The organism is Catelliglobosispora koreensis DSM 44566, from assembly GCF_000379685.1.
Classification (GTDB): Bacteria; Actinomycetota; Actinomycetes; order Mycobacteriales; family Micromonosporaceae; genus Catelliglobosispora; species Catelliglobosispora koreensis.
The window spans coordinates 286467-401809 of record NZ_KB903283.1; the positions used below are offsets into that span (position 1 = coordinate 286467).

The following is a 115343-nucleotide window of genomic DNA, read 5'->3' on the forward strand; positions in this document are numbered from 1 at the left end:
GGGTTTGACAATGTTTACGACACCCGCGAGCTTGGCCCTTATCTGCTGAAGCGCGCAGACGCCAGCGGTCAGTGGACGGGAACCGTTGAGCTGCCTGACGAGGTGCGGACGAGCTATCAGTTCTGCCCGGCGCGGGACTTCCGCATCCCACCGTCCGGATTGGACGAGGACGGCTGGATGAAGGTGATCGCGACAGGCGTGCCCGATCCAGCCGTGCCCAACACGATCGGCCCCGTCTACGGAAACTCCCGCGCGGCATCGATTCTGGAAATGCCGGGTGCCTCGCCGCAGCCGTGGTGGGAGCACCGTGCAGGGGTCGCTCAGGGGACGGTTCAGGAACTGGTGACTGGACGGGACTGGCCGTCATCGCTGCACGTGTATTCCCCGCCAGTCGCCCCTGGCGGGCCGTTGCCGGTTGTCGTCATGTTTGACGCGCAGGCTTGGGTGCCTATCGGCATCACGGCGACGTTTGACAACCTGATCGCGGAAGAGCTTGTGCCACCTTTCGTGGCCGCGATGGCTGGCTATCCCTTCGGTCCGGCGCGGGTGCGCGGGCTGACGTATCCGGCGGTTCACCTCCAGTACCTCATGGAGGATTTGATGCCGTTGCTTGTCAAGGATTTCGGGGGGACGACGGAGGCATCGCGGACGGTCCTGATCGGGCAAAGCCTCGGTGGTCTCGCCGCGGTTAGCATCGCGCTAAAGGCACCGCACCGGTTCGGCAACGTGCTCAGTCAATCGGCGTCGGTTTGGTGGCCGGGCACCGAGGAGGGCCAGCTATCTGGAGACGGCGTCATCGCTGAGGCGGCGGCTGGCCACAAGCAGGTGCGGTTCTGGCTTGAGGCCGGAGCGCTTGAGGATGGCCTCGTCGAGGGGAACCGGGATCTTCACAAAGTCCTTGGGCAGCATGGCTTTGACGTCACCTACCGCGAATACCAAGGCGGGCATGACTTCGCGTGCTGGCGTGGCGGCATCGCCGATGGGCTGATCGCGTTGCTCAACCGTTGATCTCGAACAGCGAGAGCTGACCGGGGATCTGCTCGCGTGCCTTACGGCGTGCTTTGCGCACAGCGGGAGGCTTCTCCACGGTGGGCTTCGCTGGGTCAGCGGGACTGGTCAGCGCCCACAACGGCGCGTCAAGCTCAATGCCACGCGACGACAGGACCTTGTTCACCGCGCCAGGGTCAAGCGGCAGCATCGCCGTTTCCAGCTTCGGCATCGGCAGTGCGACACGCAGGTTCATCAGGCTGCGGTTGCGGTCGACGATGTCGCGTGCCTCCGGGATGCCGAGCTGCTCAGCGGCCAGCTCGCCCACAGCGGCCCGCACCGACTGCGTGTCGCCACGATCGATAGTGGCCCAGGCGGCGTCAACGGTGCCGAAAACGTTGAGCAGGCGTGCCGCTGTCGCTGCCCGGAAACGGCTGACACCATGCAGATTGTCAGACGGTTCGCCACGCAGGGCTGAATAGTCACGGTATTGCCAGGGTTGCACCCCACACGTGTTAACCAATCGCGGGGCGTCGACCATCACCGCGCTATCGAATCCACCGTTGCGGATGCGAATGACCGAGGTCGATTCATTGATCAAGGCAAAAGCGTCACGGTCGGCGGTCAGCAGCACCGACTGCCAGCCGCGCAGCCTCGCCTGCTCGGCACAACTGGCCAGCGCGTCGCTAGCCTCGAAAGCTGGCGGCGACACTGTGCACACGCCAGCCGCCCACAGCAGATCTGGTCCCTCGACGATCTGGTGGGCGAGGTCTTTAGGCGTGGCCCGGCGGCTTGCCCGATAAGGCGGATACTGAGCTTTACGTGCCGAATAATCAGGACAGTCGAACCCGACGATTACCGCGTCTGGCCGCAACTGGGCCGCAGCCCGCGCGAGATAGCCAACCAGGCCCTTTAGTGCCCAAACCGGCCGTCCAATGTGATCACGCGCCCCCTCTATCGCCGCCGCATGGTGGGCGTGATGGAGCAAGCTGTTTCCGTCAGCAACGAGAAGCAGCGGGGCGCGGGTCGCCGGCACGCGCTCAGAGTATTTCCTTACCCACGATGATCGCCAATGGCCAATGCGACCAGGCTACTGCGCGAGGATCTGGAGGTTGCGCGACATGACCAAGGTCGACTTGCTGGCGGTCGTAGCCGCTCCAGCGGACGGTGAACTTCTTCTGCCGTAACGATTGCAGGGCTGCCGCCTTGCGGAGGGGGTCCTGCGAGAGCTCAGCTTGCTCGAACTCGGCGACGGCCGCGTCCACTTCAGCGGGGTCGTAGCCGCGCAGGACCTTGGTGAAGTTGTTCATGTGAGGGAGCGTAGGCCGCCATGTCAATTGACGCGCCCAAGGGCTTTTAATGTCGTCTTTACCTGGCTCGGGCGGTGTTATGGGCGGCCTAACAGTGACCGTGACAGCTTGATTGCGCACTGTCAGCTTTGATCGCATGGTCCTATGACCAAGTTCCGCACCGGAAGCCATGACTTTCCGGTCACTGATCAGCTGTCAGCATTCATGCGCACCGGGTGGCTTGACTCCACATTGGAGCCTGCACTCGACGACGTCGCGCCGTGGGCAGCCCGGCGCCGGGCCAGGGTCGCCTCGGCCTTGGGCCGGCGGATAGCCGTGGCCGCGGGCACGTTCAAGCAGCGCGCGAACGACCAGGACTACCGGTTCCGGGCGGATTCGAACTATGTCTGGCTGACCGGTGATCAGTCGAGCGATGGTGTGGTGGTCATCGAGGCGGATGGGGAATCCACGCTCTACCTGCGGCCACGGTCACCTCGCGACACTGGTGAGTTCTACCAGGACCGCAGGTATGGCGAGCTGTGGGCGGGACGGCGCGCGACGTTGGGTGAAACATCTGCGCGCCTTGGCATCGCGACCCGTCACCTTGACGCGTTCGAAGGCGAGGTGACGAGTGACGATGAGTTCGAGGCCGTGCTATCGGAACTGCGGCTCGTCAAGGATGAGTGGGAGATAGCCCAGCTTGAGGACGCTGTCGCCATCACCACCCGTGGTTTTGAAGACGTCGTGCGCGCGATGCCACAGCGGCTGGGGGAGCGGCACCTGGAGGGTGTGTTCTGGCAACGTGCCCGCCTTGAGGGCAATGATGTCGGCTATCACTCCATCGTCGCCTCCGGTGCGCACGCGGCGACGCTGCACTGGATCGACAATGACGGTCCGTTGCGGGACGGGGATCTGCTGCTCCTGGACGCGGGAGTGGAGAACAGAAACCTCTACACCGCTGATGTGACAAGGGTTTTGCCGATCTCGGGCCGGTTTACTCCGTTGCAGCGCGACCTGTATGAGTTGTGCCGGGCCGCCAATGACGCCGCGCTAGAGACGCTCAAGCCGGGCCGTCCATACCGTGATTTTCACCGGGCGGCGATGACAGTACTAGCGAATGGTCTTGGAGATCTTGGGGTTTTGCCTTGCCCGGTTGAGGAAGCGCTGCAGACCGGCGTTTACCGGCGGTGGACCTTGTGCGGTTCGGGGCACATGCTGGGCCTGGATCTGCATGACTGTGGCAAGGCGCGCGCATCGGAATACCTCGACGGCACCCTGGCTGAAAACCACGTGCTCACGGTTGAGCCGGGCATCTATTTTCAGCCAGATGACGGGCTGATCCCACCTGAGCTGCGCGGCATGGGATTCCGCATCGAGGAGGACATTCTCATAACCTCCAGTGGGTACCGGATCCTCTCAGACGGATTGCCACGCACCGCGGCGGATGTGGAGGCGTGGATGAGCAAGCTCTGAGGCTCAGGCACGGGGGTGACGCTGACTCCACGCGTGATAGTGCGGTGTCTGCATGATCAGCTGACGGTAGGTGTCGGCGGCGTAGCGGTGCAGCAACGGCGCGAGCGGTGCCGCTGGGCCGTCGCGCCGCCACGCGAGCAGTTGCCGCAGCCGGATCGGTGAACCCTGGATCGGCTTCACCGTCACGCCGTACACAGGGCGCATGGTTGGCTGGCACACCGAAATGCCGACACCGGAGGCGATGAAGTTCATCAGGTTTTTCTCGTCTAGCAGCACGTGCGTCCGCTTAGGCGAGAAGCCAGCCCGGGTGCAGGCGTCAAAGAAGATGTCGGGCCAGCCCGCGCCGTCATCGGGAGTGATGAACCAGGCCTCGTCAGACAGTTCAGCTAGCGGCACCTCCACCCGTTGCGCGAGCGGATGGTTCGACGGCAGCGCGACAAAGGCCGGCTCGGTGGCGAAGGCACGGCTCACGACCGCATCGGAATCGCGCAGTTCCCGGCCCGGAAAGTCCAGCACCAGCGCGGCGTCGATGACATCGGCCTCAAGCATCTCCAGCAACGTGGCGATGGCGTATTCGCTCTTGACCACCACCGACACCTCGGGATGACCCTTTTTGATCTGGGTCACCAGACCGGGCAGCACCGGGGTGATGGTCCCGCCGAGCCGCAGCGTCAGACCGTCCACATTGGAAGGTGAGGAGGGACGCTGCACGAGAGCGTCGACCCGGGCGAGGATGTCATGCGCGGCACTGACCACCTCTTGTCCTAGCGCGGTGAGTTCCACCCCGGTATTGGTGCGCGTGAACAGGGTGCCGCCGAGCAAGCGCTCCAGCCGGCTCAGCTGGGTGCTCAGCGCAGGTTGCGAGAACCCGAGGGCCAGTGCGGCATTGCCAAGGCTTCCCGCCTCAGCGATGGCGCACAGGATCCGAAGGTGCCGCAGCTCCAGCTTCATGGCGACCATTGTGCTGGGAAGGGGCATGTTACGTAAGCGCCGTACCGGATTCGAAGCCCAGCCTTAACCCGACGCCACGGACGGTGTGCAAATAGCGCGGCCGGCCGGCGGTGTCACCCAGCTTTCGCCGAAGCCAGCTCAGGTGCACGTTGATGGTGCGGTCGAGGTCGGCGGTTGACTCCGGCCACACCGCGACGGCGAGCTCGGCGCGCAAGACGACCTCTCCAGCACGGGTCGCCAGGCATGCCAGCAGGTCGAATTCGCGGCGCGAAAGCCCTAGCGGCTTGCCGTCGAGCCAGGCTAAGCGCTGCGCCTTGTCCAGGGTCAGGCCGCCGACGCCGAGCAGTTGTTCGGGCCGCGCATGACGGGTGGCCAGGGCGACGTTGACCCTGTTGCGCAGCTGGACCGCCGAAAACGGCACGGACAGAAAGTCGTCGGCGCCCGCGGCGAGAAACGCGTCAAGATTTGCTGGCGGGCCGGGGTCAATGAGCACTATCGGCGCGGGAGTGCGGGTGCGGATAGCCCGGACAGCGTCAACACTGTCCACTTCAGAATGGCGCGGATCGACCAGGGTGAGGTCAACAGCCGTTTCCTCAAGGGCGGAACAGGCGGCGGCACGGGTGTGCCGGACTTCGACCTGATGGCCCGCCTCGCTGAGAACCCGTCCCACGCGTGTTCCGGCACCGTGCTCGGCGACGAGGAGAAGGTTCGGGGGCATACGGCGATCCGACCAAACCGTTAACGCCTCGGCAAGCCACGCACGTCGATGTTATGTGCGGTCATAACATCCGCGTCCGCGCATAAAGTCAATGTTAAATGCGCTCGAACTCCCCGCGAACGCTCCATAGCGTCGCCGGCCATGAAGAAGTCTCTCAGAGTCATCCTCACTGCCGCGCTGGTGGCTTCGGCGGTGCAGGTCATCGCCTCGTCATCATCGTTCGCGGGGGCGGCGGCGATCGCCCCTGTCGCCGCGGCCGCACCAGGCGCCGACGCCCGTAAGCCGGGCGGCCATCAGGCCAAGCGGCTGACGCCCGACAAGCTGCCCCCGGTTTCCCCTGAGTCGCGCGAAACCGTCGCCCGGTTCAGCGCTCAGGCCACTTGCACGCCGGCGGACTTCAGTTCGCGTACCGGCTCGGCTCTGGTGGCGTTCGTCAAAGCCTCAGCGGTCTCGGAATGCCTTTACACGCTGTTCAACTACGCCGGCAGCGCCGCTGTCGGTGCTTTCAAAGAGTCTCAGGTGGTCACGATCGCGACCGCCTACCGGGACAACACGCCCAGCTATCCGGGCACCAACGCCACGAGCACGCTGCAATTGGTCATGTTCCTGCGGGCGGCTTTCTACGTGCAGGAGAACAACAGCGGCAGCATTCCCTCGTACACAGCGGCGGTCACCGGCCCCGTTCAGTCCGGCTTGGACAGTTTCTTCGCCAGCTCACGGCTGCTCGACGTCAACGACACGCACGGCGAGATCCTCGCCGAGACGGTGACCCTCAGCGACAGTGCCGAACTGCAGCACCGTTATCTGGCCGCGTACAAGAGAATCCTCAACGGCTACAACAGTTCCTGGAACGCTTTCTACTGGATGCGCACCGCGGCGTTCAACGTCTTCCTCTGCACGTTCCGCGGGAACTTCTATCCCGCCTTCGTCAACGCGGTTATCGCCGATCCGTCCATCGTGGACACGATGAACTCCTTCGCTGTCAATCACTCCGGTCTGCTCGGCGGCGAGTACGGCTACCTTCCCGCCGCCGCTGGCAGCGAGATGGCCCGCTTCGTTCAGCACGACGCGCTCAAGGCCAAGGTCCGGCCGCTGGCTAAGGCACGGCTCGACAGCTCCTCCATCACCGGGCCGACCGCGAAGATGTGGGTCGGCGTGGCAGGCATGGTCGACTACTACGATGGCGCTAACTGCGCTTACTACAACGTTTGCAACCTGCCGTCCCGGCTAGCCGCCGCGGCACTGCCGGTCCGGCACAACTGCGACCCGGGGCACACCATCTGGGCCCAGCAAATGTCGGCGGCCGAACTAGCGGCGACGTGCCAGAGCGTGCAGAACCAGGACTCGTTCTTCCACAACGCCAGCGGCTCCAACGCGAGCACGCCGGTGGCCAACGACCACAACACGAACATCCGCATCAACGTTTTCGACTCCGATGAGGACTACCAGACCTACGCCGGCGCGATTTTCGGCATCGACACCAACAACGGCGGCATGTATCTGGAGGGCGATCCTTCGGTGCCGGGCAACCAGCCGAACTTCGTAGCCTACGAGGCGACGTGGCTGCGTCCGGTCTTCGCGATCTGGAACCTCAATCACGAGTACACCCACTATCTCGACGGCCGGTACAACATGTACGGCGACTTCGAGGCGGGCATGTCCACACCGACCGTCATGTGGGTCGAAGGCTTCGCTGAATACATCTCCTACCACTACCGTGGTGAGGTCTACGCCGCCGCGATCGCTGAGGCGGGCAAGCGCACGTTCAGCCTGAGCACGCTTTTCGACACCACCTACGAACCGTTCGATGTCAACCGCATCTACCGCTGGGGTTACCTTGGCGTGCGGTACATGCTGGAAAAGCACCGGCCTGACGTGATGACGCTGCTGGGCCACTACCGGTCAGGGAACTGGGCCGCGGCGCGGACTTTGCTCAAGACCACCATTGGCACGCGTTATGACGCCGACTTCAGCACCTGGCTGGGCACGCTCAGTGGCACGCCCGGAACCTGCACGGCGGTCACCAACAGCAATGACGTGACCATCGCCGATCTGTCCACAGTGGAATCCGGTCTGACCGTCGCTAACTGTGCTGGCAATGCTCTGAGCACCAGCACGGTCGCGGTGAACATCGTGCACACCTACATCGGTGACCTCGTCGTCTCGCTGGTCGCGCCCGACGGGAGCACCTACGTGCTGCACAACCGGACGGGCGGTTCCACTGACAACATCAACCAGACCTATGCGGTGAACCTCTCGTCTGAGGCCGCCAACGGGGCGTGGAAGCTGCGGGTCCAAGACGCGGCCGCCAATGATGTCGGCTACATCAATAGCTGGACGCTGAACACCGGCAGTGGCGGGGGCGGCGGCGTGTCCGAGTGCACCGACCCCAACCTGCAAGCACTGGGCAAGAACTGCAAGCGCAGCAACGTATCCGCTAACGCGGGCGGCCTGGCCTACTTCTGGATTTACCTGCCCGCCGGGGTTTCCACCCTCAGCATCACGTCAGCTGGCGGCACCGGCAACGCCGACCTGTATTACAACGCCGACACGTGGGCGACCTCCACGGCGTACACGGCCCGCTCCACCAACGCGGGCAACAGCGAGTCGCTCACCATCAACAACCCGGCCGCGGGCTACCGCTACATCAGCCTGCACGCCGCGAGCGCCTTCTCCGGCGTCACGGTGACCACTACCTACTAACGCACGGAACAGCGGCTGGCTCGGTCATGACCTGACCGAACCAGCCGCTGTTTGTTATGGCACCCATAACACGCACCGCCCTTAGGTCAAGACAGCATTAAATCCGCTGGGACGCAGGGCGAACCGTCGTTAGCGTCGCCCGCTACACCACGAATTCTTGGGAGCGCGCAATGATAAAGATCCCCCTCATCGCGGCGGGGGCGGCGTTAGCCGTGGGCCTGGCCGCGTGTGGCACCGATCCCGCGCCGGAAAGCAAAGGCCACGGCGGTAAGGGCGGGACGCTGACGGTGCTGGCCACCGCGGACTTCGCCCACCTCGACCCGGCCCAGAACTGGACGATGCGCGATGTCCTGTTTGGAGGACGGACGCTGTACCGCACCCTCACCGCTTACGCCGCCGCGCCCGGAGCCGAGGGCACGAAAGTGCTCCCCGACATCGCCGCCGAACTCGGCAAGCCGACTGATGGCAACAAGACCTGGACCTACAAACTGCGTCCGGGCATCAAGTTCGAAGACGGAAGCGCGGTCACGAGCAAGGACATCAAATACGGCATCGAGCGCATTTTCTCGGCCGAGCTTCAGGAAGGCGCCGGTTACCTGCGCGACATGCTGGTTGGCGGCGACAAATACCAGGGCCCCTACAAGGACGCCAATGGCCTGGCTTCCATCGAGACGCCCGACGCTTCGACGATTGTCTTCAAGCTGGTGAAGCCAACCGCAGACCTCGACTACGTGCTCGCCCTGCCGACGTCGGCTCCCGTGCCGAAGGCGAAGGACACTGGTGTTCAGTACGACAACGCCGTCTTCTCCTCTGGCCCGTACAAGATTGAGAAGTACGACCGGGGCAAGGAACTGATCCTGGTTCGTAACCCGCACTGGGACGCCGCGACCGACCCGATTCGCAAGGCTCTGCCGGACCGGATCGAAATGAAGCAAGGACTGTCGGCGGCGACGATCGAGCAACGGCTGATCGCCGACCAGGGACCGGATCAGACCGCTGTCGCGTGGTCTGGGCTATCGGCGGCCAGCATGCCGCGCGTGCTGAGTGACCCAAAGGTCAAGGCGCGCTACATCGCCGAGCCCAGCATCTGCACCCGGATGCTGGCCTTCAACACGTCCAAGGCACCCTTCGACAACCTCAAAGCGCGTCAGGCGGTCGCTTTTGGACTGAGCCGTGAGTCGTACCGGACCGCGCACGGTGGTGAGGCGGTCGCCGACTTCGCGTCGTCCTACATGCCACCGTCGATGACGGCAGGCGTGAAGAACAATGCGTTCCAGGCACCACCCGACGGCGATGTCGCTAAGGCCAAGCAACTATTGGCCGAAGCCGGTAAGCCAGACGGGTTTGAGATCACGCTGACGACAACGTCCAGCGACACGGGGAAGGCTGAAGCCGAAGCGGTGCAGTCGTCTCTGGCACGCATCGGCGTCAAGGTGAAAATCCACACGGTGGACCCGTCGGTTTACTACTCCACGATCGGCACACCAGCGTCGCAGGATGAGCTGGTCTTCGACGGCTGGTGCGCGGACTGGCCCAACGGCGCGTCGTTCATTCCGCAGAAGTTCGACGGGCGCAACATTCAGCCCAAGGGTAACCAGAACCGAAGCCAGCTCAACGATGCGGCCATCAACGCGCGGGTCGATGAGATCCTGGCGATGACCGATCCGATCGCGGCACAGAAGGCCTGGGGCGAGCTCGACACCAAGGTCGTGGCGCTGATGCCGGTGATCCCGCTGGTGTGGGACAAGATGCCGCTTCTGTTTGGCTCCAAGGTGACCGGTGCGTTCGGGCACCCGATCTGGCAGGGCGAGATCGACTACGCCGCGGTTTCGGTGGCATGACAACGCTCGTAACGGGGACCGCTGTCGAGGCGGTCCCCACCACCTCGTGGCGGCGCTTGACGGCACGCATCTGGGCTGACCGTGGAGCACGGGTAGGCCTGGCGATCGTCGTGCTGTTCGTGCTGCTCGCGATTCTCGCGCCCGTCATCTCGGCCATGACGGGCAACGGCCCCAACGACTTTCACGAAGACAAGATCAACAAAGCGCTGGGCGGACCGCCCCTCGGTGCCTTCGGCGGCATCAGCTCCGAACACTGGCTGGGTGTCGAACCCGTCAACGGTCGCGATCTGCTCGCCCGGATCCTTTATGGTGCCAGGGTTTCGCTGCTGATCTCCCTGCTGGCGACCGCCGTTTCCGTCGTCATCGGAACGTTGCTCGGCCTGGTGGCCGGCTTCTTTGGCGGCTGGCTCGACGCCGCGATCAGCCGCGTGATGGACCTTGTCCTATCGTTTCCGTCGCTCATCTTCATGATCGCGCTGGTGTCTGTTCTGCCCAGCGGTGATCGCATGCTCTTGCTGATCCTCGTCATCGGATTCTTTGGCTGGCCTTACATTGGCCGCATCGTTCGCGGCCAGACCATCTCGATCCGCCACCGCGAGTTCGTCGAAGCGGCCAGGGCTGGGGGACAGGGCAATGTGCGGATTCTGCTGCGGGAAGTCCTGCCAAACCTGCTCGCCCCGATCCTCGTCTACACGGCCCTGTCCATTCCGGCCAACATCGGAACCGAAGCGGCGCTGTCGTTTCTCGGCATCGGGGTGGAGCCGCCGACACCGTCTTGGGGACAGATGCTGCAAAAGGCCATGTCCTGGTACCAGGTGGATCCCATGTTCTTCGTCATCCCCGGAACGTGCCTGTTCCTGACGGTGCTCGCGTTCACCTTGCTCGGCGACGCGATGCGCGACGCCCTCGACCCGAAAGGAAGCCACTAGTGGCCGCCTATCTAGCGCGCCGGCTGGTGGGGCTGGCGCTGGTCCTGCTGGTCGTGTGCGCGGTTACCTTCGCCATCTTCTACTTGCTGCCCAGTGACCCGGCCTTACAAGCGTGCGGCAAGAGCTGCACCACGGAACGCATTGACATGCTGCACGAGCAGATGGGGCTGGATAAACCGGTGTGGCAGCAGTTCGCGGACTACATCGGTGGCATCGCTGGCGGCCGCACGATTGGCACGGGCGAGCTCGCGGTGCGCTGCGACTTTCCGTGCCTGGGGTTTTCCTACCAGACCAACCGTCCCGTGTGGGACCTGCTGCTCGACCGTCTGCCCACGACGGTTTCGATCGCGGCCGGTGCGGCGATTCTCTGGCTCCTCGCGGGGCTGTCCACCGGGATCGTTTCCGCGCTGCGCAAGGGCAGTTTCCTCGATCGCTCGCTGATGGCGGCAACGCTGACTGCCGCTTCGCTGCCTGTGTTCTTCACCGGGCTCATGGCCCTGTACCTCGTCGTGCAGGTCGCCGAGTGGCTGCCCTTCCCGAGCTATGTCGCGCTCGCGGACGATCCCGCCGGCTGGGCGCAGAACCTGATTCTGCCGTGGACGGTGCTCGCGTTGCTTTACGCCGCACTTTACGCACGGTTATCGCGGTCGTCGATGATTGAGACGCTCGCCGAGCCCTACGTCAGAACCGCACGCGCCAAAGGGCTTCCCGAGCGCACCGTCGTCGTCAAGCACGGCCTGCGTTCCGCGCTGACCCCGATCGTGACCGTCTTCGGCATGGACGTCGGCACCCTGCTCGGCGGAGCGATCATCACGGAAAGTGTGTTCGGGCTGCCCGGCATCGGACAGCTGACCATGGACGCCATCAACAAATCTGACCAGCCCGTGGTCATGGGCGTGGCCCTGCTGTCCGCGTTTTTCATCACCTTCTTCAACGTCTTGGTGGACCTGTTCTACGCCGTCATCGACCCGAAGGTGCGCTACGCATGAGCCTGCTCGAAGTCTCCGGCCTTCGCGTCACCTTCCCCGGCGATGTGTGCGCCGTGGACGGACTGTCGTTCACGCTTGAGCGGGGCAAAACGCTTGGCATCGTGGGGGAGTCCGGCTCAGGAAAGTCGGTCACGAGCCTGGCCATCATGGGCTTGCACCGCGACGCCACCGTTTCGGGCTCGATCAGGGTCGATGGCATCCAAGTCGTTGGTGCGCCTCAGGACCAGGTTCGCCGGCTGCGCGGGCGCCGGATGGCGATGATCTTCCAGGATCCGTTGTCGTCACTGCACCCGGCGTACACGGTTGGCGAGCAGATCGCTGAGGCCTACCGCCTCCACTTTGGTGCCAGCCGCAAAGCCGCCCGCGTGCGTGCCGCCGACATGCTGGCACAGGTCGGCATCCCGGAGCCACGGCGGCGGCTAGCCGACTATCCACATCAGTTCTCGGGCGGCATGCGGCAACGGGTGATGATCGCGATGGCGCTCGCGTGCGAACCGGAACTGCTCATCGCCGACGAGCCCACAACCGCGCTTGACGTCACCGTCCAAGCACAGATCCTGGAACTCATCGCCCGGCTCCAGCAAGAAATCGGCCTGGCCGTGCTGATGATTACGCACGATCTCGGAGTGGTCGCACGGATCGCCGATGAGGTGCTGATCATGTATGCGGGAGCGGCTGCCGAACAAGGCCCAGCGATCCCGGTGTTCACGCGAGCGCAGCATCCGTACACCCGGGGATTGCTGAATTGCCTTCCACGGCTTGACGGTGACGCCCAAAGCCCGCTGATCCCCATCCAGGGCAGTCCACCCTCGTTGCTGAACCCGCCAGCGGGCTGCCGGTTTCATCCCCGCTGCACGGAGCGAACCAGCGAATTGCCCTGCGCGACCGAGCGTCCCGCATGGCGCATCGCCAGCCGCGGGCACCACGCCGCATGTCACTTGCTGGAGGCGAACCGGTGACGCTGCTTGAGGTTACGGGACTGTCGAAAACGTTCCGCAAAGGAAAGATTCGTGCCGTCGACGGGATCAGCCTGACTGTCCAAGCCGGAGACACGCTTGGTCTGGTGGGAGAGTCCGGGTGCGGGAAGTCCACGACCGGGCGGATGCTCATGCGGCTGCTGGAACCGAGCGCAGGCCGCATCATCTTTGACGGCAAGGACATCACCCGCCTTGGCGCCCGTCAGCTACGGCCCTTGCGCCGCGACATTCAGATGATTTTCCAGGATCCGTTCTCGTCACTCAACCCCCGGCACACGGTCGGGGAAATCATTGGTACTCCGCTAAAGATCCTGCGCCCAGAAGCCAACGTGCGCAAGACAGTGCAGGAGATCCTGGAGCGGGTTGGCCTAGCGCCAGAGCACGCCGGCCGTTACCCGCACCAGTTCTCCGGCGGGCAGGCGCAGCGCATCGGGATAGCAAGGGCACTTGTCGTGCGCCCACGGCTGATTGTCGCCGACGAGCCGGTGTCGGCATTGGACGTTTCCATCCAGGCCCAAATCATCAACCTCATGAGCGATCTGCGGCGGGATCTCGGACTGTCCTACATCTTCATCGCCCACGATCTCGCGGTGGTACGCCACGTGTGCCAGCGGATAGCGGTCATGTACCTAGGCCGCGTCGTCGAAATCGGCGACCGTGAGCAGATCTATGCCACGCCAGCACATCCCTACACGAGTGCCCTGCTGTCAGCCGTCCCGATACCCCATCCGGTCGCCGAACGCGCCCGCAAAAGGATGGTGCTGCAAGGCGATCCGCCAAGCCCGGCTAATCCGCCGGCCGGGTGTGCGTTTAGCCCCAGGTGCCCTAAAGCCGCGAGCCGCTGTCACGCCGAACGCCCTGCTCTCACCGAAGTCGCCGGGCGTCTCGTCGCCTGCCACTTTCCCGAGACGGCCTAGAACTCGTCTGGTGTCGAGAGCTTCCGGTAGAACTTAATCTCCGGCTGGCTCTTGGCGCCCGCGCCCTTCATGACTTCCGGGATTTCCTTCTGGCTGTCAAAGAAGCTCTGGAAGGCTTCCTCCGTGGGCCACTCGTCGATGACGACGACCTCACCATCGGCGGCGGCGAAATAGTGGTGGATAGCGCCTCTGCTCTTGCCCTCGTCAGCGATGCGGCGCAACTGTTCGGCGTGAGTGCTGGCGTATTTTTCGAGTTCGTCGGCGTCGGCTTTAACCCGCAACATCATGATCACAGACATGGCTGCCTCCTTGAAGCTGATGTCAGATCCAGGGTAGGCCTGTTCAGCGGCCTCCCGTGGGGAACCGCTGAACAGGACAAGGCCCTACTTGCCGTAGTTGCTGGCGCCAAACCAGTCCACGACGACCACTGGTTCGTCGCCGATGACCCAGGCGTCGTGGCCCTTGGGCAGGGCGGTGATGTCGCCGGGCTTCGCGTCGAACTGGGTGCCGTCTTCCATCTGAATGCGCAGGGTGCCCTGGACGTGGTACTGGAAGTGGGGCGCCTCGCACCATTGTGTTCCCGCTAGCGGTTTGACGTGGTCGCTCCAGCGCCACCCGGGCTGCAGGGTCAGCTGGCCGACCTGCCCGCCGCCGATATCGACAAGGTCGAGCTTCCCGCGTTCGAACTCGCGCGTTTCGTCCGGCGTGGAGAATGCCTTTTGCTCCGCGTTACCCATGATCCGGGCTCCTCTCAAGTGATGACTACCTGACCTTGCTCCCGGAGGTTTGCACTAGATTTGCAGCGTGGTCCTGCGCGTGCGGCTGCTCGGCGGTCTCGACATCGAAGGTGTCGAGTTCGCTCAGCTTGGCAGCCGCAAGGCACGCACTTTGCTGGCGCGGCTGGCCCTGGGCCGGGGCAGCTCCATCGCGGCGGACGCGCTCACCGAGATCATCTGGCCGGTGGACCCACCGAAACGCTCCGCGGACCAGCTGTCCGTTTTGGTGAGCCGGCTGCGCTCGGTGCTCGGCGCACAAGCCCTGCCCAGGGTCGGGCGAGGCTATGCCTTATTAGCGGACTGGCTTGACGTTGACGCCCTGGCCGGATTGGTCACCGAGGCGCGTGCGCGGCTGGAAGCGGGCGGCCTCGCCCCCGCACGCAGCGCTATAGACGCCGCGCTCGCGCTTGACCGGGGGCCACTGTTGCCGGACGAGGATCCCAGACCGTGGCTGGAGCCCGAGCGCGAGGCGGCGGCCCGTGCCTCCGCGCTGGCCCGCTTGACGTCGGCACAGATCGCCTTCGCCGCAGGTGACCCATGGACGGCTATCGCGGCGGCAGCGTCAACTTTGGACATAGACACCTACGACGAGGCGGCCCTGCGGCTACTGATGTCGGCGTGCGCGAGTGCCGGACGCCCGGCCCAGGGCATAGCGGCCTACCTGGAGATGGCCCAGCGTCTGCGCGACGAACTGGGGATCGATCCGGCAGCTGAAACCACAGCGTCGTATGTGGACCTGCTCCAGCAAAAAGTTCCCGCGGAGGTCAAACGCGCTGGCACACAACGATTGCAGGGCGAGCGGCTGCCGGGCCGTGAGCGGGAACTCAGGCTGCTCGATGAGGCGCTGGCCGACGCGAAGAGTGGACAGGCCGTCTCGGTGGCGATCCGGGGCGAGGCCGGCATTGGCAAGAGCCGTCTGCTGTCCTTCTGGTCGGGACACCTCAAGGACGTGGCGGTTTTGCGGGCGACCGGGACGGAACTCGGTGGCGACCTCGCGCTGCAGCCCATTATCGACGCGATCGCCGCCTTGCTGCGTCAGCGGCCACAGCGGGAAGCCGAACTGCTGCAAGGGGCCGGCCGGTTGCTGCGGCCGCTGATCGGGGCACCAGCGGGCGGCGACGTCGACCGCACACTGGCAGCCCTCGGTGAACAGCACACGGGACTGAACGCGTTGTATGCCGCCGTCGACACCGTGATGTGGCGCTTGGCTCAGGACGGCACGGTCGCCTTGCTCATTGACGACGCCCATTGGCTCGACCGGGCGACGATCGGCTGGATTCAGCACGCCCACACGCGCCTGGCTGATCTGCCGGTGCTGATGGTGACGGCGAGCCGCCCGGGCGAGGGCGCCACTCCCGCTGGCTCAAGGGAAATCGCCCTCGGCCCGCTGGATCTGGAGGCGGTGCAGGAGATCGCTGGTGCGGCCCGGGCGGATAACCTCTTCACCCGCAGCGCAGGGCATCCGCTTTTCCTGATGGAACTTCTGAACGCCGGCGACGAGCAGCTGCCGGAGTCCATTCGCGACGCCGTGGCGGAGCGGTGTGACCGCGCGGGGCCGGCCGCGGTGACCTTGCGTGCCGCCGCTGTGCTGGGCACGTATGTCGATCTGGACCTTGTTTCGGCGGTGCTCAACGCGCCGCCCACGGTGCTGCTGGACCATTTGGAGGTGGGCGTCAGCCGTCAGTTGCTCACCGAAGACAGCCAGGGCTTCCGGTTCCGGCATCAGCTCATCCGCGACGCTCTGTGCGCGGCGACAGGGTCGAGCCGTACGGCGTTGCTGCACCGCCAGGCGGCCCGGTCACTTCACGCTCGTGGCCAGCGGGCCGATCCGCTTGATGTCGCGCACCACGCGCGGCTGGGCGGCGATCTGAGCCTGGCCGCCCAGGCGCTGGCTGACGCTGGCGAACTCGCCGCGGCCCGCTATGACCACGAGGAAGCGTTGCGGCTCTTCGACGAGGCGCTGCAAACCGCTGACGCGCCAGCCTTGCGGCTGCGCCGGGCACGGGTCGCGTTGCCCGCTGGCCGGTTCCAGGAGGCGGCCGATGACGCGGGCGTGGCCCTGGCTGGCGGCGTTGGCGCGGAGGGGATGGAGGTCGCCGCCATCGCGGCCTATCTGTTGCGGGACTTCCGCCGCTGCCGGCGCCTCAGCGAAGACGGTGCGCGGCTGGCCGACGACCCGCGCCTGAAGACGAGCTGCCTGGCCCTAGCCGGGCGGGTGTCGCATGTGGACGGAGATCTCGACGCCGCCGATGAGTTCCTGCGTGCGGCACAGGAGACCGCCCCGGCCGAGCTGCGGGCACTCGCGTTCTTGTGGAGCATGCCGATGCGTACTGACCGGGGTGATCCGGCCGGTGCTCTGGAACTGCTTGACGACGCGAGTGGGGCACCAATCTCACGGCACCCGTTCGTCGTGCCCCATCGGCATCTAGCCACAGCGCAAGCCATGGGCATGCTGGGGCGGGCCGAGGAGGCGCTAACCGAGCTCGCCGCCGTGGACGAAATGGCCGCCCGTCAGCACACGCAACGGTTCACCGCACGCGCGGAGAACTGCCGGGCCTGGATTCTGCGCAACCTCGGCAAAGCCGCGGAGGCTGACGCCTGCAACGAATCGGCATACGCCCGGTCGCTTGGTGCCGCCGGGATGACCGAACCGGTCGCGGATGCCTTGCTCGGTCTGGCAGATGGACGGGTGCGTGCCGGGGATGCCGTTGCCGCACGGTCGCTTCTCGAACGAGCCCAATCGGAAGCGGCCGCCCCGCATCCCTTCGCTTGGCGTCATGCCCTGCGGCACAGGCTGCTAACCGGCCGCTGTGTTCAGCTGGAAGGCAACCTCGAGGAGGCCGAAGAGATAGCAGCCGAAGTCATTGCCGAGGCAGAGCGGCTTGGCGTGCCAAGGTATGTCGCGTTTGGACATGACTTGATGGCGCTGGCACGCGGTGGTGAGCGGCCGACAGAGGAACTTCGCCGTTACGCGCCGCTGGAGTTAGCGTCCAGCGGCTAACACCAGCAGTGGCAACGGATCGACGGAATCAGGAAGCGACGCCTTAATCTCCTCGGCGAGCTGTTCCCTGTTGTTGGCGGCCACCCAGGCCGCGACTTGTGCCATCCCGAGGCGCCAGGCGACAAGGTCATCCGCACCGAGACTGTCAAGGCCGACCAGCAAGGTGTGCGCACGCGACCACGAAAACCCAGCCGCAGCGGCCAGTCTCGTCAACGCCTCGGGGGAGCCGACCACTCCTTCACCCGGACCTTTGACCGCACGGTACCAATCCGGCTCCCGGTAACCGGCAGCCGCCAAGACCCGGTCGGCAGCCGACTTGACCGGGTGCCCGGCGCCGGCCGGAAAGGCGGTAATGACAACAGTGCCACCCGGTTTGGTCACGCGAGCGAGTTGCTTCGCCGCCACGAGAGGATCGTCCACATGCGACAGAACCGTGCACGCCACCGAGACCGAGACAGCATCATCGCGCAATGGCAAATGTTTGATGTCGGCCACGACCCGAACGCCAGATGCTAGGCGCACCATGGCTTCCGACAGATCCATCGACACGACTTGGGCGCCGCGGCTCGCGAGGGCACGGCCAGCGGCACCGGTGCCCGCCCCGGCGTCCAGTGCCAGCAAGCCATTCAGGTCACCGGGAATCTGGCCCACCGCCGCTATGGCTAGCAGGTCATAGACCTTCGCCGGGCCGGCCGCCCACGCGGCCGCGTCGTCATACACCTACGCCTCCAGCAACTTTCGGGCCACCGGGGTCACCTGCCGTTCCCACCACTCGAGTTCCGCCGCGTCGCGCGTCTTCGACCAGCCGAGCTGAACGAACGCACCGAGCAGCGCTACGCCGAGTTGCTCGTGCCACCACGGCTCGGTGTGAATGCCCAAGCGCTCCAAGGAGTTTCGGTAGGCGGCGATCGTGTCCTCTTTGGACTCAGGGATGCGGTCACAGTTGACCGCTAAGTACCACCCGAGGTCCACCAGCGGCGCGGCTCTGCCCGGCCAGCCCCAATCCAGCAGGATCGTTCGCCCGTCGGGGTGGCTGCCGAGATTGCCCAGCTTCCAGTCTCCGTGCACGAGCGTCGCCGGCATGCGTTCGAGGACTGACACCAGTGGTGCCGGATCGTGAGCGATTCTCGCGGCGTAGTCGTGCAGTTGCGGGGCCGCCTCGGCCAGCGCGGCCCAGCGCGCGACCAGCATGCGCGGCACCGGATCAGCCGAAGCGGTCACCGCCTCACGCATCCCCGTGCCCGGAGTCAGTGCGATGTAACGGTTGCCCGGCGGAAGCAGCCCTGATCCATCGGGAAATTCCCAGAACGCGGCATGCATCCGGGCCATGTGATCGAGGAAGGTCCGGTGTTGCTCCTGTCCAATTCTTTCATTCCCAGGTGGTACTAGGTGAGGCCCCACATCGCGTAAAAGCAGCGCGACCCGGCCGGTGCCCGGATCATCGGCGACCGCCGCGATCGTGTGGTCGATGTCGGCCGGAAGCTGCCCGAGCAGACCTCGCTGCCACATCGTGCGGGCGAAACAGTCCCTGTCACCGAGCGCCCGGGCCAGCCAGTCAATCTGATAGCCGAGGTACTTGAGCACGTAAGGCTCACCGTCGATGACTACACGCTCAAACGCCGATCCCGACAGCGAATCGCGGTTCTTTTCCATCTCCTCGCGATGGCTGGCCCTGGCGAGCATGAGCTCGACGGTGGGGAACACCGTGGTGTCAGTCATCTGCCGCCTCCGCCATCTGTGCCAGCAGTCCCGCTGGCCATCTGCCTCCGCAATACACCACATGATCGGCGATCCGGTCCGCGGACATGCGGATGACATGTGCCTGATGCGCGGCGTGGGGCACGCCGTGTTCGGTCCACGTCAGCATAAAGCGCACCAGCTCTGTGCCAGGCTCGATCGCCACGCGGCTTAGCTCTTCGAACTTGCCCGGATCGGCGTACCACTTGGCGAACTCGGCGCGGATCCGCTCAGCGCCACGCCTGCGCATCCGCCAATTCGGCACGGTCGCGTCAAGGACCGCGTCCTCGGCCCAGGCTGTGCACCCGGGGATCGTGGCGGTCGTGACCGCCGCTAGAAACGTGTCGACTGGACTCATACCGGCAGCTTGACCGGGGCCCTTTGCAATAGCTTTGCAGTCGCCCTTAGGGGGAGGCTAGCCCCAGGGCCGATAGGCGGCCAGGCTTCAATGTGTTCATTTGCCGGCCGCGCCAGGCTTGTTGCTATGTCCAATACAGATAGTCGTGCCGTCAGCCGGCGCGCAGTGCTTGGTGCCGCTGCTGTCGCCGCCGCGGGAGCCGGGTTGTTGGCACCGTCTGCGGCATATGCGGGCCGGGGTCCGGCGGGCAGGCCGGTGGGCCAGGCACGATCACCGTCACCGGAACGGACACCACCGCACGGGCCCAGCACCTGGCCCCGGCGAACGAGCCATCGGCCACGGTGTTCGCGCCATGGCGGGCTGGCTCAGCGCACGGTCTGCCGCCGGACCATCTCATTGATCCAGATGGGCGCGTACGGGGACGTGCAGTCCGGGGCAGTCGGGTAGTCCTTGAGCACGCCCAGCAGTTCACCGATGCCGATGGCTCGAGAGCGATATTGGGCGTGCTCGATCCCGATCTGCGCCAGGCAATGGTTCATCGCCCACTGCAGCCGCTCCGGAGCGTCCTTCATCTGCGCCTCGACAGTGTCGAGAAGCGCAGGCAGGTCGAGGCCCTCGGGCTTCTTCGCCACGCCTTCCGTGGTCAGGGCCCAGCCGGCGCTCGCGACCACGGGGTCAGGATCGGCCAACCAGGCTTGGCGCAAGTCCTCGCTGTGCGGGCTCTTCTTCACCACATAGTTCACGAGCCAGTCGTGCACCTTAGGCGTACGCGCCCCGCGCAGCATCGCGGCCAGCTCCGCCATCACCTCGTCTACTCCTACCACCACGTGGATAACTTATGGCATCTTCGGCGTATGCGATTCGACCGTTACACCGTGATCTTGTTGACGCTGCGCGCGGATGCGCCGGTGATGACGGAGGAAGAGGCGGCTGAGCTTCAGGACCGGCACCTCGCTCACGGCGCCGATCTGCATGAGCGCGGGCTGATTCTGGTGCGCGGGCCCTTGGTGGATCAGGACGATGAGCAGTTCCGTGGCTTCTCTGTGTGGTCAGTCGACCCCGAGACCGCGCGTGAGCACGCCGAAGCCGATCCGGCGGTGCGGATCGGCCGCTTGGCGGTCAACGTCATGACGTGGATGATGCCCGCCGGGAGCATCCAGTTCACCAAGGTGCGCTCGCCCCGGTCCATCGCCGAAGTGATGGCTGACTAAAAGAAGCCGGCCTCGACGCTGAGACCGGCTTCTTCGGTGTGACGCTTACGTCGCGCAGACCGCGTATGCCGTGGCCGCCCAGATGTCCGGGTTTCCGGCCTGGTCTTCGTAGCCGGTGACCATCACCGATCTCGACGCGGGGATGATCCGCAAGTCGTCGATCACGGTGTGATTGCGGAAGCGGAACAGATCCCCGCCCACTCCAATCACGACAGTGCCAGCCGGGCACACGGCCGTGGCTGACTTGCCGTCAAGGGAGTTCTGTGCGGTCTCGACCGCGACATCGGTCAGGCCCGGCAGGGCGGCATCGGCACAAACCGCGATCGCCGTGCCGGTCACCGGAACTATCGCACCGGCCACGCGACTGGGCTCGGCACTGATGTAGGCGCGATTGCTCGCGCCGATCTGCGCGCCAGCCGCCTTGACCGCTCCAGTGCTGGAAACGGTGTAACCACTGCCGATGACGCGTTTCGCGCCACACGACGCGGTCGCCCAGACCAGGGCCGGGTCAGTCATTGACGCACTGACATAGGCGAGCCCGGCTGGCTGCGGAACGCAGACCACGGTCGCGGACAGCTGCCACGTTCCCGCGAAACCGTCCGGATCTTCCTGTGCCGACACGATGAGCCGCCCGATGCCTCCGGCCAGCAGCGGCCGGACCTCACGGATGGTCACGTCACCGGTCGCACCGGTCACGTATGCCCCGCCGCCGATCGCTACCTTTCCAGCGGGACAACTTAGCGTCAGCGATTTCGTTGAGCTGCTGTCTGACGCACTGTTGGCATTGATATAGGCCAGGCCAGCGACGGCCTGAGCCGGCGTCGCTGCTGACACGGCACCGATAGCTGTCACTAGGACAGTCACCGCCAACGCCCGCATGTACCTCAAAGGAATCCTTTCCCCATCTGGAGACAGATCTACCGATAGAGAAATGTAGCGGTCTCGTTCAACTCACCCGGGTCCACCTGACCGCGTCGGCCCGCGCATACCCGCCGCCGCTGCCGGTGAGCGTCACGGATCCGTTGAAACCGCTGGAGAACGGCCAGGTGCCGAGCTTCACCCAGCCCGTGGTTCCGGCGGTGTAGTCCACGTAAACCGTTGATGTGCCAGCATTGTGCGTCACGTCGACGCGCGAGTTGTTGTCGCTGTTGGGCTGCACGATCTTGTAGATGTAAACGTCATAGGTTCCGCTAGCTGGCAGCCAGCCGCCCCAGATCGCCGTCGCGCCGGCCGTGCCGCTGTAGCGCGAGGTATTCTCCAGCGTGTGCCCGGCGATGGCGCTAGTCGTCCAGGATCCCGTTTCGGTGTAACGATTCGCGGTCGGCCCATCGTTGTCGGTGTAGTTCCCGTTTTGGTAGTAGCGCACGTAGTCGAATTGCACTTGGCCCGGCAACGTCGTGTCGTCCATTCCGGCCAGGTTCACCGCGATGGTAGTCAGCCAGATGTTGATGTAGTCGTGCTGTGTGCAGCACGTTGGTGAATAGCTGGCCGTGTGCTTGAGCGTGCCGTCCACATAGAACTTGACGTCGGTTTCCGACCAGGCGAAACCGTAGGTGTGGAACGCTGCCGACGTGTCGAAGCCGACATCGTACGCGGTGCCTCTGCTTGTCTTTGTTCCGTCGGCCTTCCAGCCGTGCACGTTGTGGTGAATCGACCGGGGTGCGTGCATATCAAATTCAAAACCATCGATTTCGGTACGCCGGTAAGCCGGCGCCGTGGTCGTCCCATCGCCAGCCATCGCCCAGAAGGCCGGATGCCACCCGCGTGGGGCCGTTATCTTGGCACGGGTCTCGTAGTAGCCGTAGCGGAACGCTTTCTTGCTAATGAGTCCACCGCCGGTGTATTCCTTGCCGTTGAACGCTTCCTTCTTCAAGGCGATGGTCATCAACCCGCCCGCGATACTGACGTTTTCTGGACGTTGCGCACTTTCGCGTTTCACGTCGGTGCGATGGTGCCACTTCGTGGTGTCCACAGTGGTGCCATCGAACTCGTCAGACCACACAAGGGTGTAAAGCGACGAGGGTGGGGCGGCAAGGGCCGGTGCGGCGGGGATGATGAGCGGACTCGCTGCTAGGACGGCCGCTAGGACGATGCGTTTCATGGGTCTCCTCAGGGCTAGGAGTCGCGGACTTGCAGGACGGCTGTCCACGATGGACCCATCTTGCACACATGCCTCACAATGCGGAACCCCTGTGCATGATGCGGAAGCCTGTTGCGCAGAGTGCAAGTCGAGCGGGCGGACTTTGCCCCCGTTACCGCCTTGGTATCCGAATCGCGATCCCTCAGTTTCGGAGAAGCCACCGCCCCGGTGGCTGCCTAGCATGAGAATCGGTCCCATCAAGACTTATGTGAGAGGAAGCCAGCATGGCTAAGAAGTCCTACGACGGGTTCACCGAGGCAGAACGCGACGCGATGAAGGAGCGCGCCAAAGAACTCAAGGCGTCGGGTCGCGGCGCCAAAGTGGACACCGAAGCCGAAGTGCTCGAGAAGATCGCTGAAATGCCGCAGCCCGATCGTTCCCTGGCCGAGCGCGTCCACGCCATCGTCAAGGCGACCGCCCCTGAGCTGACCCCAAAACTGTGGTACGGCATGCCTTCGTACTACAAGGACGGCAAGAACGTCTGCTTCTTCCAGCCCGCGGCGAAGTTCAAATCCCGGTACCCCACCTTCGGCTTCAACGACGTCGCTAACCTCGACGACGGCAACATGTGGCCGACCGCCTTCGCCCTGACCAAACTCACCGCGACCGAGGAGAAAAAGCTCGCCGCCCTCGTCAAGAAAGCCGTGAGCTGAGATAGCGGGTTGAGCCGAGCTGCTCGTAGCGCAGCTCCACCCAGAACGCGGTGTACCGCGGCTGGTGCTCCAGTCCGCTGAGGTGGAAGACGACGGCGGTGCCGTCGATCATCTTTTGTCCCATCAGCTCGCCCGCGGCAGGCTGTGTCACCTGCCAGCCGTGGCTCGTGGCCAGCTGGCGGTAGTAGGACTCGACGTCGCCCAGCCCCGTGGATGGCAGCTCGAATCCCCGTGCGGCACCGCCGTAGTAGCTGTTGTCGCTGTTGCCTTCGCACGGCTGGAACGGGTCTGGTACCGGCTGAATGTCTATCGGCGCGATGCCTGGCGGCGGCTGGGTCAGCAGGGGATCGCGGCTTAGCGCCTCGGCGAAGCGTGCCTCGTTGTCGCTGCAGAAGTGACCGGACAGGATGTAATCCGGAATCCGCGCCCAGATGGCCCAGCCGAACAAGGCGAGCAAGACGATCGCTACAGGAATCCACACTCTTCGTGTCACGGCCGTCAATCTAAGCGATGAAGTCGCGAGAAAGGCCAGCCTCCACGCAATCTCCACAAAGGACGGTCCCGACCGCAACCTTTCCTGGCGGCTCCCAGTGTTACGTAGCGGAACGTCGCCGAGAAAGGGAGATGGAACTTTGCGACTGGACACATCAGCGGTTCGCCGGCTTGCCGCCGCGGCGGCCGCGACAGCGATGGCCGCGAGCAGTATCTGTTTTGGAGCGTCGGCCCAGGCAAGCCCCGCGGGTAACGGGATTCCCGGCTACACCAGGGCGGACACGACGGTCAAACCACTGCCGCGGATCTGCGTGGGTCACGCCCTTGGCCTGGTCAATGGGGTCAAGGAAACGCTCGCCCACGGGATGGACCCGACGGGCCGCTATTCGGTGGGGCGCAACTACCCACCGGAGGACTACGCGACACCGATGCTGTGGGACCGCAACCGCGCGACGCCGCTGAACCTTGGCGGCATCGACGACGTCATGCACGCCGTCAACGCGCACGGGGTCGCCGTCGGATCGGGGTATGGCACAGGCGGCTGGGTCTACCTCGACGGAAAGCTGCACCAAGTGATCGGCGGGGAGCCGGTCGCGATCAACGAAAAAGGCCAGATGGTTGGCGGGCTGAACCTGTGGCCTTCGCCGCTGGCCGCGCCGGCACGGCTTCCGCTGCCCGCGGGAGCGGAAAACGGGGGCGCGTCGGACATCGACGATGACGGGACCATCGTGGGCTCGGTTGGTGCTGCCGACAATTACGTCCCCTACGTGTGGGCGAAGGATGGCACCGGCTATCCGCTCACGGTTCCGGTGTACCAAGGGGCGCCGTTGCAATACCTGCGGCCAACCGCCGTTCGTAACGGCTGGGTCGTCGGTTACGGCTACCCCTCGGGCATGGCGCCCGTGGCGGTGCGCTGGGATCTCGCGACTGGCGCCGTTGAGGTGTTCCCGGAAATGGAAGACGCTCACGACGTCAATGTCATGGGCTGGTTCGTTGGCAAGGGCAGCTCAGGTCACGCGCTGATGAGTAACGGCAAGCAGTTCAAGCAGCTGCCTGACGTTTTCCCGTTCGCGGGCGAATTCGCGTGGAACGTCGGCTACGGCATTAGCGACAACGGCCGCACGATGGCCGGAACCGTGGTCGAGGACCAGACCTGGATGAACCGTGCCGTGAAGTGGAATTGCTTGTAGCAGAACAGAAAAGGCCCCGGCCCGAAATCCGGGCCGGGGCCTTTGGCCAGCTTGTCATCCACAGTGTTCGAATGGGCTGGTGTAGCTCGTGCTGCCGACTGATCCGCCCCACTTGACGCAGGTGTTGGGCGCGGAACGTTTCACGGGCCCGGCGTAGTAGCTAAAGCTTCCGGAATCCGTTGTGCGAGACGAGCCTTCTGGTTCGAGGAAGGCCGAGACCGCGCTGGGCGTGCCCAGGCTCACGAACTTGAGGGTCGTGACGCAGTTGTAGCCGTTGCCGGAGTTGTACAGCAGGTACACCCGGCCCACCGTGCCGAGAGCGGCGGAGTCGATAACGGAGTAGCCGCTGCCGCACACCTCTTCTGGCGTGTAGGGGTTGGTTCCGCCGCCGCAGGTGTTGCTGCTGGTGACGGCCTTCTTCTGGCCGAGGGAGATGGTCACGCCATCGACGGTGGGGCTGGTGTCGACGACGCCGGAGGAGTTGCGCTGTTCGTAGTGCAGGTGCGGTGCGCTACTGCCGCCGGTCGAGCCAACGGTTCCGATTTTGGTGCCCTGGCTGACGGACATGCTCTGTCCGGCTGACCTCACCATGGAGGACATGTGGGCGTACCTGGTTCGGGTGCCGTCGCTGTGGGTGATCTCCACCCACAGGCCATAACTGGTGGAGCCGGCGTTGTAGAAACGCGCGGTGCCGCCAGCGGTGGCACGGACATTCTCGCCGTTGATCGCGTCGCTGCCGTAGCTCTGCCAGTCGATGGACCCCGATGGGCTGTGCCCAGGCGACCAGTTGTTGGCGTAGAACGTCTTTCCGCAGTCGAACGGCGCCTTGTGGGACGCCGCTTGCGCGGGGGAGCCGAACGGGATGCCGATGAGCAGGCCGGCCATGGTGGCGAGGATCCAGCGTGCTTTGGTTTTACCTGACACGGTGTGCTCCTTTGGTAACGACGTTGCGATGAACGCCGTCATCATGGGCGGGCCCGCGTCACATGTTCTACAAAAGCCCTATAACCGCGGTCGCTCGACCCGGGCCGGGTTGCCGCGTACCAGCTCATCGTGGATGCGCCAGCGCGCGGTGGTGATCGCTCGCCCCGCCGCTTCGTCGTTGCGTTCAAGACGTTCGCGCAGGAGCCGCACGGCGATGCCGCGGTTGAGGCTGAACTGGCGCTCCGTGTCGACCACCACGACGATCCCGGTTGGACGGTGCGTAGCCCGGACCGCTGTGCTGGCCTTATTACGATGCTGCCCGCCCGGGCCGCCGGTCCGGCAGGCAACGAAGGTGACATCGGCTTCACTGAATGTCGTGTGTGGAGCGTCGACGACGCACGGCCGGGCGATGACGTACCAATTCTTGCGTCCTGCGCTCGCCCGGTAAGGGCTCGGCGCTTGCCAGCACAGCGTTCCGGTCCACGTGGCCGCGAATTCCTGGGCCCGTTTCCCGGAGATGCTCAGCAGCACTGAGCGGAACGTTTCCGGGCGGTCACCGGGCACGGTCTCGGTCCGCCTGACGGTCAGGCGCTGTTGCACGGCTTCGGCCTCGAGGCGGGACACCAGCTCGGCCAGTCCCCAGGTGCACTCTTGCGGGCCGCGCCCAGCGGAAAGGAGCAAGTGGACGGTCACGGCCGGCTCGGTGTTTTGTAAGTGACCAGGGGAACTGTTTTCACCACTGGCGTGGCCAGGCCGTGCTCGACGAGGTCAGCGATGACCTGCTCGATGCGCTTGTAAGCCGAAGGTGCCTCTTCGAAGAGCAACTGCCGGTCTCCGCAAACCACAAAAGATCCTATGGGGGTACGCCGAAGCTCCTCCACCGTGTGCTTAGCCTTCCCCCGGCGAAGCGCGTCGGCACGTGACATCTTGCGTCCGGCGCCATGCGCCACGGAGTAGTTCGCCTCGGGCCCAGCGTGCCCGGCGACCAGATAGGAAGGTGTGCCACGCGTCCCAGCGACCAGCACGTCACGTCCATCGCCAGGCGCGGCACCCTTGCGATGCAAATACACCCCGTCTCGTACCTCGACGTGGTTGTGGCACTGGTCAACGATCGGCTCGGCAGGGTCCGCTCCGAGGGCATCGGCGACACGTTCCGCGATCAGCCGCCGGTTGAGCGATCCCCAGCTAACCGCGTCGTCGTGCGCTTTCAGATAGGCGGACGGATCAGCGGCGGGGCCCGCCCCGTGAACGGAGGTGTGTGCCCGCAAGATCTCCTCCCCGAGCCCACGTGATCCACTGTGGACGATCAGCACCAGGTCACCTGCCGCGAGTCCGAGACGGCTCGCGTGATCCGGGTCGAGCACAGTCTCAACGCGGGCCAGCTCAGCGAAATGATTGCCACGGCCCACCGTGCCCAGGCTATCGCGGTAACCGGCGGGAATGTCGGCGTCCACGTCATCCGGGTTAAGCGGCTCGTCAAGATTGGGGAAGCGTGCGGCCAGCTTCTCGGGCACGGCACGCTTGAGCTTGATCGGGAAAACGGCGATGCCACAGCCGATGTCCGAGCCCACGAGAAACGGGTAGAGCACGCTCGATGCCATGGCGGCCCCGATCGGTGCGCCTTTACCCGGATGCAGGTCAGGCATCGCGGCAACGTGAATCATGCCGTCGAGTGCGGCCACTTGGTGGCACTGGTCGACGGCATCGGACTCGATCCAGCTCGCTGGCGAGGCGAATACGGAAACGGTGGGTTTAGACAAGGACTCTCATTTCTTTGAAAGAACTAAGATCGCGAACCTGGCCCTGCCTCGCAACCGGTTTTCACATAAGCAATTGGGGTACTAGGCCGACCGTGAAGAAACTCTTGGTGCGAAGTGCACTGGTCGTCGTGTCCGTGGCAGCTCTGCTCTCTTCTGGACCGCCGGCCTCGGCGGCCAGTCCGGCACATGTGCAAAGCACGGCCAAACAGATCACGTCAGGCACCGTGAACAGCGTCGCGTTTGGAAGCGCCAACACGGCCGGAAACCTTATCGTGGCATACGTTTTGTGGAGCAACACCGGCAACGTCACCGTTACCGACTCACGCAACACCTTCGTGCCGGTCGCACCGGCGACCCGTTTCTCCGGTGGGCAGTGGAGCTCACAAGTCTTCTACGCCAAGAACATTGGCGCGGGTGCTAACACGGTTTCGGCCACGTTCAGCACGGCGATTTCCAGCTGGGCGATGGTCTACATCCACGAATACTCCGGATTGGACAAGTCCAGCCCGCTCGGCGGATTCAGCAGCGCCACCGGAACGGGCAGCGCGATGGACAGTGGCCCTGTGAACGTGACGGCCAGCCCAGCCCTGCTGTTTGGCAGTGGCGCCTCCAACAGCACGGTCACGTCGGCCGGCCCCGGGTACACCACACGTTCCACGTTGAGCGGTGACCGCACGATGGACGCGGTCGCCTCAGCGCCCGGGACACATCGCGCGACCGCGACGCAGAACGGCAGCGTATGGGTGCTGCATCTGGTGGCGTTCAAAGCCGCTAGTGATGGCACGCCTCCGCCAGCAGACACCACAGCACCGGTGCGCTCGGGCGGCTCACCCACCGGAAGCCTGCCAGCGAACACCACTTCCACGACCGTTTCGCTGACCACCAATGAACCCGCGACGTGCCGTTACGGGACAACCATTTTCAAGACCACGGGCGGACAGTCCCACGCGACGACCGTGAGCGGGCTTTCCGCTGGCAACACGTATTCGTATCCCGTGAGATGTCAAGACGCCGCCGGAAACGTGAACACCGACGACTACACCATCATGTTCTCGGTGAGTTCCACGCAACCACCGGCTCCGGGCTTCAGCTATGAACGCGTCATCGTGGACGCGGTGGCGGAGAACCAGCCATGGATGAAGGCCATCGGAGATGTGAACGGCGATGGGACAGCCGACCTCATCGTGTCTGGGCGCGACGGCAGAATCGTCTGGTACCAGACTCCATCTTGGACAGAGCGTGTCATCGCCCAGACCGCTAGCAGTCAAAGCGGAAGCGCCGCCGCCGATATCGACGCCGACGGTGATATCGATGTCGTCGTCGGAGCGACGTGGTATGAGAATGTCCAGCACGCCACCCTTTGGGCCGCGCGCAGCCTGCCGGGCGGCAACCCGAACATGACTCACGACATCGTCATCGCCGACATCAACAGTGATGGCAAGCAAGACATCAGCATGCGCGGTGAAAGCCACAGTGCCGTTGACGTCTTCTTGCAGGGTGCGTCCGCGACGTTCACGAAGTTCACCCTCGATCCCGGGATCGGTCTCAACGGTCTCGATGTGGCTGACGTCAACGGTGACGGCAGGCGTGACGTGGTCGTCGGCGGCCGTTGGATGGAGAACCCGGGTGGTGCCATAGCGGCCGCGTCCTGGCCTGTGCGCACGTTTGGTCACTGGCTTGGTTACGCCGCTGTCAGAGTCGTGAACATCAACGGTGGGCCGGTCGACATTGTCCTGTCACCGTCGGAAGAAAACGGCAAACTGTCGTGGTTTGAACAACAGTCTGGCGGAACGTGGACGGAGCATGTCATCGACACGAACCTCAGCTCAGTACACGGATTCATTCCTGTTGATCTGGATCGTGACGGGCTGATTGACCTCGTGTCGTCGGAATATCGCGGCCAGGGCCGTCTGACCATCTACCGCCAGATCCGCACTAACGGCGCGATCACTTGGCAGGCAACGCATCTGGGCACCGACCTGCTGCACAATATTCAGGCGGCGGACCTCAATGGCGATTGTAGGACCGACTTCTTCGGCGCCTACTCGCTGAGCGCGAACACCCCCGTCGTGCTCTACCGCAGCACAGGCGGTAGCGCCTGCTAAATCGATCGCGTTTTCGTCTATGGCAGGGGATCCTGATGCCCATGAGTACGAATCCGGTTATCGACGCACGCGACCTTGTCGCGGAGCTGTTCCCGCAGGCCCGCTGGGCCGTGCTGAACGGCAGCATGCGCCCGTCGGCCGGTTCGGACCTCGACATCATGGTTCTCCTGCCCGACGGCGATCCGCGAGCCGCTTGGACTGACGCGCGCCGCTTCCGTGGCCGCCCAGTCGAATTGTTCCTTCACGACGAGCAAAGCCTGGACAGCCAGATCGCCTGGGAATTGGGCGCCCGCAAGCCTTTCCTGCACCGCATCGTCACCACTGGCGCGACCATCGCTGGTGACCCGCACCTGTGGCGTGGGCGGTGCATAGGCACAGCGCGGTCGCTGTCCAGCCGTCGCTTGAGCGCCCCTGTCAGACGCATCCCGTCTGGCAGGGGCGCGCGTCTTTCCTGGCTGCGTTGCCGGCGCTAACGTCCCGTGATGCCGTCGATCTGTTCGCGGATGATGTCCGCGTGACCGGCATGGCGGGCGGTCTCGCTCGTCATATGGGCTAGAACCCAGCGCACGGTGCGAAACTCACCGTCAACCGGCACCACGACCGGCGCGCCCGGATCGTTAGCGGCGAGCACCGCGGCGTCGCTGCTTTCAATCGCGGCGCGATAGGTGGCGAGAACCTGGGCGCTGCTAACGCTTTCAGGCACGTCCATGCCGAAGTCCCACTGCTCATCCGCGCCGGTTCCGGCGACGTGGTAACCGAACCAGTAGCGTTCCGCTGTAGTCAGGTGGTGCACCAAGCCGAGGAGAGTGGTGCCTGAGCTGACCACGACCCGCCGCAGTTGTTCGTCGTCGAGGCCTTCGGTCTTCTTGAGCACACACTGCCGGGCGAACGTCAGGAAGGCCAGGCTAGTGTCAAGCTCGCCCTCATCGTTTCGGGGGACAGGCTGGCGCTGGGATTCCGTCATGGCCGCCACCCTACAGAGCACGCACGGTGACATGTGGCCCATAAACTTGACTCATTCCAGAAAAGCGGGAAGACTGCTGGGTGTGGCCACGGCACTGGATTTCCAGGGGATGCTTCGCGGGGCCGCGTTACGGGTGACTCGTCCACGAGTGGCGGTGCTGAGCGCGGTGCACGCGCATCCGCATGCTGACACGGAGTCGATCATCGGGGCCGTGCGCAGAGAACTGCCGCGTGTGTCCCATCAAGCTGTTTACGACGTGTTGCGAGCGTTGACCGCCGCGAGCCTGGTGCGGCGCATTGAACCCTCAGGTTCCGTAGCCCGCTATGAGTCCCGTGTCGGGGACAACCACCATCACGTCATTTGCCGCTCGTGCGGCCTCCTCGCCGACGTTGATTGCGCCGCGGGTGCCGCACCGTGCCTCACCGCTTCTGATGGCCAGGGCTTCTCTATTGACGAGGCTGAGGTCATTTACTGGGGCCTATGCCCTGACTGTTCGACCGCCTAGATTCGAAAAGGATTCCGATGTCTGAGAACCACGACGCCATCATCCACGACGCGGATGCGGGGAGCGAGTCGCGCTGCCCGGTCGCGCACGGGCGCGCTCCTCACCCAACCCAGGGTGGCGGTAACCGCGGCTGGTGGCCGAACCAGCTCAATCTGAAGATTCTTGCCAAGAACCCGGCCGAGGCCAACCCGCTCGGCACGTTCAACTATGCCGAGGCGTTCAAGACCCTCGACCTGCCCGCGGTTAAGCGGGATATCGCCGAGGTGCTGACGAATTCGCAGGAATGGTGGCCGGCTGACTACGGCAACTACGGCCCGTTCATGATCCGGATGGCCTGGCACAGCGCTGGCACCTATCGCATCAGCGACGGCCGCGGTGGCGCCGGTGCCGGGCAGCAGCGCTTCGCACCGCTGAACAGCTGGCCGGACAACGGCAACCTGGACAAGGCCCGCCGTCTGCTGTGGCCGGTCAAGAAGAAGTATGGCCAGAGCCTGTCCTGGGCCGACCTGATGATCCTCGCCGGCAACGTCGCGCTGGAGTCCATGGGCTTCAAGACGTTTGGCTTCGCCGGTGGCCGCCCCGACGTGTGGGAAGCCGACGAGGACGTTTACTGGGGCCCGGAAACCACGTGGCTCGGCGACGCCCGCTACACCGGTGACCGTGAGCTGGAGAACCCGCTCGCCGCCGTCCAAATGGGACTCATCTACGTCAACCCGGAAGGCCCCAACGGCAACCCGGACCCGATCGCCTCGGCTCGCGACATCCGCGAAACGTTCCAGCGCATGGCGATGAACGACGAAGAGACGGTCGCCCTGATCGCCGGCGGTCACACCTTCGGCAAGACGCACGGCGCCGGAACCGCCGACCACGTCGGCCCCGAGCCCGAGGGCGCTCCGCTTGAGGAGCAAGGCTTCGGCTGGAAGAACAGCTTCGGGACCGGCAAGGGCGGGGACACGATCACGAGCGGCCTCGAAGGCGCTTGGACCAACACTCCGACCACGTGGGACAACAGCTTCTTTGAGATCCTTTTCGGGTACGAGTGGGAGCTGTCCAAGAGCCCGGCAGGCGCGAACCAGTGGAAGCCAAAGGATGGCGCCGGAGCTGGCACCGTTCCTGACGCGCACGATGCCACGAAGAGCCACGCGCCGACGATGCTGACCACCGACCTGGCGCTGCGTTTCGACCCGATCTACGAACCGATCTCGCGGCGGTTCAAGGACAACCCGGCCGAGTTCGCCGACGCCTTCGCCCGCGCGTGGTTCAAGCTGACCCACCGCGACATGGGCCCGATCGTGCGCTACCTCGGCCCCGAGGTCCCCGCCGAGACGCTGATCTGGCAGGACCCGGTTCCGCCGGTGACGCACGAGCTTGTCGACGCTGCCGACGTGGCCAGCCTTAAGGCGCAGATCCTCGCTTCTGGACTGACCGTGCCACAGCTCGTTTCCACCGCGTGGGCGTCGGCCTCGACGTTCCGTGGCGGCGACAAGCGCGGCGGCGCCAACGGCGCCCGGATCCGGCTGGAGCCGCAGAATGGCTGGGAAGTCAACAACCCTGATGAGCTGGCACTCGTCCTGCGGGTTCTCAGCGGAATTCAGGAGAGCTTCAACGCGCAGGCTGGCAGCAAGCAGATCTCGCTCGCTGACCTGATCGTGCTGGGTGGCTCGGCTGCTGTCGAGCAGGCCGCCAAGAACGCCGGCCACTCGGTCGAGGTTCCGTTCGCACCCGGCCGCACGGACGCCACGCAGGACCAGACCGACATCGAGTCGTTCGCTCCGCTGGAGCCGACGGCTGACGGTTTCCGAAACTACCTGGGCAAGGGCCACCGTCTGCCGGCCGAATTCCTGTTGGTAGACAAGGCAAACCTGCTGACGCTCAGCGCACCGGAGATGACGGTGCTCGTCGGCGGTCTGCGCGTCCTCGGCGCGAACCACAAGCAGTCCCCGGTGGGCGTGCTGACGAAGACTCCTGGTTCGCTGACCAACGACTTCTTCGTGAACCTGCTCGACATGGGCACCGCGTGGAAGCCAACGTCAGCCGACGCGGAGACCTTCGAGGCCCGTGACCTGACCACCGGCGACGTCAAGTGGACGGGCAGCCGCGTCGACCTGCTCTTCGGCTCCAACTCCGAACTGCGCGCGGTCGCCGAGGTCTACGCCAGCGACGACGCGAAGGAGAAGTTCGTGCAGGACTTCGTCGCCGCGTGGGTCAAGGTCATGAACCTCGACCGCTTCGACCTCGTCTAGTTATCCCAGCACCCACCAGGCCGGCCTCCTCACCGAGGCCGGCCTGATCCGTCTCGGCCAGGCATCGATGGAAAGGTCAGTGGAGGCTGAAAAGGTGACGGGGCATAGCGTCCATTCGGTCCCGTGTGGACGGTGGCGCCGGGCGGTACGCTGCCGCACATGTCCGGCACGAGTACCTCAACCGAGGCGTCCCTCGCCGCCCCAGCCTGGCCCCGCTGGCTGCTGCGGCTGACCTCGACGGTTAGTGTCATCGCTTTGGTCAACCAGGCGGCTATCGCCAACGATGTCTTGTGGGGCAGCTACGGTTCGCTCGCGTTACATCGTGACAACGCGATGGTCTGCGCTGTTTCGCTGGTGTTGACCCTGCTGTCGGCGATCCTCGTGCGGCGCCGGGGTGGCGGGCCGACGTTACCGGTTGTCATGGCTGCCAGTCTTTGCGTCCTGGCCGCAGTGCAGATTCTCGCCGGGTTCGAACGCTGGCTGACCGTTCACTTGCCGATTGGCATTACGCTCCCGGTGCTGGCCGCTGGATTATCCGTGTGGAGCTGGCGGCGCCGGTCGCAAACCGACTAGACGCTGCCGACGAAGTCGCTGAGCCGTTTGCGTAACGCGTCGCCGTTGGCGCCCGCGAGCATCTGCACGCCGTGTGCGGTGTCGGGATAGGACTGCCACTGCTTGGGCTCGGCCGCCGCGTCGAATAGACGGCGTGTTGACGCGAGCGGAACCGTCGGGTCGCTCTCGCCGGTGACAAAGAGCTTGGGGCAGCTGACAGCCAGCTCTTGCGTGGTCACCGCGTACTCAAATGGGGGAATGTCCCAAGGCGAGGCGATGACCACGATGGCATTGGCGCCAACGGGTGCGGCCGCTTTGATGCTGGCCATGCCCCCCAGGCTCGCGCCGATCAGGACCACCTTAGTGGCGCCCTGTTTGCGGGCGTGCCCGGCGACGGCGATGAGGTCGATGATGGTGTCGGCGACGGTCTCGCGCCTGAAGTTGTCGTGCCGGAACTTGTACGTGTAGACCGTCACGCCCTGGCCAGCGAGGACTGGCGCGAACTTCTCCCAGGACTGCGGATCGTTGTCGCCCATGTTGGACAGGATGACCGCCGTCGTTCCCGTGCCGAAGCGCTTGGCACGCAACGCCGTCTGACCGGCAAGGATGGTCTGGCCCGCGTCCACAGTGGAGGGAGCGGGAGCCGGAGCCGGGGTCGGGGAGCAGCCGGCGAGGGCAATGGCGATCACGAGCGCGAGGAGTCGCATGTTCTAGAGATACTACGAGCCCGTAGTATCTGTCCATGGCCCAGTTGTCGATCCTTTTTGACGTTTTCGCGCTCGGGCAGCAGGTCCGGACCCTGCTGACGCAGGCGATGGCCGACGGTGACCTGCGTGCCGACGAGTACGCCGCCTACAGCGTGGTGTTCGAAGCCGAGCCGTTGACGATGACCGAGCTCGCTCGCGCGCTGGGCATGCCGCTCACGACAGCGGCGGACTATGTGCGGGCCATGCAGAGCCGTGGCCACTTGCGTAAAGAGCCGCATCCGAGTGACAGCCGGGCCCGCTTGCTGGCGTTAACCACTAGTGGACGGGCCGCGCACCGGCAAGCCGCCCTGCGGTTTGAGGAGGCGTATCAGGCCTTTGCCGCCGAGCTTCAAGCACAGGGCGTCGACGAGCACGCGGCCCGGGCCTTGCTGCAGCGGATGGCGGCCTGTGCCGGGCAGGCGGCCAGTGCCTTGCACCGATAAAGTGTCGCCATGCATATCGTCAAAGGCGCGGGCGAGTGGACGCCACCGGCTGCTGGGACAGCCAATGACTGGGTCGAGCAGCTCAAGGTGCCCGACCTATCCGTTGGGACGTATTGCATTGCCGTCGGCGGCACCGACGATCAGAGCCCGCACACCGAAGACGAGATTTACGTCGTGACCGCCGGCCGGGCGCGCATCGTGACACCCAGCGGTGCGGCCGATGTTGGCCCGGGGGCGGTGATTTTCGTGCCCGCAGGCGAGGAGCACCGTTTCGTCGACATCACCGAAGATCTGGCGCTGCTAGTGGTGTTTGGGCCGGCTTACGGCTCGCGGGCAGCTTCACGCGCGTGAAGGCTGCCTTCGGCCATAGCAACACCACCGCGCCCGGTAGACTCGCGGTCAGTACCAAAATGCCATAGGCCGTCGCACTGGAAACACCTTGTGCCGCAGGCAGTCCGGCGGCGGCGAACGCCCACGCGGCAACGCCTTCGCGCGGGCCGAAGCCACCAACGTTGGCGGGCACGAGCATCGCCATGAGGGCCAGCAACAGCAGCGGCACGAGGTGCGTTAAGGGGGCGGTGACGCCTACGGAACGGGCTGCGATGACGAAAGTCGCCAAGTGCCCGCAAGCCACCACGACCGAAGCGAGGAGCACCGCACCCCAGTGCTGACGCGACAGCAAACCGTCGCGAATGTCAGCACTGGCACCGCGCAGGCGTTTGGACAGTGTCTTGACGGCAAGCAGCGCAACGATTCCGGCGCCCGCGGCGATCGCGATGACGGTTGGCATATGCGACCGCACCGGCGACGGAAAAGTGCACAGGATCGCCAGCGCCAGCACGACCTGCACCACCTGTCCCGCCATCCGTTCCCACACCACGGCCCGGATGCCGCGGCGAATGCTTCCCGCCTCACGGCCATGCCCGACCGCGCGGTGCACATCGCCTAGGACTCCGCCGGGAAGCGTCGCGTTGAGGAAAGTGGCGCGATAGCAACGGGCAACGGCGGTCTTCAGCGGCAGCGGAACGCCAAGGCCCGCCGCGAAAGTGGTCCAGCGCCAAGCGCCGAGGGTGGTGGTGAGAGCACCGATGGCCATCGCGGCGGCAACGGAACCGATGTCGAGAAGCCGCAGTCCATCAAGGAAAGGGCCAGCGCCGAGCCGCCACATCACCAGCCCGACAATCGCCACGCCACCAACCATGGGCAGCCAGGACCGGGTTCTCATGCCGCACGCATCCCCTCTAAGACCTTGGCCACACGCGCGACAGTGTCGTCCCAGCGTGTCAACGACTGCCGTCGCGATCGCGCGGCGGCGCGCAGCCGCTCTCGCAAGTCCGCATCCGTTAGCCAGTCCCGTAAAGCCGCGGCGAGCGCGGCCGGATCGCCCGGTTCAGTGAGGAGCCCAGGGCGGTTGCCGTCTGGTGCGAAACCCATCGCTTCCGGAATGCCCTTGGCATCGCTTGCTAGCACAGGGATTCCATGGGCGAGCGCTTCGGTCACCACCATGCCATAGGTTTCGCCACGTGACGCGAGCACGAGCAGATCGGCCCGCGCGTAGGCGGCGTTAAGTGCTTGCCGCGTCAAGGGTCCGGTCAGGTGCACGTTGGCGGGCAAGGTGCGGGTTAGCTCGCGCACCAGCTCCGGTTCCCGCGTGAGCCCGCCGACCCAGACACAATTCCAGGACAGATCAGCGATCATGTTCAGTGCCGAAGCCAGCACGTCGTGTCCTTTGTGAACGGTAACGGGGCCAACGCACAGCAGCTCTTGGCCGGAAGGCGAACCGGGTGCTAGCGGCATGCTGTCCACACCGGGAGCGGCGACGTGGATGCGTTCAGGGGACAGGGAATACAGGTCCAGGAGCCGGCCGTGGGTCCATTCGCTTGTGGTGACAACACCATGCGCGGCGGCAAGTGCCTCACCTTCGCGATCGTTCTCCAACGGCAGGTGGACGAGGATTGCGAGGCGAAGCCGGGTCGCCTGGGGGACAAGAACTTCCGGCACACAAGACGCGATCAGACCATCAATCAAAACAAGAGCATTTTCAGGACATTCAGCGAGTACTCCCCGGAGCCCGCCCGTGTCCACGGAAGTTGGCCTGGGCCACGAGCCGGGCACAGCGTGCTCCAGCACAGACCATCCCAGCGCCCGCAGCCCGTCACAGACCCGCCGGTCGTAAGTGTTGCCCCCGCTCGGATGAGCGGGATCGTCGATATCACCGGGCAGGACGACGTGGACGAGGATCATGCCGTCTCCCTCCGGTCGCCGCCCTGAGTTTGAACTGCTGTTCCGGTCCGCTCGTGCGAGCACCCGCTCACAACGCCCGCTCGTAGCTGGCCCAGGCGATGTGCGACTCGTGCAGCGTGACCAAAATGCCGGTGACACCACGGGCGTCCTCGCCGAGCGCGCCGCTGGAGATGCGGTCAGCGAGACGGTCCGCGATGGTCTGGGCGAGCAGTTCCGTGGACGTATTGATCCCGGCGAAGTCTGGCTCGTCGTCGAGATTGCGGTAGTTCAGCTGGGCGAGAACGGCGTTGAGTTCCTGTGCCGCGAGTCCAATGTCGAGCACGATGTTGCCTTCGCCCAGGCTGGCTCGCCGGAACGTCGCGTCAACGACAAACGTCGCGCCGTGCAGCCGTTGCGCTGGGCCGAAAAGCTCGCCCTGGAAACTGTGAGCGATCATGATGTGATCGCGGACGGTCACGCTGAACAAGTGGTCACTCTCCGTCGTAGCTGATGAGGTGGCACAGAACCGGTGGGTTCGCCATGAGCGTGGGCAGTTCGGTGAACGGCGATTTTCCAGTGATCAATACGTCGAACACCGGATCGCTGAGCAGGTCTAGCGCCAAGGCCATTCTGTCGGCGAAGGTCCGGCGCGCCCGCGAGATCGTGCCCACTTGACTGCCGCGGATGGTCAGCCGCCGGGAGTGGAAAGAGCCGCCGAGAGCCAGGCTGACCTGCCCGTCGCCGTACCAGCTCAGCTCGATGACGGTCCCTTCTGGAGCGAGCAGCTCCAGCGAACGCTGCAGCCCAGCCGCCGTGGCACTGGTGTGGAACACGAGATCACGTTCGCCTGCGGCGTGCTCGGGCAGGACGAACTCGGCACCGAGCGTCTCCACGACCGTGGCCCGGTCTGGATCGATGTCGCTGACCTGCACGTGAACACCGGGAAACCTGGTCAGCAGCGCGGCCACGCTACAGCCGACCATGCCCGCGCCAACGACGGTGACGCGGTCGCCCGCCAGCGGAGCCGCGTCCCACAGCGCGTTCACGGCCGTCTCGACCGTCCCGGCGAGGACAGCTCGCCTGAGCGGAACCCCCTCCGGGATCACCGTCACCGCGCTCGCGGGCACGACGTAGGCGCTCTGGTGTGGATAGAGGCAAAAGACGTTACGCCCCAGCAGGTTCGCCGGACCCTGCGCTACCACGCCCACGCTCAGGTAGCCGTATTTCAGCGGTCCGGGAAAGTCGCCTTCCTGAAACGGGGCTCGCATCACCTCGTACTGGCTGGGCGGCACCTGACCACGAAAGACGAGACTCTCGGTGCCCCTGCTGATCGCCGAGTAGAGCGTGCGGACGAGCACCTCACCTGGCCCTGGCTCGGGCAGCCGCACCGGCCGGATCACGCCCACACCAGGCGAATCCAGCCAGAACGCCTGAGCGTAGCCTGTCATCGAGCAACCACCTCCAGATCGTCACGACGCGGCTGAACCGGATAGCCATCCGGATCGTGTCCACAGTCGAGCGTCGTACACCTACCCACGGAGCAACTATGCCGACGGTTCGAACCGGCCCGTTAACCGGGCTGGCCGGGCAGCTTGTCCTGCTAGCGGCGCTGGCCCTCACCACGGGCCTGGGAGTCGCGGGATGGATAGCTGGAACCGTCTACGGCACCGTCGTTTGTGGCGTGCTGAGCTGGGGGTTGCACAGCTTGGGCGCGAGATCGCTGGGTCCAGCCGATCGGGTGACCCTGGTGCGGGCGGGCCTGGCCGGGGGAGTGACCGCCCTGACCGTGGACTCCTTCACGCGTCCCGTCCCGGTCGCGGTGATGATCGGGCTCGCGACCGTGGCGCTGATACTCGACGCGGTTGATGGTTACGTAGCCCGCCAGACGGGTACGGCCAGTGCGTTTGGCGCACGGTTCGATATGGAGGTGGACGCGTTCCTCATTCTCGTGCTCAGCGTCTATGTGGCTCAGGGCTTAGGTGCCTGGGTGCTGCTGATCGGCGTGATGCGCTACGCGTACTGGCTGGCCACCTGGCTCGCGGGCTGGTTACGTGGGCCGTTGCCGCCGCGCTACTGGCGCAAAGTAGTCGCGGCGATCCAGGGGATCGTGCTCGGCGTGGCGGCCGCCGGTGTCCTGCCGCGTCCCATGACGATAGCCGCGGTGATGGCGGCCCTCGCTCTCCTCGTCGAGTCATTCGGGCGGGACGTGTGGTGGCGCTGGCAGGATCGTCCTGCCCTGGCGGTGCACGCCCACGCTTGGGAGAGGCAGCATGAGTCAGTTTGAGGCGGTACTTTTCGACGCGGGCGATACGCTCATCCGGCTGTCGGGAAGTGGCGAGACACTGTTGCACCAGGCCGCGGCCAATCTTGGGGTTAGCGCACTGGACGCTGAGGAAACCGGGGCGGTTTGGCAGCGGGTGCTCGCCCGCAGCAGCACGGCCGAAGAACTCGCTAAGGGCCGCGATCTGTCCAGTGTGAAGCATCGAGAGATCTGGACGTCTCTGTACACCTATGCCGGGTGCGAGGACCTGGCCGGTGGGCTCAGTGACGAGCTGTATCAGCTCACGATCAGTGCCAGCTCGTGGGAAGCGTTCCCGGACACGTTGCCGACGCTGCGGGCCGTGCACGCGCTGGGTTTGCCGATCGGCGTCGTCAGCGACACGGGATTCGACCTGCGGCCCATTTTTGATTCGCTTGGCATGGCGGGCTTACTGAGTACCCTCGTGATGTCCTTTGAATCTGGGGTTTGCAAGCCGGCGCCCAAAGCGTTTCTCCTTGCGTGCCAGCAGATGGGCGTCCGTCCAGAAAGGACACTGATGGTCGGTGACAATCCGCTGACCGACTCAGGCGCGGTGGCCGCGGGAATGCACGTGCTGCTGCTGCCACCAGCTCCCAAAGACGGCCCGCGCGGCCTCGGTCACGTGCTCTCCCTCGTCAGCTGAACGTGTCAACTGAACGCGGCCAAAAACCGGTCCCGGAACGCGTTCATCGGCCACACCGGAGCTTGGGCGCCAGGTTTCATGCCCTCCTGCCATCCCCACGCGGAAATCCGGTCCAGTACGGCCTGATCACGGGCCATGATCGTGATCGGAACGTCGCGCACCGCGCCCTCGCCCGTCACGACCGGGGCCGGCTGATGATCGCCGAGGAACACCAGCACGAGGTCGTCATCACCGTATTTCTCCACATAGGAGAGCAGGCTGGCCACTGAATACGCCACCGCCTGCACGTAGGCCTGGCGAATGCGGTTGCGCTCGCTCCACACCGCGGTCGCCTGATCGGCTTTCTCGGCGATGCTCGTGAACACCGATCCGTCGCCCAGCTCGTCCCAGCCGACCGAGCGCGGCAGCGGCGCCCACGGCCCATGGCTTGACATGAGCGCGATTTCGGCCATGAGCGGCCCACGATCGGCGGCTGTCCGTTCCAGACGGTGAAACGAAGACAACGTGAATTGGTCGGGCACCGAGTCAAACGTGAAGCGCGGCCCGCGATAGCCGAGATCCTGCGTCAGATAAAGCTTGTCCAAGCCGTAAAAGGATTCTCCTTCGGGCCAGGGCTGGCTCACGGCTGACATCACGCACGCGGTGCGCCAGCCCGCCCGGCGGAAGGCCTTGTTGAGCGTCAAGCGGTCGCTCGCGAGCAGACTCGTGTAGCGCTGCTGGTTGTCGATCCACACACCCGAAAGGAAGGTGGAGTGCGCGAGCCAGCTGCCGCCCCCGGCGGTCGGCGAGGTGAGAAACGCGCTGCGGAAAGAGAATCCAGCTTTCGTCAACTGAACGCTTCCGGCATCGAGCACAGCGTCCATCGAGGGAGCGAGTTCCGGATCGTCCAACGCGACTCGGCCGTAGCTTTCGATGAACGCGAGGATGAAATCCTTACCGCGCAAGCCATTGAGCAATCCGGACCCGGGCGTGTTGCGGAACGCGTCAGCCGCGTTCTCCGCCCGGAAATCGCCTTTGTCGAGCACGCCGTCATAGACCTGACGCGCTTTGTTGTACGTATGCGAAGCGGTCGTGCTGACCGTCAGCGGTGCCCCTAACACGAGCTGCAGGCCAAGGATCGCGCACACGGCCGAGGCGAGCACACGTGAGGTGATCCTGCGCTCGGTGAGCCGGGCCAGCCGCCGCATCGCCCACGCCAGGAGCAGGGTGAAGCCGGCGAGCGCGACGATGATGCCCGCGAACACGCCCAGTGCCGCGGTGCGGCCGATCGAGCGCCGTAGAGACTCGGCGGCGTCGCTGAGCAACGGCCAGTCGGTGGCCGGATCGAAAGCGCGGTCGAGCGTCTCGTAGAAACCCATGTCGATGAGCTTGAGGATGGTCAGAAAGCTGAGCAGCGTTCCGGTTACGGCCGCTGCGGCCGGTCGCGCTCTGACCGGCAAAGCCAGGAAGAAACCGGCGATCAGGAAGCCTTCCAGCGGCAGGCGCACGAAAGCCAAAGGCGTCAACGCGCTGAGTTTGTTAGGAACGTTCAGCACGGCGAAAACCAGCACGGCGGCGACCGCGGTGAGCAGGTGATGCCAGCGGAAACGCTTGAAGGACAACAAACCCCATGCCTTTCCGTGAGCCGGTCCCTGCTCCTGACACGCAGCCGTAGCGGCGCTGGTTCAGCATGTCATGTATATCCTGGCGGGCATGGAACCTCCGTCGGCCCTCCTCACGCGAGCCTGGGGCATCACGCGGTCCCTCGCCATGTATCACGGCATTCCGGGCCGTCAGCGGCGGATGGAACGGTTCTACAGGCAATTCCTCGGCCCCGGTGACGTGGGGTTTGACATCGGCGCGCATGTCGGCAGCCGCGTGCGGGCCTGGCGGCGTCTAGGCGTCCGCGTGATCGCCGTTGAGCCACAGCCTGACTGCTTGCGCGTGCTGCGGCTACTGTTCGGCCGCGACCGCAATGTCGAGATCCTGCCGGTCGCGATCGGAGCCGAGCCCGGCCGGGCGAAGATGGCGCTGTCCACGGCCACGCCCACGGTGTCATCGCTGTCGACGGAGTGGGTCGAGTCGATGACCGCGCAGGACAGCTTCGCCAAGGTGCGCTGGGACCGCTCCGTGGACGTCGATGTGGTCACTTTGGACGGACTGATCGAAGCCCACGGCATGCCCGCGTTCTGCAAGATTGACGTCGAGGGGTTCGAAGCCGAAGTGCTGCAAGGGTTAAGCGAACCGGTGCCGGCGCTGTCGTTTGAATACCTGCCGATGGCGCACGACGCGGCGCTGACCGTGCTCGGCATCGTCGAACAGCTCGGCACGTATCGCTACAACTACGCGCCGGTCGAGACTATGCGCTTCGCCAGCGAGGAATGGCTCAGCGCGGCCGGCCTGATCCAGCACTTGGACAAGATCCGGCCGCTCGGGCGATCCGGAGACGTCTACGCGCGCTTGAACTCCAGGAACCGGTAGTTCAGCAGCCCCCGCACGAGTGCCCGTTGCAGCGCGTCGCCGCCCAGCAGAGACCGCCAATACTCACCCTGGGGCCGGAAAACGCGGCCCAACGTCACCACCGCCGTGATCCAGCGGTCACGAGGCCGGCGCAACTCGAGGTGGGGAGTCAGGTCGAGGTCACGCACGAGTGTCAGACCGTGCTTCTCCGCGAGCGCGCTCACCTGCACGACTGTCAGTAAAGAGCCCACTTCCCAGCCGGTGCGGAAGTCTTGCAGGAGTTTTTGTCCCGTGTTTTGTGCGCCGGCTGCCGTGAGGAAGTCGTCGCAAATGACCAGCTTGCCATCGGGCCGCAGGGTGCGGGAGGCTTCGCGAAAGTAGCCGTCAGCGTCCGGGCTGTGCAGGAACGCTTCGATGGAAAACGTCAGATCCGCGCTTGCATACAGATCAGCCGGTACGGCGAGATAGTCGCCTTCGCGGCAGCGCACGTTTTCTGTCTCGCTGGCCAGCTCGGCGGCGCGCTGCGCCTGCTTCGGGCTCAGGGTCAGGCCTTCTCCGGTCATGTCGATCCGGCTGGCTAGGTAGAGCAAGCTGGCACCCAGGCCGCAGCCCAGGTCCACCACGGACGCACCAGGCGACAGGGTCTCCAGCAGCAGTTTGTCCACGTAGTGAAACGCCTGCTGACGGTTCGTCACGCCGGGACCCCAGACCGCCCGGTGAATCGAAGCCTGGCCTTGCCCCAGCCGCTCAAACGCGGCCGAGTTGCGGTCGTAGTATCGCCGGACGCGCTCGGTGTGGGCAACCGATTCGGATGTCATGACTAACCCTGCCTATGATCGTCGAGGGGCTGGTGGGCTTCAGCATGCCCGGTGTCCGGGTCGGCGTGCACAAGGGCGGCCGACAGCCGGGGGATCGCGTGGATGAGCCGGTGCTCAGCGTCGACAGCGATCGCGTGTCCGTTAGCGACGGTGGCTAGCCCGTCAACCGTGATTTCGCACTCCGCGCGCAGAGAGTGCCCGATCCAGCGCATCCGGACGGTGCCAACGCCAGTGACCCCAGGGGTATCGCGCAACACGTGCTCTACCTTGTCGACCAGAGCCGGGTCGACGGCGTCCATCAAGCGGCGGTAGACCTCACGTGCGGCATCCTTGAGCACGAGCAGGATCGCCGAGGTGATAAGCAAACCGACGGCAGGATCGGCCCACTGCCAGCCGATCGCGACGCCCGCCGCTCCTAATAGGACAGCCAGTGAGGTGAACCCGTCAGTGCGCGCGTGCAGACCGTCGGCCACCAAAGCCGCTGAACCGATGCGTTTGCCGACCCTGATCCGGTACTGGGCGACGATCTCGTTTCCGGCGAAGCCGATGACACCAGCGGCGGCCACATAACCCAGGTGCCGCACGTCTTGCGGGTGCAGCAGCCGGTTGACCGCCTCATATCCGGCCCAGAACGCTGATGCCGCGATCGTCAGCACGATCACGATGCCGGCCAAGTCCTCGGCCCGGCCATAGCCGTAGGTGTAGCGGCGGTTGGCCGCCCGGCGCCCGATCAGGAACGCGATCCCGAGCGGCACCGCTGTCAGCGCGTCGGCGACGTTGTGCAGGGTGTCGCCGAGCAGAGCGACCGAACCGGACCACACGACCACGACAGCCTGTAACGCGGCGGTCAAGCCAAGGATGAGCAGCGAAATCCAGAGCGCCCGGAGCCCATCACGCGAGGTTTCCAGCGCGGAGTCCACTTTCGAGGCCGCGTCATGCGAGTGCGGCTTCTGCCACCAGCGGCGGTGCCCGTGTTCATGGGAATGGCCGTGCTCGTGATCGTGGTCGTGGCTGCTCACCGTCACATACTAGGCCCGGTTAGCGCCACGGATCCGCGTCGATGAGGCGGAAATCGGAATACTCGAAGCCGGGCGCGACGATGCAGCTCACGAGAACTTCCGCGTCACCCGCAGGGCGTGCCGCTTGCCAAACCCCTGCTGGGACAAGGGCTTGCGGGCGTTCACCAGACTCCACACCAGGCCCGAGGCGGATTACTTCGGGCGTCTCAGCGGGACGGTCGCCGCTGCCACCTAGCACGAGTTCGAGGGGGCCGCCGCGGTGCCAAAGCCACAGCTCGTCAGAGCGCACGAGGTGCCAGCGCGACACCTCGCCCGGGCACAGCAAGAAGTAGATGGCGCTAGCACTGGCGCGGGGGCCGTCGTATCCACCGGGCTGAAAGGTGGTGCAAGAGCGCCACGTTTCGGCGAACCAGCCACCTTCCGGGTGCCGTTGCATGCCAAGCAGTTTCGCCAACTCCGGAGTGCCCATGGACACTTAGTTTGCCATGAGGAATTTCAGGAGTTCGTAGACCACGAAAGCCGGCCAGACGATCGCCTTGAGCACGCCAAGGACGCCTTGCCAGAAGCCGTCGGAGGCCTGAATGTAATAGATGAGCGCGCCGAGGAAGCCGAGGAAATAGGCCCCGCTGCCGGTCCCGCCCCGTCCCCTGCGCCGGTATTTGCGGTCTGACTCGTCCATGCGCAGATGTTAACCCCCGCTGTCCAATTTAGATTCATCATTGAGCGGCGTTTCGGGTCAATTCGGCCGTAGTAGCCTTTGGCCATGGTCACTTGGCAGCAATTCGCCGGTGAAGCACCCGGCCTGGCTGAGCTCTTCGTTCGCCGCCATTCCGCCACAGGCAACCTTTGCCTGCTCGCGACACACCGCTCCGACGGCTATCCGCGCATCAGCCCGATGGAGCCACAGCTGTTCGAAAACCATCTCGTCCTAGTGGGGATGCCAGGCACAACCAAGTTCCGCGATCTGCACCGCGACCGCCGGTTCTGTTTGCACACCGCGACCATCGACCCGCACGTGGGCGACGGCGACGTGAAACTCTTTGGCGACGCGGAGAACCTGCAAGACGAGGCCCTGCACGCCCGCTTCGCCGACGACCTGTTCGCCCGGTCCGGATTCGACTTGCGCGGGCAGCGGTTTGACCCGTTCTTCGTCGCCAGCCTCAACGGTGCCTCCTCGGTCACCTTCGAAGACGGCAAGCTCACGGTCACGATCTGGAAACCCGGTCAGGGTGAGCGGCGCGTCCTGAAGTGATTCGCAATCCCGTCCTGCCCGGCTCCCACCCTGACCCGTCGATCGTGCGCGTGGGGCAGGACTACTACGTGGCGACGTCGACCTTCGAGTGGTACCCAGGGGTGCGGATTCATCACTCGCGCGACCTCGTTCACTGGCGTTTCTTGGGCGGCGTGCTCGATAACACGCGACTGCTCGACTTGGCGGGCTGTCCCGACTCGGGCGGCGTATGGGCGCCAAACCTCAGTTATGCCAACGGGTTGTTCTATCTGGTTTACAGCAATGTATCGACCTATGCCGGTGGCTTCACAGACTGTCCTAACTATCTCGTCACCGCGCCCGCGATCGACGGTCCGTGGTCGGCACCGGTGTTCTTGCACGCGAGGGGATTTGACGCCTCACTGTTTCACGATGGCGAGGAGTGCTGGCTGCTCAACCTGGTGCACGACTGGCGGCCCGATCACGATGGCTCGGCTGGGCTGGAGGCGACCCGGTTCGATCGCTCGACGCTGACGCTGGCGGGCGATCCGGTTCGCCTTCAGTTGCCGCCGGCCGCGGGGTGGATCGAAGGCCCGAACCTTTACCGCCGCAATGATTGGTACTACTTGCTCACCGCCGACGGCGGCACCGGCTATGAGCATCAGGTCACCGTTTCCCGCTCGCGCCACCTGTCCGGCCCCTACGAACGTGACCCGCACGGCCCGCTCATCACGGCGAAGGATCACCCCGAATGGCCGCTGCAGAAAGCCGGGCACGGCAGCCTGGCTGACAATTGCCTGGCCTATCTCGTCGCCCGGCCACACGGAACGCATGGCCCGTGCCTGCTCGGGCGGGAAACGGCACTGGCGCTGGTGCAGTGGGAGGACGGCTGGCCTCGGGTGCCCGGCAGTCTGCCGCAACTCGAGATCCCAGTCGCGGGAACGGTTGATGAGCAAGGTCCGGGCGGGCTCGATTGGTCCACGCTCAGGCGGCCGGCGACAAGCGACTGGGTGACGTTTGATGGGCCGGTGACCATCCGGGGTGGACGCTACCGCAGAGTCTGGTGCAGCCCAGCCTTGTCGCACGCCGGGTCACGGCACCGCGGTGGACTTTCGAGGCCACTATGCAGTACCAGCCGGAGACTTTTCAGCATCTGGCAGGGCTCACGGCGTACTACAACACGAGGAATTGGCATTTTCTCTATGTGACCGCTGACGACGGCGGGATGCCAGTGTCGCGGGTGGCCACGTGCGATCGGGGTGTTGTCACGATCCACGCCGCGACAGCACCGGCCGGCGACACCGTGCGGCTGGGGCTGGAAATCGACGGAGACGAGTTACGGTTTCGCTGTGACGGCAAGGACTTCGGGCCGGTACTAGACGCGAGCATCCTGTCCGACGAGCACGCGGCCGAGTTCGAAGGTGGCCGCATTCGCGCTCTTGGCTTCACGGGAACCTTCGCCGGCTTGTGGGTCTGGGACCTCACTGGCCACGGCCATCCCGCTAACTTCGAAGTTTCAGCCTGACATCCTCGGCGCGAGGGTCACCGAAGCCGTCCAGGATGGACAGCGCCTCAGCCCAAGCGGCTGAAGCGGCGGTGTGCTCACCTGAGGCGGCGTGGGCGTCACCGAGCCGGATGAGGGTGTCGGCCACGCCGTTGCCGTTTTCGACCGAGCGGAAAAGCTCAATCGCCCGCCCGAAACCGGTGACCGCGGCGGTGTAGTCGCCCAAATGCTGCTGTGCGTAGGCGATGCTGTCCCAGGCGTGCGCTTCGCCGTCCACATGACCTTCGGCAGCCAAGATGACCTGTGCCTGCTGGGAAAGCTCCAGTGCGCCCTGGTAATCACCGTTGAGCACATGCGCCCACCCGGCACTGTTCAGTGCGCGGGCCGTCCCGAGCCGGTCACCTGCTTGCTGGAACAGCTCGACCGCCCGGTGGGAGTGCGGCAGCGTCTGGGCATAGTGTGCCGGATTTTGCGACAGCAGCCAATTGAGCCCGAGGTGAGTGTGTGCTTGCCCGGCCAGGTCGGCGCGCTGTTCATAGATGCTCAGGGTCGCCTGGAAATGCGCGAGAGCGTCGTCCACTTGTCCCAGCCTGGTGTGCGCTCGCGCTAAGACGCTGTGTGCTCTGGCCTGTCCTTCCGAGTCCTGCAACGTCTCAGCCGCTTGCAGCGCCAGCGTTTGCGTCGTCACCAGCTCGATCCAGTGTCCAAATTGGAGGAAGAAGTCGGCCAACGCCCACGATGTCTGCCAGACGTGCGCGTGAAGGCCCGCCTTGGCGGCCTGCTCGATAACGCGGACCACGGCTGAAGATTCCGTCTTGAACCAGACGAGTGCGGCTTCCCGGTCTGTCAAGGCTTCGGCGGACACGTCTGGCAACGCTGGCCCGATGATGATGGGCCGCCGTTGCGGATGCACCAGTGCGCTCGCCTCGAAAGCGGTGTGCAGGTAGTAGTCGGCCAGCCGCGTTAGAGCACTCTTGGCGCCGGCGTCAGCCAGCTCAAGTGCGTAAGCCCGGAGCAGGTCGTGGAAGCCGAACCGGCCGGTGTCGTTGAGCAGGTTGGCGTGCACCAGCGCTGTGATGAGCGGGCGAGTGTCCGCGACGGACAGTCCGGCCAGACTTGCCGCTGCGGATAACGAGAAGTCCTGTCCCGGATGCAGGCCGAGAAGCCGGAACAGCCGGGCCGCGGGCTCGCCCAGATCACGGTAGGACTGACTGAACACAGCTCGCAGGTCCGCCGCGGGATCGGTGTCGCTAAAGGGCGTCAAGTCGGCTGGGCGGCTGAGGTCGGCCAGGGCGAGATCCGGCCGCATGACGGCCCGTGCGGCGACGATCGCGAGCGCCAGCGGCAAGCCCGCGCAACGGTCGATGATGTGCTGTGCCGCTTGTGGTTCGGCCGCGATCCGGGCGACGCCCACACGAGACTCCCATAGCTGAAGCGATTCGGCGGGGGAGAGCGCATCGAGTACCACCGGGTGGGCATCGCCTGACACGACAAGGCTCGTGAGCCGGTTGCGGCTGGTGACGAGCGTCAGGGTCTCGGTGCCGCCCGGCAGCAGCGGGCGGACCTGCTCGGCGTCATAAGCGTTGTCCAGCAACACAAGGACGCGCTTGCCGGACAGCAGACCGCGGTAAAGGGCGGACTTCGCGTCCATAGTGGACGGAATGCGAGCCGTGGCCACACCTAACAGCTCCAGGAACCCGGTCAGCACCTCGGACGGATCAGTTGGCGAAGCGGCCGGATCGAAGCCCCGCAGGTTCGCGTGCAGTTGCCTGTCCGGGAACGCCCGCGAGACTTTATGCCCCCAGTGCACGGCAAGGCTGGTCTTGCCAACCCCGGCGGTGCCCCTGATGAGGATGACCGGCAGCTTGACGCCATCGAGCGCGGCGAGGATCTGTGCCCGGCCGATGAAGCCCGGTACAGCTGGCGGAAGCTGAGCCGGCCCGGAGGTGGGCGCCTGCACCATGACGCGTTCCCACACGGTCGCCCATCCCCGCGCCTCGACAGGCGTCGCACCGAGGGCGAGCACGATCGCATCGAGCACGTCGACCGGCATGGGTGTCGTTCCGGTGAGATAGGCCGAAAGACTGCTGCGGGGAATGCGCGTGCGGGCCTGAAGATCGCGCAGCGATACCTTCGTCTTGCCGGTGCCGCGAGCCGCCCGGACGCGCCAGGCGTCCAAGGCCCGCAACAATTCCGGCATACTGTGGATCTCCATCCGTGGCAGTGTGCCAGAAGGTGTCCGGGAGTGTCCAAGACCGTCCAGGATCGCGGTTCGAGACGGCAAAGATCGGCAAACTAATCACGATCTTTGCTCCGCCGAATCGATGCCTCGGGGGTCTCGATCCGGCGGAGCGTTGATCACGGCTCACCGGGCTTACCTGCCTGCCCGGTGAGCCGTCTTTTTCGCCTTCGCGGGCAGGGAGCGCTCTCCCACAAGAATTGACATATTTAAGAAGGAAAGTTAACTTCAGCTCAGAGAGCGCTCTCTAATCCGTCCCGTACCCCCTCCGCGAAGGACAGACAGTGAGATTTCCCGCATTGGCGGGCGTGGTGCTGCTCTCCGCCACGCTCGCCGTCCTGCCAGCTGGAGCTGGCCAGGCATCCTCCACAGACGACATGTTCGCGGCCATGCGCCGTGACCTCAACCTCACCCAGGCGCAGGTGCGCGTCCTGCTCGCACACGAAGCCGCCGCCGCGGTCAACTCGCAGCGCGTGCAGTCCTCGCTCGGCGAACGGTTCGCCGGCGCGTGGTTTGACGGGCGGCTGCGAGCCGGTGTCACCAGCGACGCTGACGCCCAGCGTGCCCGGCAGCTGGGCGCCGAGCCCGTGCGCGTACGCTGGACGCTGCGGCAGCTTGAGACCGGAAAGTCGGCCTTGGACCAACGGCAAGCCGGCGCCCAGGTGCACAGCTGGTACACCGACGTGACGGCTAACCGTGTCGTGGTCACGGCGGCCAGTGCCGAAGCGGCCGGTCAGTTCACCCGTGGCCTCGACCCAGAGCTGATCAAACTGACCGTCAGCGCCGCCGCACCCCGGCCGCTCTATGACACCCGTGGCGGCGACCAGTTCGTCATCAACGGAAACACGTTGTGCTCCATAGGTTTCGCCGTGGCCGGTGGCTTTGTCACGGCCGGGCACTGTGGTGGCGTCAATAGCCCCACGCTGGGATACAACAACGTTTCACAAGGCACCTTCCGCGGATCGTCCTTCCCGGTCAACGATTACGCGTGGGTGCAGACCAACGGCAACTGGGTCTCCCGCCCGTGGGTCAACAACTACGCCGGCGGAAACGTCGGTGTCGCCGGGTCGCAAGAAGCCGCGATCGGCAGCTCTATCTGCCGCTCGGGGCGCACGACCGGCTGGCGCTGTGGCGTCATCCAAGCCAAGAACATCACTGTGAACTACGGCAATGGCGCGCTTGTTTACGGCCTGACGCAAAGCAACGCGTGTGCCGAGCCCGGTGACTCAGGCGGCTCATGGATTTCCGGGAACCAGGCGCAGGGCATCACCTCCGGCGGGTCAGGCAACTGCTCCTCCGGCGGCACGACGTTCTTCCAGCCGGTCAACGAAGTGCTTGGTGCGTATGGGCTTTCGCTCACGACCACGGGCGGCGGCGGCACAAGCCGGATCATCGGGTACGCCAACAAGTGCATCGACGTCCCGGGAGGCAACGGAGTCGACGGTGCCTTGCTTCAGCTCTGGGACTGCAACGGCACCGCCGCGCAGAACTGGACCTTCCCCGGCGACGGCACGATCCGCGCCTTTGGCTTGTGCATGGACGTGGCTTGGGGCTCAACGGCCAACGGTGCCGCGATCCAGCTCGCCCACTGCAGCGGCAACCCGGCGCAGCAGTTCGTGCTCAGCGGGGCGGGCGATCTGGTCAACCCACAGTCCAACAAGTGTGTTGACGTCAGCGGCTGGAATTCGGCCAACGGCACCAAGCTCATCCAATGGGAGTGCCACGGCGGCGCCAACCAGAAGTGGTGGCGCGGCTAGCAAATTGTGCTGCCAGGATCAGAAATGGTCTTGGCAGCGATCCATCGGGCTGGCCACTTCGAACTGCGCCATCAGCATGTCGTTCACCTTGGGCTTTCCGGCCCAGGCCCACGGGCGAACGAACGTGGCGTAAGCGTTCGGACCTGTTCGGAAAGGTTCGCTGACCTTCCGCCGTCGCCTCGCCGTCCGAGATGATCCATGCACATCTTCCACTGTTAAGGAGTCCGATGTGCGCAACAAACTGAAGTACGCCGTGGGTGCGGTGGCAATGGCGGCGACGGTCCTGCTGAGCCCGGGAACAGCCCAAGCCATCGGTGACAACGGCAGCTGTACCACGCTTTACGGCTCCGGGACCACGAAGGCCCGCGCTTGCGGTAACTACTGGTCGGTCGGCGGCGGAAACTACGACGGCTGGGTAGCCTTTACCAGCAACAATGGCTATGCCCAACACCAGGTCAACGGTGGACCCTGGTACAACATCAGCGGTAGCAAGGGCTGGACCGGCACCGTGGACTTCCAGAACATGAAGACCTACTACGTGCGTGTCTGCTCCAACAGCAACGGAACCGGCTGTAGCGGCAAGTGGTAGCCCATGAGTGAACCGGGATTCATTCCATAGGCACTCACGTTTTCATTGGCCATGGTGAGTACATGACACGCCGATGGCTAGTGACCGGATGTTCGAGTGGGCTGGGCCGAGCTCTGGCCGAGGAACTGGCGGCGCGCGGTGAGCGGGTTCTCGCCACCGCGCGCAAGCCAGAAACCATAAGCGATCTGGCGGCTCGCTATCCGTCTCATGTGGCCGTTACCGCTCTCGATGTGTGCGATCCACACGCCTGCGCCTCGGCTGTCGCGCTGGCGCAGGAGGTGTTCGGCGGCGTCGACGTGCTGGTGAACAACGCGGGCTACGGCCAGTTTGGTGCGGTGGAAGAGATTTCAGACGCCGAACTGGAAGCTCAGTTTGACACCAACGTTTTTGGCCCCTGGCGGCTGGCCCGCGAGGTGCTCCCCCTGTGGCGTGCTCAGGGCAGCGGACACGCCATCTTCGTCTCGTCGCTGGCGGCCACGGTTCCGTTGCCAGGGCTGGCCGTTTACGGTGCGAGTAAAGCCGCGCTGGAAGGCCTGGCTAACGCTTTGGCGGCCGACGCGGGGGCATTCGGTGTGAAGGTGACATCGCTGCAGCTGGGCGGCTTTTCGACCCGTTACGGCGAGGCGCTGCGGGAACCGGCGCACCCGATCGCCGCCTATGCGCCGGTGACCGCCGAGATGCTCGCCGGCACCAGGGCACTAGCGTCCACAGAGGACATCACAGCGCCGGCTTTGTTCGCGCGGCTGGTGCTAAAGATCGCCAGCATGGCTGAGCCGCCGCTGAACGTGCCGTTCGGCTCGGGGATCGAGGACTACCTGGCCGGTGTCATGACTGCTCGCTATGAAGAGTTTCAGAAAGCACTCGCCGGCGGCTGGCACCTGCCTGAATGGGCTGACTGACCGGTAAGATTCGCGGGTGGGAAACCGGGAAGCACTGATAGCGGGGGCTAAGAAAGGGCTGTTCGAAAAGGGCTACACGAGGACGACGGCGCGCGACATCGCCTCGGCCGCGGGGGTGAGCCTGGCAGCCATCGGTTACCACTTTGGATCGAAAGAGGCGCTCCTCAACGCCGCGCTATACGAGGCGATCGAGGAGTGGGGCGAGGGGATTCAGCGCAGCTTCGCGGCCGAAATCGACGCGGGTGCACCGTTGCTCGACCGGTTCGCCGCCATCGCCGACCGGGTGATGCTGTCCTTTAGCGAGCACAGGCAATTCTGGGCGATGCAGTTCGAGATGATCGCGCAAGCCGAGCACACACCAGCGATCAGAGAAGTTGTCATGGCCGGGCTCGTGGAAGGCAAGCGAGGCTTCGTCGAGCTGTTTCACGGCGAAGTGGACGCGGCCACCGAGAAACTGGTGGGGCCGTTCTACCACGCGATGGTGACCGGTCTGCTCACCCAGTTTCTCATCGATCCCGCGAGCTTGCCCTCAGGCCGCGACCTGGCCCAGACGGTCCGCTTGATCGCCGGAGGTTAGCGCCGCGGCCAACGCGGCGACATCGATCGGCTGGCTGGCATCGACACGGTGAACGACGCCAAACCCCAACGGGAAAGCCATTTCCGCCCACAAGGCGAACTTGGCCTCGACCGTCTCCTTTGTATCGTCGTGCACGCGGTGCCGCTGCGGGATCCGCGAGATGACACGATCGCGCGCGATGTCTGCTGGAAGGTCGCACCACACTTCGTGCAGACTCGCCGGATCCACCCCAGCACGCGCTAGCCCCGCGAGCGCCAAGTGCCGCACGTTGGCCAGGCAAGGCGCCTCAAGCACGGCACCACCGTGCGCGTCGGCAAGCAGCGCCCACAACGTTTCCATCGACGCGGCGCCGAGGTCACGGCTCCACTCCCGGCCGTGGCCGGGCAGGTGTTCAGCGAGGGTTTCCTTGATGACGTCCTTGCTTAGCAAGGGAAGGCCCAGCAAAGGGGCGAGCTGCCGGGCCAGGGTGGTCTTCCCGGCTCCCGGCAGCCCATTGATCAGCACGACAAACACGTCATGACACTAGTGCTTGCCCTCGGCAATCTCCTCGATCATCTTGGCGCAGAACTGTGGCAGGTCAGCTGGTTTGCGGCTTGTCACCAAACCCTGGTCAACGTGAACCGGCTCGTCGACCCAGGTGGCTCCCGCGTTGTGCAAGTCGGTGCGCAGGCTCGGCCACGAGGTCACTGTCCTGCCGCGGGCCACATCGGCCTCGACCAGAAGCCAGGGACCGTGGCAGATCGACGCGACCGGTTTATGGGTGTCGAAGAAGGCTTTAACGAACCGGACAGCGTCATCGTTCATCCGCAGCTTGTCCGGGTTCGCGACTCCGCCCGGCAGGACCAGGGCGTCATAGTCGTCCGGATTCGCTTCGGTCACGAGGCGCTCGACCTGGTACTGGCCGGTCTTCTCCCCGTGCTTCACGGCCTGGATGGACCCGGACTTGATGGAGATCAGCTCCACCTGAGCGCCAGCCTTCTCCGCGGCGTGGCGTGGTTCGGTGTATTCGCTTTCCTCGACGCCGTCGGTCGCCAGGAAGGCGACACGCTTGCCTTTCAGCGGCGTGGGCATGATGAAACTCCTTGCTGTCTGCGACTTCCTTTCCCTGTCGCCATACCCGTGCCTGGCGCGTTTAACCAGTTACGGGTTGATCCGTGTCTCGCCGTGTCCCGGAGCGTCAGGGCGCCCGTGCTGGGCGAAATGACTCAGGTCAACCGCGAGGAACAACGCGTTCGCCTCCACCGCGATCGGCCCGTCGGGGTCGTTGAGCCGCGCGGTCGCCTTGAGGTAGATCTTCCGCCCGGAGATGCCGATCACCTGCGAGTGCATGTGCAGGATCGTGCCGACCGGCACCGGGGTGCGGAAGTCTGTTTCGAGCCGTGCGGTCACCGAGGGGATGCCCAGGAGCCAGCCCAGGGTGCCGAGCGCTTCGTCCATGGCGCAGGCGAGCAGGCCGCCGTGAGCCAAGCCGGGCGCGCCCTGGTGCTCGTCTGTCACTTCGAACTGTCCAAAAACGCTGGTGCCGTCACCGACGGTCATGCGCATGCGCAGGCCAGCTTGATGCTGCGGCCCGCAGCCGTAACAGCGGTCGTAGTGTGACGGCAACTCCGTCCCTGGTGGCGGTGCGTCCGGGTGGACGGTCGCCGGCTTGGCGTCGTCTGCGATGAGCATGACCGCTAACTTACCGGCAGGTCAGCATGTTTCCGCAAGGGGCCCCTCAGAGCCGGGCGCAGATCATGATCGGCCGGCCGTCAGGATCGGCGACATAGGCCATACGTTCGCCCCACGGCTGATCGACCGGCTGGACGAGCACCTCGACGCCGTGCGCGGATAGCCCGGTGATGGCACTGTCCACATCGGTCGTGTAGACGCACATCTCGAAGCTGCCGGTCTCCAGCGGGCGCATCGCCCGGCCGTGAGCACCGGTCTGGCCGTCTGCCGCGGCGGCGAGAGCGAGACCTCCGCCGCCTTCGAGTTCGAGTGAGACGAACACGGCGTCTCCGTCGGCGGGGAACTGGAACGTCTGCCGGAACCCGAGCAGATCGCGGTAGAAGGCAAGGGCCCGTTCGAGGTCCTCCGTGTAGATGATCGGGAAGGCGTTGAAGTAGGACGTGGTCATGTCTTCCTAACGAATGGCAGGCCCCTGGTTTCGACGCGTTCGCAATCCATTGATAACTATAACGCTATCTATGTACGCTCCGGGGCAAGGTTACTCACTCCTTTGGAGGCAGCTGTGCCCCGTCGAATCCCCCTTCTCGCGCTGGCCGTCAGCCTCGCCGCGGCGGCCACTTCACTGGCCGTTCCGGCTTCCGCCGCGGCTGATGTGCCTGGCGCTTACCGCACTGTCCCGCTGCGGGTGCTCACTCCCGCCGCGGCGCCGGACGTGGAACTGATTCCGGGCCGCTACATCGTCACCACGCGGTCCTCGTTCAAGAGCACGCTCAGTGTGCGGGAGAGTTTCACCGGCGCCCTCAACGGTTTCGTCGCCGACCTCACGCCGGCTCAAGTCAAGTCACTGACGCGCAGCGCCGACGTCCTGTCGGTCGAGCAGGATGCCTGGCACCACAACGTCCTTGACACCACGCAGACCAACCCGCCGTCGTGGGGCATCGATCGCATCGATCAGGTCAACCGGCCACTGTCCAACAGCTACACCTACACCGCGACCGGTGCTGGCGTGCACGCCTACATCATTGACACGGGTGTCGATCCCACCCACGCCAACTTCGGTGGCCGGGCGAGCTTTGACTTCAACTCCATTGACAGCAACAACACCGACTGCAACAGCCACGGTACGCACGTCGCCGGCACGATCGGCTCAGCTTCCTATGGCGTGGCCAAAGGCGTTCGCCTGCATGGCGTTAAGTGGCTCAACTGCAGCGGCAGTGGAACGACCTCCGCGGCCATCTCGGCGGTCAACTGGGTGACGTCAAACAAGATCGCTCCCGCGGTCGCCAACACCTCGTGGAACGCGACCTACAGTTCGACGCTCGCCACCGCGCTGACGAACATGATGAACTCTGGTGTCTTCCTGGCGACCTCAGGCGGCAACACCGGCGGAAACTCCTGCGACCGCCTGCCGCGTAACCTGACCGCCGCCCTCGTGGTCGCCGCCACCACGAACACGGACGCGCGCGCGAGCTATTCGTCAATCGGCACCTGCATCGACATCTACGGTCCCGGCAGCAGCATCATCTCGACCATCCCCGGTGGCGGGTCCGGCAGCAAGAGCGGCACGTCCATGTCCACGCCACATGCCGCTGGCATCGCCGCGCTTTACAAGCAAACGAACGTTAACGCGAGCCAGGCCACCATCCACGCTTGGATCATCAATAACGCCAGCAATGGTGTCGTCACAGGAAGCCTGTCCGGCACCCCGAACCGCTTGCTCAACAAGCGTTCGCTGTAAAAATCCGCGTGCGGGCAACGGCTGCGGCCGGAATACTGACTCCTCGTGCACTCCTCGATGACAGTAACTCCGGCGCAGCTGCCCGCCGTGCTCTTGCACGTCGCGGTGGTTCGCCCTGTCTTCGTGTGGGGTGCGCCCGGCATCGGCAAGAGCTCGCTCGTGCGGGCCTTCGCCGATTCCCTTGGCCTGCCTTGTGTCACGCTCGTGGGCACGCAGCTGGCCGCCGAGGACCTGATCGGTGTGTGGGTGCAGCCACCCTAGACGGAGGAACCTTTCTCCACCCCACGTTCGTGGCACATGCTTTCCGACGCCCTGCACTCCTATGGCGAGCAGATCGACGAGGAGACGCTCCGGCTGCTCGCGCACGGGACACTGACGCCGCATCACGCGAATTCCTTTAGCACCTACGTGAAGACGGTCCGGCACCGATACGGGCTCGACGCGATCGTGCGCGGGGAGGCGTCGTGGCCCAAGGCGATGACAGACCGCGATCTGCTCTACTTCTTCGCCGAGACGTTTCGTGTTCGGCTTATGAAGGATCTTCCGGCCAGCCGCGAGCACGCCAGCCGGTCGGTGCGGGAATTCGCCGTGCGTGCCAAGGCACTGCTCGTCGAACTGGCCGAGATCTCCCTGGAGTGCGCGCAGCTGGTGATGGCGGCTGACAGTGAAGGCAAGCCGGTGCTGCTGGCCTGGTTCCTCGTCGAAGTGACGCGGGATCTGCCGCAGCTGGTCGCCGCCCGGGCTTAAGGGATAGTCCATGGCACGCAAGAAACCTCAGCCGGATCCGCGTTTCGTGGCGTTCGAGGCCGGTTACGCCGGGGCCAAGCGGCACCCGTTCTTCCACCGCGTGGGCAGCGGTGCCGCCTGGCAGGAGGATCTAGAGCTTGTCAAAGCCAGAGGGTACGCCAGGGTGCGCTCCGATGGCTCGATAGTGGTGAACAAGAACGCCCGCCTGGAGCCCGACGAGTGGACTTGGGTCATCGCGCACTGCTTGCTGCACCTCGGTTTCGGGCACCTCGACGCGGACCGCTCCGTTGACGAACCGTCGTTCGCGGCCGCATGCCTTGTGGTGACGCGCTTTCAGCATCAGCTGAAGCTCGGGGAAGCGCCGATCGCTGTCCCGGCAGACCTTCCCGGGGGTGATGAGTCGCGCCTTGCTGAGGTGTGGCGTGCTCTCGGCGTACCAGCTGAAATGAAGCACTTGGGATGTGGCGGTGCCGCACCTGACCACGAGCCTGGCTTGCCCCCACGGTCCATTGTGGAGGGAAAGGAACCCACCTGGGTGCAACGGTTCGCGATCGGGCTGGCGTCAGCGGCCGCGAACGCGGTGGAAGAGGCGGGTGAGCGGACCGTCCGGCAGAAAGGCGAGATCGATCCGGATAACCCTTGGGAGCAAGCGCGGCGCTGGTTCGTTACCGCGTTTCCTTTGCTGGCTGCCCTCGCCGCCGGATTCAAGATTGTGGCCGACGCGGAACTGGCACGTTCGTGGCAGATCAGTGTGGCCGCGTTCGATGCGAGCGTGGGCGAGATCTACGCGAATCGAGAGCACCGGTTCGTGCTGGCGCACGAGATGCTGCATGCTGCCCTCAGGCACGGCGACCGGGTAGGGCTCCGTGATCCCTATCAGTGGAACGTCGCCGCTGATTACGTCATCAACGGCTGGCTCGTGGAGATGGGCGTCGGGCAGATGCCCGAGGACTGCCTCTACGACCCGGCGCTCAAAGGCCGTGGTGCTGAAGACGTCTATGACGAGATCGTGCGGAACCTGCGCCGTTATCGCAAACTCGCGACCCTGCGTGGCCGTGGGCTTGGCGACATGATTTCCGGAGCCCGCGGCGACGAAAGGCAACGCGGCGGCGATCTCGACGACTTCTACCGCAGGGCTTTGCTCGGCGGACTGTCCTATCACGAGCAATCCGGCCGTGGGCTCCTGCCGTCCGGGCTGGTGGAGGAAATCCGGGTACTAGAGCACCCGCCCCCGCCGTGGGAGGTGGAACTGGCGCGGTGGTTCGACCGGCACTTCGCGCCGCTGGAGCGCTTGCGCAGCTTCGCCAGGGCATCGCGGCGGCAGGCCTCCACGCCTGCCATTCCGCGCCCGGGCTGGGTGCGGCCCGAAGTCCCGGTGCAGGAAAGGACTTTTGGCATCGTCCTCGGCACGTCGGGGTCGATGGACCCGGCCGTGCTCGGAAAAGCCTTGGGTGCCATCGCTTCTTACACCGCGGCGCGGGATGTCCCAGCGGCCCGGATCGTGTTTTGCGATGCGGCCGCCTACGACGCTGGTTATGTCGCGGTGGAAGACATCGCCGGGCGGGTCCGGGTGCGGGGCCGTGGCGGCACCGTCTTGCAGCCCGGCGTCAATCTGCTGGAGCACGCGGATGACTTTCCGCTGGACGGCCCGATCCTGATCATCACGGACGGGGCGTGCGACGTGCTGAGGATCCGGCGCGAGCATGCCTTCCTCCTGCCGCGCGGAGCCACCCTTCCGTTCACTCCCCGTGGTGAGGTTTTCCGCATCAAGCCTTAAATGCGGGCAAAACTCATGTGCCGAGCGTCACTCACGGTTAAACCCTTGAAAGTCTAGTGGTGTAGTGGGATATTCGTCGTCAGCTAGTTCCGCTTCGTGAGCCGCCGGCATTGGGGCCCCGCCTCGCCAAGTGGAACGTGGCTTTGCGCCTCGAACCTCTCCAACCTCATTAATCGATAGATTTCAATGTTAGGGTCCCGCATGAAGAACCGGATCAGGGCAACAGTCGCACTCTTAGCCGCCGCCGGCCTTGCACTGGCCGGCTGCGGCACGGGTAACAACGCTGCGGCGGAGAACTCCGCGACGCTGTCCATCGTGGGGTTCGCCGTTCCTGAGGCGGCCAACAAGGCGATCGCCGCGGAGTGGAACAAGACCGTCGAGGGCAAGGGCGTGAAGTTCCAGACGTCCTATGGCGCGTCCGGCGACCAGAGCCGCGCTGTCGTGAATGGACTGAAGGCCGACTACGTGCACTTCTCCGTCAGCAGCGACGTGACCCGCCTGGTCGACGCCGGGCTCGTCGATGCCAGCTGGAACAAGGGCGCCACCAAGGGCATCGTGTCGTCCTCGGTCGTGGTTCTCGCCGTGCGTGAGGGAAACCCTAAGAACATCAAGGGCTGGGACGACCTCATCAAGCCAGGGGTGGGCATCGTGACGCCAAACCCGGCTTCGTCGGGCGCGGCCCGCTGGAACGCCCTGGCCGCATGGGGCCACATCACTGCCAATGGGGGTACTGACGCACAGGCCGCCGAATTCGTGACCAAGCTGTTCACGAATGTGGTGTCCCTGCCCAACAGTGGCCGTGACGCCACGACGAGCTTCCTCGGTGGCACCGGTGATGTGCTGCTCGCCTATGAGAACGAGGCGATCCTCGCGACTCAGGCCGGCGAGAAGCTCGACTGGATCCTGCCGGACACCACTATCCTCATCGAGAACCCGGGCGCGATCCTGAACAACGCTGACCCCAAGGCCAAGCAGTGGCTCGACTTCGTGCTTAGTGACAAGGGACAGCGTCAGTTCGCCCTCAAGGGCTTCCGCCCGATCATCCAGGGCGTCGACACCAAGGGCGTGCAAGGCGCGATCGACCCGAGCAACCCGTTCCCGGCGCCGAAGAAGCTGCTGACCGTCGAGAAAGACTTCGGTAGCTGGTCGGCACTGTCGAAGAAGTACTTCGATGAGAAAGAGGGTCTCATCGTGAAGATCATTGCAGCGTCAGGCAAAGCGAAGTGAGTTCCGCGCTCCTTGTCCCGGATCGCCCGGCGGCTTCACGCCGCCGGGCGGCCCGGGGCGGCCGTCGTTTGACCCGGGTCTCTGGCCTGGGTCTTGGCATTGCCATGATGTGGTTCAGTTTGCTCGTCCTGATCCCACTGGCCGCCGTGGTCGTCACGGGCACCAGCGGTGGCTGGTCTGGCTTCTGGGACGCGGTCACCAATGAGCAGACCGCCGCGGCGATCAGGCTGACCGTCGGCACCGCGTTTCTCGTGACCGTCGTGAATGTCATCATGGGCACCCTCATCGCCTGGGTGCTGGTGCGGGACCGGTTCCCCGGCCAGCGGGCGCTGGAAGTGCTCATCGACATTCCGTTCGCGTTACCTACCATCGTCGCGGGACTGGTGCTGCTATCGCTTTACGGGCCGAACAGTCCACTGGGGATCAACATCGCCAACGCCCGCCCAGCGGTGTTCCTGGCGTTCCTGTTCGTAACGCTGCCCTTCGTGGTGCGCACGGTTCAGCCGGTGTTAGCGGAGCTTGACAAGGAGGCCGAAGAGGCGGCGATGTCGCTCGGGGCGAGCAAGTTCACCGTGTTCCGCCGGATCATCCTGCCGAGTCTGACGCCCGCCATCGCCGCCGGTGCCGCGCTGTCGTTCGCCCGTGGCGTGAGCGAATATGGCTCCCTCGTGCTGCTTTCCGGGAACCTGCCGATGCGTACCGAAGTCACCTCGGTCCGCATCCTCAGCAGTATCGAAAATGACAATGTGGACAGTGCCGCCGCCGTGGCCACCGTGCTGCTCGTCATCTCGTTCGCCGTGATCGTCATCTTGGATCTGCTTCAGCGAAGGATGGTGCGGCGTGGCTAAATACGCCTTGCGGCTCACCGTCATCGCCTACCTGTTCTTTCTGGTGGCGTGGCCGCTTTACCTCGTCGGCAAGAACGCCTTCGCCAACGGGCTCGACAACATCACCGGCATCCTCGAAGACCCCGACATCGTGCACGCGCTCACGCTGACCGTGCAGGTCGCCGTCATCGCGGTCATCATCAACACGGTGTTCGGCGTCGGGATCTCGCTTTTGCTGGTGCGCTATGAGTTTCCGGGCAAGCGGCTGCTGAGCGCGATGCTTGACGTTCCGCTGTCGGTCTCGCCCATCGTCGTGGGACTGGCGCTGGTGCTCGTGTACGGCGGGCGTAACGGCTGGTTCGGCCCGGCTCTGGAAAACGCTGGCTTCCAAGTGATTTTCTCGACCCCGGGCATCGTGCTCGCGACCGTCTTCGTGGCTTTGCCGCTCGTGATCCGCGAAGTGGTGCCCGTGCTCGAAGAGGTTGGCGATGAACAGGAACAGGCGGCCCGCAGCCTCGGGGCCAATGCCGTGCAAACGTTCCGCCGGATCACGCTTCCGTCCATCAAGTGGGGCGTGATTTACGGTGTCGTGCTTAGCCTGGCGCGGTCGCTGGGTGAGTTCGGCGCGGTCAAGGTCGTGTCGGGCAACGTGCTTGGCCAGACGCGCACCGCCACGCTGGTGGTTGAGGAGAAGTATCTCAACTTCGACAAGGGTGGCGCTTACGCGACGGCGTTCCTGCTCGCTCTCGTGGCCGTCGCCTGCATCATCACCGTTTCCATTCTCAGGCCTAAGGAAGACCGTTGAGCATCGAGATCAAGAATGTGAACAAGCGCTTCGGCGATTTCGTGGCGCTCGACAACGTCTCCGTGAGCATCCCCTCCGGTCAGCTCACCGCGCTGCTTGGCCCTTCCGGCGGCGGAAAGTCAACTCTTCTGCGCATCATCGCCGGCCTCGAGAGCGCTGAAAGCGGCACGGTGGAGATCGAGGGCCTCAACGCCACGAAACTCCCGCCGCAGAAACGTAACGTGGGCTTCGTCTTCCAGCACTATGCCGCCTTCAAGCACCTGTCGGTCGCCCGCAACGTCGCGTTTGGACTGGAGATCCGCAAACGTCCCAAGGACGAGATTCGTGAGCGGGTCAACGAATTGCTCGATCTGGTGCACTTGCGCCAGTTCGCTGACCGGCTGCCCTCGCAGCTGTCCGGTGGGCAGCGTCAGCGCATGGCACTGGCCCGCGCTCTGGCCGTCCAGCCCACGGTCCTGTTACTAGACGAACCTTTCGGCGCCCTGGATGCCAAGGTGCGCAAGGAACTGCGGGACTGGTTGCGCCGCCTGCACGACGAGGTGCACGTCACGACGGTGTTCGTGACACACGACCAGGAGGAGGCGCTCGAGGTCGCCGACGAGATCGTGGTGATTAACGAAGGCCGCGTGGAGCAGATCGGTTCCCCCGACGAACTCTATGACCAGCCGGCCAACGACTTCGTCATGAAGTTCCTCGGCCCTGTGACGCAACTAGGCGACCGTCTCGTGCGCCCACACGACTTGCACCTGCAGGTGGGGGAGCGCGACGCTGAAGCGGTCAGTGGCCGCGTCACCCGCGTGACCCGCATCGGCTTCGAGATCCGGGTTGAGGTGAGCACCGGGGACCAGGTTGTCACGGTCACCTTGAACCGCAATGAGTTCTTGTCTCTGGGCATCGGCACGGGCGCGGAGGTTCAGGTGCGCGTGGCGCCTGACGTCCCGGCTGTCGTGCGGGCCGCCGCCTGAGCCGTCTCCGGGCCGGTGCGGGCCCGGAGATGCTCACTCCTGCATCAAGTCGCTGAGCATCGTGTTGTCTAGCAACGCATTGGTGGCCGTGTGCAGCGTGCGCCAGAACGTGGGCAGTTTCACCGGCCGCTCCGTTGTAGCGCAAGCTCTTTGGCGGCCCGCCCCGGATGCTCGCCAGCATGCCTTCAACCGCGCGCATCACATCGCCGACACTGATTTCGGTGACAGGCCTCGTCAGGCTGTAGCCACCGTCGATTCCCGTGCGCCCGCTGAGCAACCTAGCGCGGCGAAGGTCGGCCAGAATCGACGGCAGATAGCTGACGGGAATGTTCCGCATATGCGCCAGCTCCGCTGTCTTCACGGGACCGCCATGGTGCCAGGCGATGGCCAGCATCGCTTGCACCGCATAGTCACTTCGCGCCGAAATATGCACGGGATCAACGGACCTCTCATGCTATTCCTATCTTGTCTATAGACAATAAAGACTATCTGTGGCGTTGGCAATGTGGACCGTCCAATGTGGGCAAACGATGTGGCCACAATGGATCTAGCCGCTCGTCACGCGCGAAGTTACCGGCCGGTACTTATTGACTTAACGCGATTGCAACAAATAGAACTTGTTGCAATCCGTCTAGAGTGAGGAACGGCACATGACTGGCAACGCCATGTCTAGTAATGGTTCCAAGGGTTTCACGCGCCGCGATTTCATTATTGGAACGGGTTCTATGGCAGGACTCGGCGTGGCGGCAAGTGCGGGGCTCGGCGCGGCGGCACTTATGGCAGCTCCGGCCACCGCCGACATCGGTGACGGGGCGCGCGTACCCGCATTGGTCATTGGCACCGGATATGGAGGTTCAGTCGCCGCCCTGCGGCTGGCCCAAGCGGGCGTCAATGTCCACATGGTAGAGATGGGGATGGCCTGGGACACCCCAGGTTCGGACGGCAAGATCTTCTGCAACACGACCAACCCTGACTACCGGTCGTTCTGGTTGCGCACGCGCACGAAGCAACCCTTGAGCAACTTCCTGTGGTTCCCCATCGACCGGGACATCCCGCGTTACACCGGCATTCTCGATGCCGAGGAGATGGGCGGCATCACGGTCTACCAAGGCCGCGGCGTCGGTGGTGGGTCACTGGTCAACGGCGGAATGGCGGTGACGCCCAAGCGCGAGAACTTCGGCGCCGTGCTGCCCTCGGTGAACCCCGACGAGATGTACAACGTCTACTACCCGCGTGCGAACGCGGCACTGGGCGTTGGCATGATCGACCCGAACTGGTTCGAAAGCACCGAGTACTACCAGTATTCGCGCGTCGGCCGTAAGCACGCCCAGCGTTCCGGCTTCTCGTGGACGTTCGTTCCCGACGTCTACGACTGGGATTACATGAAGCAGGAAGCGGCCGGCACCGTGCCGAAGTCCGCGCTGGCCGGAGAGATTCTCTACGGCAACAACGGCGGCAAGAAGTCGCTGCAGAAGACTTACATCGCGCAGGCGAAGGCGACTGGCCGGGTCACCATCTCCCCGCTGCACAAGGTCACCTCGGTCACCCCGGCATCGGGTGGTGGCTACAACGTCGTGATTGAACAGCTCCGTACCGATGGCACTGTCCTGACGACCAAGAGCGTTGTCGCGGACAAGGTCTTCTTCGCCGCGGGCAGTGTGGGCACCAGCAAGCTGCTCGTGAAGCTCAAGGCGACCGGCCAGCTGCCCAACCTCAACGGCGAGGTGGGCAAGGGCTGGGGCGATAACGGCAACGTCATGTGTGGCCGCGCCAACCACATGTGGGACGCGACAGGTGCCAAGCAGTCGTCGATTCCGTGTTCGGGCATCGATAACTGGAACGCGGGCGGTGCGTTCGCGGAAGTGGCTCCTTTGCCGACGGGAATCGAGACCTACGCCTCGTTCTACCTGTCGATCACGAAGAACCCGCATCGCGCCGAGTTCTCCTACAACCCGGCAACCGGCAACGTCGACCTGAACTGGCAGGCCGCTTGGAAGCAACCGGCCATCACCATGGCGAAGACGATCTTCGACAGGATCAACTCCAAGGAATGGACGATCTACCGCAGCGATCTGTTTGGCGGCACGAAGGTCTGGGGCGACCACCTGACCTATCACCCGCTGGGCGGTGCCGTGCTGAACAAGGCGACCGACAACTACGGGCGGCTCCACGGCTATGCCGGGCTCTATGTCATTGATGGCGCGCTGATCCCGGGTAACACGAGCGTCAACCCGTTCGTCACCATCACGGCACTGGCCGAGCGCAACATCGACCGGATCATCTCCGACGATCTGTAGGAACGTCACTGGGACGGGGGCCCCGAACCGGGGCCCCCGTTGTGCTTTGCTTAGCTTGAGTGTCCGGGCAGGACGCAGATCGCGTCGAGGCCGAGGACGTGATTGAGCCGTCCAAACGCGAGCCACGATCCGATGCTCATGCTCAACTCGACGATTTCGACCTGGGTGTAGTGCTTGCCCATGCGGTCCCAGAACTCTTGGTCGATCCCGTGATGGTCAATGGCGTAACGCTCGGCGTATTCGGCCGCCATCCGCGTGCGCTCGTCAAAGCGGTCCGTCGTGCGCCACTCGGTGACGGCGTCGGCGAACTCCTCTTCCACCTTCTGCCCTTCCCGGTCCGTGCGCCAGTCGAGGCAGAACAAGCACCCGTTGATTTGCGCGATCCGCAGCCGGGCGGCTTCGAACTCACGCAGCCCTAGCGTCGAATACTGATAGACAGACAGCGAAAACGCTGACGCGGCAACACCTATGCCGGGAACGAGCTCGCCCCACACGTAGGCGATGGGGTCTTTGCCTTCGGGGATGTCGAGGTTCATGCTGAGGTCCTTCCGAACTTGCCAACGGCGGGGCGCAACGGGACGTCGAGCGCGTCGTAGAAACCTGGTTCCGCAGCGGCGAGCCAGTCGATGGCGTTGACGAGACGGGCCGCCGCGGTGGCGTTGCCGCCAGCGGAACGGTTTCCGCCTTCGTCGCTGCACTCAACGGTCACCTCGATGGTGGGCCGGCCTTCGACGATGACGCGGTGGGCGCCAACGCCATCGGGAGCCTGTGGCCAGTCGGGTGCGCACGACGAGTGGATGCGGGTGACGTGCTCGATGACGATCCGTGGCTCGCCGGCGATGATGCCCTGCACCTCGAAACGGATGGCTCCCTGCGTGCCGGCTTCGAACTCGCCCATCGTCTTGGTGCTGATGGTGGTTTCGAGCGCACGCCTTTCTTGCGTTTCGCGAACCTCATCGAGTTCGGCGCCCAGAGCCCGGGCCATCATGCGGATCTGGCCGCCCCACACCATGGTCGGCACCGTTGGCGCGAGCATGGGTGGCTCATAATCCATGGGCTGACCCATGCCCACGAGCCAGCGGACCGAGTCCTCCTGGTCGTAGGTGGAGTAGTCAAAGATCTCCTGGCACCGCAGCACATCGATGGTGGAGCCGAGGCCGCTAACGAGCAGGGGGAGCAAATCGTTGCCCCAGCCCGGATCGACACCCGAGACGAACAGTGAACCGCCACCTTCGGCGATCGCGGCAAGCACCGGCTCACGCAACTCTGGTGCCGCGTTGCGCTGGTCGTAGAGCGCGTAAATAGAGGGGGTAACGACAATGGCGCCAACGCGGATCGCCTTGACGATGTCGTCGAGCGCTTCGTCGGCGCGGATCTCGCCGGAGGCCGCGTAAACCACGGCGCGGGGACCCGTTGCCAGGACGGCGCCGACGTCGTCGGTCGCGGCGATGCCGAGCTGATAGCCAAGTCCGGCAAGCTCACCCACGTCGCGGCCAACCTTCGCCGGATCGTTTACCAAAATTGCAACGAGTTGCAACTCCGGGTGGGCGACCGTGGCCCGGATCGCGGCCCGGCCGACGTTGCCGGTCCCCCAAACAACCGTGGGAATCATGTGTTGGAGGGTAGCAATACTGTAAGCCAGATTTCTAGAACAGGTTACAATTCTGATTCCACGGTGACCCGGTTGTTCAGGCCAATCCCCAAGCCGATCATGCCGAAGCAGAAGACCAAGTGGAGCCAGTTGTCCGCCGTGTTGACAGGGACGATGTTGGCCACGCTGTCGTGATCGATGACGATGCCGTAGACCCAGACTCCTAAGTAGATCAGACCGCAGCCGATCAGGTAAGACCGCGCGGCCTTGCGTGCCAGTAGCAGACCGGCGACGCCGAAAGCCAGGTGTATCAGATTGTGCAGCACCGAAACCTGGAAGATGCCGAGCAGCCGTGCTTGCGAGTGGTGTCCAGCGAACGTGAGGTCGTCGAAGTTCGCCGTCACGCCCGGTACGAAGCCTAGCGCCCCGATCAGCAGGAAGAAAAGCCCGACGGACAGGGCCGCGATATGCAGGGCTTTGGTCTCGGGTCGCATGTTGTCCGACAGTACGTCCGCTATAGCGCCAGTCAAGGGGCTATGTGGACAGAACCGCAGCGCGCACTGTAGGTTACCTTCGCGCTTAGCTATGTCAGTGTAGCTATTCTTCAAGCGGAGGCCGCCTTGATAAGACGAACACTGGCCGCCCTGGTCACGTTAGCGCTGGCGGCAGGAGTCAGCGCCGCCGCTCCCGCGACCGCGGCGGCACCACTACCATCACAATGGCGTGGCTATTGGGTGGACGCGTTCAACGAGGGCGTCTACACGCCAGCACAGGTAACGAAACTCGTGCAGGACGCCCAAAAGATCAAAGCGAACGCTCTCATCGTGCAGATCGCACGGCGGTACGACTGCTTCTGCAACCGTGCGCTTTACCCGCGCACGGACGCGGCTATCGCACCATTGCCCTACGACCCGCTCGACGAGGTGATCGCGCAGGGACACGCCGCCGGCATGCAGGTCCACGCGTGGGTGAACGTCAACACGATGTGGAACTCGGCGACACCGCACTCGTCACCAGAGCACGTGTTCAACAAGCACGGGCTCAACGCGACGGGCGCGGACCGGTGGCTGAACAAGCGCGCCGACGGTCTGGAACGTATGGGCAACAACGCCTATATGGACCCGGCCAACCCCGGTGCGGTGAACTACATCGTGCAGGCGATCCAAAGCATCATGCGTGAATACGATGTGGACGGTATCAACCTCGACTACGTCCGTTACCCGGATTTCAACTCCACGACGACGCACAGCGACTGGGGCTACAGCGAAACCTCACTCGCGCGCTTCCACGCGGCGACCGGGCGAACGGATGTGCCCGCTGCTTCCGATCCACAATTTTCGGACTGGCGGCGTACCCAAATGACGAACTTGGTCCGCAAGATTTATCTGGGTATGTGGGAAGTGGACCCGCGGGCGAGGCTGTCGATGGACGGCATCACCTATAGCTATGGTCCGCAAACCATGGGCGGCTGGGAGAAGACCCGGCCTTACGCCGAGGTGCTGCAGGACTGGAAAGGCTGGCAAGCCGAGGGGATCATGGACACGGTCGTGGCCATGAACTACAAGCGCAACTGGATGCCAGACCAGAAGCAGATGTTCGACGAGTGGACCGAAGTGCTCGCGGACTGGCAGGGGGAGCGGCAGGCCGTCGTTGGGCCCGCGCTTTACCTCAACGACATCCCCGACAGCGTGACTCAGGTGCGGACGGCCTTGGCGCCAACCGCGGCGGGAAACACTGTCGCGGGCTGGAGTGGTTACTCCTACGCCAATCCCACGAGGGCTGGGGTAGGGCAGAGTGCCGCGGTGCGCGACGCGGAGCGGGATCTGCTGGTTCAGGCACTGACGCAGGGACCGGATGCTCCGTTCGCCAACGAGGTAGCCGTGCCTTCGATGCCGTGGAAGTACACGCCATCGGAGGGACACGTGGCCGGCCGGGTGACCTTGCGCGATGGCACCCCGCTCGACCAGATCAAGGTGACGTTGCAACCGCTCACCACGGGCGGGTCGGCCGTGAGCCGTCTCGCCGACGGTGACGGATGGTTTGGCTTCGTGCACCTGGACCCGGGCTTCTACCTGGTGCAGATCGAGCTTCCCAACGGGACGGTCGGCAGGCCGGTGGCGGTGGCCAGGGTCACGGCAGGTGGCGTCGCGAAAACCGATTTCACCCAGCTGATCAGGCTGTAAGCTAGGACCATGCTGCAGGTTAAAGCCACGACGACGCCGGTATCCCCGGCGCGATCATGCTGACCTGCAAGCGTTAGTCATCATGCGGCTCCGGGTTCATCCCGGGGCCGCATTCTTTCTGCCCTCCTGATGAGCCCAGCCGCTTATCCCAGGGAGAGAGCATCATGGTTGATCACCGCAAACTCGGGCGCGAACTTGAGCTGTTCCACAGCGATCCGCTGATCGGTGCTGGCTTGCCCGTGTGGCTGCCCGCCGGGGCGGCCGCCAGACACGCCGTAGAGGAGTATCTGCGTGAGCAAGAACGCCTCGCCGGTTATGAGCACGTGTATTCCCCGCCTATGGCCAAACGCGAGCTATTCGAACGCTCAGGGCACTTGGCGAAGTTTGGCGACGATATGTTTCCCGGCATGCCCGATGGCGACAGCGAGCTGATGCTCAGACCGAGCCTGTGCCCGCAACATGCCCTCGTCTTCGCCGCGAGGGGACGCTCCTATCGCGACCTTCCGTTGCGGATCGCGGAACTGGGCGGCATGTACCGGGCGGAACGCTCCGGTGTGGTCGGTGGGCTAAGCCGGGTGCGCTCGATTTGGCTTAACGACGCGCATATCTTCTGTGCGCTGGATCAAGTGGGCGATGAGGTGGCCGCGGTATTAAGGCTGATGCGCCGTGTGCACGCCGCGCTCGGCTTGGTCCCGTACAGGTTCCGGCTATCGCTGCGGGGGCAGAGCATTCTTGGCAGTCCCGCGGACTGGGACCGCGCGGAAGACTTTCTGCGCCAAGCACTTGTCGCCGAAGGCATCGACTATTACGAAGCGCCCGGCGAGGCGGCGTTCTACGGTCCGAAGATCGATGTGCAGATGCTTGACTCGGCTGGCCGTGAGTGGAGCCTCGCGACCGTCCAAATTGACTTCGCCCAGCCTGAGCGGTTTGGCCTGGAATATGTTGACGCGCAAGGCAACCGGCAACGGCCCGTCATGGTTCACCGCAGTCTCGCCGGCAGCATGGAGCGGCTGTTCGCCATGCTGATCGAAATACACGAAGGGGCGTTTCCCGCTTGGTACGCCCCGGTCCAGCTAGCGATCGCTCCGGTTGGCGAGGCGCAACACGACTATGCCTATGAATTCGCGGCCTCGGCGCGCCGGGCAGGGCTGCGTGTTGACCTGCTGGCGGACGGTTCGGTCGGGTTGCGCGTGCGTGAGGCGATCCAGCGAAAGATTCCCTACGCCGCCGTCATCGGAGCCCGGGAAGTTAGTAGTGGCAACGTTTCTTTGCGCCGGCGTGATGGCAGTGAGTTACCGCCTCAAAGCAGAGAGGAAGCGATCGGGGAGATCCTGCGGAAGAAACCTTCAAATGAATGACACAACTTCGCAAAGCATCTTCAGTGATTCTTTGACATTAGTTATAGTCGCGCCGTGAACCCTTAACACATCCCCCACGTGAGAGGTACACATGGTCAATCACCCCTTGGCCCGGCGGCGCACCCTTCTTGCCGCCGCGGCCGGAGCCGCTATCTCCCCATGGGCGGTATCGGGCGTAGCGAACGCTGCTCCTCCGAAGATCTACATTGACCCCGGTCACGGCGGCACCGATCCCGGTGCCGTCGCCAATGGCCTGCAGGAAAAGACGTTGACCCTCAACATCGCTTTGCAGGTACGCAACATTCTGCAAGCGAACTACGACGTCGACATCCGCATGTCGCGCACCACCGACATCACCCGCAGCCTCGACTACCGCACCAATGACGCCAACGCCTGGGGAGCTGCGATCTTCGTCAGTGTCCACATCAACTCCGGTGGTGGCACGGGCTTCGAGAGCTACCGTTACCCGACGGCGGACACGGCGACGGTCAACCTGCACAACGCGTTGCACTCGAAGATCATCACGAGTATGCGGACGGTCGGTTCGGTGACGGACCGGGGTAAGAAGACCGCGAACTTCCACGTGCTGCGTGAGTCGAACATGCCCGCTGTGCTCACGGAAAACCTGTTCATCGACACCACCGCTGACGCGAATCTGCTCAAGAACGCCAGCTTCCTGACGGCCACCGCCAATGGGCACGCTCAGGGCATCGCGCAGTACCTGGGGCTCAGCGCGCCGCCGCCGACGTATACGTCCACTGTGGACAACGCCACGGCGGGCCGCTTCACCGCCAGTGCCAACTGGGGCACGTCCACGTTCTCGGCGCAGCGTCACGGCGCCGACTACCGGTTCGCCAACCCAGTGCTGGCAAGCGATGCGGCCTGGTTCAAGGTGAACATTCCCAGCGCGGGCAACTACCGCGTGGACGTGTGGCACCCGGCCGACGCTGGCTACTGCAGCTCCGCGCCGCACATCATCGCCACCGCCAGCGGCAATCAGACCGTCCACGTCGACCAGCGCAGCGGCGGTGGCGCCTGGAAGTCGCTAGGCACCTTCAGTCTCGCCGCCGGTGACCGTGACCTCGTCGGCGTGAGCCGCTGGACGAGCGCCACGGGTTACGTCATCGCCGACGCGGTGCGGGTGACTCGCGTTTAAGGCGACGCCATGATGATGCGCGGGTCGTGCTCCCGCGCATCATCACGTCAGCTTCGGCAGCCGCTGCGTGTGCTTGAGGACATCGCGGAACGGATCGCCTTTGACAGCAAGACGTTGCGGCACGGTATGGATCGTGAATCCGTCCGGGCGCAGCTCGGGATCGTCGAGCTCGTCCCAGGCGATCGGCACGGAAACCGGAGCGCCCGCAGCGGGACGTGTGCTGTAGGGCGCGACAAGGGTCTTGTTGATCGCGTTTTGCGTGTAATCAAGGCGTGCCAAGCCCGCGCGGTCGCTCTTTTGCCACTTCCAGCTCACCAGCTCGGGGACGACCGCACCGATGTTTTTGGACAGTTGCTCCACCCACGCTCTTGTTTCCTCGAAGCTAGGGCCGGGCTTTATGGGTACCCATATTTGAATGCCGCGGCGGCCGGTCACCTTGGCACAGGCTTTGAGCCGCAGATGCTCGAAAGCCGTGCGGTGCAACCGCGCCAGCACGAGCAAGTCCTCCCACGAGGTCTTACCCCCAGGATCAAGATCTATGAGGGCGTACGAGGGAAGGCGCGGCTCTGAGATTTCCGAAGTCCACGGATGCCATTCCAGGGCACCAAAGTTGGCCGCCCACACGAGCGCGGCAGGCTCATTGACGACGAGATAAGTGCGCGTCTCTCCCGGATCGGCTTCAGGATTGTCCCACCGGCCGACCCAGTCCGGCGCGTGATCGGGCAACTGCTTATGCCAGAACCCTTTGGTGTCAGCACCATTGGGGAAACGATGCAGATTCAGCGCTCGGTTGGCCAGATAAGGCGTGAGCGCGGGTGCGATCTGAGCGGTGTAACGCAGGAACTCCCGTTTGGTGACTGGCTTTTCCCCGCGCCGGGCCGGAAACAGCACCTTGTCCAAATTGGTCACGCGCAGTTCGCGGCCGAAGATGTGCCACTTACCGTTGGCACGAAAGGAATCCAGCTCGGCGAACTCCTCTTCGTGCTCGGAATCCCAAATGCGGGCCGGATTCGCCTTGACCTCATCGTTGGTGCGGTCGCTAAGCACCGAACGCGGATAGTCCTCGGGGTCCCATCCGTCCACCGCGAACTCGTCGTTCTTGTGGAACATCAGCCAGTCCTTCTCGCTGCGCGTGCGCACGAGCACGAACCGGCCCTGTAACTTCTCGCCCGACAGATCGACGTGGATCTCGCCGTTGGCGACCGCCTCGCCCGGGTCGGGTTCCTTCGCCTCGTAGGTGCCCACATCCCAGACGATGACGTCACCGGCACCGTACTGACCCGACGGGATGACTCCCTCGAAGTCGAAATAGCTCAGGGGGTGATCCTCCACTTTGAAGGCGGCCCGCCGTGCCTTCGCGTCGAGCGTCGGGCCCTTCGGCACCGCCCAGCTCACGAGCACGCCGTCCATCTCCAGGCGAAAGTCGTAGTGCAGCCGGCGTGCCCGGTGCCGCTGAACCACGAACCGCCTAGGTTTCACCCTTTCGTTATACCCACGGTGGAAGCCGATTATGGGCTAACTGCCGTATGGTTCATCGCGTGAAGAAGGCGGCTGTGCTGACGTGTGCGCTGCTCGCCGCAGGTGTGGCCGCGTTTGGGCTGGCGTCACAGGGCATGTCCCACCTGTTCGGGCCGACGCCCGAGCCGCCGGGCACCTTCGCCTATGAAGAGGTGATTGTCGATCCGGCGACGGAGCCGCAGCCGTGGATGAAGGCGGCCGGCGACCTCAACGGCGACGGCCGGATGGACCTCATCGTCTCGGGGCGCAACGGGCCTGTCGTCTGGTACGAGAATCCGCATTGGACCCGGCACGTCATCGCCGAAACCGCGCTCAGTGAGAGCGGCAGCGCCGCCGCTGACCTCGACAACGACGGCGATGTCGACGTGATCATCGGCGTCACCTGGTACGAGAACGGCGCCTCCTGGGCTCCGCACGCCCTTTTCGCTGGCAACCTCAACATGACCCACGACGTCGTCGTCGCCGACCTCAACGACGACGGCAGGCTTGATATCGCCATGCGCGGCGAATCGCACAGCACGGTATATGTCTACCTTCAGGACAACCCAGCTAAGTGGACGTTGTTCACCGTCGACCCGGAAATCGGCCTCAACGGGCTAGAGGTCGCTGACGTTGACGGCGATGGGCTGCAAGACCTCATCGTCGGCGGCCGCTGGATGCGCAACCCCGGCGGCGACATCGCGAACGCGACATGGCCGGTGCACAAGTTCGCCGACTGGGCCGGTTACGCGGCGGTCAAGTTCTCACACGCCGACATCGTGCTTTCCGTTTCTGAGGAGCCGGGAAAGCTGTCGTGGTTCACCGGTCCATCGTGGACAGAGACTGTCGTCGACACCGGCCTGGATTCCGTGCACGGCTTCATCCTCACCGACATCGACCGTGACGGCAGTGTCGACATCGTGGCTTCTGAGTACCGTGGCCAGGGCCGGTTTCTCATCTACCGGCAGACCGCCCCGTTGTCTTTCACCCCAACGGTTCTGGGCACCCAGAAGCTGCACAACATTCAGATGGCCGACATGAACGGTGACTGCCGGCCTGACTTCTTCGGCGCTTTCTCGCTCAGCGACACGGCCCCACTGGTCCTCTACCGCAGCAAAGGCCGTTCCGTCTGCGCCCGTTAACCGTTTAGGTCAGGCACGGGTAATGCGGGTGCCGCCGAGATCAGCGTTATGGCCGGCCGCGGCTCCGGCGTCGTAACCAGATCTCGACTGCCCGCTGGATCGCTTGCGAACCTTCAGATATGGATATTGCTCGGAGATCCGTTGTTCGATCTGGTCACCGCGATCGGCCAGGACGAGGGCGACGGAGACCCCGGTTGGAGCGGCCGCCTCGGCCTCGGCTTGGCGAGCGGCCTGATACAGCCTAGTGCTGACGGCGGAGGTAAAGCCGGCGATCCAGCTGTGCCTGAAGGCGCGCAACCCTTCCCGGGCTGGACGCGGCGCGCGGGCCAGCCCGGTGTAGATCTGCACGAGCAGCGAGGTGAAGAGATATTCCACGCGTTCGCAATCGCCCGCATAGCCGAACAGGTGGAACTTGTCGCCGATGGTGATCGTGCGGCAGCCGAGGTGACTGGCGACGATGTGAGCGAGGGTTTGCTTGCCCGAAATATAAGGCGGGGAAACGGTTATCACCCGGTCGACGATGGTTTGCCGATGCGGCAGGGAAGCGGCGAGCAGCGCTTCTTCGACGCCGTATTTCGCCATCAACTCCATCGCCTTGGCGGTTAGCGCCTCGGCTTCGTCTGGAAACTCCGTGCTCTCGGCCTTCGCCAGCAGACTTCTGACGCGTGAGAGCCATCGCTCGTCTGTCATCAGTCGAGCTTGGACTTGGCCAGAGCGCTTGGAGCAGGCTGATCGCTCGTCGCGTCGGCGAGCTCGGCGGCTTGCTCCTCGGGCACGAGGTCGAGCGGATGGGCCAGCTCGTCTTTGGGCATCTTCGCCAGCACGATGGCCAGCACGGCGATCAGTGTCGGCAGGGCGCCCGCGAGAACGAAAGTCGTGCTGACACCAATCGCGAGACTGACCGGGCCGGCGATCGCCATCGAGACGGGCATGAAGGCCAGCGAGACGAAGAAGTCCAAACTCGACACCCGGCCGAGCATGTGCGCGGGCACACGGCGCTGAAGCAGTGTGCCCCAGATGACCATCGGGGCGGAAAAGCAAATGCCCACGACGAAAACCGCGGCCGCGATGACCCAGACCTCGCTCGCGAAACCGACGAGCACCAGGGGCAGGCAGCCCGCGCCCCAGAACAGGTTCATGATGGTCAGGTAGCGCCGTGGCATCCGGAACGACGCCATGCCTAGTGAGCCAATCGCGCCGCCGATGCCGAACGCGGCCATCACCATGGCGTGCTCGCCGGGACCGCCGCCCGCCCGGTCCTTAACCGCGAAGGGCACCAGCACCTCGATCGGGCCCATGATGAGCAGGATGAGCACCGAGGCGAACAGTAACGTCGCGAGCAGCCAAGGTGTCCGGATCATGTAGACGAACCCATCACGCAAGTCGATGAGCGTGCTGCGCACGGGATGCAAGTCGCTGGGCGCACGGTCGCCACGCAGCGGCACCGGCTTGAGCACGAGCAAGAACAAGACGCCCGCTAGCTCAAGCGCCGCCGCGACCACGATGGCCCACGCGGGTGAAGTCGCGGCGATCATCGCGCTGGCGAGAGCCGGGCCGGCCGCCTGCATCACGGTGGGGCGCAGCATGCCCTCAACACCGTTGGCGGCCATCAGCTCTTCGGCGGGAAGGATCGAGGGCAGCAAGGCCGAGTAGGCGGGATAGGTGAAGCCGTTGCCGACGCCGATCACGAGCCCGGCGACCACCAGTTGCCACAACTTCACCGAGCCGGCGACCGCTAGCGCGGCGATGAACGCGACGGTCAGCGTGCGGGACGCGGCGACGACGAGCAGGATGTTGCGCTGGGGGATGCGGTCGGCCAGCACACCGCCGAGCAAAGTGGACGCCAGCATGCCTGCCGCCGTGGCGGCCGCGACGACCGAGAGCTGTGCCGGGCCGCCGCCCATAGCGATGATCTGCCAGACGAGAGCGATCAGCCAGACACCAGCGGCGAATAGGGACATGATGACGGAACTGATGAGAAGCCGGTATTGCCCGCGGAGGAAGGGACGCAACGGTCCCCGGAAAACGCTCCGATCACCCATGCCCTGAACCCTATAAAAGCGGTCTGACAAACTCCGCTTCTTTTACGGCGCCACGGTGAGGCGGCGAGGCCGCAGGCCGAGGAGCCGCCGGCACGACGTGAGCAACTGTTCGCGCAAGGTGTCATCGTCGACGTGGGTGAGCAGAGGCGACGACGCGGTGCAGGCGATGCCGCTCAGCACGAGACTGGCGTTGATCTCGCCGCCGGGGCTGGGCTCATTTCCCGCGAGCAGGGAAAGTGGCTTGCCGAACAGCTCAACGATGTCCGGGTGCGTGCCCAGGGCGTGGTTCACGCCCGGGTCCATCCCGATCATGGCGATGAGCTTGCGGTGACGGACCGCCATGTCGACGAAGCCGGTTAGCAGCACGTCCATGCGGGCACTTGGCGTGCGCTGGGCTTCGGCCTTGTCGATGAGCTCGCGCAGCTCCAGCAGCGCTGGCTGCACGACCGCGGTCAGGATGTCGTCGCGCGTGCGGAAATGGTGGTAGACCGCCGCTTTGGTCACTCCGAGGTGGTCAGCGATCATCTGCAATGAGGTGCCCGCGAAGCTGTGCATCGCAAACAGCCGCAGCGCCGCGTTGAGCAGACGCTCACGGGTATTCGCCTCGCTCACGGCCGGGACTCCCTTCATCGCGAGATCAAGGTGAACTCTAGGTCATAAGTCAAGCTAGCCGAACGGCAAGTGATGAACTTTACGTTCGGCTAGTTTTAGCCTTGCCGATCGGCTAGCTTCAGAAGCGTTGCACTTCACCCTTCTGCACCCTGGGAGCCCACGTCATGGCGACGTTCCTCTATCGCATCGGCCGCTTTTCCTTCCGTCGGCGATGGCTTGTCGCTGGCGTTTGGGCGGCCATTATTGTCGCGCTCGGCGTGAGCGCCGCCACATTCGCCGGTAAGACTTCCAACGACTTCTCGATCCCGGGCACCGAAGCCCAGCAGGCGATCGATGACCTCAGCGACCGGTTCCCGCAGGCCAACGCCGGTGGCGCCACGGCACGGATCGTTTTCGCCGCGCCCGAGGGCAAGACCGTGATGGATCCCGCGAGCCAGGCGGCTATCGCCCAGGTGGTGCAAGCAGCAGCCAAGGCGCCCGAGGTCAACTCGGTTCTCGACCCGTTCACGGCAAAGACCATCTCCCCGGACGGGAAGTACGCCTTCGCTCAGGTCAGCTACACCATCCAGGGACCCGAACTAACTGAGGAAGACCGCGAAGCGCTATTCGCGACCGCTGAATCCGGCCGGGCAGCCGGGCTGACCGTCGAGTTCGGCGGCGACGCCCTGCGGGCAAACCCGGAGACGGGCATCGTCGAGGTCCTCGGTATCGCGATCGCGGCGATCGTGCTCGTGATCACGCTTGGTTCCCTTATCGCGGCAGGCCTTCCGCTGCTGACCGCTCTGGTGGGTGTCGGCATTGGAACGGCAGGACTTCTCCTGGCCGCGAACTTCGCTGACATCAACGCCAACAGCCTCATCCTGGCCCTGATGCTGGGCATCGCGGTCGGCATCGACTACGCCCTGTTCATCGTGACGCGCTACCGCCATGAAATGCGGCTCACCAAGGACGGTGCCGAGGCCGCTGGCCGTGCCGTCGGGACCGCTGGCTCAGCGGTGGTGTTCGCTGGCCTGACCGTCATCATCGCCTTGGCCGCCCTCACCGTGGTTGGCATTCCGATGCTGGGCTCCATGGGCTTGTCCGCAGCGGCCGCGGTCGCGGTGTCCGTGCTCGTCGCTTTGACGCTCCTGCCTGCCCTGCTCGGTTTCGCGGGTAAGAAGGTCGCGCTGGGACGGTCCACTCCGGACCCGGAGTCCGACTCGGGACCGACGCCGATGGGAGAGCGCTGGGCTCGCCTGGTCGTTCGCTTCCGGTGGCCCGTGCTGATCCTGTCTCTAGTGGGTCTCGGAGCCCTCGCCATCCCAGCGGCGGACCTGCGTCTCGGTTTGCCCGATGACGGCATGGCCGCTGTGGACACCACGCAGCGCAAGGCTTATGACATGCTCAGCGCCGGGTTCGGGCCGGGCTTCAACGGTCCGCTCACGCTGGTCGTCGACGCTCAGGGCAAGAACCCGCAAGAGGTCATCGGCCAGGCGACAGCCACGATCCAGTCCATTAAGGACGTCGCTTACGTCAGCCCGATCGGCGTCAGCCCCGACGGTGGAACCGTTCTGCTCGCGGTCATCCCGGCTCAGGGCCCGAATGACGAGTCGACAACCGAGCTGGTGCACGCCATCCGCGACCACGCCGGCCTCGGCAACGTCTCGGTGACCGGCCCGACCGCGCTGAACATCGACATCTCGCAGACCCTTAACGACGCGATGGTGCCCTACCTGCTTGTCGTCGTTGGGCTCGCGTTCCTGTTGCTGATCCTCGTGTTCCGGTCGATCCTCGTGCCGCTCAAGGCGACCCTGGGCTTCCTGCTCAGCGTCGCGGCGACCTTCGGCGCGGTGGTGGCCGTGTTCCAGTGGGGCTGGCTCTCGGATGTGTTCGGTGTCAAGGAAACCGGGCCCATCATGAGCATGCTGCCGGTGTTGCTGATCGGCATCCTGTTCGGCTTGGCCATGGACTACCAGGTGTTCCTGGTGACTCGCATGCGCGAGGAATTCGTGCACGGCATGCCGGCTCAGCGGGCCGTCATCAGTGGATTCCGGCACGGGGCACGGGTGGTGACAGCCGCCGCGATCATCATGATCAGTGTGTTCGGCGGGTTCGTCTTCTCCGGTGAGCCGCTCATCCAGTCGATCGGGTTCGCGCTGGCCTTCGGTGTGCTGGTGGACGCCTTCATCGTCCGCATGACGATCATCCCGGCGGTCATGTCGCTATTGGACAAAGCCGCCTGGTGGCTGCCGCGCTGGCTGGGCAAGATCCTGCCCAACGTGGACGTCGAGGGCGCTGGCCTCAAGACCGCCGAGCAGGAGCCCGCCGAGGAGAAAGAACTGGTGGGAGTCAGCTGACCGCACGGTGGCCGAAGCCGAGAATCCGCGTGATGCAGCACGGGCCACTGACGGCATAAGGAAACTCCAGCCGGGCCAGATCGGTGTCATTGACCCGAACGATCAGCCCGTACCTGTCGAGGCGCACCGCTTTCAGGTGCGCCTCTGGCATTTCGGCGGCGGCCGCAATATCAGCGCGGTGATGGTCGCGAAGGTCCAGCAGAAGGCTGTGCTCGTCGGCGTGGAACGGATCCGGCGCGGCGGCGGCGAACGCCTCAGCCTCGATCTCGTCAGTGCCGTCGTCGTCGGTAAGGCGCACTTCAGCGGTCTCGATCCGGAACACATCAGCGCTCACGCCGACGTCGAGCAGCCGGTCGACGGGGTTCACACTGGCGAATTCCAGCGCGGCCTCCCGCGCGGCCGAACCGGTCAGCCTGCTGACCCAGCCGGCGATCCAGACCGTACCCAGATGGGGTGAATCGTCGAACGGTGGCACGTCTTCGATGGCGAGCACCGCCGCGAGATCGTCGGCGTCTCGCAGCGCCTGGCCGAGCTCGCTGCCGTGTGACGCGAGGATGAGGATGTCACCGCGTCCGTCGACCGCGTGGACAGTCTGCAGGCCATCGGGCTTGTCAGCGACGCGAACCGTCCCGGCGAGCCGCCCCGTGGCGAGCGTCCGGGCGATTTCGGCGGGAGTCAGTGGCACGGTGTCCTCCAAAGTTAGGTAAGGGTAACCTAACTTACGATGAGGCCCCCGGCAAGCGAGATCGAGTAGCGCACCGGAAAATAGGCGCATGAGCTTGGATCTGCTTACCAGCGGGGCGGTGCCTACCTGGGTGATGGTGCTGGTCACCGGCACTCTCACGCTCAGTTTGCTGCTCGGCGTGCCCCTGGCGCGGGCCGCTGGCAAGCGGCGTGGGCGTCGCCTGGCCCATCCCGAGCTCTATCTGACAAAACGGGAAAAGGCTAAGGACACAGCGCTTTTCCTCGCCGCCCTCGTGCCATCAGTGCTGGTTTGGCTCGCTGTCATGGGCGTGTCGTTCCTCGGCCTGACCGGCTTCGCCGCCGACGTCATGCACTGGACACATTGGACGAACATGCTCGTGCCGCTCAGCTTGGACGGCATCTCGGTCAGCTTTGGCGCGTGGGCCTTCGTCGCCGTCAAGCGTGGCCGCCATCCGGGGCGTGCCTACAAGATCGTGCTAGCGGCGGCGGCGATGAGCGCCGTGCTCAACTTCGTTCACGGCCGCTCGGAGTGGTCGCTGTGGGCCGGTCTCTACTTGGCGTTCCTGTCCTTCGCGGGCATGGCCATGTTCCATGAGCTGCTGGAGCAGTTCATGGCGGCCTATGACGACGAGGTCGCGCTCAAGAGCCGCTACCCAAGGTTCGGCCAGCGCTGGTTCTACGCTCCGTTCTCGACCTTCGCCGCGCGCCGGGCCTGGATCGTCAACCCGCCCCGGGAACAGTTGCGGCCCACTGTCCGCAATGCCTTGACGCACCTGGAGGACACGCGCGAGGCGCGCCGTCAGCGGCGGCTCGGCGGGGCGATGCTCGTGCGCGAGGAACAGCAAGCGAAACTGGTCGAGATCCAGGCTCGCGGTCAGGTTAAGGCCGCGCGCAGGGGAGACTATGTGCCGCAGTTGCCAGGGCTCACTGAGTACCCGCCGCAAGAGAAGGAGCCTGAGCCCCGCGGACCGGAACTCATCGAAGAAAAGCCCACGGCCCAGGAAGTTGATGCGGTTTTCGACCGGCTCCGCCGGGAACTGTCCGATCCGGAACCAGAGCCTGAGCCAGAACCCGCGGCGCCACCACGCAAACTGGCGGCCGAATTCGTGCCGCCCACCGAACCGGCGCCCGAGCCGCAACCCGAAGCAAGCGAAGGAACCACCATCCGCACCCAGCAGATGGTCGAAGAGGATGACGACTACCCGTCGCTTCCCCTGCTGCCGGAACAGATGCGGCGCCAGCAACGCGAGCAGTACGAACCGATTCCGTTGTTCAGCGGCACTGATCAGCGGCCCACGCTGCCCGGCCGGGTGCGCCAGGCGCTGGACGCGCACGTGAGGGCAGGTGACCCACTAGACGTCGCCGACCTGACGAGCCTGGTCGTGCGGGCGCTCGGTGCGCCTGCCAACCGCGATGACGTGGCCCGTCACGTGAGCACGTGGGTCAGCGAGGTGCGCCAAGGCGACCACGGCCTGCCACAGGGCGCCCGTGCCGCGATCGTCACGCAAAAACCAGGGCACCGCCTCGAGTACCCGTTCGAACTGCTCACTCTGAAGCCGGTCACCGTGAACAAGAACGTGGTGGCCTGCCCCGACTGTGGAACCACCGCGACCTTGCAGTTCTCGGGATTCCACCCGCGGCGGCCGCTTGATGCACGCTGCGGGTGCGGCAGGCGCTGGCCGATCGTCGGCCTGGGCTCGGAGCGGGTGTGGGACGTGCTGTCCGACGAAATCGCTGCCGGGCGAGCGCAGCTGCTTTAACGTTGGCTGGGTGGAACGGCTCACGCGCCGGGGATTGCTCTCGGCCGCACTCGCGGCCGGGGTAAGCGCCTGTAGCGAAACGGCGACGCAGAATCCGAGCCCAGCGCCAGTGCCCATAGCGAGTGCTTTCGATGAAGCCGCCCTGCGCAAGAAGATCGCCAGTTTGCTCATCGTCGGATTCCGCGGTGAGCAAGTCACACCCGATGACTGGATCATGAAGGCGATAGCCGAGCAGGGCCTTGGTGGCGTGATCCTGTTTGACCGCGATCAGATCACCGGTGGCACTCGCAACATCATCTCCCCGCCGCAGGTCACGGCTCTCGTCAAGACACTGGCTGATGCCGCGCCAGGCCGCAAGCTGCTGGTCTCGATTGACCAGGAGGGCGGCCAGATCGCGCGGCTCAGCCCGCGCAACGGATTCCCGGCCACGAGGTCGGCGGCCGAGATCGGTGCCATCAATTCCCCTGATGTGACAAGGGAATGGGCCGCTGGCATCGCCGGGATGGTGGCCTCCATTGGCGCCAACGTCAACTTCACTCCGGTCGTGGACCTGGCGTCCAATCCGGACAATCCAGCGATCGCCCGGCTCGAACGCAGCTTTTCGGACAATCCCGATGTCGTGGTCGAGTGCGCGACCGAAGAGGTCCGGCAGCATCGCGAGCGCGGCGTGCGCACGTCTATCAAGCATTTCCCCGGCTTCGGCAGCGCGACCGGCAACACTGATTTCGAGGTCGTCGACATCAGCGACACCTGGCAGCGCAGTGACTTGGTGCCGTTTCAGCGCCTGATCGCCAACGGCAGCACCGACATGGTGATGGTGGCGCACTTCCTTAACCGTCAGCTTGACCCCAGCAAGCCGGTGTCGCTGTCAAAGGCCGTGGTGACCGGCTTGCTGCGCGGCGAACTCGGCTGGGACGGGGTGGTCGTGACCGACGACATGCAAGCGGTCGCCATCAAGAGCTTTGGCGATCGCGACGAGGCGGTCGCCCTCGCCTTCGAAGCAGGCGTTGACCTGCTCACTATGTGCAATCAAGAGACCTACGACCCCAACGTCGTTGAGGCGACGGTGAACCACGTCGTCGCCCTCGTCAAGTCGGGCCGGCTCACTGAAGCACAGCTTGACCGGTCCGTTGCGCGGGTAGATGCACTTCGGCCACCTCGCTAAACACCTTGCCTAGCCGCATCCGGGCCTCTGTCAGCGAAATAGCGGTCAGGCGCCCTTCGGGGTCTTCAGAAACGAGGCCGAGCTGCCGGAGCTTGCGCAAACCGTCCTCGACCTCGAAGTCGACCTGGGCATCCCAGCGGGCCGAGAACCATTGCTCGATCTGGCGGTCAAGGCCGGCCACCACCAACGGGTCTGGCGACTTGCGCAAGAAGTGGTATGCCAGAACAGCTTCGGAGACTTCGGCTTCCTCCGCGGCATCGAGCAGGTGGTGGAACACGCCAGCGTCGTTGTCCAGATTGCGGAAGTAGAGGTTCTCCGACAGGGCTTTCATGAACAGTATCTTGCGGTTCTTGAAGTTCGAGATCTGCCGCACGAGGTAGGCACCGATCGCGGCCAGTCCGATCCCGAGGGACAGGAGCGACGTCTGGTCGATGGGCACCGGCTCGCGCCGCAGGCCAAACCAGAACGCGACGAGCAATAGCAGCAAGCCAAACGACGTGATGAGCTTGGTGGCGATCATGAAGATCCCGGACACGAGAGCGGGAACGCCGATGAGCCACTTGTCGATGCGCCGCATCCGCACCTGAACGTTGGGGAACACCATCTCCAGATCGTCGCGGGGGACGTTCTGGAACAGCTTGATGATCGTCGAACCTGGGCGGAAGGGCAGCCGGTCCACGTCGGTGCCCTCGAAGTGGCTCGCGTCCTTGAACGTGGCGTAGACCAGCACACGGGCGTATTCGATAAGCGTGACAGTCCGTTTGCGGAACCCGAACAGGAACGGGATCTCGCGCGTCACCGTCCTTTCCCCACGCCGGAAGAACATCAGCCGGTCAACGGCATCGAGGTTGGCGGTCAGCCGCACCTTGAGCAGCGAGTGTTCCGTGAACGCCCGGTCGATCTCGGCCGCGTCGCCTTCGATGTAGTTGGCGGCTTTCGCCAGGGCGGCGAGCTCGGCTTCCAGCCGCTGTCTGGCCGCTGCGCGCTCGTCATCGGTGAGTGGCTTTACCGTGCGGGTGTCGGCTTCCGGGTTGAACGGATGGTAGGCATCCTTAAGCGCTTCGATCCGCTCGTGGAACCGGTGGTGCAGCACGCTGCTGAGCATGCTGGCAAAACCGAGGAACGCGTCTCGGTCTCCGGACTCCTCGGCGCACATCGCCACAATGTCCGTCTTACGGAACGGAATGAAATGCTCGCCACGCATGGGGGATACCTTACGACGTGTGGTACTCCACCAGTTCAATGAGAAGGCCAGTCGACAGCCCTAAGTAGACAAAGGCCACTTTCATTCCTTCCCGGGCACCGGCGCACGGTTCCCGGTCGATCGCAATGGCGCCTTTGCCGCGAAGACGGCTTAGTTCTTTATCGATGTCATCAACCTCGAACGCGACGTGATAGAGACCGGGACCCTGGCGATCCAGCTGGCCCTGAATTGAGGCTCCCTTTCGGACCGGGGCGACCAGTTCAATAGCGACGCCTTTCGATTGCTCAGGTGAGCCCCAAAACTCGCAGGCCACGCCGTACTTTTCGGCGATTCCGGCGTCGAATTTGGACAGTGCGAGCAACTCCATTGCTTCGCCTGCCGCCTCCATATCGACAACCGCAATTCCAATGTGGTCAATGCCCAAAATCACTAAAGACTCCTGCGGTTACTGTAAATATTCTTGACTATTGTGGATACGGTCAATACCGTAGCCGTGGAGGTTCGACATGTCCAAGGATTCGTTATCGCTGGTCATTGCGGCTTCGTTTACCGCCGAGCCATTGACTGCGGGGTTCGCGCACTGGGGCGCACAGCTCGGCATTCAGATTGACGTTGCTTACTGTCCATTTGGGCAGGTATTTCAGTCCTTGCTTGACCCGGCGAGTGCGGTTAACCGCAATACGAGCGGCATCAATGTTTTGCTGATTCAGGAAGTGACCGCTGAACTGTCCGCCGCGATCACGGCGGCGGCACAAAGCAACCCGGCTCCACTGCTCGTCGCTGTGTGCCCGCCAGAAGTCGCTGACCTGGGGGTGACCGAGCCAAACGTGTACGCCGTCGCCGTGCACGAGTGGTATCCGGTCGCCGACTACGCCGACGACTTCGCCGCCCACCTCGGCGGCGTTCCTTATACGCCAGCTTTCTTCGCCGCTTTGAGCACCGCGGTCATCCGTACAGCCGAAGCCATCCGCACGCCACGGCCCAAGGTGATCGTGGCCGACGCCGACAACACGCTGTGGGACGGCACCGTGGGCGAAGACGGCCCCGGCGCGGTCGCTATCCGCCGTGACGTGATGGAGTTCCTTGTCGCGCAACAGGCCGCTGGACGGTTGATCTGCCTCGCGAGCCGCAACCACGAAGACGATGTCTTCGCCGTGCTCAGCCGGGCGGATTCTCCACTCAAGCGGGAGCATCTGGCCGCGTGGCGGATCGACTGGAATGCCAAGTCCACCAACATCCGCGGTCTCGCCGCGGAACTCGGCGTCGGACTGGACAGCTTCGTCTTCATCGATGACAACCCGGTCGAGTGCGCACAGGTCCGCGCGGACTGCCCTGAGGTGCTGACATTGCACCTGCCTGCGGACGCGAGCGAGGCGTACCAGTTCCTGCGGCACATCTGGCCCCTCGACATCCTCCGCGTCACCGGGGACGACCGCCTGCGAACCTTGCGCTATCAGCAAGAACGCGACCGCCGCGACTTCCAGGCCAGCGCGCCGACGCTTGAGGAGTTCCTCGCCGGGCTGGAGCTCGACGTGAACATTGAGCCGCTGTCCCCGGCCGACTGGGAGCGCGCGGCACAGTTGAGCCAGCGCACGAATCAGTTCAACATCAACGGAATCCGGCTGTCGGCGACCGTGTTCGCCGAGGGCAACTGGCTCACGGTGCGGGTCAGCGACCGCTTCGGCGACTACGGCCTGACCGGCCTGCTCGGACACTCCACAGTGGACGGTGTGCTGGAGGTCAGCGCCTTCATGCTCAGCTGCCGCGTCCTCGGCCGCGGTGTCGAGCACCGGATCCTGAACTACCTCAGTGGCCTCGGCCCCGAAACCATCGCCTTCTGTTTCGCCGACACCGAACGCAACCAGCCCGCCAGAGATTTCTTTACGACCTTCGGCGGGTACGCCATAGCCGCCGCCATCGCCCGCGCCGCCCGCCCGCGCACGGCCAGCCTTCCTCCCGTCGCCGCGGCTGGAACCGCCGCGGCTGGAACCGCCGCGACCGGAACTGCCGCGACCGGCACCGCCGCGACTGGAGCGGCCGCGACTGGAGTCGGCCCGGCCGCGCCGAGCCAAACGTATGCCGAACTCGTCACGGCCATCGCGGCGAACTACGCCACTCCCGCTCAACTGCTAGCCGCTATCACCGCGGCGCCGCAGGAGGTGAGCGCTGAGGCCACGCCGTTGGAAGCGAAAGTCATCCAGCTGTGGGCCGAACTGCTCGGCAAGGCACCAGCGAACGTGACCGACAACTTCTTCGCCCTCGGCGGCCAGTCGCTGCAAGTCGTGCAGTTCATGGCGCGAGTGCGGCAGGTGTTCGGCGTCGAGCTGCCGGTGGATCTGCTGTTCACGCCAGCGTTCACGGTCGCCGAGGTGTCAGCGGCGATCCTGGAACTGCAAGTCAGCGACTCGGCCGCGTTGCTCGAAGAGATCGAGTCACTGTCCGATGACGAGATTGAGGCACTGTTGGCGGCAGAGGAGACGGGCCGGTGAGGGCGGTCCTCATCACGCACGGGACGAACGGCGATGTCCTGCCGTTCCTGCGCCTCAGCGAGGAACTGGCCGCTCGCGGGCACGAGGTCACCCTCATCACCCACGCCGTGTACGCCACAGCAGCCCACGGCTACGAGTTTGTCGCGCTGGACACGCCTGAGGAATATACGCACTACCTCGACGACGCGCGCGACGTTTTGCTTGCCCGGCAAGGCTCGCCCAGCCCGCCCGACCTCCTGGCGCACTACGAGCGCACGGGCTGGTTCCGCCACATCCGTTTCGCTATCGAGCAAACGCGGCAGCGAGCCGTGAAAGGCGACACTGTCGTCATTGGACGGCACACCTCGGGGCTCGCCGCGCTCATCGCGGCGGAGGCCTGCGGCGTCCCGTCAGCGTGGGTCGCGCTAACGCCTGCGCAGCACCTGCTGTTGCCCATCACCGAATACCTGCACCGCACCGCGCTCGCGAACCCGCTCAACGAGATCCGTGCCGAGGCAGGGCTAGCCCCGGTGACGGACTGGAACGCCTGGCTTCGCTCAGCTGACCGTCAGCTTGGCTTCTGGCCAGAGTGGTTCGACCGCAGTGGGACGCCCACGGACGCCGACATCAAACGGGTCGGGTTCGTCCTCGGGGGACAGGCCGAGTCAGGCGAGCTGCCAGCCGGGCTTGACGATCTGCTCAGTGAACCGGAACCGCCTGTTCTCATCGCGGGCAGCAGTGGCACGATCCTGTTCGACGAATTCTACGCGGCCGCCGTGCACGCCTGTCAGGCCGCGGGGCGGACAGCGATCCTCGTGACTCCCTTCAAAAGCCTTGTCCCGCAGACTCTTCCAGCGCATGTGCACTGGTTCCCACGGTTGCCTTATCGCGAAGTGATGCCCCGCGTCGCGGCGGTCATTCACCACGGCGGGATCGGGACTCTGGCACGGGCGCTCGTGTCTGGTACGCCCCAGTTGATTTTGGCTCATAGCTTCGACCAGCCGGACACGGCGGCGCGGCTGCGCAAGCTCGGCGTCGCGGAATGGCTGCCGTCAACGCAATGGGAGCCGGCGCAGGCGGCCGTTCTGCTCAAGCAGATCCTCGCCGATTCGAGCGCCGCCGCCCGCTCGTCCAGGCTTGGTGCGGCTATCAATCCGGCTCGCTCGGCCGAACTGGCCGCTATCGCGATAGAGGATCTGTTGTGAGCGTTGACGTGCTGACCCCTCGGCGTCAGGAACTCTTGTCGCGCTTGCTTGCCAAGCGGGCCGCCGCCGAGACGGTAAAACCCGTGCCGCGCGAGGAGTCCGAGCCTTTGTCGGCGGCCCAGCGGCGGGTGCTATTCGCCAGTCAGCTCGACGGGGGAACGGCGTTTCACACGTCATTCGCGTTGCGGCTGACCGGCGAGCTCGATCTGGCAGCGCTGCGCCATGCGATTGACGCTCTGGTGCGGCGGCACGAAAGCCTGCGCACGACTTTCCTTGACCTGCATAGCGAGCCGCGCCAGCGGGTTCACGCCACGATGGAGATTCCGTTACGGACAGCGCAAGCCGATACGCCAGAGGAAGCGCAAGAGCTCGCCGCGCTGGAAGCCACCCGCCCGTTCGACTTGGCGACAGGGCCGCTCATGCGGTTCCTGTTGCTGCGTCTCGGTCCGCAGGAACATGTGCTGCACGCCGTCGCGCACCACGTCATCCTCGACGGCTGGTCGGTTTCGATCGCGCTGCGCGAGCTGTCCGAAACGTATTCAGGGCAGGCCGTTGCTCCGCCGGCCCTGCACTACGCGGATTTCGCGCGCTGGGAAGCCGCTCAGGAGCAACCGGAAGCCAGCCTCGCCTACTGGCGCGAGGCGCTCGCCCAGCCACGGCCGGCGCTTGAGCTTCCGTTCGCCGCCACCGCAAGGCATTCCGAGCGCCAAGGAGCCAAACACCATTTTCTGGTACGCCGTGAGCTGCTCGCCGCCCTGCCAAGCGAACAAGGCACCACGTTGTTCGTCACGCTCCTGACCGCGTTCAAGGCGACCCTCGCCCGGTACTGCGGCGAATACGACCTCACGATCGGCACCGTTCTCGCGGGCAGACGCCGGGCGGAAATCGAGCCCGTGATCGGCAACTTCATCAATATGCTCGCCCTGCGGACCCAACTGGACCCACGCGACAGTTTCCTTGACGCCCTGCGGAAAGTGCGTTCGTCCACCGTGGACGGTTTCGCGCACCAGGACGTCCCGTTCGAAAGGGTCGTTCAGGAACTCGCGGAGTCCCGTGACCCGAACCGGCATCCGCTGTTTCAGGTGGCGTTCAACCTGCACAACTTCGCCGAGCCGCACCGGTCGTGGAACGGCTTGACTGAACAGCCGTGGGCGCACGAGATCGATGACGTGACTTACGATCTGGCGTTCGTGGCGGTGCCTTCGGCTGACGGCGTGGACGTGGCGCTGCAGTACCGTTCCGATCTCATCGCCAAACCGGCCATCCAGCGGTTCGCCGGGCACTTCCTCGCGCTGCTCGCATCCGCTGCCGCGCAGCCAACGCTTGCGCTCAGTGAACTGAATCTGCTCACCGAAGCGGAAAAGGCTGAACTGCAACAGCTTTCTGCCGGGCCGGTGCTGCCGTTGCCCGAAGGCACCGTGCTCGATCAGATCCTGCGCGCGGGCGAGACACACCCCGGCCGCACGGCACTGATCGCCGGCGACACCACGCTTACCTACCGCGAGCTGCTCGACGCCGTGACCCAAAGATCCGCCGCCCTGCGCGCCGAAGGCATCGGCCCTGGCGACGTGGTTGGCGTCAGCCTCTCCCGCACCGCCGACCTCCTGATCGCCCTGCTGGCCATCTGGCACACTGGCGCGGCCTACCTGCCGCTCGATCCGTCCTACCCGGACGACCGGCTCGCCTTCATGCTCGAAGACAGCGCCGCCCGCCTCCTGCCCGGCACTGCCCTGCCCGCGTCCGGAGGCGAAGCCTGGGACGACGCCGGTTCGCGCGCGGCCAGCACCGTCCCATGCACCGCTTCGGGCGCGGTTATCGAAGCGGGCGGCGTGCGCGACGATGGCACCGCGGCGGGCGCGGCGAAAGAAGCGGGGAGCGGGCTGGCCTACGTGATGTACACGTCGGGCTCGACGGGCAAGCCCAAGGGTGTGCTCATCGAGCACCGGTCGCTGCTGAACTTCATCCTGGCCATGCGCCAGGAACTGGACGCCGACGAGACGCAGACGTGGGTGGCGCAGACCTCGCTGAGCTTCGATATCTCGACGCTGGAGTTGTTCCTGCCGTTGACCGTCGGCGGCACTGTCGTGCTCGCGGGCGATGAGGCTGGGCGTGACGGGGCGCAGATGCTGCGCCTGATCCGTGAGCATGGTGTGACGCACGTTCAGGCGACGCCGTCGGGATGGCGGGTCATGCTGGCGGCGGGTTTCCAGGAGCAGCACGTCACCGCGCTCGTGGGTGGCGAGGCGCTTCCGGAACCGTTGGCCGGCACACTGCGCGGGGCGACAAGACGCCTCATCAACGTTTACGGACCAACCGAGACAACCGTCTGGTCCACTAGCGCGACCGTTACCGGCCCGGTGACGATCGGCCGCCCGATCGCCAACACATGGGCCTACGTCTTGGATGAGGCGCACCAGCCGGTCGCCATTGGACTTGCCGGCGAGCTTTACCTCGGTGGCGACGGCGTGGCCCGTGGATATCACGAGCGCCCTGAGCTGACCGCCGAACGCTTCCTGCCCAATCCTTTCCACCCCGGGCGCATGTATCGCACCGGAGACCGCGTGCGCTGGCGTGCCGATGGCGAGCTGGAATTCATTGGCCGCCTGGACAATCAGGTCAAGGTGCGGGGCCACCGCATCGAGCTTGGCGAAATCGAGGCGGCGCTCACGGCGCATCCCAATGTTCGCGTCGCCGCCGTCGTCGTGCGACCCGACGCCAGCGGCGAGCCAGCGCTCGTGGCTTACACCGTGGGCGAGGCGACCGGTGCGGTGCTTAAAAGCCATCTCGCGGCGACATTGCCCGCACACCTTGTCCCGTCGGCGTTTGTCGGCCTCAGCGAGCTGCCGTTGACGCCCAACGGGAAACTGGACCGCAAAGCGCTGCCCGCCCCGGCATTCGAAACCTCCCGTGAGCGGACCGCCCCACGTACGCCGATGGAGCAGCTGATCGCCGTCGTCTGGGCCGAAGTCCTTGGCCTGCCAGACATCGGCGTGCACGACGACTTCTTCGAGCGCGGCGGGCATTCCTTGCTAGCTGCCCGGGTCATCGCCCGGCTGCGTGACGCTGCCGGGATAGATCTGCCGTTGCGTGAGCTTTTCGCTCACCCGACCATCGAGGGCCTGGCCCGCGTTGCCGCATCGGCAGGGCAGGCCGACTCGTGGGCGCCTGACCCGAACGCGGCTCCGGTCCTGTCCTATGGCCAGGAGCGGCTGTGGTTCATGGACCAGTTCGCGCCGGACAACGCCGCCTACATCATCGCGGCCGGGCTCCGCATACGCCAAAGCGTTGACCCGCAAGCACTTCAAGTCGCGCTCAACGCGCTGGCCGACCGGCACGAGCCATTGCGCAGCCGCTTCGCCGCCACCGCCACCGGCGAAGCCACCGTCAGCATCGCCGGCGCAGGGCACATCCCGCTGGAAGTCGTTGCGGCGGAAGATGAGCGGCACGCGCACGAGCCGTTCACGGAAGCTTCCGCGAGACCGTTTGATCTGGCGACGGGGCCGGTCGCGCGAGCGGTACTTATCCGGATCGCCGAGGACGACCACGCGCTTCTGCTTGCCGTGCATCACATCGCCAGCGACGGCTGGTCGACTGAGATCCTGTTGCGTGAGCTGACGGTCCTCCTCGACGGCGGCACCTTACCGCCAATGCCGGCCCGCTACCGGGATTACGCGGCGTGGCAACGAGACCGGCTCGCTACCGGGACACAGCTCGATTACTGGCGCGAGCAGCTCGCCGACGTTCCCGCGCTTGAGTTGCCCACGGACCGCGCGCGGCCAGCCGAGCAAACCTTCAACGGTGCCATGCACCACTTCGCGCTGACCCCTGAACTCACAGAAGCGTTGCACCGCCTGAGCCGTGAGCACCGGTCCACATTGTATATGACGCTGCTCGCCGCCTTCGACGTGTTGCTCTACCGCTACACCGGGCAGAAGGATTTCGCGATCGGATCGCCCGTCGCCGGGCGGCCCCGAGCGGAGTGGGAGGGCCTGGCCGGGCTGTTCATCAACATGCTCACCATGCGGGCCAACCTGCACGACGATCCGGCCTTCGCCGAGGTGCTCAAGCGCACGCGCGAGACTGCCCTTGCCGCTTATGCTCACGGTGACATTCCGTTTGAGTTTCTGGTCAAGGAACTCAATGTGCCGCGTGACGTCAGCCGGTCACCGCTTTTCCAGGCTGTCTTCGCGTTGCACAACTATGCCGCCTCAGGGCTGGAAAGCTTTGGCGGGGAAGCGAAGTTCACCCGCTTCGAGCTAGGGCTCTACTTCACCGAACGCGAAGGGCGCCTCGACGGCTCGCTCGCCTACAACACGGCACTGTTCGATGACGCCACCGCACAGCAGATGACCGGTCACCTCATCCGCATCCTCGAAGCGGTAACCGCCGACGCCGCAACACCTATCGGCGAACTGCGCATGCTCGCCGAAGCGGAAGCCGACCAGATCATTAACGGCTTCAACGATATCCCAGTGGCCGAGCCGGCGGTCAGCGCGCTGCACCATGTGCTGCAGGGTCACGATCCGCAGGCACCCGCGATCACCGATGGCATAACGACACTTAGCTACGGTGAGCTGGACCGCCGCTCCAGCCAAGTCGCGCACTACCTCTTGAAGCGGGGAGTCACGGCTGACACTCCCGTGGCCATCAAACTCGCGCAGACAACGGACATCGCGGTCGCCATCTTCGGCGTGCTCAAAGCCGGCGGTGCCTATCTTCCGGTCGATTCGGAGCAGCCGGCCGCTCGCTTGGCGGATCTGCTAACAGGCATCGAACACGTGCTGAGCGAAGCCGAGCTGACCGGCACACTGTCCGAACCGGACAACGATCCGGATGTAGACATCGATCCGAGTCAGCTGGCTTATGTCATCTTCACTTCGGGATCGACCGGCAAGCCTAAAGGCGTTGCCATCGCTCACGCTCAGATTCTGAACTATCTCGCGGGCGTGCACGACCGGTTCCGGCCCGAGCCTGGCTCCAGCTTCGGGCTGATTCAGTCGCTCGCCTTCGACTTTGGTATCACGACGTTTTACCTGTGCTTCCTGACTGGCGGCTGCCTGCACCTGTTGCCCAAGCACTCGTCGGGGCAAGACTTGGCCGCTAGGCGAGTGGACTACTTCAAACTGACACCGTCGCATTTGGCCGCGCTCGCTGCCGATGTCAGCGACGTCGCGGAGCTGTTGCCGCACAAGATGCTGATTTTGGGTGGCGAGGCGTCGCAGCTGGAGTGGGCCCGCTCGCTGGTGCGGCCCGGCGGCTGCGAGGTGTGGAACCATTACGGCCCAACGGAAACCACCGTCGGTGTCACGACCTATCACGTCACCGCCGACGGCACCGGCGGCACCCTGACGCCGATTGGGCAGCCGCTATCCAAAGCCCGGCTCTACGTCCTCGATGAGCACCGCAGACCCGTGCCCGTTGGCGTCGTAGGCGAGGTCTACATCGGCGGTGACCGGCTCGCCCGCGGCTACCTCGGCCGGCCCGACCTCACCGAAGAACGGTTCGTGCCAGACCCGTTCACGGGACACAGGATGTACCGCACCGGCGATCAGGGCCGGTGGCTGCCGAGCGGCGACGTCGAGTTCCTTGGCAGACAAGACAATCAGATCAAGATTCGCGGGTACCGGGTAGAGCTCGGCGAGATCGAGGCCGCCCTGAACACCTGCCCTGGCGTGGTGCAGTCGGTCGTGGACCTGCGAGACGGCCGCCTTGTCGCCTACTTGACCGGTCAGGAGACGGAACTCAGGCACTTCCTGACAGACCGCCTGCCCGACTACATGGTCCCCTCGTGGTTCGTCTGGCTGGACGCCTTGCCGCTCAAGGCACACGGCAAAGTCGACAAGGCGTTGCTGCCCGCACCAGACCAGTCCACGGGCACGGACTATGTCGCGCCCGCCGGGCCGGTGCAAGTCGCGCTGGCCGAGGTCTTCGCTGAAGTCCTTGAGGTGGCCCAGGTTGGCGTCCACGATGACTTCTTCGCCCTCGGTGGGCACTCCCTGCTCGCGATCGGGGTGGTGGCCCGGACGCGCCGGCGGCTTGCGCCTAGTACCCGCCAAATCAGTGTCCTTGATGTCTTTAAATCCCCCACGGTGGCCGGCCTTGCCGCCCTGATCGAGCGCGGCGAGGACGGCCCACGGCAACTCCTGCACGAGCTAACACCCCGACGGCCGCGAGTGGACGCCACCATCGTCACCGTCCCTTATGGCGGGGCCAGTGCCGTGGTCTTCCAGCCTCTGGCCGATGCGCTGCCGGCGACACACCGGCTGCTGTCGGTCGCGGTGCCTGGGCACGACATCGGATTCGACGAGGAGCAGCAGCCGCTGGATACGGTGGCGCGGCGGTGTGCCGGCGAGATCCTGGAGCGAGTCACCGGCCCGCTGATCCTCTATGGACACTGCGGGCCCGGTGGCGCACTGACCGTCGCTATCGCCCAACTGCTTGAGGCGGCCGGCCGGCCACTGGAGGCTGTGTATCTCGGCGGCGTCTTCCCGTTCGCCGCGCCGTCGGGCAAGGTGCTCGGCCCGCTGGCCCGGCTCACCCGGATGGACCGGCTGCGCAACGATCAGGTGCACGCGAACTGGCTGCGCGGGCTCGGCGCCGATCTCGACGGGCTCGACGAGTCGCAGATCCGTTTCCTCATCCGCACCATGCGCGAGGACGCCCGCATGGCCGAAAGCTACTTCACCGGCTTGTACGAGGCGAACGTGTGCCCGATCTCGGCTCCCGTGATCTCAGTGGTGGGGGAGCGTGACCCGAGCACGGAGTTCTACGCTGAGCGGTTCGCCGAGTGGGGTTTCCTTACCACACAAGCGACAGCGGTCGTCGTGCTCGACGAGGCTGGGCATTTCTTCCTGCGTTATCGAGCTAACGAACTAGCCGACATCATTACTAGTACCCATCAAAGTCTGGAAAAGTCCGAAGGCGAAACCTGGTGGGTGCAAGACGTCCGCCAGCCGCAAGAGGTCAAGGCGCCAACGCACGGCATGGGCCGTTTCCTCGCTGTCGCGGCCGGTCAGCTGATATCCATGACCGGCACGGCGCTGACCGAGTTCGCCCTGCCGATCTGGATCTATCTGCAAACCGGGTCGCTGGTGCAGTTCGCGCTGTTCTTCGCGATCGGTGTGGTGCCGGGCCTGCTGGCCGCGCCCGTCGCCGGTGCGGTGGCCGACCGGTTCGACCGGCGCAAGGTCATGCTGGCCGGAGACCTTGGCGCAGGCTCGATTCAGGCTGTCCTCTTAGGACTTGTGCTGTCGGACGCGCTGAGAATCGGGCACGTCTACGTTTTGCTGGCCGCCTTGTCCGCGATCCTGCCCTTCCAGCGGGTCGCCTATCAAGCGGCCGTGCCACAGCTGGTGCCCAAGCGGTTTCTCGGGCACGCCAACGGCATCAACCAGATGCTGCTGGGCACCGGCCAGCTGATGGTGCCGTTGTTCGCGGCGGGCATGCTCGCGGGCGTTGGCCTCAAAGGCATCTTGCTCATTGACGTCATCAGCTACACGTGCGCGGTGATCCTGCTGCTGTTTGTCAAGTTCCCGCCCTTGCTGGGCCAGAAGCGCCGTGAGACTTTCCGCGCTGAGATCGCGGGCGGATTCCGTTACTCCATCGGCAAACCGGGCTTGCGGGCGATGGTGCTGTTCTTCGTCGTGTTCAACCTGTTCTTCTCACCGCTGTCCAATATGATCGCGCCGCTCGTGCTCGGCTACGGCTCACTGGCCGATGTGGCTTACGTGTCAACGGCCGCGGCCATCGGCGTGATCGGTGGCGGCCTGCTGATGACGGTGTGGGGCGGACCGCGCCAGCGCCGGATGACGGGCATGCTGCTGGCCGTGATCGCTCTAGGCGTGGCGTGCGCGCTGACCGGGGTGCATCCGTCGGTCCCGGTCGCTGCGGCTGGAGCGCTGGCCATGACCTTCAGCCTGACTGTCGTCAACGGAATCTATACGACCATCGTGCAAGTGAAGGTGGAACAGCGCTATCACGCCCGGGTCTTCGCCCTCAACATGATGGTGGCCTGGTCCACGCTGCCCATAGGAATCGCGTTACTCGGGCCGCTAGCGGTCGTGTGGCTGGACAGCATCGGCCTGCTCTATCAGGTGTTCGGCGGCGTCATCGTCCTGATAGCACTGGTCTCGCTACGCCTTCCCGTGCTGTCGCGCTTTGACACCCGGGTGCCCGACGCCCTACCCGACGACGAAGTCGGCTTGCGGGCAGTGCGAGCGCGGTTGGGCTAGCTGGGCCCGCCCACGAACCAGATCGGGGGAGCGTCCATGGGCTTGCGGCTGACTTTCTTGAGTTCAAGAGCCGCGTCGTCACGGTTCTTGATGACGGGCCAGCGATCGACGCGCATCGCGGTCTGCTTGCCCATGCCGTCGGTGAGGACGAGCTGCCCGTCGCAGTAGATTTTGAAGATCAATTCGTGGTGCCCAAAACGGACCGGCAGGCGGTCAATGTCAGTCCCGTCAACGGCCAGCCGGACGGGTTTGCCTGTGGGGGACACCACGCGAAGATGACCCCGTCCTTGGCGTGGCAGGCGCAGTCCCCGTCCGCGGCGCTCGTAGTTGAGCCGTGCGCGACCCGACTTCGCTTGCCACTCTTGATAAAGCGGCGTGTACGCCTCGTAGAGCAGCCTGCGCTGGGAACCGCCGTTCCACTCGAGGATGAAGTCAAACGCGGGCCGGTGCAGGTTGATCCGCTCATAACCCGTGTTGTCGGTCAGTCCTTTGACGACAGCCTCCACCGGATCGGCGGGCACGAACGTGACGTCGGGAAGGCGGGCCGCGAGCCGTTGGCGTACATAGGGAATCTGGCTCATCCCACCCACGAGCAGCACATAATCGATGTCATTGCCCAGGAACCGGGCCGGCCCCGAGCGCGGGGCGTCGCTGAAACGTTCCTTGAGCTGTGCTTCCAGCAGGGCTTCGGCGATCACTTGCTCTGCCTCGACCATGAGCGGGTGGAATGCTTCCTCGACCTCTTCGCGGGTGTAGTCGATTTCCACGAACTTGCCGAACACGTAGGCCGGCAAGACGACGGTGTGCAGTTCCTGAGTGGACAGCGCGATTTTGGCCTCACGTGCCATGCGGCCGAGCAGGCCGAGCGCTTGAGCCGGTTTGCGCAGCGACGAGAAGTCAACACCTGACCGGCGTTTGAGGTCCGCGGTGATCGTGTCGTCGAGCTTGTCGCCGGCGACGGGATTGCCGCGGCTCGACAAGACGGTGACTTCCTTGCCGCTGATCTCCAGCACGGCGACGTCAAGCGTCCCGCCGCCCATGTCGAAGACCAGCACGCGTCCCGACACCGGCTCGGGGTGATCGGCCAACCAGGACAGCCCGGCGGCCACCGGCTCATCGACGAGCGTGGCCTCGGTGAGCGCGAGCCCAGCGCGCTTGGCGATCTGGATCAGGCGTTTGCGCTGCTGGCCATCCCACATCGCCGGGCAGCCGAGCCTGACCTCGCTATCGTCCAAAGCCGACCCGGCGCGTTCGCGGATCTCGGTGAAGATGGCACCGATGACCTCATCGGCGTTGAGGATGACCCCATCCCCGGTGACGATGTCCTGCTGGCGGTCCGTTATCGCGCGCTTGACCGACCTGATGAGCTGCTCGGGCGCAAAGCTGTCCTCATCGCCGACGACCAGCTGCGCTCCGTCGAAGGCCACGACCGAGGGCAGATAAGGCGTGCCAGGCGAGAGCGGCAGGACGGTCGCGGGGCCGGAGTCATCCCGGCGCGCCACGAAAGAAGTGGTTGTGCCGAAATCAATGGCCACTGTCGCCATGCCCGCCCCTCCCTACGGTTCGACCACCACGGCCTTGGCGACCAGCACTTCTTCGCCGCCGGTCTGCCAGACGTAACCTGGCCGGATCACCAGCACCTCGGATCCGTCCGGTGTGGAGGCGACCACAGGGTCATGGCGCAGGCGATCGAATCTTATCGTTGCTCCCGCGCTCTCGATAGGGCTAAGCCCGTGAGCTTGGGCGGCGGCGTGAATCCGCTGCAGGAGCGCACGCGGGCTCGCCCCGCTCGCGATCAGCTCTTCGAGCTCCATCGCGACTTTGGCATAGGCGCGGGCACTTTCGGCCCGCAGCCGCTCCTCGAAGATCCGCTGGCGTTCCGCTTCTTCCCGCCCACCTGGGCTAGGGCTCGGCTTACGCTTGGCCTCCAGCGCGGCAAGGACGATGTCACCCAGCTTCTTACGGTCCGGATTGATCTGTGCCTTGCCACTTGCCAAACGTTCGACCGCTTCCTTCGCGTCGGGCAGTTCAGCGGGCGGGCCCCACCGGTAGGTGCGCGTCTCCGGAAGATAAGAAATGTGCACATCGTCGCGCACTTGCGCCTCAAACCGTCCCCACTGGGTGCGCACTGAATACTCCGGGAGCCCCGCCCGCAGCAGCCGCGACAGGATGTCATCAAAGGTGAGCGGGCCTGCCGCATACTCGATCACCTCAAGGAACACCGCCAGCGGGTCCCGCAGAAACGTGCCGTGGAGATCGGTCAGCGTCACAGTTTCTCATCATCAGGCGCTGCGCCGGGTTCGTCTACCCAGCCCGCGATGAGGATGAGGTTGGATGGCCGGTGTACAGCGGCGAAACCGAACGGGCGCAAGAACTCCACGTGCAGAATGCGTTTTGTCAGCATGGGTTTTGGCGGCAGTCCAGCCGCGACCGCGCCAAACGCTGTCACGACGGCGGCTTCGAATCCGGTCGCGGTGAACTCGGCCATGGCCCGCTGTTTGGCCGCCGAGATGGCCAAGGGCTGCGGGCTGATGCCCGGGAAGTGCCCGTGACTGGTGTCGGTCGCGGCGGACAGTCCAAACAGGACGGCTTGCCGCAAGAGATCGTGTTCGGCGGTCACGCTGAAGCCAACCGTGGTCGCCGAAAGCTCGTCGACGTCATCGAGGCTGGTTATTGTGCTTTCGTGTAGCCCCGGCCCCTGCGGCCAAGCTGACCCAGGCGTGCCCGCGTCACCCTCGGCTATCGAGCGCAATCCGGCGGAGAGCACGTCGCCCGCCTCCCGGTCCGCTTCACCCAAGAACAAATAGACATCAATTTCCTGGGTACCGCGAACGCGCAGCCTCGTCAGAAGGCCTGCCTGCCCGTCCACGACGGACACGTCATCAAGCTCCCGGCTGCGCCGGGTGAGCCGTCCAGATGATTCGCGGAACGGTTGCGCCCACTCGGTTTTGATCGCGAGCGCGGTGGCGAGCAGCATCAGCGTTTGTGGCGTCACGGCGATGGGCATCTGGGTGATGCGCCCGTTGGTGTTGCGGGTTACCCAGTCGTCCAGCGGCTTCTGATCGTCCGTGAGCACCGCTCGCGCCGGGGCCGGAATGCCCGCGAGGAACTCGGGCGTCAGCGGCAGCCCGGCGCGCACCCACACCCCGAGCGCCGAACGCATCCCCGGAATCGTGCTCATAGCCGCCATCAGGTCGACCGCTAGCTGCAGCTCACCTGCCCGCTGCCCGGCGCTCTCATCTTGGTCCACCGCTTCGGCCGGCGCCTGGCCGTCGGTCTCGGAGCCTAGGCGCAGGGCGGCGTGAAGTTCGGTGCGGGCCGGGCCGTCAGCGTGGGCTGCCAGGATAGCGAGCAGTGGCCACACGGAAGCCGCGGACGCTACACCGGTTGTTTCGCGAGCCCAGTGCACGGCGAGCTGATTCGTGGCGGCGACGGCAGCTGCCGGAGGGGTGTGCTCGACCTGGAAATAGGCCGTTTCGTCGAGCAGTTCGAACCCGATGCGCTGATAGATCTTGTTGCTGACCGGATTGGCGGCGTCGGCGTAGAGCATCGCCTCGTGACCACGGTCGAGGATGGACTGTCCGATGTGGGCGGTCAGCGCACTGGCGTAGCCACGTCCCCGCAGGAACGAAGGTGTGTATACGTAGTTGATTCGCACGACTCCGGCGGCGGGCTCGGTCCACGCGGCCATCGACTTGGCACGCCCGTGCCCGTCGCGCCACAGCCAGAACCTGCCGTCATCGATTTTGCGCCTCAACACGGCCTCATCGACCGGTTCACCGGCTTCGCCGATGTCGCGCATGAACTCCTCGCACCAGCCCTGCACCAGCCACAGGTCATCGGGCGTCGCCAAGCCCGCCGCGCCCGCGGGCCACGCCGGAGCGATAACGGCGCCAAGGCGGTAGCGCCCGGTGCGGCGCGCTAACCGCACTGGAGCACCATCGGCGACCTGTTCCGCGATCGCCTGCGCGGTCTCACGCGTCCCGTTGAACCCGCTCACCTGCTGCGCCGCGGCCTCCCGGGCGATCACCTGTGCCGCGTCGGGTGTCATCGTCGAAAGGAGCAAAGGCATCGGGGGAGTACGCACAGCGGCGCCCACGATCGCACCGTCGTCACTGGACACGTGCCATAGCTGAATGCCCGGCTCAATCGGCACCGTCCCATCGAGACGGCTCTGGATGATCGTGGCGAGCACGTTGTTGCGCACCGGATCGGCCGCCAGCCAGGGCAAAACGAGGGCCGCGAAGCTTTCCAAGTCATCGTGCGAGGTGAGACGCATGGCTCCAAACCCTATACCGGCCCGGTGTAGCGCCACTGCCCGTCTTCGCGCGTGAAGTGGCTGTTCTCCCGCATCGTCGCGCGCTCGCCCGCCTCGGTGTAATGCGCCTCGAACATCACCGTGCCATGGTCGTCGAACAAGCCGCCCTTGGTGCCGCTGAGCACTTCGAGCCGGAGCCAGCGAAGGCCATCGCTGAAATCGATCTGCTTTGGACGGCTGCGCGAGTGCCAGCTTCGCAGCAGATAGCCCTCGTCTTTGAGGGCGAACGCGGTAAACCGCGACCGCATGAGCGCCTCCGCCGTCGGTGGGCTGGCCGCGCCACGATGAAACGGCTCGCAACACTCGCCGTAGGTCAGTCCGGTTCCGCATGGGCATCTCTGCATAGCGCTCATTCTGCGCGACAGGCGTGACTAACGCGTAAAGTGTTTCCTATGACGCAATACGGGCAGGCCCAGACGCCGCAGCCCCGCTGGCGAATATCCCCCAAGTGGATCGCCGCCGCTCTCATTGCGATCGCCGCGATTTGGTTCATCGTCGCCAACAACCAGTCGGCTCAGATCAGTTTGTGGGTCAAGTCGGTGCAGGCGCCGGTGTGGCTCGTGCTGGCGCTGACGTTCGCGGCCGGGATGCTGACCGGGTGGCTTTTGCGCCGTCGCCGGGTGGGGTAGGGACTACTCCGTGACCCGCATCGGCGAGACGATCGGGGTGGAGGAAGAATTCCACCTGGTTAGCCCGGAAACTGGCATGCCCGCGTCCGGGGCCGAGGCGGTCCTTGCCACGGTGCCCGAGGGCATAAACGTTATGCAGCAAGAGTTTCAGCGCTCGATGCTGGAGACAGCCACGGAAGTATGCACCGACCTTGATGGCTTGCGTGCTGCCGTCGTCAGGGCCCGCAGCCAGGTCATCGCCGCCGTGGAGCAATCCGGGCTCGCGCTGGCCGCCGTCGGCACGGTGCCGGGTGGCGGGCTCCCTCTGGGCGCGGTGTTCCCGGATGAGCGGTATCGCCGGATCTCCGACGAATATCAGCAACTCGCCGTCGAGCAGCAGGTTTGTGCGTGTCAGGTCCAGGTCGGCATCGAGGACAAGGAGCTGGCCGTGCGCAGCATCCGGCGCGTGCGGCCGTGGCTGCCCGCCTTGCTGGCGCTGTCAGCTGGCTCGCCCTATTTCCGCCACGGTGACACCGGCTATTCGTCCTACCGCAACATCATCACCTCGCGCTGGCCGACCGGCGGGCCACCGCCGGCTTTCAATGGGCTTGAGGACTACGAAAGGCGTACCAGCAAATTGGTCGAAGCCGGCGTCATCAGTGACCTCGGAATGATCTATTACGACGTTCGCCCGTCGGCCCGGTTTCCCACGCTGGAGGTGCGCATCGCTGACGCCTGCCCGCTCGTCGACGACGTCATCACGATCGCGGCATTGTCGCGGGCGCTCGTCATCACCGCTGGCGAAGCTGAGCTGCGCGGCGACCCGCCGCCCGCCATCGAGGACGAAATGCTGCGGGCGGCGACGTGGAAAGCGGCACGGTCCGGTCTGACCGGCCAGCTCGTCGACCCCGTCGCCGGACAGCCCGTCAAGGCGGCGGAGCTGTTGCGGCACTTCGTTTCCTACGTGCGCGACGCTCTCGACGACCGGGGCGAAACGCAACGCGCACTGGACGGCATCGAAGCGATTCAGAAGCGCGGCACGTCGTCACAACGCCAGCGGCGCGTTCTCAACTCCGGCACGGGTTTCGAGGGTGTGGTCGCCTCCGTGACAGCGGAAACCCGCTTGCCCTGACTAGGGCCCGGTCAGCAACTGGTCCACGGGGGCGTAGTCGTCGGTCAATACGCGTGCTCCACCGATGAACGCCGTGAGCTTGTCGCCGAACAGCAGCACGACCGGGTCTTCCAGGAACGTCTTGAGCGCATGGCTCATCTCGCTGAGCGGCAGCGGCGCCTGGGACGCCACGATGACGAAATTCGAGCCCGCCTTGGCGTCGAGCGCGGCCTGCGGAGCGATCAGCGCGACGTGCGGGAAGGCTGAGGCCACGGTGGCCATCTCCGCCTTGATGAACCGGTTCGGCGGGTAGTCGATGACGTTCTGGACGTAGATCGCGTCAGGACGCATGACCCGCTTGATTTCTTGTGCCATCTCACGTGTCGTGAGATGCCACGGCACGGCCAGGTAGCCGAACGCGTCACCCACCACGAGATCCGCCGACGCGCTCGGGTGCTGGCTGATGAGCATGCGGGCGTCCCCGACGCTGACTTGCAGCTGCGGGCCGGTTTGCAACCCCAGCAACTCCCGGCCGACCTTCACCAGGCCACCGTCGATTTCAAAAACCACATTGCTGGTACCAGGACGCGCTGTCATGAAATAGCGAGGCAACGTGAACCCACCGCCGCCCAGGTGCACCGCGTCAAACGGACGTTGCGGCGTCACGAAGCCGGCTACGACGGCCATCCACTTGACGTAGGCGTATTCGAGATGCGTCGCGTCGGTCAAGTCCACATAGGAGTGTTCGGCGGAGTTGAGTTTGAGGCTGCGCCCGCTCGGGTTATTGGGATCGGTGGACACCGACGCGCAGTGGTAGGCGGTCTCCAGATCACACGGATGCGGTGCCGCGGCTGACGCCCCCGCGGCCAGCAGCGCCACCACCGTCAGCACCGCGCGCGTGCGTGGCGCGGCCCGAAGCGTGTACGGGTATTTGCGCCGCAGGTACACAGCGATCGCCAAGCCAGCGACACCAAGGCATCCGGCTAGTCCCATGACGATGACACTGCTGGGAAAGGATGCCACCAACACGAACCCGGTCACCAGAGTGGCCGTCACCGCGCCGAGGGTGCCGATGCTCGACAGCTTGCCGACCACTTGACCGGTGCGGCGCAAGTCGCCGAGCTGAAGCTTCACCACGAGCGGGGGGATAGCTGACAGCAGCAGGATCGGAATGAACACGGCCACGGCGGTCAGCAACAGGATGCCCATCGTGGCACTGCCACGGAGGATCTCACCGGCATACCGCACGAGCGGCAGCGTGATGCCGGTGGCGATCGCGGCGAGAATCAGCGCCGGGGCGATGAGGTGCCGTGGGTCGCGCCGGTCCGCCATCCAGCCGCCGAGCCAGGCGCCGTAGGCGATGGCGAGCAGAGACAGTCCAATGACCGCGCTGGTGACTTGCAGCGTGACGCCGATGTAGGGACCGACGAGACGCAGTGACACCGTTTCCAGGACAAGGACCGCTCCACTGGCGAAGAACACCAAGAAGGCGGACAGTTTGCTGGGCAGCGGACGCGTGCTCGCCGCGGCGGTGGGCAGGAAGTCACTCACCGCGCTGATGATACGTGCCGCTACTCGACGAACTCACCGATGGCTTCCCGGTAATCAGCTAGCGACGGCTGGGCGAAGACGCGCCCGGCCTGCGCGGCGGCCGGGCACGGTGCCGAGGTGATGGTGATGACGGTGGATCCGACGAGCGCGGCCGTGCGCACAGAATAGACCTCGACCTCGTAAGTCGCTTGGTGCACAAGCAGTTCCGGCCCATTGGGCTGCTGGCAGGTGGCAATCTTCGGCCCGGTGCGCGTGCGGGTGACGCAACCGGTCAGTTGCGTGCGGCTCACGGTGGCGGCCGTGGCGCGCCAATGCTCGGGCACCTGCCCGCTTAACCGCTCGGCGGAAAACGAATCCGAAATGGACTCACGCGCGAACAACTGGATCTGATGCGGCCCGGGTGGCGCGTATTCCGGAGCGTCAGGGTAGAACCGCTGACGGTCAGCGCACAGCTCCTGCAAATCAGCGACGGTCTGCAGCGGATGGTCCGCCGGTTGCGGACGCGACAGGTAAGCCTCCCGCCCCAACAGCCCGCCGACGAGCACCGCCGCGATCAGGACCACGATTGACAGACCGAGAGCCAGGATCCTGTGCTCTGGCATAGGTTCCCGGGCGCGGCGCGATCCCCGAGGAGTCGCCACCGACAGCAGCCGGAAGGACTCGATCGCCGCTGGACTGACCGCCAGGTTGGCCCTGATGATGTTCGCCTGCTCCGACGCGGTGCCAAACGCCTCGGCCGCGCACGCGAGCGCGAGGTGCAACGCGTCTGCCGCTTCCGTGGCCCGGTCAGTGAATAGCAGGTATCCGGCGACCTGGTTCAGCAGCAGAGCAGCGGCACCTCGGTCGGCGTCGAGCTCATACGCGTGAGCGCCAGCCGCGAGGGCGTGGGGCGCCAGCCTTTCACACCAGGCCGGATTCTCCGTGTAGTTCTCGGGAAAGAACGCCGCGATCTCCCGGACCGCCTTGGCCGACCATTCGCGCCGCTGTGACTGGGCGAGCCGGTGATAGGCCAGGCGCTGCGTGAGCGGATCGATGTTCAGCGAATCGGGGCCCGACTCTTGAAACGCTTGTGCCGCCAGGGTGTTCAGCGAGGTCGCCCGCCCGGGCTTGGTGTCCATGGCGACCCGGATAACCAGGGACCGGGGGATATCGCCGGGCGCGAGGAAGATGCAGAACGCGAGAGCTTCTTCCTGGTACCCCGAAAGGGAATGAAGGTTTTGGGTCTGAGCCGGGCGTAAACCAAAAGCTGGCAGCGGCTGGGTGATGCGGGTCAGCCAGGCCAGCATCACCGGCACCGGCAGCACGAGCGTCGCGAGCCAGCCGGTCAGCACGCCAATGCCCGTGATTTCCCGGTGCCCCAGCGCGAACCGGAACGCGACGATGGCGAGGATGACCACGATCGTCAGCGCCAGCGAGAGCCGGTATCGCTGCCACGAGCCCCTGCTGACAACGGTGCGGCGGCTGGCGAAAAGCCCGGTGAGCCCGGCCGGGATGGCCGCTAAGGCGCCCGGGAGGCCAAACACCACCAGCCCGACCGCGAGCACGGCCGCGGCACAGAACGCGCCGGTCAGCACCGATCGCCGCCATCGCGGCGCAATGACGGCCGCGACGGGTAAGCGATGGGCAGCCGTCAGCATGACTCCAGCGCCCAGTCCAAACAGGAAACCCGCCACCATTTCCCCGGCCCGGGTGCTGTCCAGGGACGAGAAATAAGCGACGAGATACCAGGCGAGGGCGGCGCTACCGACAACGGCCGCGGGGGCAGCGACAACCGGCATGCCGCGATGCTGGCACGCCAGCGTCAGAAGCGAAAGCCCATACGCCGAATCATTTCTGAAGCCGCGTCTTGAATCAGAGCGGTGTCATCCGTTGACCGTCCGTAGTGGACGGCGTGAGCTGAACCCATCCACCAGTAGAAATGGACTCGTTCCCAGCTCACAGACTTGCTATAGCTTTTCAGGACCCGTTTCGTGGCCTCGGGGCCCAAGCCCGCCAGGATTCCGGCGAGGTCGATGGCGGGATCGCCCACGGTCGCGTCCTCGAAATCGATGAGCGCCTGCGGGCGGCCTGTGTCGTCGCTCAGGATGTGCTCGATGCCTAGATCGCGGTGTACCAGCACCGGTTCGAAGTCCGCGGCGCTTTCGACGAACCGTGCGTAGGCGGCGGTTACGGCCACTCGCTGATCGGTGGCCGGGAGAACGTCGCGTTCCATCCACTGCCATGACTCCTGATACTGCCGCTGCCAGTCCAGCCCTGTCCCCGGGCAGCCCAGCAACTCCCGTGCCCGGTCAGCCGGAAACGCGTGCAGCTCGCGCAGCATCCCGCCGAGCCGGTCCAAGTCGTCGCCTTCCGCGAGTTGCCGGCCCGCAATCTTGGCGTAAAGCATGTACGTGTGGCCTTGGTCCACGCCCACCTTGATGGGCACGGGCACCGTGAACGACACCGCCTCAGCTAACGCGGGCAACAACCGTTCCTCCCGCCGGTGCGCCGCCGCGACCTCGTCATCACGGGCGATCCGCAAAATGAACTGACCGTCCACATCGAACGTCCACGACGCCCACCCACCGTGAATAGGCTTCGCCCGCGCACCCACCAGCCCACACGCCCGCAGCACCGACTGCACATCCGCCTTCACGCTCACGCGAAGTTCCCCCCTTCGGGCAAACATGATCCACATCCCGCAGGACGTGATCAAATCGTCTGTGGATCACGCCTGGCGGGATGTGGATCACCGCTAGGGCTGTGGATCAAGACAATGTTCGCTCGGGAACTTCAGCGCCAGGGCACAGAAATGAGCGCCAGCGATTCGTCATTGAGGAAACGTGAGTACGCCACCGCATAAATGGTAATGGTTAGGGCATGGGTATGACGGAAGCGCTGAATGGTCTGCGGGATGTGCTGAGCGCGTCCGCGTACCCGCTCAATCTGCCGGGTGCGGAGACGGCCCGGAACCTGGCGAAGGCCACCTCAGGGCAGCTGGACGACTATCTGATCCCGCGCCTGGCGCGGCTGGACGCCCCGCTGCTGGCGGTGGCCGGCGGGTCGACCGGGGCGGGGAAGTCGACGTTGGTCAATAGCATCGTGGGGGAGGCGGTCAGCGTGGCAGGGGCGCGGCGGCCGACGACGCGGGCGCCGGTGCTGGTGTGCCATCCGGAGGATTCGCGCTGGTTCACGGAGGCGAATCTGCTGCCGAAGCTGACCCGGACCGTGACCGAAGGCGTGGGGCTGCGGATCGTCCAGTCGGCGGCGATTCCGTCGGGGCTGGCGCTGCTCGACGCGCCTGACATCGACTCGGTGGAGGAAGCCAACCGTGTGCTGGCCGAACAGCTGCTCGCGGCCGCTGATCTGTGGCTGTTCGTCACGACGGCGATCCGTTACGCCGACGCGGTGCCGTGGGAGCTGCTGACCGACGCGCGCAATCGCGGTACGTCGCTGGCCATCATCCTCAATCGCGTGCCGCCGGGAGCGGCCGGTGAAGTCGCGCCGCACCTGACGGAAATGCTCGCTGAACACGGGCTCGGCAGCACGCGCATGTTCACTGTGGACGAACAGCAGCTCAGCCCGGACGGCCTGCTGCCGCAGCGTTCCGTCCAGGAGCTCAAGACGTGGCTCGATGACCTGGCCCAGTCGGCCGCCGAACGGGCGAAGGTCGTGCGGCAGACCGTTGACGGGGCGATCAAAGCCCTCGAACCGACCGCGGCACGGCTCGCGGCCGAGGCTGACGCTCAAGCCGAAGCGGTCGATTCGCTAAAAGATTCCGTGGGCATCGCCTATCGTGAGGCGGAACTCCAAGTAGCGCAAGGGGTCCACGACGGTGTCCTGTTCCGCGGTGAGGTGCTCGCGCGCTGGCAAGAGCTCGCGGGAACCGGCGAATTCATGCGCGGTCTGCAAGCGACGGTCGGCCGCTGGCGCGATCAGCTCGTGAGCGCGATCACGGGCAAACCCCGGCCCACGGAACAACTTCAGTCCGCTCTGGAGTCTGGCCTAGTGACGTTCGTGCACGGGGCAGCCGAGGACGCGGCGGAGAAGACTGCCCGTGCCTGGCGCGCTCACCCGGCCGGGGCGGCGTTGCTCAGGCCCGGATTATCCAGCGCTGGCAAGGATATCGACGAGCGCGCCGACCGGATGGTACGCGACTGGCAGCGCGCGGTCCTGGAACTCGTGCGCACGGAATCGTCGAAGAAGCTCTACGTCGCGAAAGCCAGCGCCTACGCGGTCAATGCGCTCGGGTTCGCGCTGATGATCGCGGTATTCGCGGCGACAGCGTTCATCCCCACCGGAGCCGAGATCGCTGTCGGGGCGGGGACAACCGTTGCGGCGCAAAAGCTTCTGGAGGCCATCTTCGGCGATGAAGCCGTGCGGCGCCTGGCTGGCACGGCCCGCGAAGATCTGCTGAACCGCGTGCACGACGTGCTGGGCGAGGAAGCGCAGCGGTTCTATGACGTTCTGGCTTCCTCCGGCGTGGATCCCGCCGCTGGTGACCGGATTCGCTCCGCCGCGCAGGCGGTGCGGATCGCATGAAGTCCGTCGTCGACCGCATGGAGGCGCTGGGACGGTTCGTCTCGGTCGCCTCGCCGCATCTTCCAGACGATCAGCTCGCGCCCGCGCGGGAACTCATCGCCCGCGCGGGGGAGCGGCTTAGCCTGTCGCGCACACATACCGTGGTGGCGCTGGCGGGCTCAACTGGTGCCGGCAAATCTAGTATTTTCAACGCTCTTTCCGGCCAGTCGTTGTCACAGACGGGAGTGCGCCGGCCCACAACGGGCGATACGCACGCGTGCGTCTTTGGTTCCGAGGAAGCGGACACGTTGCTCGACTGGCTAAAAGTCGGGCGCCGCTTTCATCGCGACGCTGGACCGGGTCTGGATGGCTTGGTATTACTGGACCTTCCCGACTTCGACTCCGTCGCCTCGGCGCACCGCGTCGAAGCCGACCGGCTGCTGTCCATTGTGGACCTGATCGTGTGGGTGCTACATCCGCAGAAATACGCCGACAAAGTCGTGCACAAGAGCTATCTCGCCAAGTTCCACGAGCATCGTGACATCACCGTCGTGGTGCTCAACCAGGCAGACCTGTTGTCCCCGGCCGATTTGCAGGAGTGTGTGGCCGACTTACGCCAGCTCCTGCGGGCGGACGGTCTCGGCGACGTGCCTGTGATCACCGCGTCAACCGTTGCGGCGCCGGGGCTTTCAGGCCTGACGGACACGTTGCGGGAAGCGGTGGCCGCTCGCAAGGCCGCGCTGCGCAGGCTGGGCGCCGACCTCACGACCGTTGTGGCGACCTACAACTTCCCGGTGGTACGCCGTGAGCCGTTCAGCAAGCCCGTCATCACCCGCCTGAACGACGCGCTAGCACGGGCCGCCGGGGTGCCGGCCGTCGCTAGAGCGACGGAGAACGCGTACGTTCACCGCGCACGGAAGGTCACCGGCTGGCCGCCGCTGCGCTGGCTTCGCCGGCTGCGTCCCGATCCGCTCAGCCGCCTGCACGTCGGCGACAGCAAAGGTGACGCGACGTCCATCGGGCCGGCCGCCCCGGCGGCACAAGCCGGCGTAACCCTGGCCCTCAAAGAGACCGCCGCGCAAGTGGAGTTGCCGTCGCCTTGGGACGACGAGGTGCTGGCGGCGGCCCGGTCGCGAAAGGACGATCTGCCCGACGCGCTCGACCAGGTCATCGCCCGCACCGACCTCGGCTTGACCCGCGCCCGCTGGTGGTGGCGGATTTTCGGGCTGCTGCAATGGGTCTTCTTCGCCGGTGTCGTGGCCGGGTTGCTGTGGCTGGCAGTCCGTTACGTGTTGTTCGCGCTGGCCCTGCCCGAACCGCCGATGCCCTCGTTTGGCCGGCTGCCTCTGCCTACGGCGTTACTGATTGGCGGTGTGCTCGCGGGTTTGCTGACATCTTTGATGGCACGCATCTTCGTACGTGTCGCCGCCCGCAGGCACCGCCGCCGGATCGAGAAACGGATGCGAGCCGGGGTAACCCAAGTGGCACAAGACTTCGTCGTCACCCCGGCCACGGCTGTCGTGTCGGCTTACAACCAGGCTACGGACGCTTTAGCGCAAGCTCGATGAACTCCGTCGCACTGCCGTTGAACAGAAAGTCGGTATTCTGCGTCAGCGCGATTGCCGTCGCGTCCTGCGACGGATCGTTGAACCAGACCGTGCCTGAGCCACCTTCCCAGCCGTAGCGCCCGTCCACGACAGACAGGCCATAGCCCCAGCCCCGCCCGTCCAGCAGCATCCCGGCGCTGCCGATCTGGTCCTGCGTGAGGTGATTGACCGTCATCGCCTCCACGGTCCGCTCGGGCAGCAGTTGCATGCCCCCAAACGCGCCGCGGTTGAGCATCATGCGGGCGAACTTGTGGTAGTCGTCCACTGTGGACAGCAGTCCACTGGACCCACTCGGAAACGGCGGCGCCGCCGTCCACTGCTCGGCTTTGGAGAGCGGTTGCTCTTCCAGGACACCGGTTTCGAAGTTCGTCATGTACTGCCGCGGAATGCGCGCGGTGTTCTCAAGCGCGGTGTGGAACCCGGTGTCACCCATGCCCAGCGGATCGAAGAGGCGCCGCTTGAGGAAATCCGCGAACGGCATCCCGGACGCTCGTGCGATCAGCACGCCCTGCAGGAGGCTGCCCGGGTTGTACCGCCAGTGCGTACCAGGCTGATCCATCAACGGCAGCGTCCCGAAGCGCCGCATCCACTCGTCAGGCTCATGCGGCGTACGCGGGTCCGGCTCGGCAAGCACGAGGTTGAGCTCACGCGGCTTTTCCACGATGGGATAAGGCGGGTTGTAGCTCGGTTCCGTGATGAGCCCGAGCCCCATGCGGAACGTCAGCAGATCTTCGACGGTGATCGGACGGTCCGCCGGCACCGTGTCGTCAAGCGGCCCATCGATGTTCCTCAGCACCCGTGGCTCGGCAAGCTCTGGCAGCAGCCGGTCCACTGGCTCATCGAGACTGAACGCCCCGTCCTCGGCGAGCATCATGACCGCGACAGCCGTGATGGGCTTGGTCAGCGAAGCGATCCGGAACAATGTGTCCCGCCGCATCGGCCGCTCGTCACCGAACCCCATCTTCCCGATGACATCGACTTGCGTCTCCTCGCCGCGCGCGACCAGCGTCACGAGCCCCGGCAACTCACCCCGCGCCACGCGCGCCTTCATCACGTCCACAACGTCATTCCCCATGCCCTACATTCTTGCTCTCGATACATTTTCGTGATGCCCTACCATGGCGCTTTGTGCGCACCGTCATCTTCTACCCGCTTATGGACCATGTGTGGGCTGAGGAAATCGTTCGCGATCTCAGTGGGCGAATGAAGGACATATACCTCGATGTGCTTACGGGTGAAGACTTTGGGCCCAGAAACGGGTTCGATGACGCGGAGGTGGAGCTACTGGCGTTCACCTTGGGCACGAGACCACAGTTCGCGGTATGCGCGGGTATCTCCGGGCGGGTGGACGGACGGTCTGAGGTCAGGCAGGTGGCCCACGCCTTGCTGTCGCCACATGGGGGTTGTGCCCAAGACGACTTCTGCCAGCACGCATGGAGCCTCGCCGAAATTGATGCGGGTACGGCGAGCGGGCATGAGATCCTTCGGGGCAATCGAGGCGAAGCCTATCGAGCGCCGTTTCGTGTACCCGAGGAGTTTGCCCATGGGGTTGCGTTCCTGTCGGTGGAGGACGTCGCGGCCGGTGCGCGTGCAGGCTGGCTGGGCGGGCCACAAGAAGGCGCATTGGCAAGCGATCCACCGTATGCGATGGAACTGTGGGAATACATTGCCGTCGCCTGGACGATGACACTCGAGCCGAGTCAGTGTGCTGCGCACCTTAGGAGACTCGCTCAACGATCGGGCAGCCTTGATATTGCTGATGTTGCGGCAGATCCCGAAGGCTATGGCCAGGCGTGGCTGACCTGCCTTCGTGACCGCTTTCTGACCGAAGCCGTCGATGAGCGTTAGGATGGCGGGCGTGGCTTCGCCTGCCCTGGATCGTGCGCTGAAGGATGCAGCTTGCGGGCGGCCGCTGCCTGAGCCGGTGGCGGACGTGCTGATCGCCCTGAATGCGCCGCCACGGCTGGCGGCTCACCTGCGCTTGGTGCATGACACGGCGGTGGAGCTGACCGCCGCGATCGCTAAACAGTTCCCTGGCGTCCCGTTCGACCGCGAGGCTGTCCTGTTCGGAGCGGCGACGCACGATATCGGGAAATGCTTTTACCCCAACGAACTGTCCGGTCCCGGTTCCGCGCACGAGATGGCCGGATATGAGCTGCTGCTTTCACACGGCTACGCGGAACACTTGGCGCGGTTCGCCCGGACCCATGCCTCATGGGCGGGCCCTGGCATCGAACTGGAAGATCTGCTGGTCAGCCTCGCTGACAAAGTGTGGAAGGGTAAGCGCGCCGAGGACCTTGAGCAGCTGGCCGTCTCCCGGCTCGCGGGCGACCGGACGCCTTGGGAGGCGTTCATGGCGCTCGATGATCTGCTCATCCCGATCGCCAGCAAGGCTGATAAGCGTTTGGCGGCACAGGGCGGGCACGGGTTAACGTGAGGCTGTGCCTGAACTGCAACGCCTCCGCCTAGACCACGCTGATGCCTTGCTCGCCTTTGAGCTTGAGAACCGCGACTACTTCGCCGAGTCGATTCCCGACCGTGGCGACGCCTACTTCGCTGAGTTCGGCGAGCGCTTGCGCGGCCTCATCGAGGAGCAAGAAGCCGGGCTCTGCCACTTCCACGTGCTCGTTAACAATGACGGCAGCATCGCTGGCCGGATCAACCTCGTCGACGTTGCTGACGGTCAAGCCGAACTCGGGTACCGCATCGCGAAGAAGGCCTCTGGACAGGGTGTCGCGACGGCAGCCGTGCGGGAGATCTGCTTGCTGGCGGTGTCCTACGGGCTGAGAACGCTCATTGCCGAAACGACAGCCGGCAATGCGGGCTCGCAAGCGGTGCTCAAGAAGGCGGGATTCGTCCAAACTGGAGAAAAGTCGTTCGACGGCCGTCCCGGGCTGATGTTCAAGCGCGAGTTGTAGGGTCTTCAGACGTGGACACCGTCGCCGATATCGTGCAGCACGCGTGCGCCGAGCAGGAGGTTAGCGAAGAGCTGCTGCAGGTCGCCAGGACGAACCCGCAAGCGCTTGAGCCCTTCCACCGGCAGCTGTTCGACGCTGAGCTGCACTGGCCGTGGCTACTTTACGATCACGCGAGCGAAGAGTTCGCCGCATACGTGGCGCAACAAGCGCAGGACGATCCGCGGCTGCTCAGCCTGCTGGCCGCGACGCAGACGCTGACGGCCGTGCAGGCGTTCAAGAACTGGGCCAGCATCGAGCCTGACAAGCCTTGGCACACCTGGACTCACGCCGGCGGCTGGGAGTTAACAGGACTGGGCACGAAACGTTCCCTGGGCTTTAGCGAAGGGTTCCAGCTCGTGCCCGGCGGCACCATGGGTGAGCAGATCGAGCAGGCGTGCGGCTGGTGCGGCATGAAGTTGTGGAAGATCCTCGACCTCGATCTCGCTGATCCCACGTATGCCCCGCTGGGACTGCCCGCCGCGGGCCGCATCACTGTCGCGATGTGCTTGCGCTGCGTGTGTTACGCCCCGGCGTTCCTGAGCTATGACGGCACCGGTGGTGTCGCGTGGCACGAGTCGAACGTGCGGCCCGAATACAACGGCAACGACGACGACGAGTGGGACGCCCCCGAGTCAGGCATGTCCCTTGGCGAACCGTTGCCGCCCGGCTCGTGGTGCGATCCGTGGCACGCGGGCGGCTCGGTGCTCGGTGGCCGTCCAGATTGGATCCAGGACAACGATTTTCAGGCTTGCCCGGCGTGCGGTCAGACCATGACGTTCTTCGGCGCGATCACCGGCACCGATCTGTATGACGACGACCTGTCGGAGGGCTGCTACTACCTGATGGCCGACCCGGTGTGCCGGGTGTCCACGGTGGTCTATCAGCAGAGCTGATGGTATTCGAGATTACCGATATGTTTGACCGGGCGCGAGAGTCGTGCCCATGTATCGGTATATCGCATTGCCATTGGCGGTCATCCTCGCGGCTGGCACGCCCGCAAAGGCCGAGCAGCGGGAGTGGCGCGAGGTCTTCTCACCCGACGGTACGATCACTCAACTCTATGTGAAGAAGCAGGTCGACAGCCCCCTTAGTCCCTTCGCCTCGATGGCCGCTGACGTCGTCGCCTTGCAGGAGACCGGGCCGTCCAGCCAGCGGTTCGACCTCGTGTTCGTGGGCGACGGTTACACTTCCAGCCAGATGAGCCTGCTGCGCAGTCACGCCGAATCCAAGTGGGCTGAGGTGTCGTCAGTGGAGCCGTTCAGGAAGTACAAGAACTACTTCAACGTCTGGCTCGTCAACGTGATCTCCACGGATTCCGGTGTGGACAATGACCCCACCCGCGGGATCAGCCGCAACACCGCGATGGACATGGGTTTCTGGTGCAGCGGGATCGAGCGTCTCCTGTGCGTCAACCAGAACAAGGCCCTGGCCTTCGCCGCCAACGCCCCACAGGTCGACCAGGTGATGGCGCTAGCCAACAGCACCAAGTATGGCGGCGCGGGCTACACCAGCGGCGGCCTGGCTACCGCCTCGGGCGGCAACGCTCAGTCGGGTCAAGTGGCGATTCACGAATTCGGGCACTCCCTCGGCAAGCTCGCCGATGAGTACTTCACCGCTGGCACGACCTACACCGGAGGCGAACCTAGCTGGGCCAACGCGTCCAAGCTGACAGCGGCCCAGATGACGGCTAACCGCACCAAGTGGCACGCCTACATTGGCCGCGCGACACCAGACGGTGGCGTGATCGGAACGTTCCAGGGCGCCAACCAATACAACTACGGCATCTACCGGCCATCTGAGAACTCGCTCATGCGTACCCTCGGAAAGCCATTCAATTTGGTGGGGCTGGACATCATGGACGCGGCGATCGCGGCCAAGATTGTGATAGGCCCGGTCGCGTGCGCGGGCTATGAAACATCACGCACGGGCTCACTGTCCACGGGCGGCAACGCTTACCAGCCAGACAATTCCTGGTTCCAAACCACCGCATCTGGTACTCACCGAGCCTGCCTCGACGGCGCGACATCATCAGATTTCGACCTGTCACTGCAGAAGTGGAACGGATCGGCATGGAACACGGTCGCCTCGTCCGCCGGGTCAACCGAGGACAAGACGGTGACCTATAGCGGCACAGCCGGTTACTACCGGTACTGGATCTATGCCGCTTCTGGATCAGGCACTTACACGCTGGG

At 65.0% G+C, this 115343-nt stretch carries 105 protein-coding genes and 4 pseudogenes (2 of these 109 cut by a window edge); 57 read left to right on the forward strand and 52 right to left on the reverse strand.

What is annotated here, in order from left to right:
• On the forward strand, positions 1-1008 hold the 3' portion of the coding sequence (locus A3E1_RS0126955; protein ID WP_157631753.1) for an alpha/beta hydrolase-fold protein. The gene continues 75 nt to the left of window position 1, outside the view; the window shows 1008 of its 1083 coding nt (coding positions 76-1083); its start codon lies beyond the left edge, outside the window; it ends in the stop codon at positions 1006-1008.
• Here A3E1_RS0126955 and A3E1_RS0126960 read toward each other — a convergent pair.
• Both A3E1_RS0126960 and A3E1_RS0126965 read right to left on the reverse strand, forming a co-directional pair.
• Positions 998-2023, reverse strand: coding sequence for a 5'-3' exonuclease (locus A3E1_RS0126960; RefSeq protein ID WP_020523907.1), 1026 nt, complete (start codon positions 2021-2023; stop codon positions 998-1000). The genes A3E1_RS0126955 and A3E1_RS0126960 overlap by 11 nt on opposite strands.
• Before the next feature lie 4 nt (positions 2024-2027).
• Positions 2028-2297, reverse strand: coding sequence for a DivIVA domain-containing protein (locus tag A3E1_RS0126965; RefSeq protein ID WP_020523908.1), 270 nt, complete (start codon positions 2295-2297; stop codon positions 2028-2030).
• Positions 2298-2441: 144 nt separating this feature from the next.
• Here A3E1_RS0126965 and A3E1_RS0126970 point away from each other — a divergent pair, with 144 nt between their 5' ends.
• On the forward strand, positions 2442-3749 hold the full coding sequence (locus A3E1_RS0126970; RefSeq protein WP_020523909.1) for an aminopeptidase P family protein: 1308 nt from the start codon (positions 2442-2444) through the stop codon (positions 3747-3749).
• Positions 3750-3752: 3 nt separating this feature from the next.
• Here A3E1_RS0126970 and A3E1_RS0126975 read toward each other — a convergent pair whose 3' ends face one another.
• Positions 3753-4700 carry a LysR family transcriptional regulator gene (locus A3E1_RS0126975; RefSeq protein WP_040391999.1) on the reverse strand — a complete coding sequence of 316 codons (948 nt, stop codon included), beginning with the start codon at positions 4698-4700 and terminating at the stop codon, positions 3753-3755.
• 28 nt (positions 4701-4728) lie between these two features.
• Positions 4729-5418, reverse strand: coding sequence for a response regulator transcription factor (locus A3E1_RS0126980; RefSeq protein WP_020523911.1), 690 nt, complete (start codon positions 5416-5418; stop codon positions 4729-4731).
• 141 nt (positions 5419-5559) lie between these two features.
• Between A3E1_RS0126980 and A3E1_RS0126985 the strand changes: the two genes are divergently transcribed.
• The 6 genes from A3E1_RS0126985 (at position 5560) to A3E1_RS0127010 (ending at position 13774) form a co-directional block, all read left to right on the forward strand.
• Positions 5560-8121 (forward strand): peptidase, encoded by a 2562-nt coding sequence (locus A3E1_RS0126985; protein WP_020523912.1) that lies wholly within the window; start codon positions 5560-5562, stop codon positions 8119-8121.
• Between the two features lie 170 nt (positions 8122-8291).
• Positions 8292-9962 (forward strand): ABC transporter substrate-binding protein, encoded by a 1671-nt coding sequence (locus A3E1_RS0126990; RefSeq protein ID WP_020523913.1) that lies wholly within the window; start codon positions 8292-8294, stop codon positions 9960-9962.
• Positions 9959-10891, forward strand: a complete 933-nt coding sequence (locus tag A3E1_RS0126995) for an ABC transporter permease (RefSeq protein WP_020523914.1) — start codon at positions 9959-9961, stop codon at positions 10889-10891. The genes A3E1_RS0126990 and A3E1_RS0126995 overlap by 4 nt, the downstream gene beginning before the upstream one ends.
• Positions 10891-11880: an ABC transporter permease gene (locus A3E1_RS0127000; RefSeq protein ID WP_020523915.1), complete on the forward strand. Its 990-nt coding sequence runs from the start codon at positions 10891-10893 to the stop codon at positions 11878-11880. The genes A3E1_RS0126995 and A3E1_RS0127000 overlap by 1 nt, the downstream gene beginning before the upstream one ends.
• The gene (locus A3E1_RS0127005) at positions 11877-12839 is read left to right on the forward strand and encodes an ABC transporter ATP-binding protein (protein WP_020523916.1); all 963 of its coding nucleotides are present in this window, start codon (positions 11877-11879) and stop codon (positions 12837-12839) included. Before A3E1_RS0127000 ends, A3E1_RS0127005 begins: the two co-directional genes overlap by 4 nt.
• Positions 12836-13774, forward strand: coding sequence for an oligopeptide/dipeptide ABC transporter ATP-binding protein (locus A3E1_RS0127010; protein ID WP_020523917.1), 939 nt, complete (start codon positions 12836-12838; stop codon positions 13772-13774). Before A3E1_RS0127005 ends, A3E1_RS0127010 begins: the two co-directional genes overlap by 4 nt.
• Here the strand turns inward: A3E1_RS0127010 and A3E1_RS42275 are convergent.
• Entirely contained in the window at positions 13771-14073 is a 303-nt protein-coding gene (locus A3E1_RS42275; RefSeq protein WP_020523918.1) for a hypothetical protein, read from the reverse strand. The genes A3E1_RS0127010 and A3E1_RS42275 overlap by 4 nt on opposite strands.
• Before the next feature lie 84 nt (positions 14074-14157).
• On the reverse strand, positions 14158-14511 hold the full coding sequence (locus A3E1_RS0127020) for a cupin domain-containing protein (RefSeq protein WP_020523919.1): 354 nt from the start codon (positions 14509-14511) through the stop codon (positions 14158-14160).
• Positions 14512-14578: 67 nt separating this feature from the next.
• Between A3E1_RS0127020 and A3E1_RS0127025 the strand changes: the two genes are divergently transcribed.
• Positions 14579-17551, forward strand: coding sequence for an ATP-binding protein (locus A3E1_RS0127025; RefSeq protein ID WP_020523920.1), 2973 nt, complete (start codon positions 14579-14581; stop codon positions 17549-17551).
• Here A3E1_RS0127025 and A3E1_RS45140 read toward each other — a convergent pair.
• From A3E1_RS45140 to A3E1_RS0127045, 4 genes are all read right to left on the reverse strand, one after another.
• Positions 17534-18271 carry a class I SAM-dependent methyltransferase gene (locus A3E1_RS45140; protein WP_020523921.1) on the reverse strand — a complete coding sequence of 246 codons (738 nt, stop codon included), beginning with the start codon at positions 18269-18271 and terminating at the stop codon, positions 17534-17536. The genes A3E1_RS0127025 and A3E1_RS45140 overlap by 18 nt on opposite strands.
• Positions 18272-19270: a phosphotransferase gene (locus A3E1_RS42285; protein WP_020523922.1), complete on the reverse strand. Its 999-nt coding sequence runs from the start codon at positions 19268-19270 to the stop codon at positions 18272-18274. It abuts the gene before it with no gap.
• Positions 19263-19646, reverse strand: coding sequence for a nuclear transport factor 2-like protein (locus A3E1_RS0127040; protein ID WP_020523923.1), 384 nt, complete (start codon positions 19644-19646; stop codon positions 19263-19265). The genes A3E1_RS42285 and A3E1_RS0127040 overlap by 8 nt, the downstream gene beginning before the upstream one ends.
• 365 nt (positions 19647-20011) lie before the next feature.
• Positions 20012-20473, reverse strand: a complete 462-nt coding sequence (locus A3E1_RS0127045) for a DNA alkylation repair protein (RefSeq protein WP_245571388.1) — start codon at positions 20471-20473, stop codon at positions 20012-20014.
• Between the two features lie 27 nt (positions 20474-20500).
• Between A3E1_RS0127045 and A3E1_RS0127050 the strand changes: the two genes are divergently transcribed.
• On the forward strand, positions 20501-20857 hold the full coding sequence (locus tag A3E1_RS0127050) for a YciI family protein (RefSeq protein ID WP_020523925.1): 357 nt from the start codon (positions 20501-20503) through the stop codon (positions 20855-20857).
• A gap of 45 nt (positions 20858-20902) precedes the next feature.
• Here the strand turns inward: A3E1_RS0127050 and A3E1_RS0127055 are convergent, their stop codons facing one another.
• Both A3E1_RS0127055 and A3E1_RS0127060 read right to left on the reverse strand, forming a co-directional pair.
• A complete protein-coding gene (locus A3E1_RS0127055; protein ID WP_020523926.1) occupies positions 20903-21736 on the reverse strand; it encodes a hypothetical protein in 834 nt (277 codons plus the stop codon).
• A 67-nt stretch (positions 21737-21803) separates the two neighbouring features.
• The gene (locus A3E1_RS0127060) at positions 21804-22958 is read right to left on the reverse strand and encodes a glycoside hydrolase family 16 protein (RefSeq protein ID WP_020523927.1); all 1155 of its coding nucleotides are present in this window, start codon (positions 22956-22958) and stop codon (positions 21804-21806) included.
• Between the two features lie 263 nt (positions 22959-23221).
• Between A3E1_RS0127060 and A3E1_RS0127065 the strand changes: the two genes are divergently transcribed.
• Complete coding sequence (locus A3E1_RS0127065) at positions 23222-23650, forward strand: iron chaperone (RefSeq protein ID WP_020523928.1); 429 nt, start codon at positions 23222-23224, stop codon at positions 23648-23650.
• On the opposite strand, the gene A3E1_RS0127070 is transcribed toward A3E1_RS0127065, so the two are convergent.
• On the reverse strand, positions 23631-24143 hold the full coding sequence (locus A3E1_RS0127070) for a hypothetical protein (RefSeq protein ID WP_245571390.1): 513 nt from the start codon (positions 24141-24143) through the stop codon (positions 23631-23633). The two genes, A3E1_RS0127065 and A3E1_RS0127070, sit on opposite strands and share 20 nt — an antisense overlap.
• A gap of 139 nt (positions 24144-24282) precedes the next feature.
• On the opposite strand from A3E1_RS0127070, the gene A3E1_RS0127075 reads away from it, so the two are divergent.
• Positions 24283-25332 carry a hypothetical protein gene (locus tag A3E1_RS0127075; RefSeq protein WP_157631754.1) on the forward strand — a complete coding sequence of 350 codons (1050 nt, stop codon included), beginning with the start codon at positions 24283-24285 and terminating at the stop codon, positions 25330-25332.
• 54 nt (positions 25333-25386) lie between these two features.
• Here A3E1_RS0127075 and A3E1_RS0127080 read toward each other — a convergent pair whose 3' ends face one another.
• The 3 genes from A3E1_RS0127080 to A3E1_RS42290 form a co-directional block, all read right to left on the reverse strand.
• Positions 25387-26256 carry a M23 family metallopeptidase gene (locus A3E1_RS0127080; RefSeq protein ID WP_211215996.1) on the reverse strand — a complete coding sequence of 290 codons (870 nt, stop codon included), beginning with the start codon at positions 26254-26256 and terminating at the stop codon, positions 25387-25389.
• A gap of 78 nt (positions 26257-26334) precedes the next feature.
• Positions 26335-26949, reverse strand: coding sequence for a peptide chain release factor H (prfH, locus tag A3E1_RS0127085; RefSeq protein WP_020523932.1), 615 nt, complete (start codon positions 26947-26949; stop codon positions 26335-26337).
• The gene (locus tag A3E1_RS42290) at positions 26946-28016 is read right to left on the reverse strand and encodes an RNA ligase RtcB family protein (protein ID WP_040391881.1); all 1071 of its coding nucleotides are present in this window, start codon (positions 28014-28016) and stop codon (positions 26946-26948) included. Before A3E1_RS42290 ends, prfH begins: the two co-directional genes overlap by 4 nt.
• 92 nt (positions 28017-28108) lie before the next feature.
• Between A3E1_RS42290 and A3E1_RS0127095 the strand changes: the two genes are divergently transcribed.
• A complete protein-coding gene (locus A3E1_RS0127095; RefSeq protein WP_157631755.1) occupies positions 28109-30121 on the forward strand; it encodes an FG-GAP repeat domain-containing protein in 2013 nt (670 codons plus the stop codon).
• A gap of 41 nt (positions 30122-30162) precedes the next feature.
• Positions 30163-30594, forward strand: coding sequence for a nucleotidyltransferase domain-containing protein (locus A3E1_RS42295; protein ID WP_020523935.1), 432 nt, complete (start codon positions 30163-30165; stop codon positions 30592-30594).
• On the opposite strand, the gene A3E1_RS0127105 is transcribed toward A3E1_RS42295, so the two are convergent.
• Positions 30591-31085, reverse strand: a complete 495-nt coding sequence (locus A3E1_RS0127105; RefSeq protein WP_020523936.1) for a DinB family protein — start codon at positions 31083-31085, stop codon at positions 30591-30593. The genes A3E1_RS42295 and A3E1_RS0127105 overlap by 4 nt on opposite strands.
• Positions 31086-31194: 109 nt before the next feature.
• On the opposite strand from A3E1_RS0127105, the gene A3E1_RS0127110 reads away from it, so the two are divergent.
• The 3 genes from A3E1_RS0127110 (at position 31195) to A3E1_RS0127120 (ending at position 34406) form a co-directional block, all read left to right on the forward strand.
• Entirely contained in the window at positions 31195-31590 is a 396-nt protein-coding gene (locus tag A3E1_RS0127110; protein ID WP_040392010.1) for a Fur family transcriptional regulator, read from the forward strand.
• 17 nt (positions 31591-31607) lie between these two features.
• Positions 31608-33833 (forward strand): catalase/peroxidase HPI, encoded by a 2226-nt coding sequence (gene katG / locus A3E1_RS0127115; RefSeq protein ID WP_020523938.1) that lies wholly within the window; start codon positions 31608-31610, stop codon positions 33831-33833.
• Between the two features lie 159 nt (positions 33834-33992).
• A complete protein-coding gene (locus tag A3E1_RS0127120) occupies positions 33993-34406 on the forward strand; it encodes a hypothetical protein (RefSeq protein ID WP_020523939.1) in 414 nt (137 codons plus the stop codon).
• On the opposite strand, the gene A3E1_RS0127125 is transcribed toward A3E1_RS0127120, so the two are convergent.
• Positions 34403-35092 carry an alpha/beta hydrolase gene (locus tag A3E1_RS0127125; RefSeq protein WP_020523940.1) on the reverse strand — a complete coding sequence of 230 codons (690 nt, stop codon included), beginning with the start codon at positions 35090-35092 and terminating at the stop codon, positions 34403-34405. The two genes, A3E1_RS0127120 and A3E1_RS0127125, sit on opposite strands and share 4 nt — an antisense overlap.
• A gap of 35 nt (positions 35093-35127) precedes the next feature.
• On the opposite strand from A3E1_RS0127125, the gene A3E1_RS45145 reads away from it, so the two are divergent.
• Together A3E1_RS45145 and A3E1_RS0127135 are read left to right on the forward strand one after the other, a co-directional pair.
• On the forward strand, positions 35128-35574 hold the full coding sequence (locus A3E1_RS45145; RefSeq protein WP_020523941.1) for a MarR family winged helix-turn-helix transcriptional regulator: 447 nt from the start codon (positions 35128-35130) through the stop codon (positions 35572-35574).
• A gap of 9 nt (positions 35575-35583) precedes the next feature.
• Entirely contained in the window at positions 35584-35925 is a 342-nt protein-coding gene (locus A3E1_RS0127135; protein WP_026208887.1) for a cupin domain-containing protein, read from the forward strand.
• Here A3E1_RS0127135 and A3E1_RS0127140 read toward each other — a convergent pair.
• The 4 genes from A3E1_RS0127140 to A3E1_RS0127155 all read right to left on the reverse strand — a co-directional run bounded on the left by A3E1_RS0127140 (position 35855) and on the right by A3E1_RS0127155 (position 39245).
• A complete protein-coding gene (locus A3E1_RS0127140; protein ID WP_051105167.1) occupies positions 35855-36799 on the reverse strand; it encodes a lysylphosphatidylglycerol synthase transmembrane domain-containing protein in 945 nt (314 codons plus the stop codon). The two genes, A3E1_RS0127135 and A3E1_RS0127140, sit on opposite strands and share 71 nt — an antisense overlap.
• Complete coding sequence (locus A3E1_RS0127145; protein ID WP_020523943.1) at positions 36796-37818, reverse strand: glycosyltransferase family 4 protein; 1023 nt, start codon at positions 37816-37818, stop codon at positions 36796-36798. Before A3E1_RS0127145 ends, A3E1_RS0127140 begins: the two co-directional genes overlap by 4 nt.
• A gap of 67 nt (positions 37819-37885) precedes the next feature.
• Positions 37886-38284 carry a 6-pyruvoyl trahydropterin synthase family protein gene (locus A3E1_RS0127150; protein WP_026208888.1) on the reverse strand — a complete coding sequence of 133 codons (399 nt, stop codon included), beginning with the start codon at positions 38282-38284 and terminating at the stop codon, positions 37886-37888.
• Positions 38285-38288: 4 nt separating this feature from the next.
• A complete protein-coding gene (locus A3E1_RS0127155) occupies positions 38289-39245 on the reverse strand; it encodes a zinc-dependent alcohol dehydrogenase (RefSeq protein ID WP_020523945.1) in 957 nt (318 codons plus the stop codon).
• 98 nt (positions 39246-39343) lie between these two features.
• Here A3E1_RS0127155 and A3E1_RS0127160 point away from each other — a divergent pair.
• Positions 39344-40042: pseudogene (locus tag A3E1_RS0127160) on the forward strand (CDP-alcohol phosphatidyltransferase family protein); the annotation flags it as partial.
• A 25-nt stretch (positions 40043-40067) separates the two neighbouring features.
• Entirely contained in the window at positions 40068-40739 is a 672-nt protein-coding gene (locus tag A3E1_RS0127165) for an HAD family hydrolase (RefSeq protein WP_020523947.1), read from the forward strand.
• A 5-nt stretch (positions 40740-40744) separates the two neighbouring features.
• On the opposite strand, the gene A3E1_RS0127170 is transcribed toward A3E1_RS0127165, so the two are convergent.
• Complete coding sequence (locus tag A3E1_RS0127170; RefSeq protein ID WP_020523948.1) at positions 40745-42343, reverse strand: sulfatase-like hydrolase/transferase; 1599 nt, start codon at positions 42341-42343, stop codon at positions 40745-40747.
• A gap of 88 nt (positions 42344-42431) precedes the next feature.
• Here A3E1_RS0127170 and A3E1_RS0127175 point away from each other — a divergent pair, with 88 nt between their 5' ends.
• Positions 42432-43199: an FkbM family methyltransferase gene (locus tag A3E1_RS0127175; RefSeq protein WP_026208889.1), complete on the forward strand. Its 768-nt coding sequence runs from the start codon at positions 42432-42434 to the stop codon at positions 43197-43199.
• Here A3E1_RS0127175 and A3E1_RS0127180 read toward each other — a convergent pair.
• The 4 genes from A3E1_RS0127180 to A3E1_RS0127195 are packed head-to-tail and all read right to left on the reverse strand — an operon-like array spanning position 43169 to position 45694.
• Positions 43169-43996: an SAM-dependent methyltransferase gene (locus tag A3E1_RS0127180; protein WP_020523950.1), complete on the reverse strand. Its 828-nt coding sequence runs from the start codon at positions 43994-43996 to the stop codon at positions 43169-43171. The genes A3E1_RS0127175 and A3E1_RS0127180 overlap by 31 nt on opposite strands.
• A gap of 2 nt (positions 43997-43998) precedes the next feature.
• Positions 43999-45015 carry a cation diffusion facilitator family transporter gene (locus tag A3E1_RS0127185; RefSeq protein WP_211215997.1) on the reverse strand — a complete coding sequence of 339 codons (1017 nt, stop codon included), beginning with the start codon at positions 45013-45015 and terminating at the stop codon, positions 43999-44001.
• Between the two features lie 19 nt (positions 45016-45034).
• Positions 45035-45484, reverse strand: a complete 450-nt coding sequence (locus A3E1_RS0127190; RefSeq protein ID WP_020523952.1) for a cupin domain-containing protein — start codon at positions 45482-45484, stop codon at positions 45035-45037.
• A 6-nt stretch (positions 45485-45490) separates the two neighbouring features.
• Positions 45491-45694: a hypothetical protein gene (locus A3E1_RS0127195; RefSeq protein ID WP_020523953.1), complete on the reverse strand. Its 204-nt coding sequence runs from the start codon at positions 45692-45694 to the stop codon at positions 45491-45493.
• An 84-nt stretch (positions 45695-45778) separates the two neighbouring features.
• Between A3E1_RS0127195 and A3E1_RS0127200 the strand changes: the two genes are divergently transcribed.
• The 3 genes and pseudogenes from A3E1_RS0127200 (at position 45779) to A3E1_RS48560 (ending at position 47750) form a co-directional block, all read left to right on the forward strand.
• The gene (locus A3E1_RS0127200; protein ID WP_020523954.1) at positions 45779-46267 is read left to right on the forward strand and encodes a pyridoxamine 5'-phosphate oxidase family protein; all 489 of its coding nucleotides are present in this window, start codon (positions 45779-45781) and stop codon (positions 46265-46267) included.
• Positions 46268-46317: 50 nt separating this feature from the next.
• A pseudogene (locus A3E1_RS48555) lies at positions 46318-47061 on the forward strand (family 43 glycosylhydrolase); the annotation flags it as partial.
• A 227-nt stretch (positions 47062-47288) separates the two neighbouring features.
• Positions 47289-47750: a beta-xylosidase family glycoside hydrolase gene (locus A3E1_RS48560; RefSeq protein WP_245571392.1), complete on the forward strand. Its 462-nt coding sequence runs from the start codon at positions 47289-47291 to the stop codon at positions 47748-47750.
• Here A3E1_RS48560 and A3E1_RS42310 read toward each other — a convergent pair.
• Positions 47728-49944 carry an ATP-binding protein gene (locus tag A3E1_RS42310; RefSeq protein ID WP_083929662.1) on the reverse strand — a complete coding sequence of 739 codons (2217 nt, stop codon included), beginning with the start codon at positions 49942-49944 and terminating at the stop codon, positions 47728-47730. The two genes, A3E1_RS48560 and A3E1_RS42310, sit on opposite strands and share 23 nt — an antisense overlap.
• Positions 49945-50252: 308 nt before the next feature.
• Here A3E1_RS42310 and A3E1_RS0127215 point away from each other — a divergent pair, with 308 nt between their 5' ends.
• From A3E1_RS0127215 to A3E1_RS0127230, 4 genes are all read left to right on the forward strand, one after another.
• Positions 50253-51725, forward strand: a complete 1473-nt coding sequence (locus tag A3E1_RS0127215) for a ricin-type beta-trefoil lectin domain protein (RefSeq protein WP_407637393.1) — start codon at positions 50253-50255, stop codon at positions 51723-51725.
• A 229-nt stretch (positions 51726-51954) separates the two neighbouring features.
• Positions 51955-52314 carry a hypothetical protein gene (locus tag A3E1_RS0127220; protein ID WP_020523957.1) on the forward strand — a complete coding sequence of 120 codons (360 nt, stop codon included), beginning with the start codon at positions 51955-51957 and terminating at the stop codon, positions 52312-52314.
• A gap of 62 nt (positions 52315-52376) precedes the next feature.
• Entirely contained in the window at positions 52377-53213 is an 837-nt protein-coding gene (locus tag A3E1_RS0127225; protein WP_026208890.1) for an SDR family oxidoreductase, read from the forward strand.
• 16 nt (positions 53214-53229) lie between these two features.
• On the forward strand, positions 53230-53790 hold the full coding sequence (locus A3E1_RS0127230; RefSeq protein ID WP_020523959.1) for a TetR/AcrR family transcriptional regulator: 561 nt from the start codon (positions 53230-53232) through the stop codon (positions 53788-53790).
• On the opposite strand, the gene A3E1_RS0127235 is transcribed toward A3E1_RS0127230, so the two are convergent.
• The 4 genes from A3E1_RS0127235 to A3E1_RS0127250 all read right to left on the reverse strand — a co-directional run bounded on the left by A3E1_RS0127235 (position 53743) and on the right by A3E1_RS0127250 (position 55909).
• Positions 53743-54303, reverse strand: a complete 561-nt coding sequence (locus A3E1_RS0127235; protein WP_020523960.1) for an AAA family ATPase — start codon at positions 54301-54303, stop codon at positions 53743-53745. The genes A3E1_RS0127230 and A3E1_RS0127235 overlap by 48 nt on opposite strands.
• A 9-nt stretch (positions 54304-54312) precedes the next feature.
• On the reverse strand, positions 54313-54861 hold the full coding sequence (locus tag A3E1_RS0127240) for a type 1 glutamine amidotransferase domain-containing protein (protein ID WP_020523961.1): 549 nt from the start codon (positions 54859-54861) through the stop codon (positions 54313-54315).
• 69 nt (positions 54862-54930) lie between these two features.
• Complete coding sequence (locus A3E1_RS0127245; protein WP_020523962.1) at positions 54931-55461, reverse strand: PaaI family thioesterase; 531 nt, start codon at positions 55459-55461, stop codon at positions 54931-54933.
• 46 nt (positions 55462-55507) lie between these two features.
• Positions 55508-55909 (reverse strand): VOC family protein, encoded by a 402-nt coding sequence (locus A3E1_RS0127250; RefSeq protein ID WP_020523963.1) that lies wholly within the window; start codon positions 55907-55909, stop codon positions 55508-55510.
• Between the two features lie 114 nt (positions 55910-56023).
• Here A3E1_RS0127250 and A3E1_RS0127255 point away from each other — a divergent pair, with 114 nt between their 5' ends.
• The 8 genes from A3E1_RS0127255 to A3E1_RS0127285 all read left to right on the forward strand — a co-directional run bounded on the left by A3E1_RS0127255 (position 56024) and on the right by A3E1_RS0127285 (position 63547).
• A complete protein-coding gene (locus A3E1_RS0127255; protein ID WP_020523964.1) occupies positions 56024-57199 on the forward strand; it encodes a S8 family peptidase in 1176 nt (391 codons plus the stop codon).
• A 57-nt stretch (positions 57200-57256) separates the two neighbouring features.
• On the forward strand, positions 57257-57460 hold the full coding sequence (locus A3E1_RS48565) for an AAA family ATPase (RefSeq protein ID WP_020523965.1): 204 nt from the start codon (positions 57257-57259) through the stop codon (positions 57458-57460).
• A gap of 36 nt (positions 57461-57496) precedes the next feature.
• Entirely contained in the window at positions 57497-57946 is a 450-nt protein-coding gene (locus A3E1_RS45735) for a hypothetical protein (RefSeq protein ID WP_020523966.1), read from the forward strand.
• A 10-nt stretch (positions 57947-57956) separates the two neighbouring features.
• Entirely contained in the window at positions 57957-59723 is a 1767-nt protein-coding gene (locus tag A3E1_RS0127265; RefSeq protein ID WP_020523967.1) for a vWA domain-containing protein, read from the forward strand.
• A 201-nt stretch (positions 59724-59924) separates the two neighbouring features.
• Positions 59925-60950: a sulfate ABC transporter substrate-binding protein gene (locus A3E1_RS0127270; protein ID WP_020523968.1), complete on the forward strand. Its 1026-nt coding sequence runs from the start codon at positions 59925-59927 to the stop codon at positions 60948-60950.
• Entirely contained in the window at positions 60947-61798 is an 852-nt protein-coding gene (gene cysT, locus A3E1_RS0127275) for a sulfate ABC transporter permease subunit CysT (protein WP_020523969.1), read from the forward strand. The genes A3E1_RS0127270 and cysT overlap by 4 nt, the downstream gene beginning before the upstream one ends.
• Positions 61791-62582, forward strand: coding sequence for a sulfate ABC transporter permease (locus A3E1_RS0127280; protein ID WP_020523970.1), 792 nt, complete (start codon positions 61791-61793; stop codon positions 62580-62582). The genes cysT and A3E1_RS0127280 overlap by 8 nt, the downstream gene beginning before the upstream one ends.
• Complete coding sequence (locus A3E1_RS0127285; RefSeq protein ID WP_020523971.1) at positions 62579-63547, forward strand: sulfate/molybdate ABC transporter ATP-binding protein; 969 nt, start codon at positions 62579-62581, stop codon at positions 63545-63547. The genes A3E1_RS0127280 and A3E1_RS0127285 overlap by 4 nt, the downstream gene beginning before the upstream one ends.
• Positions 63548-63761: 214 nt before the next feature.
• Here A3E1_RS0127285 and A3E1_RS48570 read toward each other — a convergent pair.
• Positions 63762-63941: pseudogene (locus tag A3E1_RS48570) on the reverse strand (Rrf2 family transcriptional regulator); the annotation flags it as partial.
• 256 nt (positions 63942-64197) lie between these two features.
• On the opposite strand from A3E1_RS48570, the gene A3E1_RS0127295 reads away from it, so the two are divergent.
• Positions 64198-65844, forward strand: coding sequence for a GMC oxidoreductase (locus A3E1_RS0127295; protein ID WP_020523973.1), 1647 nt, complete (start codon positions 64198-64200; stop codon positions 65842-65844).
• A 50-nt stretch (positions 65845-65894) separates the two neighbouring features.
• On the opposite strand, the gene A3E1_RS0127300 is transcribed toward A3E1_RS0127295, so the two are convergent.
• The 3 genes from A3E1_RS0127300 to A3E1_RS0127310 are packed head-to-tail and all read right to left on the reverse strand — an operon-like array spanning position 65895 to position 67929.
• Positions 65895-66380, reverse strand: coding sequence for a carboxymuconolactone decarboxylase family protein (locus tag A3E1_RS0127300; protein ID WP_020523974.1), 486 nt, complete (start codon positions 66378-66380; stop codon positions 65895-65897).
• On the reverse strand, positions 66377-67456 hold the full coding sequence (locus A3E1_RS0127305) for an NAD(P)H-dependent amine dehydrogenase family protein (protein ID WP_020523975.1): 1080 nt from the start codon (positions 67454-67456) through the stop codon (positions 66377-66379). Before A3E1_RS0127305 ends, A3E1_RS0127300 begins: the two co-directional genes overlap by 4 nt.
• Positions 67457-67500: 44 nt before the next feature.
• Positions 67501-67929, reverse strand: coding sequence for a DUF4383 domain-containing protein (locus tag A3E1_RS0127310; RefSeq protein ID WP_020523976.1), 429 nt, complete (start codon positions 67927-67929; stop codon positions 67501-67503).
• Positions 67930-68055: 126 nt separating this feature from the next.
• Here A3E1_RS0127310 and A3E1_RS0127315 point away from each other — a divergent pair, with 126 nt between their 5' ends.
• The 3 genes from A3E1_RS0127315 to A3E1_RS48045 all read left to right on the forward strand — a co-directional run bounded on the left by A3E1_RS0127315 (position 68056) and on the right by A3E1_RS48045 (position 72132).
• On the forward strand, positions 68056-69618 hold the full coding sequence (locus A3E1_RS0127315; RefSeq protein WP_211215998.1) for a family 10 glycosylhydrolase: 1563 nt from the start codon (positions 68056-68058) through the stop codon (positions 69616-69618).
• A gap of 164 nt (positions 69619-69782) precedes the next feature.
• On the forward strand, positions 69783-70976 hold the full coding sequence (gene thrS, locus A3E1_RS0127320) for a threonine--tRNA ligase (protein ID WP_020523978.1): 1194 nt from the start codon (positions 69783-69785) through the stop codon (positions 70974-70976).
• A 91-nt stretch (positions 70977-71067) separates the two neighbouring features.
• Positions 71068-72132 carry an N-acetylmuramoyl-L-alanine amidase gene (locus A3E1_RS48045; RefSeq protein ID WP_020523979.1) on the forward strand — a complete coding sequence of 355 codons (1065 nt, stop codon included), beginning with the start codon at positions 71068-71070 and terminating at the stop codon, positions 72130-72132.
• A gap of 42 nt (positions 72133-72174) precedes the next feature.
• Here A3E1_RS48045 and ligD read toward each other — a convergent pair whose 3' ends face one another.
• Positions 72175-73611: a DNA polymerase domain-containing protein gene (gene ligD / locus A3E1_RS42325; RefSeq protein ID WP_245571394.1), complete on the reverse strand. Its 1437-nt coding sequence runs from the start codon at positions 73609-73611 to the stop codon at positions 72175-72177.
• A gap of 59 nt (positions 73612-73670) precedes the next feature.
• Here ligD and A3E1_RS42330 point away from each other — a divergent pair, with 59 nt between their 5' ends.
• Positions 73671-74771 (forward strand): FG-GAP repeat domain-containing protein, encoded by a 1101-nt coding sequence (locus A3E1_RS42330; protein ID WP_169454448.1) that lies wholly within the window; start codon positions 73671-73673, stop codon positions 74769-74771.
• 9 nt (positions 74772-74780) lie between these two features.
• Here A3E1_RS42330 and A3E1_RS0127340 read toward each other — a convergent pair whose 3' ends face one another.
• From A3E1_RS0127340 to A3E1_RS0127350, 3 genes are read right to left on the reverse strand one after another with little or no spacing between them, the layout of a single operon-like run.
• A complete protein-coding gene (locus tag A3E1_RS0127340; protein WP_020523982.1) occupies positions 74781-75461 on the reverse strand; it encodes a DUF2786 domain-containing protein in 681 nt (226 codons plus the stop codon).
• Positions 75461-76813 (reverse strand): MFS transporter, encoded by a 1353-nt coding sequence (locus A3E1_RS0127345; protein ID WP_020523983.1) that lies wholly within the window; start codon positions 76811-76813, stop codon positions 75461-75463. The genes A3E1_RS0127340 and A3E1_RS0127345 overlap by 1 nt, the downstream gene beginning before the upstream one ends.
• Positions 76814-76855: 42 nt before the next feature.
• A complete protein-coding gene (locus A3E1_RS0127350) occupies positions 76856-77425 on the reverse strand; it encodes a TetR/AcrR family transcriptional regulator (protein ID WP_245571396.1) in 570 nt (189 codons plus the stop codon).
• A 164-nt stretch (positions 77426-77589) separates the two neighbouring features.
• On the opposite strand from A3E1_RS0127350, the gene A3E1_RS0127355 reads away from it, so the two are divergent.
• On the forward strand, positions 77590-79761 hold the full coding sequence (locus A3E1_RS0127355) for an MMPL family transporter (protein WP_020523985.1): 2172 nt from the start codon (positions 77590-77592) through the stop codon (positions 79759-79761).
• Here the strand turns inward: A3E1_RS0127355 and A3E1_RS42335 are convergent.
• Complete coding sequence (locus A3E1_RS42335) at positions 79754-80446, reverse strand: hypothetical protein (RefSeq protein ID WP_020523986.1); 693 nt, start codon at positions 80444-80446, stop codon at positions 79754-79756. The two genes, A3E1_RS0127355 and A3E1_RS42335, sit on opposite strands and share 8 nt — an antisense overlap.
• 88 nt (positions 80447-80534) lie before the next feature.
• Here A3E1_RS42335 and A3E1_RS46695 point away from each other — a divergent pair, with 88 nt between their 5' ends.
• Both A3E1_RS46695 and A3E1_RS0127370 read left to right on the forward strand, forming a co-directional pair.
• Positions 80535-82226, forward strand: coding sequence for a DUF2637 domain-containing protein (locus tag A3E1_RS46695; RefSeq protein ID WP_020523987.1), 1692 nt, complete (start codon positions 80535-80537; stop codon positions 82224-82226).
• Positions 82227-82236: 10 nt separating this feature from the next.
• Positions 82237-83391 (forward strand): glycoside hydrolase family 3 protein, encoded by a 1155-nt coding sequence (locus tag A3E1_RS0127370; RefSeq protein WP_245571398.1) that lies wholly within the window; start codon positions 82237-82239, stop codon positions 83389-83391.
• On the opposite strand, the gene A3E1_RS42340 is transcribed toward A3E1_RS0127370, so the two are convergent.
• Positions 83330-84595, reverse strand: a complete 1266-nt coding sequence (locus A3E1_RS42340; protein WP_020523989.1) for a TMEM143 family protein — start codon at positions 84593-84595, stop codon at positions 83330-83332. The genes A3E1_RS0127370 and A3E1_RS42340 overlap by 62 nt on opposite strands.
• Positions 84596-84605: 10 nt before the next feature.
• Positions 84606-85025: a VOC family protein gene (locus tag A3E1_RS0127380; protein ID WP_020523990.1), complete on the reverse strand. Its 420-nt coding sequence runs from the start codon at positions 85023-85025 to the stop codon at positions 84606-84608.
• A gap of 76 nt (positions 85026-85101) precedes the next feature.
• Here A3E1_RS0127380 and A3E1_RS42345 point away from each other — a divergent pair, with 76 nt between their 5' ends.
• From A3E1_RS42345 to A3E1_RS46375, 3 genes are read left to right on the forward strand one after another with little or no spacing between them, the layout of a single operon-like run.
• Positions 85102-87084, forward strand: coding sequence for an HAD-IIIC family phosphatase (locus A3E1_RS42345; protein ID WP_020523991.1), 1983 nt, complete (start codon positions 85102-85104; stop codon positions 87082-87084).
• Positions 87081-88268: a glycosyltransferase gene (locus tag A3E1_RS0127390; protein WP_020523992.1), complete on the forward strand. Its 1188-nt coding sequence runs from the start codon at positions 87081-87083 to the stop codon at positions 88266-88268. Before A3E1_RS42345 ends, A3E1_RS0127390 begins: the two co-directional genes overlap by 4 nt.
• Positions 88265-96499 (forward strand): non-ribosomal peptide synthetase/MFS transporter, encoded by an 8235-nt coding sequence (locus tag A3E1_RS46375; RefSeq protein WP_020523993.1) that lies wholly within the window; start codon positions 88265-88267, stop codon positions 96497-96499. The genes A3E1_RS0127390 and A3E1_RS46375 overlap by 4 nt, the downstream gene beginning before the upstream one ends.
• On the opposite strand, the gene A3E1_RS0127400 is transcribed toward A3E1_RS46375, so the two are convergent.
• From A3E1_RS0127400 to A3E1_RS49225, 5 genes and pseudogenes are all read right to left on the reverse strand, one after another.
• The gene (locus A3E1_RS0127400; protein ID WP_020523994.1) at positions 96496-98043 is read right to left on the reverse strand and encodes an Hsp70 family protein; all 1548 of its coding nucleotides are present in this window, start codon (positions 98041-98043) and stop codon (positions 96496-96498) included. The two genes, A3E1_RS46375 and A3E1_RS0127400, sit on opposite strands and share 4 nt — an antisense overlap.
• Positions 98044-98055: 12 nt before the next feature.
• Entirely contained in the window at positions 98056-98769 is a 714-nt protein-coding gene (locus A3E1_RS0127405) for a hypothetical protein (protein WP_020523995.1), read from the reverse strand.
• Positions 98766-100778: a GNAT family N-acetyltransferase gene (locus A3E1_RS46700; RefSeq protein ID WP_020523996.1), complete on the reverse strand. Its 2013-nt coding sequence runs from the start codon at positions 100776-100778 to the stop codon at positions 98766-98768. Before A3E1_RS46700 ends, A3E1_RS0127405 begins: the two co-directional genes overlap by 4 nt.
• A gap of 11 nt (positions 100779-100789) precedes the next feature.
• Complete coding sequence (locus tag A3E1_RS0127415) at positions 100790-101134, reverse strand: YchJ family protein (RefSeq protein WP_407637394.1); 345 nt, start codon at positions 101132-101134, stop codon at positions 100790-100792.
• A pseudogene (locus A3E1_RS49225) lies at positions 101108-101170 on the reverse strand (SEC-C metal-binding domain-containing protein); the annotation flags it as partial. The pseudogene A3E1_RS49225 and the gene A3E1_RS0127415, both read right to left, overlap by 27 nt.
• A gap of 39 nt (positions 101171-101209) precedes the next feature.
• On the opposite strand from A3E1_RS49225, the gene A3E1_RS0127420 reads away from it, so the two are divergent.
• Positions 101210-101446, forward strand: coding sequence for a LapA family protein (locus A3E1_RS0127420; protein WP_020523998.1), 237 nt, complete (start codon positions 101210-101212; stop codon positions 101444-101446).
• A gap of 10 nt (positions 101447-101456) precedes the next feature.
• Complete coding sequence (locus tag A3E1_RS0127425; RefSeq protein WP_020523999.1) at positions 101457-102557, forward strand: carboxylate-amine ligase; 1101 nt, start codon at positions 101457-101459, stop codon at positions 102555-102557.
• Here A3E1_RS0127425 and A3E1_RS0127430 read toward each other — a convergent pair whose 3' ends face one another.
• From A3E1_RS0127430 to A3E1_RS0127440, 3 genes are read right to left on the reverse strand one after another with little or no spacing between them, the layout of a single operon-like run.
• Complete coding sequence (locus A3E1_RS0127430) at positions 102558-104087, reverse strand: fused MFS/spermidine synthase (protein ID WP_020524000.1); 1530 nt, start codon at positions 104085-104087, stop codon at positions 102558-102560.
• Between the two features lie 20 nt (positions 104088-104107).
• Entirely contained in the window at positions 104108-105865 is a 1758-nt protein-coding gene (locus A3E1_RS0127435; protein WP_020524001.1) for a hypothetical protein, read from the reverse strand.
• A gap of 23 nt (positions 105866-105888) precedes the next feature.
• The gene (locus tag A3E1_RS0127440) at positions 105889-106728 is read right to left on the reverse strand and encodes a phosphotransferase family protein (RefSeq protein WP_020524002.1); all 840 of its coding nucleotides are present in this window, start codon (positions 106726-106728) and stop codon (positions 105889-105891) included.
• Positions 106729-106946: 218 nt separating this feature from the next.
• On the opposite strand from A3E1_RS0127440, the gene A3E1_RS42360 reads away from it, so the two are divergent.
• A complete protein-coding gene (locus A3E1_RS42360; protein WP_157631757.1) occupies positions 106947-108608 on the forward strand; it encodes a GTPase family protein in 1662 nt (553 codons plus the stop codon).
• Positions 108605-110155, forward strand: a complete 1551-nt coding sequence (locus A3E1_RS0127450; protein WP_020524004.1) for a GTPase family protein — start codon at positions 108605-108607, stop codon at positions 110153-110155. Before A3E1_RS42360 ends, A3E1_RS0127450 begins: the two co-directional genes overlap by 4 nt.
• Here the strand turns inward: A3E1_RS0127450 and A3E1_RS0127455 are convergent.
• The gene (locus tag A3E1_RS0127455; RefSeq protein ID WP_020524005.1) at positions 110127-111269 is read right to left on the reverse strand and encodes a serine hydrolase domain-containing protein; all 1143 of its coding nucleotides are present in this window, start codon (positions 111267-111269) and stop codon (positions 110127-110129) included. The genes A3E1_RS0127450 and A3E1_RS0127455 overlap by 29 nt on opposite strands.
• Before the next feature lie 53 nt (positions 111270-111322).
• Here A3E1_RS0127455 and A3E1_RS0127460 point away from each other — a divergent pair, with 53 nt between their 5' ends.
• The 5 genes in view from A3E1_RS0127460 to A3E1_RS42365 are tightly spaced (at most 49 nt apart) and all read left to right on the forward strand, a layout consistent with a single transcriptional unit that may run on beyond the window.
• Complete coding sequence (locus A3E1_RS0127460) at positions 111323-112042, forward strand: hypothetical protein (protein WP_020524006.1); 720 nt, start codon at positions 111323-111325, stop codon at positions 112040-112042.
• A 1-nt stretch (position 112043) separates the two neighbouring features.
• Positions 112044-112631: an HD domain-containing protein gene (locus tag A3E1_RS0127465; RefSeq protein ID WP_211216006.1), complete on the forward strand. Its 588-nt coding sequence runs from the start codon at positions 112044-112046 to the stop codon at positions 112629-112631.
• Positions 112632-112635: 4 nt separating this feature from the next.
• A complete protein-coding gene (locus tag A3E1_RS0127470) occupies positions 112636-113112 on the forward strand; it encodes a GNAT family N-acetyltransferase (protein ID WP_020524008.1) in 477 nt (158 codons plus the stop codon).
• Positions 113113-113123: 11 nt separating this feature from the next.
• On the forward strand, positions 113124-114044 hold the full coding sequence (locus A3E1_RS0127475) for a hypothetical protein (protein ID WP_020524009.1): 921 nt from the start codon (positions 113124-113126) through the stop codon (positions 114042-114044).
• A 49-nt stretch (positions 114045-114093) separates the two neighbouring features.
• Positions 114094-115343, forward strand: partial view of a M64 family metallopeptidase gene (locus tag A3E1_RS42365; protein ID WP_020524010.1) — the 5' portion only. Its footprint extends 16 nt past the window's final position; the window shows 1250 of its 1266 coding nt (coding positions 1-1250); it begins with the start codon at positions 114094-114096; its stop codon lies off the right edge, out of view.

Coding starts and splice junctions, on each gene's coding strand:
- A3E1_RS0126965 (WP_020523908.1), bottom strand. CDS start 2,297: ATGAACAACTTCACCAAGGTCCTGCGCGGCTACGACCCCGCTGAAGTG.
- A3E1_RS0126970 (WP_020523909.1), top strand. CDS start 2,442: ATGACCAAGTTCCGCACCGGAAGCCATGACTTTCCGGTCACTGATCAG.
- A3E1_RS0126975 (WP_040391999.1), bottom strand. CDS start 4,700: ATGAAGCTGGAGCTGCGGCACCTTCGGATCCTGTGCGCCATCGCTGAG.
- A3E1_RS0126980 (WP_020523911.1), bottom strand. CDS start 5,418: ATGCCCCCGAACCTTCTCCTCGTCGCCGAGCACGGTGCCGGAACACGC.
- A3E1_RS0126985 (WP_020523912.1), top strand. CDS start 5,560: ATGAAGAAGTCTCTCAGAGTCATCCTCACTGCCGCGCTGGTGGCTTCG.
- A3E1_RS0126990 (WP_020523913.1), top strand. CDS start 8,292: ATGATAAAGATCCCCCTCATCGCGGCGGGGGCGGCGTTAGCCGTGGGC.
- A3E1_RS0126995 (WP_020523914.1), top strand. CDS start 9,959: ATGACAACGCTCGTAACGGGGACCGCTGTCGAGGCGGTCCCCACCACC.
- A3E1_RS0127005 (WP_020523916.1), top strand. CDS start 11,877: ATGAGCCTGCTCGAAGTCTCCGGCCTTCGCGTCACCTTCCCCGGCGAT.
- A3E1_RS42275 (WP_020523918.1), bottom strand. CDS start 14,073: ATGTCTGTGATCATGATGTTGCGGGTTAAAGCCGACGCCGACGAACTC.
- A3E1_RS0127020 (WP_020523919.1), bottom strand. CDS start 14,511: ATGGGTAACGCGGAGCAAAAGGCATTCTCCACGCCGGACGAAACGCGC.
- A3E1_RS42285 (WP_020523922.1), bottom strand. CDS start 19,270: ATGACTGACACCACGGTGTTCCCCACCGTCGAGCTCATGCTCGCCAGG.
- A3E1_RS0127040 (WP_020523923.1), bottom strand. CDS start 19,646: ATGAGTCCAGTCGACACGTTTCTAGCGGCGGTCACGACCGCCACGATC.
- A3E1_RS0127050 (WP_020523925.1), top strand. CDS start 20,501: ATGCGATTCGACCGTTACACCGTGATCTTGTTGACGCTGCGCGCGGAT.
- A3E1_RS0127055 (WP_020523926.1), bottom strand. CDS start 21,736: ATGCGGGCGTTGGCGGTGACTGTCCTAGTGACAGCTATCGGTGCCGTG.
- A3E1_RS0127060 (WP_020523927.1), bottom strand. CDS start 22,958: ATGAAACGCATCGTCCTAGCGGCCGTCCTAGCAGCGAGTCCGCTCATC.
- A3E1_RS0127065 (WP_020523928.1), top strand. CDS start 23,222: ATGGCTAAGAAGTCCTACGACGGGTTCACCGAGGCAGAACGCGACGCG.
- A3E1_RS42295 (WP_020523935.1), top strand. CDS start 30,163: ATGAGTACGAATCCGGTTATCGACGCACGCGACCTTGTCGCGGAGCTG.
- A3E1_RS0127105 (WP_020523936.1), bottom strand. CDS start 31,085: ATGACGGAATCCCAGCGCCAGCCTGTCCCCCGAAACGATGAGGGCGAG.
- A3E1_RS0127110 (WP_040392010.1), top strand. CDS start 31,195: ATGCTTCGCGGGGCCGCGTTACGGGTGACTCGTCCACGAGTGGCGGTG.
- katG (WP_020523938.1), top strand. CDS start 31,608: ATGTCTGAGAACCACGACGCCATCATCCACGACGCGGATGCGGGGAGC.
- A3E1_RS0127120 (WP_020523939.1), top strand. CDS start 33,993: ATGTCCGGCACGAGTACCTCAACCGAGGCGTCCCTCGCCGCCCCAGCC.
- A3E1_RS0127125 (WP_020523940.1), bottom strand. CDS start 35,092: ATGCGACTCCTCGCGCTCGTGATCGCCATTGCCCTCGCCGGCTGCTCC.
- A3E1_RS45145 (WP_020523941.1), top strand. CDS start 35,128: ATGGCCCAGTTGTCGATCCTTTTTGACGTTTTCGCGCTCGGGCAGCAG.
- A3E1_RS0127135 (WP_026208887.1), top strand. CDS start 35,584: ATGCATATCGTCAAAGGCGCGGGCGAGTGGACGCCACCGGCTGCTGGG.
- A3E1_RS0127140 (WP_051105167.1), bottom strand. CDS start 36,799: ATGAGAACCCGGTCCTGGCTGCCCATGGTTGGTGGCGTGGCGATTGTC.
- A3E1_RS0127145 (WP_020523943.1), bottom strand. CDS start 37,818: ATGATCCTCGTCCACGTCGTCCTGCCCGGTGATATCGACGATCCCGCT.
- A3E1_RS0127155 (WP_020523945.1), bottom strand. CDS start 39,245: ATGACAGGCTACGCTCAGGCGTTCTGGCTGGATTCGCCTGGTGTGGGC.
- A3E1_RS0127165 (WP_020523947.1), top strand. CDS start 40,068: ATGAGTCAGTTTGAGGCGGTACTTTTCGACGCGGGCGATACGCTCATC.
- A3E1_RS0127175 (WP_026208889.1), top strand. CDS start 42,432: ATGGAACCTCCGTCGGCCCTCCTCACGCGAGCCTGGGGCATCACGCGG.
- A3E1_RS0127180 (WP_020523950.1), bottom strand. CDS start 43,996: ATGACATCCGAATCGGTTGCCCACACCGAGCGCGTCCGGCGATACTAC.
- A3E1_RS0127190 (WP_020523952.1), bottom strand. CDS start 45,484: ATGGGCACTCCGGAGTTGGCGAAACTGCTTGGCATGCAACGGCACCCG.
- A3E1_RS0127195 (WP_020523953.1), bottom strand. CDS start 45,694: ATGGACGAGTCAGACCGCAAATACCGGCGCAGGGGACGGGGCGGGACC.
- A3E1_RS0127200 (WP_020523954.1), top strand. CDS start 45,779: ATGGTCACTTGGCAGCAATTCGCCGGTGAAGCACCCGGCCTGGCTGAG.
- A3E1_RS42310 (WP_083929662.1), bottom strand. CDS start 49,944: ATGGAGATCCACAGTATGCCGGAATTGTTGCGGGCCTTGGACGCCTGG.
- A3E1_RS0127225 (WP_026208890.1), top strand. CDS start 52,377: ATGACACGCCGATGGCTAGTGACCGGATGTTCGAGTGGGCTGGGCCGA.
- A3E1_RS0127240 (WP_020523961.1), bottom strand. CDS start 54,861: ATGCCCACGCCGCTGAAAGGCAAGCGTGTCGCCTTCCTGGCGACCGAC.
- A3E1_RS0127245 (WP_020523962.1), bottom strand. CDS start 55,461: ATGCTCATCGCAGACGACGCCAAGCCGGCGACCGTCCACCCGGACGCA.
- A3E1_RS0127250 (WP_020523963.1), bottom strand. CDS start 55,909: ATGACCACGTCCTACTTCAACGCCTTCCCGATCATCTACACGGAGGAC.
- A3E1_RS48565 (WP_020523965.1), top strand. CDS start 57,257: ATGACAGTAACTCCGGCGCAGCTGCCCGCCGTGCTCTTGCACGTCGCG.
- A3E1_RS45735 (WP_020523966.1), top strand. CDS start 57,497: ATGCTTTCCGACGCCCTGCACTCCTATGGCGAGCAGATCGACGAGGAG.
- A3E1_RS0127265 (WP_020523967.1), top strand. CDS start 57,957: ATGGCACGCAAGAAACCTCAGCCGGATCCGCGTTTCGTGGCGTTCGAG.
- A3E1_RS0127270 (WP_020523968.1), top strand. CDS start 59,925: ATGAAGAACCGGATCAGGGCAACAGTCGCACTCTTAGCCGCCGCCGGC.
- A3E1_RS0127295 (WP_020523973.1), top strand. CDS start 64,198: ATGACTGGCAACGCCATGTCTAGTAATGGTTCCAAGGGTTTCACGCGC.
- A3E1_RS0127300 (WP_020523974.1), bottom strand. CDS start 66,380: ATGAACCTCGACATCCCCGAAGGCAAAGACCCCATCGCCTACGTGTGG.
- A3E1_RS0127305 (WP_020523975.1), bottom strand. CDS start 67,456: ATGATTCCCACGGTTGTTTGGGGGACCGGCAACGTCGGCCGGGCCGCG.
- A3E1_RS0127310 (WP_020523976.1), bottom strand. CDS start 67,929: ATGCGACCCGAGACCAAAGCCCTGCATATCGCGGCCCTGTCCGTCGGG.
- thrS (WP_020523978.1), top strand. CDS start 69,783: ATGGTTGATCACCGCAAACTCGGGCGCGAACTTGAGCTGTTCCACAGC.
- A3E1_RS48045 (WP_020523979.1), top strand. CDS start 71,068: ATGGTCAATCACCCCTTGGCCCGGCGGCGCACCCTTCTTGCCGCCGCG.
- A3E1_RS0127340 (WP_020523982.1), bottom strand. CDS start 75,461: ATGACAGACGAGCGATGGCTCTCACGCGTCAGAAGTCTGCTGGCGAAG.
- A3E1_RS0127345 (WP_020523983.1), bottom strand. CDS start 76,813: ATGGGTGATCGGAGCGTTTTCCGGGGACCGTTGCGTCCCTTCCTCCGC.
- A3E1_RS0127355 (WP_020523985.1), top strand. CDS start 77,590: ATGGCGACGTTCCTCTATCGCATCGGCCGCTTTTCCTTCCGTCGGCGA.
- A3E1_RS46695 (WP_020523987.1), top strand. CDS start 80,535: ATGAGCTTGGATCTGCTTACCAGCGGGGCGGTGCCTACCTGGGTGATG.
- A3E1_RS42340 (WP_020523989.1), bottom strand. CDS start 84,595: ATGCGTGGCGAGCATTTCATTCCGTTCCGTAAGACGGACATTGTGGCG.
- A3E1_RS42345 (WP_020523991.1), top strand. CDS start 85,102: ATGTCCAAGGATTCGTTATCGCTGGTCATTGCGGCTTCGTTTACCGCC.
- A3E1_RS0127400 (WP_020523994.1), bottom strand. CDS start 98,043: ATGGCGACAGTGGCCATTGATTTCGGCACAACCACTTCTTTCGTGGCG.
- A3E1_RS46700 (WP_020523996.1), bottom strand. CDS start 100,778: ATGCGTCTCACCTCGCACGATGACTTGGAAAGCTTCGCGGCCCTCGTT.
- A3E1_RS0127420 (WP_020523998.1), top strand. CDS start 101,210: ATGACGCAATACGGGCAGGCCCAGACGCCGCAGCCCCGCTGGCGAATA.
- A3E1_RS0127435 (WP_020524001.1), bottom strand. CDS start 105,865: ATGCCGGTTGTCGCTGCCCCCGCGGCCGTTGTCGGTAGCGCCGCCCTC.
- A3E1_RS42360 (WP_157631757.1), top strand. CDS start 106,947: ATGGGTATGACGGAAGCGCTGAATGGTCTGCGGGATGTGCTGAGCGCG.
- A3E1_RS0127450 (WP_020524004.1), top strand. CDS start 108,605: ATGAAGTCCGTCGTCGACCGCATGGAGGCGCTGGGACGGTTCGTCTCG.
- A3E1_RS0127455 (WP_020524005.1), bottom strand. CDS start 111,269: ATGGGGAATGACGTTGTGGACGTGATGAAGGCGCGCGTGGCGCGGGGT.
- A3E1_RS0127465 (WP_211216006.1), top strand. CDS start 112,044: ATGGCGGGCGTGGCTTCGCCTGCCCTGGATCGTGCGCTGAAGGATGCA.